Below are 115,343 nucleotides of genomic sequence, written 5' to 3' on the forward strand. Positions count from 1 at the left end.
TCTCGTAGATTTTGATCCCCAAGGCATGCGTCCTTATTTTAATGAAGGTCGCTATTACCTGGGGCATTATGGCAATAATTATTTAATCGAACTATTTGTACTAAGAGAAAAAGGAATTTCAATTGCAGGGCCCGATATAAAATGTTTAATCCAAGAAATATCCAATCAAAGTTTGAAGGCTGCTATACAGAAAAATTTGCACGAATATTGGGAGTCTAACTTAATTGATTTTTCAAAATTTAAACGCAGTGACTATCAGGTGTTTACAATTTTAACCATGTGCCGCACCCTTTATTCTTTAGAAACAGGCAAAATAACTTCTAAAATAGAAGCAGCACAATGGGCAATGCAGCATCTTGATACTAAATGGGAAAAGTTGATTGAATTAGCTGCCGCTTGGGAGCCAAGCCAGGAAATAAATAGATTAGAGGAAACGCAGAATTTTGTCAGGTATGTGCTGAATAAAAGTCGTGAGTATCAATGAGCAGATCACATTACTTTTCAGAATAAATGAAGACTGAAAATTTATTGTAGTAGTCTGATAAAATCTCACTCATCAATAAATCCAGCTATTGTTATTTTAGGAGCAATTGAGCATGAGTAAGTTAAATAAAACTAGAGTCTATGAAGTATATGATGAAATCATTAATTGGTTTGATGATGCTCGCACTAAAAACCTCATGGAATCGGAATATCTTAATTTAATTGTGAATGCAATTCCTCCGAAGAGCTCAATTTTGGACTTGGGCTGTGGAACTGGAGAGCCTATAGCGCAATTTTTTATTGAAAAAGGCTTTAAACTTACTGGTGTTGATGGCAGTCAAAAAATGATTGAGCTTTGTAGAAAGCGTTTTCCAGATGAACGCTGGATAGTCTCAGATATGCGCGATATAAATTTACAACAACAATTCGATGTAATACTTGCATGGCATAGCTTTTTTCATCTGGATCATGACAGCCAACGTAATATGTTCAAAATATTTGAATCCCATACCAAACCTGGGGGAGTACTAGCATTTACTTCTGGAGAAGAAGAAGGCGAAGTCTGGAGTGATAATGGAGGCCAACAACTTTATCATGCATCTTTGTCGACAAAAGAATATGAAAGCCTTCTCAAAAATTCATCATTTAAAGTGCTGGTACATAAAGTCTGTGATCCTGAGTGTGGCGAGGCTACAGTTTGGGTAGCGCAAAAGATTTAAAATCCTTAGTTATAAACCAAAATTATCAGTGGAATTACCATGAACCCTAATTTTAAAATAAGATTTGCAATACTGTCCGATGTTCCTTTAATTTTGCAATTTATTAAAGAGTTTGCAGAATACAAGTATCAGCGCTAAAGGGTCAGATCTTGCCTTTTGCTTATCATAGTAGTTTTAGGGAATTTTAGAGAAAGCAAAAAGCAAGATCTGACCCTGATCCTCTGTTCATATGTAGAAAAATCAGAGGATTCTAATGCAACACTTCCTGAGCCCAAAGAAACCAAAGGTCATGGACGTTTACCCCATACTGCTTATGCCAATGCGAATGCGAATGAGTACAATATCCCCATAGAGACACTAAGCCCTGGTCAGCCTTGCCGAATGGATTGTGGAGGGTAGTTCTATCGCATCACCCCAGGTATTATCGTGAACATGAGCGTTCAGGATCAGGTCTTGTTTTTTGCCAACTTCTAGTCAGAAGTCAAAAAGCAGGGTCTGCTCCAGATATGCTCTCAACAGTATTGACAAAAATATTATTAAAAAAGAGAAAGGAATATTATCAGCAATTAGGCTTAGCAAGTAAAACCTTAGACCTGACATCCTGGCTTTTATGGTTTGCTAACATTGCTCTGGAGGATTATATGTATATTGATTTTATTATTAAAAAATCTGTCATTTTAAGGGAAGCCGAAGGGAAAATTAATCCAAGGCAAGAAAAGGTGTTATTAAGATTATTTCATGCTGGGCCTGAGGGGGTTGTGGGTGGTTTAAGTGCTAAAAATTATATGAGCATTACTAATGCAACGATTGCTACAACAACCAGAGATTTAAATGATTTGGTTAAAAAAATATTCTCAAAAGAACTGGTGAGCTTAAAGCGACTCGTTATTTTTTAAATCTCGATAAGTTTTAAATAGGATTTATTGAACTTGGTACGTAGTGAGTTCCAAAATGGAACTTACTAAAGCATACAATTTGTCAGACATTATAAAATTTTTAGGCTTAAATAAGTCAAAAATGAAGTGAGATAAATTAAGACATTCTATTTTTCTCTAAAGAAATTAACTCCCTTAATAGTGATTTAGGGGCAGCTCCTGATGAACTACGATGAAATCCGGGTTTTTTGAATCACTCATGCTGTACATTTGGCGGGTTATGTATTTAAATATATGCCATCTAGACCTCTAATATAGCAATTTATGTTTTTTGATGACACTTATTTGGATTATAAAGCCAGAGTTAGTTACTCTTTGTTTTGCGCTAAAGATTTTAATGAAACAGCTGCTTTTATCAAGGCTAATCGAATTTTAATGACTAGCACCGAGTTAGCTGCTTATATGCTGAAACCAGAAAATTATAAATATGCCATTATTGCTAGAATAAAGAATAGCATGGTGGGCATTGTCTTATTCACGGATTTTGAATCGGAAGTATTCATTAATCATCTTTATGTAAGTCCTATACATCGTTTTAAAGGGATCGGCTCAAATTTATTGAAAGAATTAAAAGCTTTTATGGGACAAAGAACAGTCTCTTATATAGATACAAGTAACAACTATATGCCTTGGATGGAGGTTTTGGATGTTTCCAAGAAAGCTGCAGTCATTAATCAATTAGGATCATTTTATAAATGTAGTAAGTGACAGCCACAGTAATCTTACTGCCCCTTATAAAAGCATATTCGACTTTACCATCAAGAGATTTAATTGTTTGTAAATTCATTTGCATAATGTTTTGGATGGCTATTTCAATTTCAAACTAAATTTCTTGCCTCGACTGAAGTTTTCTTTTGTAAGTTTTCTATGCTTTACTTAACTCATGTAAGAATCATTGCGTGTATTAAAGAGCAGTAGCTGATTCACAAGATTTTGGCGTACATGAATCAACAGCAAAAAGCGCCGGCATCAATTAAAGCATTAGGTATTCGTACACCACCAACCAAGGCAGTTAGCCAAATGACACTATAAGCAAAGAGTAAAAGGCCATGAAATCATTATGAGGCTTGTTGTCAACTTTTAAGCTCTCTTTACTTTTGAAAAACAGGAAATAGGTGGTTTAAAAAATCCTATACCACTTTTGATTAAGCAGACCAATACAAGCAATTTTAAGAATAGTTGTCTAAAATAAAATGAAATATCCCTTTTATCAAGCGTCCAGCATGAAAGTAATTTCTCTTGGGTAATTGACAATATATATGTTTAACAATGTCAATCTACAGAGGCAATACATGATAGATACAATAATCTTTGATTTTGACGGTGTAATACTTAATAGTGAACCCATGCATTTTGAAGCGATAGTCCAAGTACTGAATCAATCAGGGATTAATCTTGCTTATGAAGAATATATGACTCATTACCTTGGGTTAAGTGATATCAGTTTGTTTCCCAAAATACTGAATGATAAGGGGCTTGCATTCTCCTCAACTGAAATACATCAAGTTATAGAACGCAAGGTCAGAGTTTATAATGAGTTAATCGAGAACAGTGAGCAATTGCCTATGACTCCTGATCTGGATTGGTTTTTAGTTCGAGTGGCTAGACAATATGGAAAAATCGGTATCTGCAGCGGATCCAATCGCCATTCCATAATAAAAATTCTTGAAAAAATTCATTGCGGTCGCTTGGCTTGCTATTTTAAAACCATTGTAAGTTGTGAAGATGTAAGCTTGGGTAAACCATCTCCAGAAGGTTATTTGCTTGCAGCACATCGTTTGCAATCCAAGCCTGAAAACTGTTTGGTTATAGAGGATTCGGAACATGGTGTAGCAGCTGCGAAAGCGGGAGGAATGCTGGTTGCGGGTTTACTGACAACACTGAGCAGGGATCTGTTGGCCAATGCGGATATGATTGTGCATGATTTTAAAGAACTGGATCATTTGTTGAACTCCCACTAAAAAGAGACAGGTTACACTGATTTAGGGTCAGATCCTGAACTCTTCAACTGATATTGTATTACGACAAAATCGCTTGATAATTAAACCAACAGTCTCCCAAGTAAATCACAGTTTTACAACTAAACCGAATTTTTTAATGTTGATGGGCAAAATTCATTATACGGTTCTTTTAGTACATCAGTAAAAATGGCAAGATTTCTAAGTTCATCTTTGTGTGGCTCTGGCCCTGAACTTTATGCAATAAACCATAGCACAAGTTGATTTTCTCTTTAATCTGGGAGGTTAAAAGGTCGGTAATGATAAAATAGAGAATGATTGATTTTTTTTCAAAATGGTGATGAGAAAGTACATTGATTTGCCTAAATCGGTCTTGCGAATTAAAGTATAGGAAATATTGGTTATTTTTTAGAATGTTCTCTTGTATTTTAAGGTAATTATGTAGAACTTTTTACCTCATTAAATTAAGGGAAAGCTGGTCCAAAGGATGGATGCAATGGTACTGCAATGGCACGAAAAAACGCTTCAGGATATTGTTTCTCAGTTTAAAGCAGATCTGGTTTTGGGGTTAACCGAGGCAGAAGCGGTACGGCGATTAAAAGAAGTAGGGCCAAACCTACTCGACAAGCAAAAAAGAACGTCACCTTTGGTTATTTTTTTGCAACAATTTAGCAATATAATCATCTGGGTGCTTTTAGGTGCTGTTGTTGTTTCTTTTTTACTCGGCGAAAAAGCTGATGCCATTGCCATTTTTGCCATTGTCATTTTAAATGCCATCATTGGCTTTGCTTTAGAATATCGTGCCGATCGGGCGATATTGGCTCTGCAGCAAATGGCTGCTCCTAAAGCAACCGTGCTTCGAGATGGCTATGCGAAGCTGATTGCGGCTTCTGATATCGTACCAGGTGATGTTATTCTTTTTGAAAGCGGAGATTTAATTGCCGCTGATGCTCGTCTATTCGAATTTTCAGCCCTTAAAGTCAATGAAGCGCCACTCACAGGAGAATCCCTCCCGGTTGCTAAAAATCTGGATCTTTGTACGAAAGACACCTCTCTAGCCGATCGTAAAAATATGGTGTTTATGGGAACAGCTGTTGTCAATGGAACGGGACGTGCTCTTGTCATAGCAACCGGCATGCAAACTGAAATGGGTCGTATTGCCCAGTTACTAGGTGAAGCATCTCGTGATAAAACCCCTTTGCAAAAAAAACTTAATCAAGTGGGATCTCGTTTATTATGGGTTTGCTTTTTCATTGTTATGGCTATTTTTGGCTTAGGCCTCCTGCGTAATATTCCTATCTTCAATCTGTTTATGAGTTCAGTTAGTCTTGCTGTTGCTGCGATTCCTGAGGGGTTACCTGCTGTGGTCACAGTGGCTTTAGCTCTGGGTGTGCAACGTATGGTGCGGCGTGCTGTGCTGGTAAGACGATTATCGGCAGTAGAAACACTTGGTTATTTACAAGTCATTTGCACTGATAAAACAGGAACTTTAACTGTGGGTGAGATGACAGCACGTAAATTTGTGACAGCAAGCGATGTATATAGTATTTATGGAGAAGGCTATAATCTCGCAGGAAAATTTTCACTTCAAGGCCAAGAGATTAATGTTTCAGAAGACAAGTTATTGCAGGCCTCATTACAGGCTATGGTATCCTGCAATAATGCTGAATTTAGACAACAAAATGGGCAAATGACAGTAGCCGGGGATCCGACTGAGGTGGCTCTTTTGGTCGCAGCAGCTAAAGGAGGTTTTTGGCGAAGTGAACTACAAATTTCTAATCCTCGCATTAAGGAGTTGCCTTTTAGTTCCGAACGCAAACGAATGACAGTGGTTTGTCAATATGACAATGATGAGCTCATGGTTTACGTAAAAGGGGCTCCAGAAATTGTTTTAGAACGCTGCACTCATATTTTAACAAAAACTGGTATTAAAAAATTAACGCTGAATGATAAAGCGCGTATGAGGCAATCATGTGAATTCATGGCTAGTGAGGCATTAAGGATTTTGGCATTCGCACAACGTCCATTGGACACGTCATGGCTGGATAAAGAAATTGAGGAGATTGAAAGCAATCTCGTTTTTTTAGGTCTGATTGGACTGCAAGACCCACCGCATTCCAGTGCAAAGGAATCTGTTTCCCGCTGTAAAAAGGCGGGTATCAAACTGGTGATGATTACAGGAGACCATCCTGTTACAGCGAGAGCCATTGCTCAAGAACTTGGGATATTAAGCGAAGGTGATCAACTCCTTACTGGCAATGAGCTTGAAAACATATCAGAGGAAGAGTTTAACTCTTGCGTCAAAGACATTGCAGTCTATGCTCGTGTGACTGCGGAGCATAAATTAAAAATCGTACGTGCTTGGAAAAAACAAAATAGAGTAGTTGCGATGACAGGTGATGGTGTGAATGATGCGCCTGCTCTAAAAGAGGCTTCTATTGGTATTGCGATGGGAAAAACAGGAGCTTCTGTTACCAAGGAAGCTTCAGACATTATTGTCATGGATAACAACTTCACATCAATTGTAGCAGGGATTGAAGAAGGTCGAACGATTTACGATAATATTATCAAAACACTCATTTATTTATTAGCAGGTAACAGTGCTGAATTGCTGGTTGTTTTTGTAGCACTTTTAATCGGATGGCCCTTGCCTTTGCTCCCTATTCAATTACTATGGATTAACTTAGTGACTGACGGTTTGCCAGCCATTGGTTTAGCAACTGATAGGTCAGAACCAGGAATTTTGAATCGCCCAGCCAGAACCATTCAAAAATCCATGATGGATGGTACGTTTCTCAAACGAGTGAGTTTTATTGGTTGTGTAACAGCTGTAGTAACTTTAATTGTTTTTGCTTATGAGTATTTAGCTTATAAGGATTTAACTCAAGCGCAAGATGCAGCATTTTCCATATTAGTGACAGCAAGACTTTTGATAGCATTTGGAACTCGTAGTGATACTAAGACTATATTTCAGCTCGGTTTTTTCTCTAATCTGCATTTATTTATAATTATTAGCATTAGTTTTTCACTACAGGTCTTGATTCATCATATTCCCGTACTACGAGATTTGTTTGGTATTGGGCAAATCTCATTTACTCAATGTATTTCCTGGATCTTGATAGGCACGTTGCCTTTGTTAGTAATTGAAGCCCAAAAATGGCTAAGGAAAGCACCTGGTGAGACATTTTAGTGTTAGAAAAATTATTTGGATTGTTCTCCTGAGTTTCTGCTTTACGGAGTCATTCATTTATGCAAAGCCTAATCCTGGTTTATCGCAGTTAATTGAGGAAGCTAAGCAAAACAATCCCCAAATTCGTGCAGCACGCGATCGTTTACTTGCCGCAATTCATGTGATCCCACAAGCGAAAGCGTTGCCTGATCCCAAGGTGAATGCTGGCTATATCAATATGTCAGAGAACATTCCCATGGATGTAGATCCAAGACGTGAACAAATGCTGGGTGGCCAACAAGAAATTCCCTTTCTTGGCAAGCTTGTTGTACGAGGAAGAATAGCAACGCTTGAGGCTAAACGGGCAGAAGCGGAATATCAAGCCACGTGTTTTGCTGTCATTGCGGAACTTAAACAGCTTTATTATGATCTTTACTTTGTCAATAAATCTCTTGAAATCGTACAAAGAAACCAAGAGCTTCTCCATGAAATGGAAAAAAGTGCCGAAGCTAATTACAGTGTCGGAAAAACACCTCAACAAGATATTTATCGCGCTCAAACCGAAATTTCTCGTCTTCTGATGCGCTTGGTTATCTTAAAGCAGCAACGGGAATCCTTACAGGCTGACATTAATCGTCTTTTAAATCGTTCCTTAGAAATCACGGTCAATACTCCAGCCATCCTTTCTCTGACACCAATGAGTCATCATTTGGATTATTTTTATTCACTGATTAAGCAGCGAGCACCTCAATTAATAATGCAACGGCGAAATGTTCAAAAAGGACGTCAATCCATCCGTTTAAGTAAAATGGAGTATTTCCCCGACGTTGAAATCGAAGGTGGTCGGCTTCACGATACGGGAATGCACACCAAAGGTTATCAAGTGTTGTTAAAAGCAACCGTTCCGCTTTATTTCATGCAAAAGCAAAATAATGCTGTGCGCGAATCAATTGCTCGTTACAGTGCTGATATGGAGGATTTGCAGACCACTTATCGCGCGCTTTCTTTTCAAGTGAAAAATGCCTATTTATTAGCAGAGCGCTCTGCCAAGCTTATTCATCTGATTCAACATACTATTATTCCGCAAGCCACTTTAACGTTTACTTCTTCTCAGGCTAATTACGGGGTTGGTAAGGTGGATTTTTTAACCATGCTTAATAATTTGTTGACCCTGCAAGAAAACGAATTGGAGTGGCACGGTGAGCTTGCTGAGCATGAGAAAGCGATTACGCAAATCGAAGCAATTACAGGGACTTATCTATGAATAATAAGGTGATGATAAAGAGTATGTTTGTTTTAAGTTTACTGTCTTTGCTGCCATTAATAACCTATGCGCAAAATACAACCGATATGCATGGTAAGATGGACATGAAACAGCCTACACAAAAAAATGAAATTGTAATTGACCCAGTCCGCTTACAAGCCATTGGCATCACCTCAGAGCCAGTACGCCGTCAAAACATTGAAAAAACAATTCGCACGGTAGGACGGGTTGCGGTCGATGAGCGTCGGGTTGCCCATATTCATGTGCGCTTTGATGGTTGGATAGAGAAATTATTTATCAATTTTACCGGTGAAAAAGTAAAGGCAGGGCAAGCCCTTTTTACAGTGTATAGCCCTGACTTGGTTTCCACCCAACAAGAATATTTACTTGCTCTCAATGCACAAAAAATTTTGAGTCAAAATACGACATCCATTGCCGCCCAAGGTGCGAAAGATGCTTTTCAAGCAGCTCACCAAAGATTATTGTTGTGGGGAATTTCTGAAAAGGATATAGAGCAATTAAAACATACTGGAAAAATAACAAGGACCATGACCATTCATTCACCGATTAAAGGAACGGTGCTTAAAAAAATGGCGTTTATCGGTATGCGCATAGAGCCGGGTGATGAGTTGTACACTATTGCTGATTTATCGCATTTGTGGGTTTTAGGGGATATTTACGAGTACGAGCTTCCTTATATCCGTCTTGGTCAAACGGCTGATTTGACGATCACCTATTTACCCAATGAATTATTTAAAGCCAAGCTTGATTTTATTTATCCCACTATTGACCTAAAAACACGTACAGTCAAGGTGCGTTTTGAAGTGAACAATCAAAAAGAACAATTAAAGCCTGGCATGTACGTCAATTTGGAACTCAAAATCCCTTTTGGTGAACGTCTTGTAGTGCCTAAAAATGCCGTTTTACTCACGGGTGAACGAGCTGTGGTCTTTATTTATCACGGCAAGGGTAAAATTGAATGGCGAGACGTTACTCTTGGGGTGCGAGCCGGCGATTTGCTTGAAATAGTCCAGGGGGTTAAGGAAGGAGATGAGATTATCACCTCGGCAAACTTTTTGATTGACTCAGAAAGTCAGTTGAAAGCGGCCATGGGAGGCATGCAGCATAAATAATAAAAGGGCATGATTTGCCTTTGGAACAAAGGGATTTTATGGTTGAACGAATTATTGAATTTTGTGTGCGCAATCGTTTTATTGTGTTGCTGTTCATATTCGGGTTTTCTTTTATGGGCTACATGGCCTTGAAGAATACCCGCATGGATGCATTACCTGATATTTCAGACACGCAGGTGATTGTTTATACTACTTGGATGGGACGCTCCCCGGACCTTATAGAAGATCAAGTGACTTATCCTATTGTGACAGCACTGCTGTCGGCACCGAAAGTGGTTGCTGTGCGAGGATTTTCTGATTTCGGATTTTCTTATGTTTATATCATTTTTGAAGACGGTACTGATATTTATTGGGCGCGTTCACGAGTCTTGGAGTACATGAGCCAACTGGCAGGAAAGTTGCCTGAAGGGGTGACGCCGCAATTAGGTCCTGATGCTACTCCTGTAGGTTGGATTTATCAATATGCCTTGGTAGATGAAAACGGGAAGCATAATCTGGCAGACTTACGTACATTTCAGGATTGGTATTTACGTTATTGGTTAAGAAGCGTTCCTGGTGTGTCTGAAGTAGCTAGCGTGGGTGGTTTTGTCAAGCAATATCAAATCAATTTAGATCCGGTCAAGGTTCTTGCCTACAATCTATCTGTTCCTGACATCATCGAAAAAATACGTATGAGTAATAATGATACCGGCGGGCGGGTGCTCGAACTCTCAGGAGTAGAGTACATGATTCGTGGGCGAGGGTATATTAAGTCAACAGATGACATTGAAAAAATTGCTATAGGTACCAATACAAATGGGACACCGATTTTGCTGCGCGATGTAGCTACTGTGCAGCTTGGCTCAGATATGCGTCGAGGTGTTGTCGAATTAAATGGTCAAGGAGAAACAGTTGGCGGTATTGTCATCATGCGCTTTGGTGAGGATGTGCTACAGGTCATTAGTCACATCAAAGAGAAGTTGAAAGAATTACGGGCAGCCATTCCTGAAGGGATGAAAATCGTCAATGTTTATGATCGCAGCAATCTAATTCGTGAAGCCATCTCCACTGTCAATTGGAATTTGATTGAAGAGTTGGTGGTAGTAGGTTTGCTCATTATTGTGTTTTTAGGGCATTTTCGTTCGGCTTTGATTCCTATTATTACCCTGCCACTTGCCATTTTGATTTCATTTATTCCCATCTATTTCTTAGGTATTGGTCTTAACATTATGTCCATTGGCGGCATTATTGTAGCCATTGGGGATATGGTTGATGCGGCTATCATCATGGTCGATAATGCCCATAAACGTATTGCGGATTGGGAGATGAAAGGGTGCTCTGGCGATCGTACACAAGTGTTGATCGATTCGGCGAAGGAAGTGGGGCCTGCGATTTTTTCCTCTCTTTTGGTCATTGCTATATCTTTCATGCCTGTTTTTACTCTAGAAGCACAAGAAGGGCGACTGTTTTCACCTTTAGCTTATACCAAAAACTTAGCTATCTTTATGAGCGCTTTGCTTGCGATAACTTTGATTCCTATGCTCTTGCCTCTTTTAGTGCGTGGTCGAATCATTCCTGAACAAAAACATCCTATTACCCGTTTTATGCAAAAAATGTACGCTCCAGTGTTAAGATTAGCCTTGAGATATCGAAAATTTGTGATGGGTATTGCCGTGGTAGCTGCTTTGAGCATTATTCCTCTTTATAAACTCATTGGCTCTGAGTTCATGCCTCCTCTTTATGAGGGGACAATTTTATATATGCCCGTCACTTTGCCGGGTATTTCTGTGACCCAAGCGACTTCTTTGTTGCAGGAAATGGATAAGAGATTAAAAACGTTTCCTGAAGTGGCACATGTTTTTGGGAAAACAGGAAGAGCAGAAACCTCCACCGACCCTTCCCCATTTAATATGATGGAAGTGATTGTTGAATTAAAGCCTAAAGAATTTTGGCGCAAAGGAATGACTTATGAAAGCCTGGTTGCCGAGATGGATAAAGCGTTGCAATTTCCTGGAGTGAGTAATGCCTGGACCATGCCCATTAAGGCACGCAACGACATGCTCACCACAGGAATTCGAACAGCAGTTGGGATTAAAATTTTTGGTCCTGACATTAAAAAAATTGAAGCTATAGGCAAAGAAATTGAGATGGTTGCTAAAGGAGTGCTGGGTACAAGTAATGTCTATGCTGAGCGGGTAGCTGGGGGGTATTTTCTTGATTTTCAAATTAATCGCGATCAACTGGCTCGTTATGGTTTAACCATTATGGATGTCAATCGCATTATTGAATCGGCTGTGGGAGGTGAAAACATTGCTACCACGATTGAGGGGCGCGAGCGATATCCTGTTAATGTACGTTATTTACGAGAATTACGTGATGATCCAGACAAAATCAATCGCATTTTAGTCAAAACACCCAGTGGCGCTGAAGTGCCTATTGCTCAATTAGTGACTCTCACTTTCCGTTCAGGACCTGCCATGATTCGCGATGAGAATGCCATGTTAGCAGGTTATGTGTTCATTGATATCAGCGGCCGTGACATTGGTGGCTACGTGGAGGAACTAAAACAAGTGGTTAAGGCCAAAGTCAAATTGCCCCCAGGCTACACACTTGCGTGGTCAGGTCAATATGAATTCATGCAGAGAGTTTATGAGAGACTTAAAATTTTCGTACCACTGACTTTAGTCATTATTTTTGTTTTGTTTTATTTTACCTTTCGTACTATCACAGAGACTTTGATGGTCATGTTGGGTGTGCCGTTTGCCTTATTTGGTGGCTTTTTGCTGCTTTATGTATTGGGATATAACATGAGTATTGCAGTTTGGGTAGGCATGATTGCTCTCGCAGGAGTTGCTGCGGAAACAAGTGCGGTGATGCTTGCTTATCTTGATTCAGATTATAACAAGCAAAAAGAAAAGGGATTACTCAAAACTTTGCCTGATTTAATTCAAATGGTTCAACAGTGTGCGGTGTCACGTATTCGCCCTATGGTGATGGCAGGATTAGCTAACATACTCGGTTTGTTACCGGTGATGTGGGCAACTGGCATTGGTGCGGATGTCATGAAGCGGCTTGCAGCCCCCATGGTGGGTGGTGTTTTTTCAGCACTATTGCTGACCTTAATTGTTATCCCAGTGGTTTATGTAATATGGCGGTGGCAAGCAGATTTGAGAAAACAAACCCATTAGCCAACACTGTTAATATGATCGATTTGTTTGTTAACATCTGTAAACAGCATGTGAATGAAGGTTTACGTGGTAAGTTGCAATAGATGACTGCAAAAGAAAAACAGTTATCTCTTGACTCGTTGCAAGACTTTGAAGCGCAGGTTGGGGAAGAGTTTATAGATAAAGTAAATGGTCAGCGTGGGTTTATTGGTAATGCCAGAACAAGGAAGAAAAAACGCTCTTTTTTGTGACGAATAAGATTATGAATAATGGGAACCTCGATAAACTGGTTTGCCCTGAGTTTTGGGCAAGATGGAAGATTATCCAGAATACGTTACACTTATTTAAAGATAAGGTGGATTTAAAAATATCTCAACCTATATTTTGTTTCATAATGCCAAGGATATCGGCCCATGAATGGATTGGAAAAACAATGTTGTCCCAAAGACGTCATACTGACTCAACAGGAAAAGGCTTCAGAAAGTTTGAGCGTTTGTTGCGCTCCTAGTATTTTAGGTGCTTCAGATAGTTTCTTCTCTTTCTTCCATAAGCTATTTCAAGCCAATCTTGCTAAAATGACATTAGGTATTAGTCCTGCAGCGTTGGGCTCGTCTTACTCCACCTGGCTTTGGCAATTGGCGCAATCTCCAGAGGTCTTATGGGAGCTTGCCCTTTATCCATTCTTGCATGCCAATGACTGCATTAACAATATTATTTGCGTTGAGCGTGCTGCTGATGGTAAAGACGTGCGTTTTAAAAAGGATAGTTGGCAGCCCATGCCTTGGCGTTTACTGGCGGAAGGATTTTTGCAGGTAGAAGATTGGTGGCGACGTGCTACAAATATCCCAGGATTACCCCGGCAGGTGGAGCGAACAGTTTCGTTTTGGGTACGCCAATGTCTTGATTCCGTGTCTCCTTCTAATTTTGTTTGGTCCAATCCCGATTTATTTCATGAAGCCATTCGCACCAACGGGCTTAATCTCCTCAAAGGCAGTCAAATAGCAATGGAAGATTGGTTAGAAAAGCTAACTGGTGCACCACCCACAGGTTCTGAGAATTTTATCCCGGGTAAAGACGTGGCTGTGACAGCAGGACGTGTGGTATTTCAAAATCATTTAATTGAACTCATTCAATATGAAGCCCAGACCAAGACAGTGTACAAAGAACCCATATTGATACTGCCTGCTTGGATTATGAAATACTATATTCTTGATTTATCCCCACATAACTCTTTAGTGAAGTGGCTCGTAAAACAAGGTCACACCGTATTTATCATTTCATGGCGTAATCCAGATAAAGAGGACTGTGATTTGGGAATGGACGATTATTATCGTCTTGGTGCCATGGCGGCCATTGATATGGTCTCTACCATTCTACCAGAAACTAAAATCAATCTGATGGGCTATTGTTTAGGCGGTACCTTGGCCATGATTACGGCGTCTATGATGGGAAGATATGAGGATGAACGTTTAAATTGCCTCACGCTACTTGCGGCCCAAGGGGATTTTAGTGAAGCTGGCGAATTAATGCTCTTTGTGAATGAAAGTCAGGTGGATTTCCTTAAAAGTATGATGTGGGAACAAGGTTATCTGGACACTAAGCAAATGGCTGGTTCTTTCCAGATGCTGCGGGCATATGACTTAATCTGGTCTAAAATGGTGCAAGACTATATGCATGGCATGCGTCGTGGGATGATTGATTTAACAGCCTGGAATGCTGATGCCACAAGGATGCCTTATAAAATGCACAGTGAATACCTTGAAAAATTGTTCTTAAACAATGATTTTGCCGAGGGGCGGTATATGGTGGAAGGAAAATCCGTGGCAGCTGAAAATATTCAGTGTCCTATTTTTGCTGTAAGTACTAAAAAAGACCATGTAGCACCTTGGCAGTCGGTATATAAAATTCATCTTATGACAGAGGAGAATGTGACTTTTGTCCTTACAGGTGGCGGGCATAACGCAGGTATCATTAGTGAGCCAGGTCATTCTGGTCATGCTTACCATGTTCATGAGCGCAAGAAAGGCGATGCTTACTTAAATCCCACGAATTGGCTTGAAATTGCAGAAAAACGAGAAGGCTCTTGGTGGCGAGAATGGCATGATTGGTTAGTGCAACAGTCAACCAAAAAACGCATTCTACCACCTGTATTGAATACATCACTTCCGTCAGCTCCTGGAACCTATGTGTTGCAGAAATAGAAGTGAATGGGTATGGCTAAGAAATTCTTGAAGAGCGTGATCTTTAATGACTGGCAGTAGGTAGTCAATGAACTTTACGCAAAACTCTGGTGTAAAATGATATCAATTTATTGGCTGCCATGTCTGGTAATATGGATCTAGCTCACATGGATTCTACGTTTGAAGGATGAATATTTTAAAGTCTCAGCAATTCAGAACTTGAGTTTACTGCAACAGCAATTGAAGAGGCATTTCTATTTTTGAATGAATTTGATTTTGCGCAAAATTCATCTCTATTTGGTCACAGTAATGGCATATGCTGGGTCAGGGGAAATGTCAATATGTACTAAAGATTAAGCGCAAAACTCAAGCCGTGACTAAAGAACCACATGTATTACGAGATATTTTTTTGAAGAAAACTACAAATGGCACAAAGCATTACAAAGACTATACTTAATGTTATTAGATAAATAATAACCCCCAAATTCCGATGATAATAAGAGCAATATTTTTTTATAAAACACTTATCAATTTTAATCAAAAGGTAACAGGAGTTTTACGATGCTTGGTCATGGAGGATTGAAGAAAGTTATTGCTTTAATGTTATCCGTAGGCTCAATATTTATTTTGGCTGCTTGTACTATATCATCAAACGCGGATAATGTTTTACAGGCTGATGGACAATCAGCTTCACACGAACATCAAAAACATAAAGGGCATGGGGGATATGGGGGTGGTGTTGGAGGACGTTAGAAGCAACTGGGAATCAGTTTATTTTTCTTTAAGCTAATTTTCAAAAATTTGCTTAAAATATATCCAGTTATATTATGGATGCTGATATTTTAAAATTTAAAAAAGAATAATTTTAGTTAACTGGGCATTTGATGGAAGGAACCTATGGAGCATAGTGGGTATGATAACAATGGCAAATTATCTATAATGGGAATAATTTGTTTGATTATTTTTTTAGTTCTCTTTTTCTTTAGTGTCTTTATCATGCCTTTTTTAATCTGGGAATTACATTATAATGTTCCTGACTTTGTTAGCAATATGATAGCATACCTTGAAGATACCTATTATTATTCTTCGTCTGTAAGTAAGACTCTTGTCTGGTTGACTTTTTTTATACCTTGCTTGATTACCGGGTATTTTTCTTATTACATTTCTCGCTCTATTGATAAGAAAAATTTGCTGAAAGACGCAAACATTGATGAAGAACAATCAAAAGAAATTTCTTCGGTAACTAATGAACATATTAAGGAGTCAGCAAGTTTAGGATTTAAAATTCTTATTCTAATGGCGGCTATTATTTTAATCATTTTCTTATTACAAGAATTCGTTAAATTCACATCATAACTTGAAGTACCTCTGTGTTTTCTGCAGAGTTAGAGAAAGTGTGAGCTTTAAAAATTCTTAAGGTAAAAATTTTCCTCAAACAGTTGGTAAATTGATGCTATATATTTTGACTTGGATTTTTTATGAAAAAAAGCATAGAACGCTCTTCTGATACCCTTTTAGAGATCGCAAGTCATCAGGAGTTAAAGGGGGAAGTTACTTATCAACGTATTTTGCAAGTGCTTGGAGAGCGTGCCTTTGGAATTGTGCTTTTATTTTTTGCGTTGCCTAGTGCGCTGCCTTTTTCATTTATTCCTGGTATCTCCCTGATTTTTAGTGTTCCAATATTATTATTTGCATTTCAAATGGTTTTTGCCAGAAAAACAATGTGGCTACCAAAAATTATTGCGGAACGAACCATTCACCAGGAAACAATGGCCAAGTTTATACATAATACCGTTCCTTACTTAATTAAAATTGAATATTTTTTAAAACCCAGATGGTTGTTTATGACTTCCCGCTTTATGGAAATAATCCATGGGATTGTTATTTTCTTCCTTGCCCTATTATTGATGTTACCAATTCCATTTAGTAATTTTATTTTTGCTACGTTGTTAATTATTTTTAGCTTGGGATTAATAGAAAAAGATGGATTATTTCTCATTATTGGGTATCTAGGGGTTGTGATTTATGCAAACTTTGTCTATCTGTTTGTCTTGACGGCGGTGAAGCATTTGTTTGGTTGATTGAAAGCTTGTGTTACTAACCATTAGAGTTCACTTTTTTCATTATAGTTGAATTAACCATATGTAAATAAATAAAAAATTCCACTTTAATCACTCGGAATAACTTTGATGCAGTAATTTTTCAGGTTCTCACATAACCGAATTAAGATGCCTTGCTATCCTGGAGTCTCAGCATATAATGGAATGCCTGGCTAACATCAAGTATTAACGGAATAAGATGATATGGGTAGATGGTCTTTGTTTTTTGCAGCAAATCGAAATAGTAAACCCCATAAAATAGTTGAGGAAGCTTATGTTTTCGCTGGTAGTTCTTTTTTCTTTCAATGCAACCCATATTTAGCTGAGCGCAAGCGCACAAATAATCATTAAACTATTGAAAAACAATGGATATTATTAAAAATAATATGACTTATGAAAACAATTAATTGTACATAAACAAATCATAATGATTAAATATATGCATTGGGTGGTTTTGCGAGGAAATAATCATGACTACGTCGGTGTCTTTTGATGAAACTTCAAAAAGAAATGAAGGTAGGGTAAAGAACATCGTTTATCTGGATTTCGATGGAACAATAACTGGTGCACATGGCAAAGAAGTGATTAGTTCCCCCCTGTGTGAAGCTTTGAGTACTAAAGCGACTTTTGATGAAAGGATGCGCTATAAAAATGAGTATGATGCATCTGACAATAAGATTAAAATAACAGAAAATGCCAAGAATTTTCTACAAGATGTCAATAAATTACATCCACAGGTAAAAATTGTAATAATCAGCCGTAATCATGAAAATTATATTAAAGCTCTTTTAGAATTCGAAAATATTGATCATCGAAATATTATTATTTATCCTCGCGGCGTAGGAAATACAATAGGGCCAGGGGAAGACAAGTACAAAGCAGTGGTATCACACGAAGAAAAACCTGAATGTTTACCAGGATTTCGTTTGATTTGTGATGATGACGAGGTAGATGGGGAGGAGATGTGTAATGGGCTTATACATACTGGACGCTCCCAACTTGTAAAATTCCATAACGAAAAGCCAGGCCAATTTAAATGGGGTGAATATTTTAAGGAAATATTAACTAATTGCGATATTGCTGTAAAAGAATACCTGAACGGAAAAATAGGTTCACGCTTCCATCTTTTTACAGCAAAGGTAGATGAAAAAACAGGTGACCAATCTTTTAAAGATAGATACAGTCAAGTAAAAGGAGATATATTAAAACGCGCAATAATTAATAATTTAAAAAATGATATAGAAAAAATAGATAATTTAGATGATTTAAAAGACTTTATAAAGAAATTTAAACAAAGCTCCGAATATATGACCCTTAGCAAAGCCCAAGGGTTATTTACTAAAGTTACTGGCATAAAAACTGATTCGCAACGGGCAGTAGAAGAGATTTTTAGCAAGGCACTCAAAGATTTACAATCACCCAAGCTTGCAATGAGGTAGCTCAAATTTGATTGGGCAGTTGCCATTTATCAGCTGACTGCCTCATCAAATTCAATTTAAATTTTTCAATTTGGCGAAGACTGTAGCAGTACAAGTTGTTCTCATAGCCATGTCCCTGTTCTACCAGCATTGTTTAAATAACTGTGTTTTGTTTGTCTTGACAGCGGTGCGGCATTTTATTGGTTGATAGAAAGCTTATGTTACTAACCATTAAGCTTCATCACTTTAGCAAGATTTCCAGTTGTTTGGATCCAAGTGGTTAAGCTCATCAGTACATAGGCTTATATAGGTTCTTTTTTCGGTTTTATTGAAAATGGGTTTGGAGTAGTGTAAGTGTTTTCTTGTGGAGTTATTCCCGCTTCAGTAAAGTCTTTTTCTTTTTTGGGTGATGCTAAATTAGGTTTCATAAAAATTTCATTTTCAATTCTTCTCAAACCAGTTCTCATCTGCTCATTATCCGGATCCTTTTTTAGGTCAAACTCTAATTGCATACGAATCTCTGATAATGAACCTTTATACAAACGCCCATTACCACAAGATAGACAAGCATCCTCTTTTGAGTTGGATGGGATAAAAAAAGGTTTACCACTCTTGGCTATCGTTTCCAAATCTTCATAAGCAATAAAAGTATTATTACCGCTGGTTGCAAGATTTATAAGTCTTTTTCTTTCTTTCTCTTCTTCCTCTTCAGAGCGAGGTGTTTCTTTGTATCTATCTAATATCTGTAGTCGGCGTAAATTTTCTTCAGAAACCTGAGAGTCATGGGTTGGTTTCTCTGTTTTTTCATTCTTCATTTTATGGTTCTGCATGGGATCGATTTGGTACTGTACGCACCTTTGTCGCATTTGATCGATAGCAGCCCATTCGGCCGGGGTTCGTAGTATAGGTAGGTCTCCATGTCCTTCTTGTTGAGCTTTCTGAAGGTCATCGAGGAATTCACGAAGAGTATGTGCGTCTTTTTCGGCTGAGAGTGCTGTCCTGTCGGCAGGTTTTCTTCTTGCTCGTTGTTCGCAAGCATGTAACATACTACTGAATTCCCGGATATAATCAGCCACTGTACTTCTGAGAAATTTGTCTTCCTGTACTTTATCTTCTTCTAATTTTTTCTTAGCTTGCTCTTCTTCTCTGGACATTGTGATTACCATAAATTATTTGAACATCAATTCACTGTGGAATTGAAAATAATCTTATCTTATAAAATTAATGATAGTATATTTTTCTGGAGTTACTTATCTCTCTGAGTTTTCCAATAAAATTCATGCATTTTTTAGCAACAAGAGCATTTGTAGATGATACTTCATTTATTTCATCAGGCGTTTTAATTGAATACTTGTTTGTTAGATGATGAAAGGGACAGATTTTTTCCTTTGCATTAATGCAAGTAACCGCTTCATTTGATTCTCCTTATTAAACATGTAATTATCCACATTTTTATAGATGGTTATGAAAACGATGCGTTTATTCAAAGGGATTCTTTTTACATTTTGCGGGATTATTTTTTGCTTTAATTCCCATGCTGCTCTGGAGCATGAGAAGCTGGTTAATTATATTGCTTTGGGTGAATTTTCCAGGGAAACAGCAGAAATCGCTTTAAAAAAAATGCCGCCATTAGACACCCTTACAGTACATTATGATCTGCAATTATATAAAATTAATTATAAAACCCAGTCACCAGATGGAAATCTGACTATTGCCTCAGGATTAGTTGCAATGCCAATTCATCCTGTGGGGCAAGTGGGAATTATTAGCTATCAGCATGGCACCCGATTTGAACGCAATGATGTACCTTCCAGAAATAATGAAAAAAACTATATATACCTTGCTGCCTATGGTAATAGTGCAGGTTATATGACGGTGATGCCAGATTATCTTGGTCTGGGAGATAATGAATTAACACTCCACCCTTATGTTCAGGCAGAAACTCTTGCCAGCAGTAGCATTGATATGTTGTTTGCTGCTAAGGAGTTAGCCAACAGGCTTCATTACCCAATAAGCGATAAATTATATCTGGCAGGTTATTCAGAAGGCGGATTCTCAACTATTGTAATGTTTGAAATGCTGGCAAAAGAGTATCCTGATTTACCTGTCTCTGCGGTTGCCCCAGGTTCAGCTCCTTATGGCTGGGAAGAAACCATGCATTTTGTGATGTTGGAACCAGGACCTCGTGCTACAGCCTATTTGGCCTATTTCTTTTATTCTCTGCAAACTTATAAGAGTTATTGGTCTGGTTTTGACGAAATTTTTGCTCCTCCTTACAATACTCTTATCCCGGAATTGATGGATGGATATCATGCTGTTGACGAAATTCTTCAAGCCTTACCACAAGATCCGCTGCTTATTTTTCAGCCAAAATTCTCTAATGGAATTATTAGTAAGACAGATAGAAATACCGAGATTTTAAAAATTAATTTTAACCACTATGATTTTAAACCTACAGCTCCTTTGTTATTGGTTGGCACTAAAGGTGATCGTGATGTACCTTATGCAGGAGCTGAAATGGCATATCATTCCTTTAGGAAATATAGTGATTTTGTGTGGATAAAATCCGTCAGTGACGCATTGGATCATGTGCAAGCTCATCCCTTTGTACTCAAAGAACAGGTGGATTTTTTTAAACAATTTGAGCGTCAAGAAGCAATGAATAAATAATGTCATTTTATGAAACTCAGCAATCACAGTTTTGATGTAGCGGTCAAGCTAAATGAAAATGGTTTATGAATGATCTTAGGCAGCCGGCTATAGAACCAGGGTGTTCTTGTTGAACTGTTTGAGATTGATCCATAGTTGCGTCATAAATTCGCTTATAACTTAATGCAGCAAAAACCCCATTGAGTTGGTTAGCAATTTTTAGCGCATTTAATAAATCAGTTTCGTCATGCAGGCCCAACCAAGGAGTAATACATTGCCGTTGCAATATTTCATATATTTTGTCGGACTGTTTTATTGGGTAAAAGAAAGTTATGTTCCACAAACAGCCATTCAGAGAAAAAAATGGATGAGTGATAACGGTTTCTCCCCAGTCAATGATGCTTACATTTCCCGTCTTTTGATTGAGAATCATGTTATTTTCATGAAAATCACAATGATTAATTGTTTCTGGAATTTGGTATTTGGAGAGTGATTCACATAAATTAAAGCAAATTTCGTGTGCTTTGTTCAGGAGGGTAATCTCATTTTTTGATAGTCCATCACTTGATAAAAGCTCTTCTTGTTGTATCAGTTGGTCATATAGTGATGAAAATTTTTCAAGCCGCCAATCAGGAAGACCCAATTCCATAAGTTGTGGGAGTTGATTCTCTACTAACCGTTGAATTTTAGTGTAATTAAGAATACCTGCTTTAAGCATTTCCAAATCAATATTTTCTTTAAACAGATTCCGTAAAGTTTCATCGCCACAAGACAGCATCAAAAAGCAATTTAAGTGTTTATTTTCTGCAATGATTTGGGGAATGTTGTGACATCGTTGTTCCTTAATATAGGTTAATGTTTGGGGTTCCAGGTACAACATTTCCGGTGTTTGCTTCAGATAATAAACGTTGCTTTCGGAAGAGGTGATTCTATGCACTGTTGAATAAGCGGTTTCAATAATTTTCTGTTGATCAATGATTTTAAATTCATCGTTTAATGCCAGATGCTCAAGAGCCCATTTTAAGGCGAGTTCATTTTTTATTTGCTTTTGATTCACAGTTTGCTCATGACTAATAATCTTTAATATGAATTTAATGTATAAAATAGTTTAAGTCCAAACATCATGCCTGTCTTTTGCTTTGGGTATGAATATTAATTCCGATGGAAACGTAGATTTCTGATAATAGGGGTACGCTTGCTACACTATAAGTAAGTGTTATCAATGTGGGCATGAACAGTGAATGTGGAGTATGACATGACAAAACTAATCAGCGTTGTATTTTATCTGTTTATAATTCCAAACGTGATGGCCTATACCCCTCAATTTAACAAATCAGAGCAGCTTAAGAAGCTGACTCCATTGCAATATCAGGTAACCCAAAATGGAGCAACGGAAAAATCATTTGATAATGCATACTGGAACAATAAAGAGGAAGGTATTTATGTTGATATAGTATCAGGAGAACCTTTGTTTAGTTCTAATGATAAATACGATTCAGGAACGGGTTGGCCCAGTTTTACAAAGCCAATCGATACATCCTATTTGGTTTTCCATACTGACAGAAGCTATTTTTTTATTGTGCGTACTGAAGTTCGCTCTAAATACGCTAACTCTCATTTAGGCCATGTCTTTAAAGACGGGCCAGAACCAACCGGGTTGCGATATTGCATGAATTCAGCTGCCTTGAAATTTATTCCAAAAAAAGAAATGGAACAAGCTGGGTATGGAGAGTACCTTTATCTGTTCAATAAAAAATAAACTGCCTTTGTTTTTCCAGCAAGTTAGCCTATGGAGTTCATTGAGCTCAAATCAATGTAGGAATAGAAATGAGCTGAACTTGCCTTATGTTCCTAAGATTATAGTTTGGCCGAGGTTATACTTAATGATCCAAGTTCCATGTCAATTAATCCAAGGTCAATTGCATTAATGAGATTTATCAGCAATTGACTGGCTCTTTGATTCTTATTGAGGAAAGCCCATTTATTCTCAGACAAATGTCTGGATTCTGTGCGGTAGTAATCTGAGAAATAACCATTACCTACGTTTTCTTGCTTGATGCGTAAAAGAGCATATTTTTGAATCAGCGGATGATCAATTTTCGCTTCTTTCTGACAAAAATCACGAAATGAAATGAACCTCTTATCCTGATAATTTTCTATGTAGTCTTTCTGTATCATTTCATAGAGAGAAGAATGTCCAGTATCAAGTTTCGAATCCTCCTGCAGGGAACGTAATATTCTTGTCAGCATCTCGTTGTATTGTCCCGGACTTGCTTTTTGCAGGGAATTTTTTCCTTCAACTAAATCCGTTTCACTCAACTCAACAGAATTCATCATGAATTGAATGCATTCCATTGCTTCTTCGTAGTAAATAGTGGTGCCATAACTGGAGCAAGCCAGTCGGAATGCTTGTACAGTCGGTTGAGCTCCCATTCTGTATAAGCGTAAAGCCAAATCTTCATGGCCTAGCCTTAATAAAAATTCAGCCGGCTGCATCGCCTCGAATTCAAAATTATCTTGATTATTGATAATCAATAATTGTTTATCGCGAGGAACTATATTTTCAATATAACTCATGAAGTCATGCAGTAAGTGGATAATTTCAGGATCCCCCAAACTGGCTGCTATCAAGCTTTTGAGAGGGTTGTTGCCAGATTTTGGATGTATTAAATTGAGGTAGGGGGATTGATCCATGGCGGTAAAATCAACTCCCTTTATCATTAACTCTCTAAACAAGGCAACCATTTGAGCAGAAGAAAAATTTAATTCATTGGTAGCAATGATATTTGCCAGTGTTGTTGTCAATTCGTTATTTTGATCCCCATCGGTTGGATAACCGTATTCTCTTTTTGTTGCTAAAGGTGTCCAGTGAGGGGGGGTACGCTCATCACCTTCGATTGTTATATGGCTTTTAACCATAATTCTTTGATTTAAATATTTGGGACTGTGACTGCGAATGCAGGATATTAGGAGGTGATATTTCTCGTCTTTTTCAATTGATGCGTTTAACAGGTCTAACAATTCGCTATCTTTAATGATTAACGGGTCGTCTACCAATATTTGATGTGAGGCGGCCTTATTATCAGGATGAAAAAAACTTGGAATCTTTTCTCCCATTTTATTATTTCGCATAGTTAAGAACCTCTTTCAAAAAATTTAAAAGCGACAGCTAATGTAACAAAAGCTTCGAACCCATGTTTGTTTGTAACAATCAACAACTGTGTTTTTATTCCTATTTTAGGCATGATGCTTTTATCTTGATTAGATTGTTTATATTAGTCAAGAAGATTTTTGCTTGGCCAAAGTTTTTAAGTAAATCTCTTTAATTTTGATAAGTCAAAGAAATGTAGGCTATTTCATCTGATTTGGGTTTTCATTCAGTTGAAAATAAAATTAAGGCAGTCAGTGCGAAAACCATACCTAATCCTTGTTTTAAACTTAATTCTTGTTTGAGAAAAATCATGCAGAATATTAAAGTAATCATGGGATACATAGAGGTGACCAAAACTACCGGCATGGTGGGGCCATTACGTAATGCCAAAATAAAAAAAATACAGGCAATTCCATTAGCCAAACCATTTAGCAAACCGTAAGTACTCCCTTTGACAGAAAGTTCAGGCTTGAAACCCAATAAAATCAAAGCAATAATCCCGGAAATTAAAACTCCTATACTTGAATAAAAAGTAATAGACAGGGGATTAATGAAATCTGAGGCTCTTGTTCCCCAATACCCCCAAGCGCCATACAGAATTAATGCGGCCAAAGATGGAAAGTACCAAGCGCTAAAATTCATAATTTTATCTTATCAAGCAATTTGTTTGAGGTTTGCTCAGGATAACTGTTCATTAGTGAAAATAATACTGTTTGTTACTAAATTTTATTTATTATCATGATGAGCTGTGGTTTATAAAAACGCTCATTACTGATGTAGTTTATTTTTCTGAATAAATAATAACCACAAAACCCATGAATGGACGTTTATGGATTGAAAAGGGAATCTGGTTCAGATTTTACGGGATAATAATCTTCAATTAGAGTGAGTTCTCCTAATTTAGAAATTTTTACTTCTTCTGTATCATTTTGATAATCATCAATATAATCATGGAGTAAACTGGAAATATGTGATACCAAACGATGAGAAGACATGATGGAAAGGTGACCGTGGCGATCTAAAATATGTAGCGACTCTGGGTACTTATCAACGTAGTCTTTTATATACCCTGATTCTCCAGGTACAATCGCATCTTCTTTTGCAATAAAAAAATGGTACGCACTAACGGAGTGTTCTACTATCTCTTGTTTAAGTTGTGCAAGAAATTCACTATTAATCTCCATTTCTCTAATAGAATCAGAAAACCATGACAATGGTTTTACAGCAAGGTAAGAACCATTAAACGGGGTGCCCATTGTAATTACTAACGGTACATCAATGGAGGCTTCTTTTGCTAAAAACTCTGCAAAATAAGAAGCAACTAGCCCTCCTCTGGAGTGCGCCATTAAAATGACTCGCTGATGCTGATTAACTTTTATTTTATTTTTGAGTTGTTCAGCAAAAAATTTGATACTTTTTCCCTGGTAACGCTGATCAAAGGCTAGTAAATTCAGAGAGCAAATTTCATCAGGAAGACCGGTATCGATCAAACGTTCAGCAACACGCTTAAATGCCGCTGGTTGATCAGCTGTACCATGGATAAAATAGATTGCCGTCCCTGTGTTGTTGTCTTCTTCGTTTTTGTAATTAGGATTTTGATAGGATTGATCGCCAGCAGGAGAAGTTAACCAATAATAAGTATGAGCAAATATACCCGTGGTGGAAATGGGTTGTTTGGCTTTTGCAGTATTAAGAACGCGCTTCAACATAGTTAAATTCCTTTTTTATTGTGGAGCGTCGAGTTCCGAAAGTCGGATACTGTCAATAATTTCTCAATAATATAGCTTAATATGAGTCAATTATAAACTGTGCTTTAAAGAGTTATCGGGGGCAGTTATTGTCAATGAATTATGAATGAATTGCGATTTGGTTAACGTCTCTATTGGTTTTTTGTAATTGGTGCCTTACTGGTCAAAAGCAGAGAGCTCTTAAGGTAGTAGAGTATCTTTAAAGACTAAAGGACGCTTTGTAAGAGTTTTCAAGTGGTTCTGTCAGGAGATGAGAAATAGCACGTCGATTTAGATCTCTGTCTCTTCTGTATTTTAAACTAACTTCGGGTCTTTCCAGCGATTTACTGAGGTATTTTTTTAAATCAGTGCTAAATTTCTCGAACAAGGATTTATCACTTGTCAATAAACCTTTTATTTGGCGTTCTAAAGCTAAGGCAAACCATGGAGTAGTGTGGGGAATGATTGCTTCTATAATTTGTTGCAGTCTTTCTTTGTCAGCGCTGCTGTCTTTCTTAATTTGAGTAATGATTACTGCAAAGTCGGCATGTCTTTCGAGAGTGGCATTAGAAATGATTATTTCAAATTGTCTGGGGGATAATACTTTGGCAGCCATTTTACAATAAGGTTCTTGAGTGTTTCTAAAAATATCCCAAAACTTGTTGTCTTTTATGGAACTTTTTAATTGAGATTCCGATAAATTTTCTAAAATAATTTTCAGGCGATTTTTTCTGTTCTCTATGAAAGATCTATGATTTATTGTCTTGGATTCAATCATCCAAAAGTGTTTCAGCATATCCTTATAATCGGGTGAAGAGGCTTTTTCTATAATCATTTTAATTCTGTGATCTGGTAAGCTGTTTAAATCATCAATTATTTTTTTCTCATTGATGAGGTAGGTTGTTGCATTCAGTTCACGCAGGAATGCCTCAAAGGCTTCATCGGTCCAATCTTCTTTTGCTACAGGGATATTGGTATATATTGGTTTGGAGACAGCAGGTACAGAAGCCCATTTTGAAAGGGGTGGTTTGCTGTGGGTTGTATTGGATGGGAGGGCAGGTAGGGACTGGTAACGTTTTATATAGGTTTGAGTATTCATACCAATATGGTGTTCAGCTAATTTCGCAAGTTCAATCTTAAAAGAAGCGGAATGAGGTAAATGGGCAATCTGATCGATCAGGGCTATTTTAATTTTTGTAGTGGCATAAGGCATAACAGAAGCAAGTTTGCCTAACAAATAAGCGCTTGGTTTCAGTTTTTTTATCATTAAATTCAGAATGTCATGTCTTTTGCTATCTGAAGCAAACAATGCCAATTGTTTACGTTTTAATGTGTTAGCTGCAGTCTCAATGTAGTAGTCTTTATTTAAAAGGCTTAAAAAATCAGACGAATCAAAAGAAGCCTTTAACTGTTCTTCTGAAAGGGCTTCAAGCATCACTGCAAACTTATCTTTTCTATTTTCTCTTTTTGAAGGCTCAAATTCAAAACCATTAAAATAACGCCATAAATAATCCAGGTCACTTGAGCCAAATTTCCCTTTTTCTTTAGTTGGACTAAGTTTACTGACAAATAATTGAATGTCTTTATAAGTCATCTGGTCCAGTCTACTCCAAAATTCATGTTTTAATAATTCTGAGTTTTTCATTATCTCAATTAATTTTTCAATATATTCTTCCCCTACCGTAGATGAGCTCTCATTCTCATCTTTTGGGCTAGCCATTGCCTCGTCTTGTGCTATGAGCTCATTGATTTTTGCCATAAAAGCCATAAGTTCTTCAGAATTGTTGAAATCATGGGATTCAACAGCTTTAAATTGTTTTGTTTCTGATTTCTCTTCAGATTTTGTGAAAAATACATTCTGCTTATGAGTAGTATTGGGTTTGATAGTTGGTTTCGTGTTGGTTGAAATAGACGGTTCTTCTGATTCTCTTTCTAATAATGATTTTTGGGGAGTTATTTCTTGTATCTTCTGGGTCGCTTTTGTTAATCTTCTTCTGACTGTAATGATTTCAATTGAACCTGTAAGGCCAGTTTTCGTTCTATTAAATACAAAATCAAAAAGATTTTTTCGAGAAATCGCACCAGTAAGTAAACCAGCAATCGCTCTAAAACAAAATAACGAAAAGGTAAAGATAAACCTTACGCTACCAACCAAGTCAATAGTGATAGGGGCATATTGAGGTTGACGAATTCTTAAATGGTGATCTTCAAATTGAGCAGGCTGGGTTCTTTTTTTTTGATTTGAGGAATGTTGGCGAGACAGTTTTAAAAAATATTTCATTATATTAACTAATATCCGTATGGTTAAATTTAATGTAAAAGTAATGGCTTATTCTATTAACTGAACTATACTGAGAATTCGTTAATAGAATTGACCTCGTACACCACATGTATATTGATAGATTAATACTAAAACATCAAGCAAACTTCTCAATGGCCTATTTTAGAGAGCTATTTTAAAGGTAACATGGTCTTTTTTTTGTATAAAATGCAGCCTCAAACCAATTACTTAATGGTGATTATTTTTTAGGTTTTCTTTGTGATTTTGGCTTGCTATTTTCACCAATGGTTATTCCAGGATGTTTTTTTGCAAACTCTTTGGTGACATATCGGCCGGTTCCTGCATCTCTATATTTTGTCATTTTAAACTCCATTTTTATATGTGCCAATTGAAGTATAGCAAATACAATTAGCAAGAGTGGTTTTGGTGAAAAGAGGCTGTTCTGTTTGCTCATTCCATACTTGTATGTAAACTAAAGCGCTTAATGGATATAAGGGATTAGACATGGTCAGATTTTTCAAAGACAGGGAAATTGAAATCAAAGATTCAGCAGGTGAGTATTACAAAAAACTATGTAATGCTCTGAAAACAACTATGTCAGTGTGCATCGCCAGCACTTCTGCATTAGTTATTAATGAACTAAGCGCAAAAATCAATAAAGATAGAATGACTCAATATGAGGAAAATAGCTCTATCGCTATTCATGGTATCGGTGAGATAAGAGTTTTCCTGCTCAGGATATTTAAACATCTTGAGGACAACAAGATTGATTTTCTGGATGGGAGGGCGGCAATAAAAAATACCATGTCAAAGGGGATGGCAGGAAATTGTGAACACCAGGCTTTTTATCTTGCTGCATTGCTGAGACAACAAAATATACCTGCGCTTATTTATGATATTGAAGACATTAATCATACTGTAGTTATCTCTGAAAATTATCTCCTTGATCCATGGATAGGTGAGATTTATATGCTTGCCCATACGGATCTCAGACCGTTTTACGGGTCGTCACTAAATATGAAAGCTTCATGGCTAAATCGATTATTAAGTAATAAAAAGTTCAGCTACCCTGATGAACTCACTCTCCAAACATTAAAAGAATATTTTGTACAACTAGAAGATCAAAACAAAATCGGACTTAACATTTTAGATAATAAAATAGGTATAGGCCATCAAATACCTTGCGAGCTATCTTATTAAAAAGGGATTGGTGTTGAGCGTTCCAGTCAAACTGGAGATGTCGGGCGAGGCGCCCGACATTTACAACAGTTAGTAATACAGGTTGGGTTTAATGTGAGTGTCCATGAGTATGCTCGCCTGTATTTTCCTGCTCAGGTTCATGGCCTTGATTCTCAGGTACCAGGAGTATGTTAAAAAATAATAATGTCATTTGTTGTTGGTTATTATTATTCATGGGTGGTATCAAGGAAAACATCAGGAGTGGGAGAGGAATTGGTATTGCATTATCCTGTTGTTGAGCAGGGTTATCTCCATGATGCCCATGGATGAATAGGGGTTGATAAAAAAAGAAATGAGGGTTTTGCCCTGCATGAGCAAATTGATCCTGTAGTACCTCTCGTGCCCAGTTTTCAGTTAACTCTCTCTTAACGGAGTCACTAAATTGCTTGGGTTCAGTCTTATCGGGATCAACTGCAAATAGTTCTATTACCTGATCTTTGCTTATGGGTTGATTCGTTAACTTATCCTCTTCAAAAAGGAGCTTGTTACTTGAATGATCAATCAATGATTTGGCAGGAATAGGCCAATATTTCTCCGCGTGAGTAGTTGGATCACTGGGGAGGTGCTCCAATCCTGATGAAATTGCTTTAATACTGAATTTATTATCACCAATCTTAACTAAGTAAACGATCGTGTTTTCATCCAGTACAGTATCTTCTTGCATAATAGGATCAAAATAAGTTGGCATAATAATAGTCCTTTAGCTGTTATTTAAACTCAATAGTAACTTATAGGATCAAATTGGCTTTTGCAATACTTTTGATTCATTATTTGATCATGTGAAAACAATAATTGCTTGAAACCAGGAGAAAAAGTTATGTGCAAAATGAATGTTTTTGAAAGACTATTAATTATTCTTTGAGTATCGAAAATAAGTATTAATCGAGTTTTTTGGAAACCTGTTAACTAAGGCAAGATTTTACAGTTTATCTATGTCAATCGCATTAAACTCATTTGAATAACAGATATTAATCTTTTAGTAACTCTATTGACATCAATTGCCCCTCAGACAAAGGTTTTCCCTGTGTCCCAGCGCAAGAATCTATGGTTAAACTTTTTCCTGCTGTTGCAATACAATAATACATGTATCCTGTTTTATCTACCATCAATATGGGTACTTTTTCTTTAGAATTTTTTTCAGGATTTTTAAATTTTATGCGTATTTGCAAATTTTGTAAGGCGGGTATTTTATCTGCTTCTGTCTCAACACATGGGACATATTTTCTAAGATCAGTGGTTTTATCATAACATTCCTCTAATACCTTAATAGCAGTATTCATAACTTGATTAGCCATTAAAAACTTATAGGGGAAGATAATCAAATAAGAAGTAAGGATTAGTCTTAATATCATTATAATTAACCTCTATGATACTCCATATAGGTTAATTATAATACAACATTTGTAAAATGTTTGTTATTTTACCTTGGTTTGCTAATCATAGGTTTTATAGATGGTTGAAATTGCCATTAACACGTTCATTAATGCCATTACCCCCAAAGTAGAGGATGGATTGTCAACGCATACTAAACTCATGACCTATGAAAGTAACCAATTATCAGCTGAATTTATTTCAGGAAATCATGGCTGGCTTTCTGATAGGTATTCAAAAAATTATCCTGGACAACTACGGCTTTGTTATTGACAGCTTCTATTGTTTCTAGCTTGTTAAGCACACCAGTTTTAAATTTCCAACCTTTAGGAAGTTGAAGTTTATCACCTAGTTGTTTGAGGTTATCCATTATTTGCGGATATTTTTGAACACTATAGGATTGCATGACAAAAACTTGCCCAGTGGGATCAATCAATTCAAAGACAGGTTTTCCTTCTTGATAGATCCATGTTGTTTTACGGTCCACGATATGAGATTGATAAGGTTTATTTTTAAATAAATCTATTAAACTAAGATGTAAAATACCTGCTTCCCGCATTGGAATTCCACTAATTGTTTTGATAGCAGGATTTATCAAAGAAGTGTTTTTGAATCCGTCAATTACCCAATATCGAGGACCATTGAGATGGACAAAAGAAGCCCCTGTTTCCTTTTTTACTGCAGGCATAGAAACTTTACTCCATAATTGTTCTGGGCAATCATTTAGTCCCCAAGTATTATAAACAGCATAACTTGAGATGGTTTTTGATAGGATGATTTCACAATATCTTTTGCCACGCATATTGGATGTCTTGGCGCCATAAGAGAGCAAGGGAACAAAGAACAAAATGAATAAAAATAAAGAAATCCCAATAGAAAAGGGATGAGAAAATTTTAGATTGCGCACGACCATCTCCTTGTCATTAGTGATACCCACCTACATTTTAATTTATAACTCATTGAATAAAAAATATTTTTTATTGAAATTCATTCTACAACACTTTCAAATAGTAATTGAATTAAAAAATTAAATTCATTAACTCTTTCAAGAACTTATCTCTTAAGCCATCAAGCTTTGCCAGTTGTTTGTCCACTTGTTCTTTTTGCCCTGTCCGAATTAGCTGAATTATTGTATTTCCCACCTCATGTTCTTTGTGATGCAAATCACACACTTTTTTAAATCGTTTGCTTTCTTTGATTGTTTGTTGATTTTCAATAAGCCACTGTTCTATTGGACATACTTCAAGTGATAATTCAGGTTTAGGGGATTGATTATTCTCTAAATAAAGTCTGATTGATTGGTAATGTAGATAGTGTTTTATGGAGATTTTTACCAGATTAGATAGTTCTGCTTGTGAAAATCTGGTTTCTCTCCATTCTGGGCCAAGATGCCAGTTTTTTATCCATATAATTAATTTTGCAGGAGGGATAGGTTTGGCAATGGCGTATCCCTGGATTAGATGGCAACCAAGTAATTCTAATAGTTTCCCATGTGCTACTGTTTCAACTCCTTCAGCAATCAGGGTGCGGCCAATCACTTTGCAAGACTCTATAATTATTTTCAAAATAGCGAGATCTTTAGGGTTATCAAAGATGTTAATGATAAAACTTCGATCGATTTTCACTTCCGAGGTACTCAATTCTTTTAGGAAAGTTAAAGAAGCATAACCTGTTCCAAAGTCATCCAAGGAAAAGTTGATTCCTTTAGCCTTGCACTCGGCTATTATCTGGGATACTAGGGTTAAATCTTCAATAGCTTCTGTTTCAAGGATTTCAAGCACAAGCAGGCGATGAGGAACATTAGGGTATCGTGCTAATGTGTCAAACAGTTTTTTGACAAAGTTGGGATGTTGCAGTTGATAAGCACTAACATTAACATTGATGGGGATTTTTATATTGCAAGCGAGCAATTCTTCAACTTGATGTAATACCTGATGAAGCACCCAATCACCAATCTGTAGAGAAAGAGGATGATTATTGAGGTCGGATAAAAATTGTTTGGGAAGCAATAAACCTTTCTCTGGATGCTGCCAACGAAGTAGCGCTTCCAAACCCACCACTTTAGCCGTATTTAATTCTACAATAGGTTGGTAATAAACTTTCAGTTCATTTAGCTGCATTGCTTTAGAGACTGATTCAATGCGTTTATTAAATTCTATAATTCGCTCTTCAACCTGCGGATCAAAAAATTCAAAAATATTAACACCGTTGATTTGAGCTTTATGGCGGGCAATTTCTGATTGTTGTAGCAAGTCCTCGGCACTGAATGCGCTATTTTTGTAATAGGCGGTTAATCCAATGATCGTTTGCAAAATAATAGTTTGGTGATCAATGTAATAAGGACAAGCGAGTTTTTCTATCATTCTTTGCGCAATGGAAGCCATCACTTCAATTCTGCTTTTGATAAAATAAATAACAATAAATTCACCTAAACCAATGCGTGAGTAAAACATTTTTTTAGGTGATGTTCGATCAATACGGTTAACCACTTCCAATATGATTTTATCGCGAATATTGGGAGGAAAATCCAGCAGAGAGTTTTTGCTGTTTGAGTCAAATACTCGAATATTAAAAACGATGAGTTCTTTATTTTCCTCAGACAATCCGCTGATGAGCATCTGAAGTCTTTGGGTGAGTAAAAATTTATTTGGTAAACCGGTTAAATAATCATAATATTTAAAATTCTCAATTTGTTGTTCTTGTTTTTTTATTAGTGTTAGATCATGATAATAACCAATGTAGTTTATTACGTCCCCTTCAGAATTTTTAACGGATGAGATGGCTAAAAAAGCCGGAAATAACTTTTTATTTTTCTTTTTAGCCCAAAGCTCACCACTCCACTGTCCTTTTTCAGCCAATATCTTCCATAGTTCCTTGTAGAATTTCTCATTTTGCTTTCTTGATTGAAAAATGGCGGGTTTTTGGCCTATGACTTCCTGTTCTGTATATCCGGTCATTTTCATAAAAGCTTGATTCGCTTCAAGAATGGTGCCTTCCGAATCGGTGATAATAATGCCTTCAAACGCTGAACTGATACCCTTACTTGAAATTTTTAAAAGTTTTTCCTTTAATTTGAGCTCTGTAATATCAAAGAGAGAAATAATCCATACCTGGCGATTTTCCCAGATACTTTTCCTGACTGTCATATGTGCTGTTAAAATTTCATTACTGGATTTTAAAATTTCAACTTCCTGTGTTTCATCTGCAGCCATAGGATATAAGAAATTAGTACCAATGAGTTCTGTACGGATGGCGCCAAATAATTGAACGGCATAATCATTGGCATAAAGAATTTGCCCTTCATTATTAATCACCAATACCCCAATAGCCATTTTTTCAACGAGTTGGTACCAAAAGTTTTGTGTGTTTATATGCTCGTTTGATATCACGATATCACCTAATCCATTTCCAAAGCAGAAATAACTTTTTGCTTATCAGATAAATCACCGATGATTCGACGTTCAGGCAAGGGTTCTTTTTTAATTAATATCGGAGTTGCCAGAATTTTTTCTTGTTCTGCTATCCCCTTGTTTTTACATAGATCGACTACCTCGATATCGCACAAATCAGCAAGCTTGGGATCTGAGCATATCGATTGCAAATTAATAATGGCACGTTTTGATATAGCACTATTTCCAATCACAAACAGTTTTAGCTTAGTTCGAGTCATTCATTTACTCTCTTAACAATTTGTTGGACTCCATGCGTTTAATAAGCGCTTCTTCTTTAGCAATCAATTCATTTTTTTTAGCAATCAATTCAGTCCTTTTAGCTAAAAAGGTTGCCTCTTGAATCTTGAGTTGAGCACGTTGTGTTTCTGCAAGCTTATCAATTTCAAGCTCAATCCGTTTAATTTCTTCTTTCCTCTGTTGTAATTCTTGTTTTTCTCTCAAGATGTGGGCTGATTTTTGAGAACCAAACATCATCTGGTTATCACCAAGATAAGGGGCTTCTATGTTAATCCCTTTATCAGTGACATAAAATTCTTTGATTTGGTTGGATGTTTTTATGCCACGCGCCTTGGCAATGTGGATTAATCGATTGAATTCTCCATTACTTTCCACATTAGATAAGCGAATCCAGGTTTCTGTTAAGCTGGATAAGCCCAGTATGGTTAGCTCTTTGGAATAATCGGGTATCAGTTCAGTAAATAAAAGGGTTTTATTGAGAGATTTCATATAAGAAATAAAACGTATGAACAGTCTCTTGACTTCCATCGTATTACCTAAATCCAGCAGAGCTGAGATGGGATCCAGTATCAGGACATCAAATTGCTTTTCTTCTGTTAATTCGATGATTGAAATAATATGGTCTTCCAGTCCCATTTCCACAGAGCGTCTTGAATTAATATGTAATTTTTTTTTGGTGATATATTTCATTAAATCAATATTAATGGACTTGACATGACGGATTAAATCATTAGGGGATTCTTCAAATGAGATGAACAGCACTTTCCTGCCTTGTCGAACAGCGGATTGGGCGAAACTTGTTGCAAAAAGCGTTTTTGCTGTTCCTGAACGTCCGCTGATTATTATCTGCGATCCTGTTTGGTATCCTTTACTGCCTAGCATACTATCCAAGGCTTTTATACCAGTGCTGAGATATGCAGCAGAAGTTGTTGTATTCAGTTTTGTGCTAGTGATGGGAAGTAATGAAATGCCATTATGAGTAATAGAAAAGGGATACTCATTAGTGCCATGAGACGAACCACGATTTTTAATGATTCGCAAATAGCGCGTCATCAGGTCGTTCTTGACTTTTTGTTTTAGCTCAATAGCACAATCAACAACATATTCGTCATAGATTTCTGTTTGTAAAATCGTTTGGGTTTCAGCCATCGTTGTGAGAACGGTAAGATTTTTTTGCCGCGCCCACTGAAATAATCTTAACAACTCGTAGTTGGGATCATAATTTTTGATGCCTAAAAGAATGGACTGAAGTGAATCAATAATTAGTGTATCGGCTTTGATTTTCTGTTGAGCCTGTTCTATACGGAGTAAAAGTGCATTGATATTGAATTCCCCGGCCACTTCGTCCGTTAATATAGGTGTGAAGTCAAGAATTAAAAGCTTGCCTTCTTGTAAAAATTTGCTGCTTTCCAGGTTAAAGCCATCCATATGAGCAATAATTTGCTCAGGTGACTCATCGCAGGTGACATAAATGACGCTGTTGTTTGACTTAAGTTGTTCATGCGTAAAAAAAAGGGTAAATATTGTTTTTCCTGTACCAGGGCTGCCTTTGAGAAGGGTTGGTTTATTTTTTAAATAACCACCATTTAAAATATCATCTAACCCCTTAATTCCCGTTTTTGCTTTATTGGTATTCACATTTCGTCCTCTCAACAGATGCATATCTGTAAAATACCACTGTTGAAGCGATAAATAATATTCTGATTGTTTAATTATAGTTCTAATATTTCGTCTTGATAGAGTCGTAACAAATTTTGTCGTAATAAATTTTGCATTTAGTTGTATTTAGAACTAACCGAATCATTCTAGAATAGGTTTGGGGTTGAATCGTTTAAATAAAGAAAACAAGTTTTTGCTTTTAATTCATCGATCTACTATTTTGTGGAATGGAAAGTAAACCAGCGAATCAACCATCCCAATTGGCATGTGGTTTGGTTATTTCATTTAAGCTAAAAGGCTAATTGTAAAAAAACTGACAATTTTCATATAGCTTATTATTAAATAAGAAAAAATGATGATAGATTAGTTTTTTTCCAATCACAAATGAGGAGGGATTGATGCGATATTTATTATTACTGCCAGGTGTTTTAATTGCAATTGTGACAAGTGTCAATGCCAATACCTCTTTAAAACCCTCAATTGCCCAGCCTACAGCCTGTGTAAACTCACTTTTTACAGCAACGGGAAATCAACACTGGAAATCAATCGTATTAAAGTTAACCAATAATTGCAATCAGGCAGTCGATTTTCAAAATTCAACTGTCTCCTTTCAAACAACAGCAGCTTTAAATACCTCTTTTTGGGGGGATTTTTCTCCTTTATCTTACCCGGATAATGCTTTAAATATTTCTTCTCAACCTCAATCTGGCGGAAACTATCTAGCCACTTTAAACCTGCATTTTCCCAGCTATCCGGGTGCTAATAGCAAGTTACCTGTTGGAAGTTCTATTTCAATTAAATATGGGGCAGTCACTGATAGTCATATCGAGGGAACGGCTAATGTTTATTTAAGCACAACGGTTGAAACAGGAAGCATCCAATTAATCAATGCTGCTGCAAAACCAACAAATGTGTCACAAGGATATGCATTAGTTCATGTCACAATGAATGGTCAATCAGTCAGTGATGTGCAATTACCATGGGAAACTTCAAAGACTCTATCTGGGTTTGCTGCAGGTAATTATGCTATTTCTGCTGAAACGGTTACTGACAGTAATGGCAATCTTTATCTGGGACAGGCCAATCCCAGCATGGTGAATGTGATTGCAAACCAAACAACGAGCTCGACTATTAATTATGCTCGGGTACAAGAGACAGGCAAGATCAAGATCCATGTGCAGAACCTCCCTGGCGAATTAAGCAACTACAATGAAAATCCAACTGTTCTAATTACCCAGAGTCAATCAGGAAATTCACGCTCACAGCATGCCGTTTGGGGGAACACAACGACTGTTGCTGAGTTGAAAGAGGGGAGTAGTTACCAATTCTCAACTCCTGCAATTCAATATAACGATTACAATTGCTGGCCCACTTTCACACCATCTTCCTTAGTGGCAAGTGCTGCAAATGTTCCAACTACCAATTTAACCTATCAGTGTGCCCAGATTGTGAAAGATAATGTGACAATTAATGTCAGTGGCGCTCCATCCTCCCTGGCTTCATTGAAAATTATTTTAACTCCCAACGATGGTTCACAAACAGTAGAACAGACAATAGATTTGGCCAATGGTGTTGGTTCATCTGCCATTTCTTTAACTGACGGGGGTATTTATACACTTTCAAGTGAAGGTGTTCCCGGCTATACAGTACAATTTTCGCCCCAACCTTTAACAGCAACAGAAAATGCAACAGTAAACATCACTTTATCTCCGGTAACCGCTGCAAAAGGGCGTATTATTGGTTACGTACCGGGATGGAAAACTCCACCTGCCGCTCAAGAGTTGGCTAGCGCGGGTTATACTCATGTCATGATTGCTTTCGGCGTATTTAGTACCAATACTCCGGGTGTTATTGTTCCTGCTTTTGAAACAATAACCAAAGAATATATTCAGTCTCTTCATCAAGTCGGGATTAAAGTTATTCTTTCTTTAGGTGGTGCGTTAACCAGTATTCCCAATACAACAGTAGATTTTCACCAGGTTTTAGTAGCTTCTTCTTCACCAGAGGCATTTAAACAAACATTTATCAACTCTTTAAAGGAGTTAATTTCTCAATATGATTTTGATGGGTTTGATATAGATATTGAGCATGGTATTAACGCTGGCGGTTCCTTTTCTCAACCACAAGGTGACATTGCTGTCTTAGCAAGCATTATTAATACGATGTACAGTCAAAATCCTTCTTTGCTGATTACTCTGACACCTCAAGTGGCTAATATTGCTGCAACAAGCGGTTTCGACCAAACCTGGGGGAATTATGCCTCTTTAACTATGCAAACTCATCAGTCATTGGCGTGGGTAGGCATCCAACTCTACAATACAGGATGTGCTTTTGGTATTGATCAGGTATGTTATGGCCCTACACCAACTGATACGCCTGATTTTTCGGTAGCCATGGCTACCGATTTATTGGAAAATTGGCCAGCAACCGTCAATGGACGTCCTACAGGATTTCAACCTTATGTTAGCTATTTAAGACCTTCCCAAATTGTAATTGGTTATCCCTCCCCAAATTCTAATGGTGGCAGTGACGGTTCACCAGTCACTCCGACAACGACAATCAAACGGGCTATTCAGTGCCTTAAGACAGCAATTGCCAGTAATACCAGTTGTGGTGCTTACGCTCCACCAAGAGCTTATGGAAATATCGGTGGTGTATTTAACTGGGAAGTGACTTATGATAAAAACAATCAATTCAAATTTGCAAAAGAATTGAAAAATTGTGTTATTAATGGTGTTTGTGAGTAATTCATTTGACCAAGTCAGGCTTTAGAGCCTGACACTTATTAATTAGAGAGTTTGGTGCAGATTCTTTCCATATCGCGATCACGCAAGTGTCTATCTTGAGGAAATTTGTAATTGGCAACCAGACTTTCTTTAGAAATTTCAAATACTTTTCCATCAGCTAAATTAGTATTTAAAGCTTCTCCACCAAACAGGGTAATGCGTTTTCCATCAAAACGAGAATTAAAATATTTTTTCCAAAACACATCCGAACCTGGTTGAATCATCATATGAATTCCTTTGTCCATTTTAAGAGCATATTTAATGGCTCTTGAGGCAAGTTCACTTCCCAATCCATGTCCTCTGGCATTATTGTCAACATAAAGCTGATCTATTTCTAACAAATTTCTGCTTTCTAACCTGTCCGATGAGGCGAGTTGAACATAGCCGTGTATCTCTCCTGTTAATTTGTGCTTTGCTGATATCTGTATATTGCCGTTTTGCATAGTTGAGATTTCAAATTTGTAAATAGCCATATTTTGCCCCCATAAAAGCCTAGATAATTTTCACTTAGTATAACATATAATCTATTTTGCGGGCTTCCATTAGATGAGTGCAGCTAAGCAGTTATTCAGAATTGTCAATCGCACTGAGAGTCTGAGATACTATGTCTTCGATGATATCACTGTCAAAATAGTTGGTTAAAATAACAACAGTCAATTGCCGGTCTGGAAAATAGTAGTACTGGCCTTGGTATCCTGAGCTTGCCCCATTATGGGACCAGGCTATCTCTCCATTAATTTCTTCACGTCCTATTCCAAAACCGTAATCATCTGTAAAGGTAAGCATCATTGTTAAATAGTTTGGAGATAAAAGTATTTTATCTTTCAACAACGCCTGGACAAAGATATTAATATCTTCAGCAGTACTAATTATTCCACCATCAGCCAAGCCAAAACCATCATCATGGTCTGTTACGTCAACCACTTTGCCATCTTCCAAGGTATAGCCATGTGTTGATAAATAATGATGGTCGTCATCAAATTCTTGCTTTTCTATATATGTATTTTTTAAATGAAGAGGTTTCAGGATGTATTTCTTAATTGATTCGGCATAGGATTCTCCGGTTATGTTTTCGATAATTAATTGCAGCAACAAATAATTAGTATTGCTGTACTCATAAGCTGTTCCTGGCTTAAAGTCAGGTTTTTGATCGTAGACTAGTTTAATGCATTCTTCTGGTGTCCATTCCTTGTCTGCCATAGTATCAATGAGATCACTGTAAGAATCATAATCCGTATAATTAGGAATGCCGCTACGCATTTGTAGTAATTGTTGCACTGTTACCTCATCTCCATTCGGTATACGTTCAATATCTATACTATCTGGCAATAAGTCTGCAATATGATCATCAAGATTTAACTGTTTATCTGCTACCAGTTTTAAGACAGTTACAGCCAAAAATGTTTTACTCATGCTTGCAAGACGAAAACTGTCCGTAATATTCATTGAAATATCATTTTCCTTATCTGCCAACCCTGCCGCGACGGAAATTGTGCCTAAATCAGCACTTGATATCAGTAATACTGCTCCAGGGGTTAATGAGTCTGCGAGATTGTCTTTTAATATGGTATGTAATTGCTTGGTTAAGGAAGGGCTCGCAAAGGCAAGTGGGCAATTATTAAAGACAATAAAAATGAAAAACGTATAAATCAATTTCCACTTGCATACATAACGGCTCATTGCAACTCCAATGTGGCAAGGGTTTTCTCACCCACCAAATGAGCTATATCTTAATTCTAGTCGATTTCAGGATAATTTCTTTACTTCCTGTATAAAATAGATTGTTCCTCCAGGTTCAAAATGAATCAAGGAATACAAAAGCCGATGTCTTGATTTTTGTTTGTGTCTTCGTCATAGTGCGAAACCGAGATTAACCAACGGTGGCAAGATACGACAAGAATTTTTTACGAAGCCTCATGTTTACTTTAACTCAAGGAGTATGAATACATGGTCAACAAGATTTGCCTGAGTTTCGCACTATTAATTAGCGTACCCTCCATTTTATTAGCAGAAGATAAGCTTATTTTTGCTGTGGACATTATTCGTCATGGCGACAGAACGCCGATTGTTGCTTTGCCTACTGTAAATTACCAATGGCAAGAGGGGCTTGGCCAGCTTACGGCAGAAGGTATGCAACAAGAATACAAAATGGGTGTGGCATTTCGCAAAAAATATATTGAAGAGTCGCATTTGTTACCTGAACACTATGAATACGGAACCATCTATGTCCGCTCTACGGATTATGCACGTACTCTGATGAGCGCCCAGTCATTGTTAATGGGGCTATATCCACCTGGAACTGGACCAACAATTCCTGCAGGAACTTCCGCTTTACCTCATGCTTTTCAGCCTATTCCCGTATTTAGCGCACCGTCTAAATACGACGAGGTTATTATTCAGCAGGTAGATCGTAAGGAACGGGAAAAGCTAATGGAGCAATATGTTTTTTCTACCAGGGAGTGGCAACAAAAAAATAATGAATTGAAAGACAAATACCCATTATGGAGCCGTCTGACTGGTATTAATATTGATAATCTGGGGGATCTGGAAACAGTTGGTCATACCTTATATATTCATCAAATCCATAATGCTCCTATGCCGGAAGGATTAGCTTCTAACGATATTGAAACAATTATCAATTCTGCTGAGTGGGCTTTTATGGCACAAGAAAAACCTCAACAAATAGCGAATGTTTATAGTTCAAAGCTGATGACTAACATAGCTGATTATCTGAATTCCGGAAGCATGAAAAAATCTAAACTGAAATATGTTTTGCTATCTGCTCATGATACTACAATTGCCAGTGTATTAAGTTTTTTAGGTGCTCCTTTGGAAAAATCCCCACCTTATGCCTCAAATGTTAATTTTTCTCTCTATGATAATGGAGCAAATTATTACACAGTAAAAATTACCTATAATGGTAATCCGGTTTCTATTCCAGCGTGTGGTGGTTCAGTTTGTGAGTTACAACAGCTTATAAATTTGGTACATGATTCTAAAAATTCAGTGTAACTACTCATTCTGGAGGTATTTGGCCGAGGTAAGTAATCCTAACCATCTCAAACTATCTGTTGTTGCAAAACAGCAATAGCAGCTGGTTTGAGATAATTCAATTAATCGATGAATTCCAAAAGATCTGGGCGCATGAAAGGGATACTCTAATAATCAAGATTCTGTTCATGGTAAGATGTGTTGTGGTCGTGCTCGGAATGCAATCCTTGATAGAGTACACACAAATCTGGATGGAAAAATTTATAAATTAAATATGACCTGACAGATACCTTTGAATAGCTGGTAACTGTCAGATCAAACTTGAATAACTAAGTCTTATATTTAGCTAAGATTAGTTTTTAGTCTTAGTTTCAAGATTCAACTTTTGATTTAAATCAATATCTAATTCTTGATTTGGATTAATATTCGTTGGTTTAGAAAATAATCCAAAGCGGTATCTATTAATATCTATTCCTTGATTTAAATCAATTCTTTGATCTGGATCAATATTTAACTCTTGATCTGGCTCAACATTTAATGCTTGATTTAGATCGATATTTAAACCTTGATTTGGATTAATATTCACTGGTTTAGAAAATAAAGCACGGTATCTGTTAATATCTATTCCTTGATTTAAATCAATTCTTTGATCTGGATCAATATTTAACTCTTGATCTGGCTCAACATTTAATGCTTGATTTAGATCAATATTTAAATCTTGATTTGGCTCAACATTTAAACCTTGATTTAGATCAATGTTTTGTGGTTTAAAAAATAACCCAAACCGTAACAGTGCATCTACCTCACGTAATTTCTCAGCAAAAGCTTTTTCGATAATAGCACTATCTAGTTGAGTATATTTTTTTTGAGCCAATGCATGGCCCTTTATTTTTTGCAGTTCAGATATTACAGATTCTTTGTATTTATTAACTGATTCTATAGAGTCATCAAAATTCACAGATTCTATAGGGTATTGACTAATCTTATTCACATAATATTTAGTTAAATCTAGATGTTCAAAAACTGCAGAGCGAGCAGTTGGTGCTGCAGATAGGAATGATCTGATAAATTTCGTCGGTTTTGATTCTAGGTCAACATATGAAATCATTGCCTTTTGTTCGCTAAGGGATAACGCGGCAAACAGATTGGGAAAACCACTAATCCTTTCATATAGTTTAACGCATTTGCTAATTGTTCTTAAATCTAATAATTTGCCATTCACTTCGCTCATTTTTAGAATCATCTGATAAAGTTTATCATTGTCAAATATTTTTTTCCCTAATTTTTGATAGACTTTGAATAGCTTTTCTTTAAGATCGTGTTCATAAGGTTTAAGATCATTCTTATAAGGCTTGGTGCTAAATATAGAGAAACGACATTTTCTTTGTTGGATTTCATCTAAACTATAAGTTTCTTTCAGTTGGTTATTCCATGGATTGACTAAGACAAAATCATACCCACCCGCACTTTTTGGATTAGGAATAATTCTATCAAGTCTCAAAGCATGTCTGCCATGTCTTACCCCATTAGAATCAACTTCTCCATACTTTATACTGATATAAACTGGCTCTTGAGGAGCTGTAGTTTTAAATCGTATGATCTCATGAATATCACGGGTATCATGAGCCATAAAACCCAATAATTGACCGACAAATTTCGTTGAGGTCTCATTATGCCTTTTTGATCCCTTTGATCCATTATGAGCAACAATACTTGCCAATGGTAGATTTGGATTCCAATCCGATGCCAAGTAATAAGAACTTAAGCGTTCTAAAATTTTTATGGCCAAAGAGTTACTTTTTACTCCGTCAGTAGTTTGGTCAATTTCTTGTATTTTCTTTTTGTCAATAAAAAACACGTCTTGATTATTGATCGGATCGTAATGATATTTGTATTTACCCTGCAACTTATCTTTTTGTAAATTTTGACTCAGATCACTAGATTTAAATCTTACTTCAATGCCATCTTTTGTTTCTTTAAATAATGATTTGATGGCTGCATAACCTTCTGGCCCCGAATTTAGTATACAATCCAAAGTCGCCAAAAGATAACAGTCTCCTGTTTTACCTTGACGTATAGTTACGAAACCGTCATTTTTGGGGAATAGTGGTGTTGTCATGATTTAATCTCCTAAAAATTCTAAGTTGAAAATTTAAGTTACTCGTATAAATTTTCTCGATTTAAACTCTATGAATTCTTATGCCATTACAGGACCGATGAATGTTCTTTATTTCAATAAGTTAATTGAATAATCAACTCACTTTCTTGCTTAAACAGCTATCCAACTATTCATAGATAACTGTATATTAATTAATCAATATTAATTAAATATTTTCATGAAGATCGTTTTTGCGACAAATGATGTGTAATATAACTCTATTTAAGGTTGCTTGTGCTCAAAAATAATACATAAATTTATCCTTGTAGATGTTATCGGAATTTTCAGTACCAATAGATAAATCATGAACTCTGTTTAATTCAAAAAGGCAGAACCCCATAATAATCTGACTTATTTGGTTATGAATGGCATCAACCACAGGAAGACAAAAGTCAAACCAATAGAACTTGAGAACACTCCCGTAAAACTATTTTACAAAAGCTCTAACAAGTACCATTCCGAAGGAAAATTTACGAATCGGAAAAATAGCCCATTTTTCATAAGTTAAGATTATCTTAATGTTTTTGTTTTATAATTAATCACTGTTTAAAGAAATTATCACTAAATTGGGAATAGTTATGTCTAAACTAAGAGCATTGGAAAAAGAAGCGAATGAATTGGCTCTCATTCTTGATCAGGCCCTGTTGAGTCAGTCAATAGAGGTTAAAAGAAGAGCATTATCTCAATTTGAAAATTCAGAATTAATACAAAACAAAGATAATTTGCGGGTTTTTATTGACCCTGAGCATCCCATTGTAAGCTTAATCATACTTGCTACAAAGACTTTACCTGAAAAAATAGAAAATCTGCAAAAAAAGGTACGTTTGCTCGAGATCCAATTGGCTGCTGAAACTGAGGAAACCCTTGATGAATCGAATTCGGATTCTGAAAGCGTTGATTACGATAACGGTATTGATGTAGAGACTGTTGTTCCTGTCAGCGTTACTCATCAAGAGCATGTCAGTGAGCCTGACACCAGGTCTGTGGCGATTGCACGACTAAGAGAAGTGTTGAAACCTTATATCGATTCTACTCAAGAAAGGACATATGAACACTATTATGGAATGGCAGGAACACTGTTCAGTTTTTTTGGAGCGGCAGGTTACAGTAAAACGGATAAACTAAACGCTATCACGAAATTGTTCCAAAATCTTGAGGGGGATGGCGCTGAGCCACTCAATGATACGGATAGAGATATACTGACTACAGGGGTTCTTGGAACTACCATGAAGCCGTTGTTAGAAGATGAGCATATTGGTAATGAATTGAAAGACTTGCTATCGATAAAAACCGATAATGTGAATATAATTTAAAAACTCATATTTGAACAGGAGTTTTCCTGTTCATCTGAAACACTTATCTCATCAAGCCATCCGATGCCGGATCAATGATCCGGCATCTTAGGCAAAATTCCTGATATATGAAAATCTTATAACGGGATTCAATTTAAAAGCGTATCTTTTTATCTGGATTTTTAAATTATTGATTTTTAGAAATAGTTAAGCTTATTTAAGGGCTAAGAACAGACTGCTCATGGCCAGGTTCTGGTTAATTCTCGGAAAATGCTTTGGAGTTTGCATTTCGTGCAAAATGCAATGCTAAATGTCTACCCACCAACCTTGATGCTTGATACACACAACCGGCCATCCCATTTCCATATGAAAATAAACCCTAACCGCGCTGATAAAAATCAGTTTGTCATAAATAATTGCTGGAGGGGCCATCAGCATATATTGAAACAAATGTTAGAGCAATATTAATAAAAAAACGTTAAATAGACAGGGTGTTAAATTATCATGGCCTTATATTGCAGGAAGTGCTTTATACAAGATACTAAGAGGAGTATATTTTATAAGACGCGCTCAGGACCGGTTCAGGCGAAGAGAAACAATACATTATAAACGGGCTCCAGAGAAGCTTTATAGAGCAGGAATAGTAATTTGATTAAGACATTCATCGATAAAAAAATACAGCTGCTATTCAGTTGCCTTATTTTTTTTATCTTCAGTACTCATGCTAAATCATTTGAAACACCTGATGTATGGGATGTTTTGCGCAGTGAATTCAAGATGAATCATGAAGCCTATCGCCCAGAGGTTCAAGATCAAATTCGCTGGCTACTGGATCATCCAGGGTTTGTGACTAAGGCCTGTAAACAGGCTGAGCCTTATCTTTATCATGTAACTCGAGAAATACAAAGAAGAAATTTACCCGGTGAGTTGGCATTACTCCCTATGATAGAAAGCGCTTACGATCCTTTTGCTTACTCAAAGGTTGGTGCTGCAGGTTTATGGCAAATAATGCCGGTGACGGGGAATCAATTAGGTTTAATTCAGGATTGGTGGTTTGATGGAAGACGAAGCATTAATCATTCAACTGATGCAGCCCTGACTCACCTGATGCATTTAAATAAAGTGTTTAACGGAAGCTGGATACTTTCCATCGCAGCTTACGATGCTGGCGAAGGAGCCATAGGCAGAGCTGTAAAAGCAAATAACACTAACGGAGGTAGCGTCAGTTTTTGGAATCTGGATGTACCTAAAGAAACTCAAATTTATGTCCCTCGATTTTTAGCTTTGGCTGAAATCATGAGCAACCCTCGGGCTTATAAAATAAATCTTCCTGCAACGCCATTTCGACCTTATTTTGAAGAGGTGAATATTGGCAGTCAAATTGACTTGAATCATGCGGCTAGTTTAGCAGGAATTTCGGTTAGTGAATTAACCAAATTAAATCCGGGTTATAATAGATGGGCTACCGCACCCTATAAACCCTTCACTTTGCTTATCCCTATAGCAAAAGTGACTCAATTTTATTTCAATTTATCCCATTCACCTGTTGATAAACGAGTGAGCTGGAGAAAACATCTCGTCCTTCCAAGTGATAGTTTACAAAGTATTGCCAGAAAATATCATACGACTGTTTCATTAATAAAAAAATTAAATCGTCTGTCAGAACACTCGATAAGACCCAATCAGATCTTGTTAATTCCGAGCGCCAAAAGTACTCCAGCATTGCCTTTCCACGAAATTTCAAAGTCAAAATTCTTAAGCCAGACACCAACAAAAGGTAAAGTATACAGGGTCATACATATTGTCCAAGCCAATGAAACGTATAATACTCTTGAGCGACTTTATAAAGTTACAGCTCAGGATATTATGAAATGGAATCATATTGGCTCGGGAGAAGCGTTGGTAAAAGGGCGACAGTTAATTATTTGGAAAAAGTCAAGCAATCTTGAATGGAACAGGACTTTCAAAAAAACTTAAGTTTCCGGCAATCCTGCATTCTAAACATAACCCGTGTTCAGTCAAAGTTTCACGCTTGCCTATTCGATAACTTATTAATAAATTTGGTTAAATTTCTCATATGTGGCAATTTTCATACTAACCTACTAATGATGAAGATTATATGCTGGATTTGCACCAAAATATTCGTTGTAGATACGGAGGTAGGAACCATCTTTTTCCATTTCCAGCAAAATGTGATTAATTTTATCAATCAATGCCGATTGGTTTTTAAGGGCTATGATCCCATATCCGCTTCCTATCGGTATTTTATCGCCAATCAATTTTAATTGATCGTCTTCAGTGGGGTTGAGATTATTCACGATGAATCGTGACGCTTGATAATTGATTAAAATCGCATCAATTTTTTTGGTTGTTAGTGCATTAACTAATTCTGCCGGATCTGTGTACTCTATAAGCGTATTGGTGGTTTCGTATTTTTTTAAAAGAGGAGATTGCTGAAAATTAATCTTAAAGAAACCAACTTTTTTAAAATTGATATCGTTCAAGGTATCAATCGAGTTGTTTTTTAATGTCAGAAATTGACCGTCACTGGGTAAGTAGGGCAAGCTGTACCGATAGTTAGCAGGTAATGATGTCGTGATAGGGGTTGAGCTAAAAACAATATGATAAACACCTTTATCCAGACCTTTTAACTCGCCTTCTTTAGGAATAGGGATGTATTCGCATTTTTCTTGCAAACGGTTGCATATTATATTCATGAGGGCAACAACGAAACCATAATAGTGATTTGCTTTGTCTGATATAGATGAGAAAGGAGGAGCAAATTGTAAGACACCCACCTTGAGTGATTCACTGTGAACTAGAACGTTGCTTATAAACAACAGTATAAATACTATCCGTTTCATAAATTGGGTCTCTTCTTAATCTGGTCCATTTTTAATAAGAGAAGTAATCTTTTTTAATTATAGGGCAATAGTTTTCATTTTGGATCGGTTTTTCAGAGTCAATTTTAGTGAAATAAAATATTGTTAGCTGCGCAATCAAGAGGCTTTTCAAGGTAGGGCTTGGAAGGGGTTGGGCAGTATCCGATTTAGAGATATCGTTAAATCCAGGTCACTGCCCTCTAATCTATTCTCCAGCTTATGGATTGCAATAAGAAAAACCTTCTTCGTCTTTGTGATCAAATAAAAATGGTTTTATTACAAGGTCACTAATTGTTTTTAGATCTTCCATCATGATTTTTTTTGCACAGAAGTTAATGGTGTACTTGATTAAAATTTCCGAATCTTTTTTGCCAAGCTCAGGATGCTCCTCTTCTGAAATATCAGACATTAGAGTTGAAAATTTGTGGCTTTTAGTTATCCGTTTTAAATAGCTGTTTGCTACTGGCTGATGTGCTTTAAGCTGATCCTGGTAATAGCCTAGAATGACTTGGAGGTATTCTTTCAATAAACATACATCGCCGTATAAAAAAGGGTAAGGTTCATTATTTTCTATTGCCTGATTGAGGCGATCATAACGAGCTTCCAGATCTTGAAGGAATTCTCGATTGTTACTTATTTTGGGGTTGAACTTGTGATGAGAAAGAAGAGTACTTCTTTCAACATTAAACAATTGTTGAAAATTAAAGATAATCTTTGAAATTTTTTTAAGATAATCTGTAGTACATAATATTTCAAAGGCTTCCTGGCTGGTTAATGGAATTGTTTTAGAAAACATTTTCATACGCATGACGTGATCTCTGGTTAATTTAGATTTAATTTAAATCTAAATGATTAAAATTCAGCATTATATAACAATGCATTAGATAGATAAATAAACATAGTGATTTTTTTATATTCTTTTTGGTTTTTATAATTTTAGCTGTTAATTACATAACCAATCCTGGATATATTACTCGTGTAATCATGGGTAAATTATTCATTTAAATCAATGGCATAAAAAATATTTGGCTGAATTTTTTCTGATTAATCTATACTTAGTGAATCGATTCCAAACAATAGTTATATCTATGATTCTAAAGCCGGGAAAATTATTGGTGGCTACTGCTTATCCAGATCCACCGTTTGATATTGAGCCAGGTGATGGTTTTGATGGTGATTTAATAAAAGAAATTTGTCGAATTTTAAATTTGCAGCTAGTCCAGATCAAATATGAGGGAGAAAATTTTAATGATATTTTTTTAGGCTTGGCTAATAAAAAATACGATGTTGTCATTTCAGGAACGACTATTACACCAAACCGCTCAAAACAAGTACTTTTTTCGAATCCCTATTTACAGTTTAATCAGGGTATCGCGGTTAATACTGAATTAAAGCCAAATGTTTCTTCTTTTGAGGATTTGACAGGTTTGGTGGCTGGTATACAGAAAGGCAATACCTCGGACGAAGTTGCTCAGGATTTATTACGTAAGAACATACTCAGTGATATTAAATATTATGCATACAATGAAATAGAATTAGCCATACAAGATCTGTCTGCCGGTAAAATTGGTTTGGTCATTAAATTATATCCTGTTATTTCCTGTTTAATTCGAAACTATACAAATTTGGCTGTTCCTTTGCAGGCTGAAACACATGAAAAACTTGGTATCGCGTTTGCTAAAGATAATTTTAAACTGCGGGATAAAGTCAATATTGTCCTAGCCGATCTTGTGCAAAATGGCACTTTAAGTCGCTTGCAACATAAGTGGATAAGTACAACCTAGGGTAAATTAGGCCAATGTCAGTTTCAACTCAGGAGATAACCTTATTTAAAGACAGGACTTACGATAAACTCCAATCTCTTTGTTAAAAAAAGTTTTTAACTCGGTCATTTAGTTTATCTAAACTCCCTCATTAAAAACATTTTTTGCCTCGACCTTGGAGTTTTTCGTAAGTCCTGAAAGAATCTTATTTTTCTTGAATCGTTCTGTAATTATTTTTCAAATCCTCTTGAACTTTTATACAGATAAGTTAATTATCAGGTTGAGCTCTAAAGATCCAATAGAGTGTTATTGGAGTACAAAAGGATTTATAACATGAAGATATTAAAGACGACCGAAAAAAAATCGCGAAAACCTACTCCTAAAGAGAACAGAGCTTTACCGCTTCAATTGGTACAAAATACTGAGCCGGATCGAACGTATTATCTGAGAAGTACTGTAGAAGGCATAGGGAGTTTTCTTTCTACTCGTGTAAGGGAACTTTATAACACTTTAGCCATGACTTTTTCTTTAGACTCTATGGATTGGAGCAGTTTCAAAAAATACATTTGGCCAACGATATCCTCTGGAGCAGCATTGCTGCTTGGTGATTATCTAACCCGATCCATGAGCGAATATCAAACGGGAAGCCCGGAATATGATTTTATTTTTAAATTTCTTTTTGGTACAGCGATATTAGGGTACTGTGCTTTAAATCGGATAACGGACAGGAAATTTACTTCCCAGGTTGAATTATCTGCTGCAGTAGCCAGTGAAGTCATGGCAATAACCTACATGTATAGTTCGGTTTTCAAAGGCACCACTTATTTATTGAATGATAGTATTTCTGATGAATATTCATTAATTGCCGGGCTAGGAACCAGCGCGCTGCTGGTTCCTAGCGGAATTTCTTATCTAACACAAAAAATACAAGAGTTTTTAGTGCGAATCCAATACAACAAGGGTGCGCAACGCTCGGATACAGCAGTGATTTCAAGCGGGCTCACACCCATATCCAATCTTTATTTTCAAATCAATCATTTTATTGCCAGCGAACTGATGATCAGTTCACGCGCATTTCAGCTGGGGCTCATTTCACACAACATTCGCTATGCGGATAGAATAATGCAGAAATTTCGTAACTTGCCTGCATTATTAGCGGATTTGGCACCATCGACGATAAAAAAAATGCGTATCCAGCAACAGAAGCTTGAGCATGATTACGAATACAATCATAAGCTACATCAGGTTTTAAGATTTACAGCAGATGGCCCAATGTTTATAAGTATCCCAAGGTATCAATTACGCACAGGGGATCTGGTTTATTGTGATAGCAGCATCGATTTGGCTTGTGTACCGGTTTCTGGGGAGCTGCTTGCTTTAAGGCGTGATTTAAAAGGAGAATTTACTCAAACCCTGGAACAAAAAAAATTTAGCGTTAACCTGAAAGCCCAAAATGGGGAAGATGTTTGGATAGAACATGAAACCAAGCCTGATTTTACCTCGCATTATAAAAAGGTGGATTTGCACGCTGTTAGAGATGGCAAACAGGCAGGAGTATTGGTAGGCGATAAATTAAATTTATATGGTAATGATAATATTTTTATTCAAATCAAACCCGAGAAAGAGCTTTTGTTAAGCAGTAACTATGAAAAAAAAGCAGTCATTAATGAGATTATTGCCGAACGAAAACAAAGAAGTGTTTTATATTCTATTTTAGGCTCCGTTATCATGGCTGCTTTTTTACAAAGGGATATTACTGCAATGCCTGCAGAAACCCTAAGGCTCATGTTCACACTCTTTCAGACTATGATTCCTTTTTCTGAAGCTTTTTTACGAGAAACTGTGAATAGCCGTTTGATGAAAAAATTGAATAGCGAGCTCGGGGATCAGCCTTTTGGAACCATAGATGCTCTTCGTGTGGTTGATTTATGTAATGCTCTTGGCGGTTATTATCGTGACAGATTTCCCAATGGTGTTGCCATTATTTCAGATAAAACCGGAACTCTTACAACTACAAGAATGGATGTATTAGGGTTATGGACTAATGATATGGCTCCTGAGGTTCAGAAGACATTAAAGGAAAAGGAGGGTTTGCTCCTGCCAGAAGAAACCCAATGGCTGCAAACTTTTGAAGTGTTTTGCAATGCGTTTACTAACAATAAAAAAGAATTGGAACCTGAGGAACATGCTATTTTGGAGTTATTTCAATCCTTACTCGATAATCGGCAGTGTCTGGAAGTGATTACTTTAGGGAATAATCATTTTAAAAAAGAAATGATCTCTAAAGACATTAAGAAAGAAATTGAAACGTTTCATTTGGGTTTATATCGTACGTTTGGCGGGCGCTTTACTTTGGTTCAGGATGGTTCTGATCATTATCTGGTCTTTTGCGGAGTGCCCAAACAAGAGGCTTTTAAGGAGACTCCTTTGCTAAAAGCCTATACGACTATGCAAAGTCGTACTGGAGTGTTATCTCGTGATTGGTGTTTGGCTCGAGGTAAACTCAGTGAACGCGAGTTTACTATTTTGAAAGAATTATTTAGCAAGGATGATAAAAAGCAGATTGAGCATTTTATTTTGCAAAATAAATTATTGCTCGAAAATTTGATGTATTACGGTACTTTTATTATTGATAATCCTGTAAAAAAAGGAGCAGAAAAATTTATTGCCCAATGTCGGGAAATATCAGTTCCAGTTTTTGTAGCAACAGGAGATACGACCAAGGCAGCAGAAAATATTGCTAAAGTATTGTGCCCGGCTAATGCAGGAAAAATTGTTACGCTGCGTGCCGATCAGATTGACGAAAAAGGTATTGAATTTTTAAATGAAGAAAATTATCCCTCTGACTCTACAGTTATATTTTCAGGTATTAATGAAGCGATATTGAACAGATTCCAAAAACTGATGGGTAGAGAAGGGGCAAAACGCCCCGTCGTTATTTTTGCTGAAATGAGTACTGAGGGAAAAGGTGTTTTAGCTCGTTATCTTAAGGACCATCACTATTTTGTTGTTGCCAACGGGGATGGTACTAATGATGTTATGATGATGAAAAATTCTAATGTGGTGATAGCGCATCATTCAGATGATGGAACTTTTGCTCCAGGAGTGGATGGCTTAACCAATATTAGTGAGGAGCAGCTAAGACGGTTGTTTGGTTCCCAGAAAACTTTTTATGAACTGTTTGACATTAATCTACCCAAAAGCCTGTTCGTTCAAAAATTTGCCCCTCTAGCCAACTCACAAGAAAAGCCAACCATGGCTTTGGCACTCAAAAGTGGAAAAATGACGTTTGATTTGGCTAAAACAGTTGGAGCAGATGTCACAGAAATGAATCAGCAGCATTGGTATAGCGTTGTTTTTGACTTATTATGGTTGTGGATTGCTTTTTATGAAATAAATGAAAGCTCCGATTTGCCAATGGATAATCGGAACATCAATGCTTCAAGATTGATTTCCAATACAATGGGGATTGCCTTAATAATCGCTGTTTTTCAATCCCTTGCTAATTATGCTCTGTTTAATGAATCTACGAACTTGACCAGTATGCTGATTATGTTGAGTTTTTTGCCTCTAATACTAAAGAGTATTTTCTCAGGTTTTAGAATGGTTCAGGACAGCTTGTACCCTCAGGTGGAAGTAACCGAAGTTGAGGAAGAAGGAGATACAAGTACTAATGGATCTGTCCTAAGCTATTTTGGAACTTTTTTTTCACGCAAGCCAGTAAAGCAATTGGAGGGTTTAAACTGTGCTCCCGCATTAAAATAGCCCCTTGCATAAAGGGGCTGTTTTTATTTTATCGCTCGGTCATAAATATTTTTGTGATGCTTATTGACCTCATGTAAACTGTGTATTTTTTAATTTTAAAGATAATCATACAGTTTCTTATGATTAATTTTTCCACTATTGGTCAAGGGCATCTCATCAATAAAGTATATTTTTGCAGGTATTTTATATTGAGCAATTTGCTCAATTAAAAAAGAATATAATTCTTCTTTTGTCAATTGGTTACTCTTTTTTACTACTACAAAAGCAATTGGTACTTCTCCTTCTGCTTCGTCAGGTACACCAATCACAGCCGCTGCGCTAATTGCTGGATGTTTATAAATGGTTGCTTCCACTTCACCAGGCATAATATTGGATGTATTGCGGATAATAATGTTTTTAATCCGACCTTTATAATAAAAATAACCTTGTTCATCCTGAATTCCGCAATCTCCTGTTTTAAACCAACCTTTTATAAATGCCTTGCGGGTTTCTTCAGGATTATTCCAATAACTATGCATCACCATATCACCTTTTACCAGTATTTCTCCTGTTTCACCACAACGTACGTCTTCTCCAGCTGCGTTTACAAGGCGTAATGTTACCCCATTCACCGGTTTGCCAATACAGGATTTTTGAGTCAAATCAGGGGTTCTGCAGACTGTTAGCCAAATGGCTTCCGTCATTCCATAACCCACTTGAATTGGTTTACCAGCGCAAGCCAGAAACTTGTCCTGGACTGCCACAGGTAGTGTATCCCCACCTGTATAAATTCCACGAAATGATTGAAATGTTTTTGTATTACAGCGTCCAGAGTCTAATAACTTTATATAGGTATCAATATGATGAACGGCCAGTGTTGGTTTTTCATGTCGCACTGTCGCAAGGTACCAATCCATATCAAAACCATCATGAACTAACGCGGTACCTTCTTGTGATAATGTAGAGAATGTTTCGATAAATCCACTTACATGGCATTGTGGCTCACAGATTATCATTTTGTCGTCAGCAGTAATGTTTTCCAGTGCCAATGAAGTCGAGTCAAGCATCGCTTCAATGGAAGAAAGCGTATGAACAACTCCTTTGGGTTCCCCCGTTGAACCGGAGGTATAAAAAATTACTGCAGGCGCTTTATAATCTATACCATTTTTTGGGCAATTCGCTGGTTCATTTAATAATTCATTAAAAGAAAAATAAGGATAATTCTGATTTTCCCCCAGGACAAAAATTTTTTTAATTCCTGTCGCTGACCAATTGATTTTCTCTAGCAAAAATAATTTACTTGCTTCGATAATTAAATAAATTGGTTGGGCATCGCGCAATACCTTTTCAAGCTCAGGTGGCGCATAGCGGCGATTAACAGGCATGGCAATACATCCTGATTGAAAACAGGCCAGGTAAATGGCTATAATTTCAAGACTATTGGGCAACATAAAAGCGATACGGCTTCCAGAGAGTGCTTTATTTTGAAAGTGAATTGCAATACGATTCACTGTACCAAACAATTTCTCATAGGATATGGGTTTGCCTGCAATAACCATAGAGCATTTTTTCATATTGCATTCAACTTCTGAAAAAATAAGCCTGTCTATTCTTTTTTTAGTCATTATGTTTTCCTGGATAGATTCATTTGTTACTTTTTATATTATGGGAAATAATTAATAATTATGGGCTAAAAATGGGAAAAAAATGGATTTTATAAAGCGTACTATCGAGCTGGCTCGAGAGAATGTGGGACATGGGGGCAGACCATTTGCTTGTCTTATAGTTCAGAATGGAAAAATTCTTGCTGAAGCTACCAATACGGTGGCGCAAACCCATGATCCTACAGCCCATGCTGAAGTTAATGCAATACGGATTGCTACAGCGAAATTAGGTTGTGAGCATTTATACGATTGCGATTTTTATATACTTGCTCATCCTTGCCCGATGTGCCTGGCCGCAATGTATTATTGTAGTCCCAGGAAAGTTATCTTTATCACGACGAGAGATGAATATAAAACCTATTATGTAGATGATCGAAAATACTTCACTCTTGAGAATTTTTATCAGGAGATCAATAAGCCATGGAGAGAACGTAAGATGCCTATGGAGCATAGACCGGACAAAGAGGCAATAGAAGTATATAAAATGCACCAGAAAAAAAAATCTTAGTCCAAATAACTGTTTAATATTTAAAACAGTTTGATTTTCAACCTTTAAAAAACTTTTATGTTTTAAAGTTCATAGTCTTGCTTGATCACTTTCAATAAATCATGTTTATCTTGAGTAGTATCTTCCTGCTTTTTTCAGTCTACCTTTTGAGCATATCTTAAAAATTTTAAAACATCTCAAATGTATTTTTTATTTCAATGCTGATTGTTATTAATATAATCTTAATGTTTTTATAATAAACTATGCTGGTTTTATATTAGACAGCACGAAGTTAATAGAAAGTTTCCTTCAAAATCAAGATGATTCCCGTTGATCATTATAAAGCACTCGCAATTGAGCAAAGCAAAACAACTTTGAAGTTCCAATAAAAATCTGATTGCATATAATTTTGCTCAAATTTTCAAGATAAACTAATTGAGTATGAATAATGCCTACTGGAATCGTATTAAGTTCACAATCCCCTGAAGCCACAACTTCTTTTCCTCGTCGAGGAGGAACTGCTGCTGGAATAAACCATGTGACTGGTTTTCCTGTTATTAAAATGCATAGAGACGCTCAGGCTCGTCCTGACGAGCGAAAGTACTTTAATCAAATTAAAGATGGCAGCCTGGTTTTCATTACCGGACATAGCAATACTGCCTTGGATCATCTTACTGGCGATTATGTTCCCCCATTAGCGACTCCGGTTCAGCCAATGAGTACCGAATGGACATATAAACAGTTTAGAGATCTGATTCTGAAGAATGGAAGCCTCAAAGCAGGTGATACGATAACTGTCGTTCTTTGGGCATGTAATGCAGGTGAGGGAGGTCTTAGTAGTGGGGCAGGCTTATTGGGGCGCTTATTCAGGGAAAAACAAATTAATACAAGAGTTATTGCTTCAGCAGCAACTACTATGCGATTTGATGGTCACTATTCTCCAACTCCAGAGGGAACGCCAGCTATGGCGTTTATAACAGAGAATGGTAGCAAAGATATTCGTATTTTTGATTTTACTGAGGAAGCAACGATTGAATGGAAAAATAAAGGGCGTCTTTATGTTACCTGTAATGGGATTGAAGGCTATAACTTGTACAGTCCTAAACAATTAGAATCCCTGGAAAGTGAAAAAATATATAAAGTGATGGAGGAAATATTTGTTGACAGGCACTACAAGGAAAATATCAGAACTGGAGAAGAAGTGAAACAATACTTTTCCAAGTCTAAGGCAGAGTTTATATTACGTTGGAGTTCAGCCAATGAATCTGATACTGAAAATAAGTATGTCTTCATCGCGGCATCTTTTCAAGCCTCTGATGGAATTCATAGCATTCGATATGGAATAAACAAGAATGGAGAGCTTTTTTCAATAAATACGGCTAGCAATAAAGTTACGCCAATTGATATTTTACCACTGGGTGTAATGGCTACTTTGACGCAACATATTACTCAAAATAAAGAGTTGATAGAGAAAGCACTCCATGAAAAAGGAGCTCAAATGACTCCTAGTCCAAAACTACAACATAGAGTGAAGCGTAAAAAATCAGATCATACTGAATTGCTTATTTTAAAAGGCGAGAAAGAACCATTAAAACCCGTTCAAACAGATACTCTCTCAAGCAAGGTGCCTGCTTCTCCAGGATGGTCAACCCAAGAAAATCAGGATTTCTTAATGTTTGTTACACCGTTGCAAGTCCAGGAATTGCTTAAATCTCATGGAGAAACAAAAAAGGAAAAACATGAGAAAAAAATCAGATTAGGTCATGAAAAAACTATTGGTGATGAGAAAACAAGAAAGCCAGTATCTAAACATAAAGAACCATCTGGAGAAAATGAAGAACCAGAAATGGATTTAAGTAAAAGGCAACGAATACCTGTTGTACAGAGAAAACGACCTCAGGGTCGTAGGCACGAGTTCTTTAGTGATTCCCCAAAAAATCCAGATGAGCATAAAACAGAAAAGGATAAAACGATATCTCCCTCGCGAAATCCAACCAAAGGAGGCTAGCTGGCAAGCAAAGTGTTGTTGGTGTTGATTAAGACTATACCATTTTGACACAAGAATTAGTGGGTGTATTTTGATATGGTGTGATAAAGGGTTCCCAGTCAATTGTTACAGATTAAAAATAATTAATCTTAAAGCGTATAAACTTTTACTTTATGAACTCTTCCTTTGATAGAAATTTCTCCCAATTCTATAAATTGAAATGCCGTATGATCTGTCGCAATATAAGTATATTCACTGATTAGAATATCTGTATTGAGTTTTTTGGTGGCATTTTCTATTCGTGATGCCAAATTGACAGTATCACCAATAGCTGTGTATTCCATATGTATATCAGTTCCAATATTCCCGACAATGGCACTGCCTGTATTGATACCAATACCAATTTGTATTTCAGAGCCTAATATTTTTGCCCAATCGGCATTGAGTGATTTCATCGCTTCTCGCATTTTTAATGCGGCATGGATAGCATGGTCTTCTTGATAGGCGTCATCATCAGGTGAACCGAAAATCGCTAAAAAACCATCTCCAAGATATTTATCCAATATTCCATGTTGCGAGGTAATAGCTTCTATCATTTTCTCAAAAAAATGATTTAAAAAATCAACTACCAATTCAGGTTTTATACGCTCCGAAATGGTTGTGAAATCGCGTATATCACAGACCATAATTGTGACCTTACGTCTCTCGCTAAATACTTGCGGTAACTCACCAGATTTCACAATTTTTTCTGCTAAAGCATGAGAAATAAAACGTGTTAAGCTTACTTGCAGCATGTTACGCTGTCTTAATCCTTCAGTCATTTCATTGATTACTCGACCCACTTCCGCGAATTCATCTTTTGTCCTAATGTCGAGATGCTGTTCAAGATCACCTTGGGCAATATTTTTGAGTGCAGTTGTAATTTTTAATAAGGGTTTATTGAACCACTGAAAAAGTAACCAGCCTAAAAAAATGGCAAATAAAAATGTTGAGATAAAGACGGCAATACCTGAGTACAGCAAGAAATGAAATCTTTGGTTAACCGAATCGGCGTCTACGTCCACTCGGATATTTCCAAGGTATTTCCCTTGTGCGTCTTTTATTGGGTATAAAGCAGTCAGCCATGTACCCCAGATGTCTTCAACAAATTCAGGCAGAACGATAGGGGATTCATAATTTACATTAATTGTCTGCCCTGATTCAGTCTTAAGTTTCATGACAGTTCCCAATTCAGTTTTATCTATAGTGTTTTCTTCGGGATCTACGGCAAAGCGAAGTACCTTGGGATTATTAGAGTCAGGAAATAAACTATATATGAAATTCACATACACATCTTTGCGACGATTTGCGTTACGTACTTCAAGAAGTTTTTTTTCAAGATCTTTGTAAAGAGGTGAGTTTGCAGACGTATCCAGATTAAATTTCTGGATATCCTCCGGATTCATCAGGACAGCTGTTGCCGCAGCTATGGATAGGGCTGATGAGCCTACTTCTTTGTATACGGTTTCTTTACCATATTGATAAGATAAAAACAGAAATATGCCGTTAGTAGTGATTACAATGAGAAGTAGGCCAAGAAATAACTTAGTACGAAATTTCATTATTTATCCACCATTAGCAGATTAATTATAAGTATTGGATAAAGGCAGTGAGAAGTAAAGACAACAGATTTCTGGAGATCTTTACCAATCTCCAGAACGATGTGGTTTTGGATAAAATAATACTTCCCAAAAATATAATTTATTATAAGACAGGATGCTTATTATTTGGGGCCATTAGAGCCAGGAACAAGCCAATCATATATCGCAGCGGCACCTGTGACCGTATTATTAAAAGCATTTTCAATTTCAGCATTGCTGGCCCCACGCTGCTGGAAGAGGCCAAGTCGCGCCACTGAATTTTCGACGGGCCGTTTACTTTCTCCGACTTCGTGAGAAGCATAAAGTACTGCGGAAGTAGCGAATATGGATGCAAATAACCCCCATCTCGAGTCGGCATAATAAAATGGCCATAAAAGCAGGTTTGTTATTCCTACCACTATCCCTGCTTTTTTGAGCTCTTCTCCACTTGGTTCATTATTTTTTGGCATATTAATTCCTTTTTAGACAAAATTTCAGTTCAAACTATATTCCAGATAATAAAAATTGCAAGCAAAATTAACGGGATATATGAATAATCTTGCCAACTTCATGGCATGGAAAACCAGGTTTGCTGGTGAAGGTATTACGATACGGAATAAATCGTTTAAACCATTTACCTCGGCGCAGAGTAACCTCCTTGAATTCCTTTCTTTGAAAAAACAATCTGCCATAATTGCAACATTCTGGCATCAAAAGCGCCAGCACAAGAGAGCAAATAATAATTCCACATACGAAAGAATTTTTCGCTATATTGGGATTTAATTTGGTCCCATCCCTTATTGAAATTCTCATGCCATGCCATTAATGTTTTGTAATAATCAGCTCCAAAATTATGCCAATCTTCCATAACGAATAATTTTTCGGAAGCTTGGCCTATTTGCATGATGGATGGAATCATTCCATTGGGAAAAATATATTTTGAAATCCAGGGTGTGGCTTTTGTGACACTTTCATTGGAACCTATAGTGTGTAATATGAACAAACCATCATCATTTAAACATTGATGGACAATCTCCATGTATTTTCGGTAATTCTTGTAACCAACATGCTCAAACATCCCTAAGGAGACTATACGATCGAATTTTTCATTTAAGTCTCTATAATCCTGAAATCGGATTTCAACAGGCAAATGAGCACAGCGCGTTTTAGCTAACTCGTATTGTTGCTGTGATATCGTTATGCCAACTACTGATACCCCATAGTTTTCAGCAGCATATTTTGCAAGTCCTCCCCATCCACATCCGATATCCAGCAATTTCATACCGGGTTTAAGGCAGAGTTTTCTGCAGGTCAGATCGAGCTTGTCGAGTTGGGCTTGCTCCAAATTTTCAGCTTTTCTCCAATAACCGCAAGTGTAGTTCATGTTGCTATCAAGCATAATCTGAAACAGATCATTTCCTCTATCATAATGTTGTCTACCAACATGTAGAGAACGTTTTTGGGTTTGCAGGTTCAATATTTTTGATAAAAAGACATTAAATGCCAATTTAAAATTAATTTTAATTTTGGACTCAAGATTTGCGTTAATCAGTTTTGAAATAAATAAATCAATTCGTTGACAATCCCACCAACCGTCCATGTAACTTTCACCCAGACCCAAATCGGCATCACGCAATAATCTGGAATAGAACTCATCATTATAAATTTGTATATCCCAAGGTGTTTGGCCATTGATATTGATATTGGCTAGCTGAAGCATGTAATTAACAAATATTTTTGCTTTGTTTTTTTTAATATCCATATCAAACTCCCTTTTTATAAAGGATGTTGAAACATTCAATCAATGCAACATCATCAGCCACTCAAAGCGTCTGTTATGGCTGTAACAAGATAATAAATAATAATCAGAAAAAACAACACAATCGAAATCAAGGGCAAAAGAATGGTAAAGGTACGAATCAAAACGGCTGAAATTTTATTTGAGCAATGATGCGCCGATCCCCAAAATGCTTTAATTAACCAGATGTATAAGACTATGCCATAGGAGAAGAGAGCTAGGGCTAATATATTATCTAGAGATAATGGTTTAGATGTTATTAACAAAATGGCAAATAAAATATAGAATCCAATATACGCCAGGCCGCCTTCAAGCAAAAAATAATCACCACCTGAACCAAACAGAACTTCAGAAAATTTCAGATCTCCATGCCATCCCTGTTTAAAATAACGAAACATACCGATCCTGTTATGTTATTTATAATTTTTATTATAAGCCAAGCTAGGACAATGGATGAAAGAATTTTTCAGGACTTACTAAAACCCCCAGTCTCTTTGTTAAAAAAGTTTTTAATTCGGTCATTTAGTTTATCTAAACTCCCTCATTAAAAACATTTTTTGCCTCGATCTTAAGGTTTTTTGTAAGTCCTGTTTTTGTAATCATTCACCTCTCTTTTACCTAATTTCTGCCTCAATAACTAAAGTACTTATTAAGTCACTTGCCGACATAGAGCGGCATAAATGAGCCGATTGTCCAGCCCATAACGACATAAAATCAATATTATCCTTTTCTCTGGCTTTTTGTCTCATCATCTGGGTTAATGCATTTTGAATGGGGTAGTCGAGGATATTTATTTTCCGATTATCCATGCAAATAATGAATTTATTTCGAATTCCACGAGCAAGCTTTCCCGAAAAAGCACGTGTTAGTACAGTATTGTCTTGTTGCTGCGATAATAGGGTTTGTTTGTATTTATAAGTGATGCCAGCTTCAAAACAACTTAAAAAGGCGGTCCCCATTTGCACGCCAGAGGCACCTGCATTTATTGCAGAAACTATGCCTTTACCATTCATGATTCCCCCGGCGGCTATCGCTGGTATTCGTATTGTTTCTACTAATTGGGGTATCAGCTCAGATAGTTGAATCAAATCTTCCTCAGCATTGCCGATAAAAGTACCTCGATGCCCTCCTGCTTCACTTCCTTGTGCAACAATGGCATCAATCCCACTTGCTTCAAGTATTCTTGCTTCGTGTATAGTGGTTGCCGTTCCTATCAGAAAGGTTCCATTTTTCTTCAATTGTTTGATCCACATCGGTTCTAATGTACCGAATGCATAGCTAAAGACAGGGATTTTTTCCTCTATCAGGATTTGCATTTGGTCAACAAAAGGCAGGGAGTAGGGCTTACTCACGGGACTGATTTCAATGTTTAGTTCAGTGCAGCACAAATTGATATCATCACAAGCGTTTTGAATTTGTTCTGGTGTTGCATGATGTGCTTCGGGTATAAAAAGATTAACAGCAAAAGGTTTGCTTGTTAATTGACGAATTTTTATAATGGCCTGTCTTATCTCGTCAGGTCTCATATACCCTGCGCCCAGAGAGCCCAAACCACCACTGTTAGAAACCGCTGCAACCAACTCAGGAGTAGTAGCTCCTCCGGCCATAGGTGCTTGAATGATAGGAAATTGAATACCAAGTCTCTCAGCTAATTTTAGATGGTGCATAGTAAGTAAAACCCCAAAAATTGGATAAATTTTTTGCCATATTTAATTTGTTTTCCAAAAAAAGACGAGTTGCAAGATGCTCTGTGGAGTTATCTAATAACCAATAACTAAAGGTGGCCAGATAAATGATGGTTAATCCGGTTTCCTGGATGGCACGTTGAATAAAGGTTTCTCGAAGACCAGCTGCTTCACGCCACCATTGAACAGTTTGGCTGATGCGTTTGATTGCAGGCAATTGAAGATGAAGATGACCAGGCTCTAATTTATGAAATATCATTTGCCGGATTACTTTTTGCTGGCCTTCGAAAGTACTTAACCAAGTCATTAATAAATCATGCAGTTTTTCTTTGGCAGTGAGTAAATCAAATTTTGGTCTGGAGGACGCATTGAGCATGGCTTCATCAGCACGATCAAAACAGCCATCAATGATTTGCTCTTTTTCCGCAAAAAAATATCGGATCGTATTTAAATCGATATTTAATGCTTTAGCGATATCAATCAGCCTCACTTTTTCCCAAGAGGTATCCTGGGCAATGTCTATTGCTGTATTGATGATCTCATTTTTTAGTGTTGGTGCTATTTTTTTCATGAAATACCTCCCTGTCTCTTATTAGTTTATTACTAATTTTATGATCAGGATTAATTTTTGATGGTTTTGGTAGTTAAATTAACTATAAGTTAAATCAAAAAATGCTATTGGTTATTTCAATTAGTCTATGCCACACTTATTTTTATAATATCGGACTATTGAATTAAAAATGAAGAAAATCATTTTATACTTGTTTGTCGCTATTGGAGTTTACGCTGTCCTTCTATTTGCGTACAACATGCTGATAAATCGAGCCGGACAAACATTATATGGGGGCGCTCCAGCAATGGGGAATGCCTATCCCACTGTTGAAAAAGTCAATGCGGTACCAGGTGGTTCTGGTGATAGCAACAATAATCCTTCTGCTTCAGAGCAAGTCATGAAAGGAATGATAATTCGTAATGCGAATATCACTCTGGAAGTCAATGATCCGACTAAAGTTATTGATGAAATTATGCAGATGGCTGAGCGAGAGGGAGGATATGTAGTAAACTCTAACTTAAGACAGGATAGTTTCTATGTTGGTGGGAATATCGCTCAAATCAGCATTAGAATACCAAGTAATCGTTTAAACAATGTATTGCAAAATTTAAAATCTTTGGCTGTTAAAGTAATTGAGGAATCGATCACGAGTGAGGACATTACCCGGCAATACGTTGATCTTGAAAGTGAGCTGAAAAATTACAGGGTTGCTAAAGATCAATTAAATAAAATTATGCAAGGTGCAAAAAATACTTCTGATGTACTTGCTGTCTATCAACAACTGAGTGAAACGCAGAGAAAAATTGATGTGATAGAAGGGCAGATTAAGTATTACAAGGAATCTATCGCATATTCACTAGTTACAATTTACCTGCAGATTGATCCTGCGATAAAAAATACACAAAATTCCACATGGCAAATATCTGAAGTTGTGATGAAATCTTACCAGGCTTTAATAGATAATTTACGGCAGTTTACTTATGGAGTCATCGAATTTGTTATCTTGTTTGTCCCAATGATCTTACTGTGGGGAATTATTGCTTTATTCGTATTTTGGATAGGTAGGGTAATTTATTCTCGTTTTAAATAATAGAATTTGCAGCGTATTTCAGATTTTGATTTAAGTGAGAGCTAAATACTCCCAACAGGATAGTTGGGAGCAAAAATAATCTTTTAGTTTAAACTTTAGGGCGCATATATTCGTCATTAGTCAGATCAAGGTTTATTGGCTTGGAATTTTCCTTGTCATATAGTCCATAATTTTTAGCTACTCTGTCCCAGAGGTACATAGTGCCTAGAACAACCGTTGTTGTTGCTGTTGCTCTCGCAGTATCAAGAGCCGCTGTCCTGGTTGCTCCGCCTAAGGTCTTTAACATACATTTCCCAAAGAATGATAACATATTTACCGTCCTGATTAGTTAATAATAATCCTGCTAATTATTCATCATTTATTCTAAATGAATTTCTGCCTAATGCAATACATTCCCCTGTTTGTATGATTAAGATCAAATCAATCATATCTTTTTAACGTCATGTAGATTAAATAAGTACAGTTTATGCAGTATAACGTATTGTTGTTTTTTAAGGCATAATGATGAAAAATAACATCCTTGTTACTCTTGATTATTTCTTGGTAGGGGATGGGGATGGATTCTCTGACTCAAGCTCTTCGACTCGTCCAGGCCAAACCTTTTTCAAAGGTTGAGGACCCATATATTCATCCATACCAAAAATGAGGGCAAAAGTGATGGCTGCTTGAGGAGCTCTTACCGCTACTTGCTGCAAATAGCTAACTTTGAAAAAGGTCATGAAGGCTTCCTTAAGACCAACCGCTTTTACATGTGATTTCATTTGACCAAACATGGTATAGGGTGACACAGTAATTAAACGGTTATTTTCAGCCACTTTAGTTTGCAACAATTTACTATCCGCATAAGCATTAGGGGCGGTTGTAAATAATGTCGCAATGACGCCAGAAGTAGCGCCGCCTAATATTTTGTTATACAAGTCTTTATCAAACTTATAAAATGAACTGACATAGTCTCCTGCAAATCCTATCAATGCGAAATTGACCCCACCGGCAAAAGAACGAGAACCCCAGTTGACTGAAGTTAATTTCCAAAAGTTGGAAAGGGACCATTTAAAGTTTTCAGCATTAATAACGCCGACATTTTGCAGTCTTGCCTTTCCACTTAAACCATTACTAACCAATAGATCAGCCTGAGAAAAGAATATGGTTCCCCACCAACGTTGACGGAATGGGGCTTCGAATTCTTCCTCTTCTGTTACTTTGTTAGTTTGTTTATGGGTTACAGCCACAGCACCGCGTTTTTGACCTGCAATAGCATAAGGAAGGAAGCCACGGTACATGCCTCGGAAAAGTCCTCCGCTCAATCCAGATGGAGTTCCAGATTGTGAAAATTGCAATTTGTTTAGCAAGTATTGAAATGGTTGAGTTCCTGCAGAAACAGTGAAAGAAATAGCTCCTGTTTTAAAAACTAAATTGGCCATTTCATAGGGCGTCAACAGATAGGGTGAATTATTACCCTGTTTCTCTCTACGTTCTTGCATTGTAAATCCTCTTTGAATCACTTAAATCAATGTGCTGTAATGGTAACAATTAATTATTAAGCAAATATTAACTGATGTGAAAAAAAAATATTAAGTATGAGAATAATATGTAAAAAGTGAGACAAATAAAAACATAAAATAGATTGAATTTATACAAATTAAGCATAATTATTTTCTTTTTGTATACAAAATATGCAAGCAACCTTGCTTTCTGAATTTTAATTCGTTGAGTTAATGAAGTACTTCATCTGGATATTTAGCGCTACTTCACAACAGAAAACTAAAAAGCAAGTTTTAACTGTTCCCAATATTGATTATAAAGCGCTAGTGTTTCTTCGCCGATGTCGCGTTGGAAATAACCCTTCTTTAGTGTTTTGTCTGGCGGATAAACCACAGGATTATTTTTTATAGGCAATGGCAATAAAGCTCTTCCTGCGGCATTGGTAATTGCATGTCCTTCCTTTAGTGCAATTTGAGCGCTTGTTTCCGGTTTCAGAATAAAATTAATGAATTGATACGCCTCTTTCAGGTGTGGGGGGTTTTTAGGGATAGCCAAACAATCTACCCAAATCACAAAACCATCTTGAGGATAAATAAACTCAATGGCTTTGTTTTCCGTATGTGCTTTGAAGGCATCGCCATTCCATGCTGATCCAATAAAAGCATCCTCATCTATCATGATGGCTTGAATACTATCACTGGCAAATAACTTAATATTAGGTACCAATTGCAATAAGTGTTCATAGGCTGCTTTTATGTGGTTTGGATTGGTATCATTGGGATCAAACCCTAAACTCATCAGAGCTATGGCAAATATTTCGCGTGAATCATCAAGTAACATTAGCTGATTACGCCACTTTTTATCCCATAAGCCTTGCCAGTTTTTTGGCGGGTTCGATACGGAATTATGATTAAAGAAAATCCCGGTTGCTCCCCAGATGATGGGTATACTATAACGGTTACCCGGATCATAATCATTTTTAACAAATTGTTCATCCAGATTATGAAGATTCGGAAGCAGTTTATGATCGAGTAATTGCAACATGCCTTGTTTTTGCATGCGCTCTACAAAATAAGCGGAAGGGAGGATGACATCGTAAATGGTCTTTTGACTGGCTCTTAGCTTGGCATACATGGTTTCATTGCTATCATAAGTCGAAAAATTGACTTTAATTCCTGACTCTTGTTCGAATTGATGAATTATTTTTTTAGGGATTTCACCTCCCCAGGCATAGACATTGACGACTGGATTGGAGAATGCCTTAAATGTAAGAAGAGCGAGCAGCAATGAAAAAATTTTCATATCAATTTACCTGACAAGCGATGAGAGATAATAACGAGAATCATCGATAAAACGAACGTAATTGAACACAATGCATTGAGTTCAGGCGTGACGCCAGCGCGGACTAAAGAGTAGATAGTCAAAGGCAAGATAGTAAAATCAGGGCCTGCCACAAAATAGCTGATAATGACGTCATCAAATGACAAAGTGAAACTTAATAAAAAAGCGCTTAAAACCGCAGGCCACAATAAAGGAAGCAAGACTCTTGTTAAAGCAAAATAACGACTGGCGCCAAGATCGAGGGCGCCAAAATAAATGTTGGGATTTAAAGTGTTTATACGTGAATTAATGGTCAAGATAACAAAAGGAATGGAGAATGTAATATGGGCAACTAAAAGGCTCAAGAAGCCAAGCGGTACTTGGGTAATATTAAAGAAAATTAATAAGGCAACCCCCAGGACTATGTCAGGAATAATAATAAGTAATAGTAATAAGGTATATAGGATCTGGCGGTGTCTTGTACGAAATAAAAATAAGTTGATTGAGGCCAATAGCCCCATTGTTGTAGCGATAAGAGAGGATGTTAGGCCCAGGGTGATAGAATTGAAAACAGCAGACCACAAGCCTCGATCATGAAATAGTTCTTTGTACCATCGCAAAGAAAACCCATGCCATTGTAATGAAAATTTGGCATCATTTACTGAATAGAGCACCAGTATTGCAATGGGGATATAAAGAAAAGCATAAACTAAAGAAAGAAACAGGCGCTGTGTCATTGTTTTCATCGAATGACCTCATTGTTCTGTCGCCGAAAAATGAACATTAAAATAAGCAGAACGGAAGTTAATAGCACACTGGTAGCGGCTCCCTGAGGCCAATCGCTCAGGACAAGGAATTGATTTTGGATTAAATTTCCCAATAAAATGGAACGAGCGCCACCTAATACATTAGGAATGTAAAATAAAGTCATTGCTGGTAACAAGACCAGCAAACAACCTGATAAGACTCCAGGGGCTGTGTTAGGCAAAAATACTCGTGTAAATATAGACCACTTGTTTGCCCCTAAATCTTTAGCTGCCTCAATTAACCTGAAATCGAACCGTTCCATATTAGTAAAAATGGGTAGGACCATGAAAGGGAAAAGATTGTAAACCAAGCCAATAACGACCGCAAAATTGGTATAGAGTAGTGACAAGGGAACATCAATCAAATGCAATTTCAGCAAGAGGGCATTTATCACGCCTTTGTATTTAAGGATAGCAATCAAAGCATAAGTTCTTATTAATGAGCTTGTCCAGAAAGGTATGATAATCAACAGCAATAAAATAGATTGGTGTTTTGATTTAATCATAAGATAACTAAAGGGATAGGCGATGAGCAGGCAAAGAAGGGTGGTGACACAGGCTATCAGCAAGGATCGGAAAAGGATTTTTGCAAAAACAGGAGTAAACAAGTCAAAATAATTTTCCAATGTCAATGGCAAGGTAACAAGATGAATACTGTCTTGGGATAAAAAGCTGGCAACCAGCACCATTAACAAAGGAATGAAGCCAAAAATAATTAGCCAAAAATACAATAAATACAGTGCAGATGATTTAGCCTTCATAAGGTAATAAAACCTCCCAGCCAGGCAACCATTGTACCCAAACGGTTTCATGGAGAGTGTATTCCAGCTTATCATCGTCTTCATCAAAAAACTCCGAAGCATTGATGATTTTGCCTGATGACAATTCCACTTTGAGATCAACCGTAGAGCCTTTATAAATGATATCAACAATACGACCAGGCAACATTCCTTCTGTTTTTTCTACTTCGGATAAGCTCCAAACTCGAATATCCTCTGGACGAACGATCAAATGAAGCCGGTCGTTGACTTGATAATTGCCAGTGTTTTTACAGGATAGCTGGATTCCTTCAATGTTCGTTATGATGTCTTGATCCTTTACTGTGTGAACCTGAATATCAAATATATTCGCTTCGCCAATAAACATGGCAACATGCAGGTTGGCAGGGGTTTCATAGACAGCCTTGGGAGTACCAATTTGTTCAATGTGGCCATGATTAAAGACGACAATACGGTCAGACATTGATAAGGCTTCTTCCTGATCATGCGTTACAAAAATAAACGTCATATTCAAGGTTTTTTGTAATTGTTTCAATTCGGATTGCATGGCTTTCCTAAGCCTGTAGTCAAGGGAACTCAATGGCTCATCTAACAACAGTACTTGAGGTCTATTGATGATTGCTCGAGCAATCGCAACACGTTGTTGTTGGCCTCCACTTAACTGTTTCACATTTCTTTCAGCTAACGATTCAAGTTGTACAAGTTTTAACGCATCAAAGACTCGCTTCCTGATTTCCTGGTTGGGCGTTTTTTTGCAGCGCAAGGCAAATGCGACATTTTCAAAAACGGATAAATGAGGGAAAAGGGCATAACTTTGAAAAACAGTATGCACATCCCGTTTTTGAGGTGGTAATTGATTAACACATTGACCATTAATGAAAATCTCACCTTGCGTTGGTTGTTCAAAACCAGATATAAGCCGAAGAAGGGTTGTTTTTCCACAACCTGAAGGGCCCAGTAAGGTTAAAAATTCACCGTGATTGACGTTTAGCGAAACATTATTCAAAATTGGTGTATTGCCGTATGATTTATAAATCTGACGGATTTCAATGAGCGGTGTTGTCATCTGCTTTATTAAATAAAAACTGCAATTATGTGTGCTGTGACTTATCTTGTCCAGTCAATCACAAACTTTGTTCCCAATATTAAAAAATTAGTCAACTATTGTCTATTTTTGTGTTTTGTACATGAGCAAAAAAATCAGTCATGCCCGCGTAGGCGGGCAACCATCTATCAACATAATCCAATGCTCAGGTCAAGCCGCTGAGGATTTTTTTGTTCGATCAAGTTTATTTTCATTGCCTGTTCCATTTCTTAATACATTTTTCTCTGGTTATTGCTTCATAAACATCGGTGTGAATTTCATAATAAACTAACCGATGGACGTTGTATCTTTTAGTAAATCCTTCGGTCAAACCTTTTTTGTGCTGATATATTCGTTGCACAAGATTACTGGTAATCCTGGTATAAAGGGTCCCATATGCCTTACTAGCTAATATATAAACAACATATTGTTTCTCTCCCATTATTCATCCTGGTTGGTTGCTATATCCTGCCGCAATTTTGCGATCGAGATTATATGATTTTTATTGTATATCAGCGAGTTACTTCATCTTGTTTAGGTGGTAAGCGAGGAATGGTTGCCCGCCTGCGCGGGCATGATCGATTTTTTGCTTATGCACAAAGATTTCGCGGCGGATAGTATGACTTTATCCAGTAAATCATTTATTGAATTTTCCAATCATCAGGATTGTCATGGGGTAAATTTTTGAAATGCTCCAGAAGCTTGTCCATTCCTTCACGCCCTGTTGTATCTTTTTTGTTTTTTGCAACAAACTGCTTTCCAAAAAGATTGCTTTGATAGCATAAATCAGGATTCTCCATATCAATAACTTCAGCAAATACCTTGGCTACTTCCGCTGCATTTTGAAAAACAGTATTCTGATGGAACCATTGATAAGCTTGTTCAGTAAAGTTTTTATAGTATTTCTCAACAATATCAGCGCGAGAGCCATCAAATCGGGTCAATTCTGTGGTAATTGGCCCAGGTTGGAAATTAATTACTTTGATATTCCATGGGGCCAGCTCAATCGCCAAGGATTCTTGTAATCGTTCAAATGCTGCGAGTGCTGAAAAATAGATTGCGACACCTGGAATACTAACGGGAACAGAGGTAAAAATCGTCGATGTTGTTGTTAATAAACCTTTTTTCCTTTCTCTCATTACAGGGATGAATCCCCTGATTAAAGACAATGGGCCAAATACTTTGGTTTGAAAAGTTGTTAATACATCTTGAGTGGTTGCGCTTTCAACAGGGCCAATAGCCACATTAGCAGCATTGTTAACCAAGGCGTCAATGTATTGATATTGACTTAAGACTTCTTTAATAAAGCGGTCAATTGAATTTTCATCGCAAAGATCCAATATTTTTACATCCAAATTGCTGGAGTTTGGGAGGTTTGCTTTGTTAATTTGGCTTGTTTCAAGATTTCTCACCGTTGCAATGACTTGATGCCCGCGCTTTAGCATTTCACATACAAGATTATATCCTACGCCAGATGTTTTTGAACAACCTGTGACCACCACTATTTTTTTATCCGTCTTCGTCATGTCCCTATCCTAATGATCTTTTAGAGTAATAAACCGAGTATAGCCCTTTTATTTATTCAGAACTTACGAAAAACCCCAATCTCTTTGTTAAAAAGGTTTTTAATTCGGTCATTTATTATTGATTTTCCAAACTCTTAACTGATTTTTTGAAAGCAGAAAAATATTGGTTGAGAAAATATAGGATATTCAGTGATATATAGTTTATTACTGAGATTAGTTGCTATCGTTTGATTATTGGGACATTTATTCTGATAAAGATTGACAATATTGAAGACAGAGGAATTAAAAAAATCCCGTATTTACCTCAGGTAAATACGGGGTGTCCCTTCAAAAGAGGGCAGGCATATTACATTGTAAAACGGCTTGATTCTTCGTTTTCTTCTTCTTTTTCTTCATTTTCTGATTCAGAAGATGAAAATTCTGCTTCTTCTTTTTCTTCATTCACTGATTCAGACGATGACAGTTCCTGTTCTTCTTTTTCTTCTGCTTCTTTCGCATCTGTTTCTGCTGCCAGCATATCATCAAGATTTAAGTTGACATTTTGCATCAGGAATTGAAGCGCCAATAGACTCATTATTTCCGGACTGCCATTCATAGTAGCAAATACTAATGTATCATCTGCCTGAATATCCATAATATGGAAGTGACCGTGGCCATGAGGGCATGGCATGACTAGAGCATTAGGAGTAAAACCAAAAAGAGTCAATATACTGCTTCTTGGTTGTTGATTTCCTTGCTCGTTTCCTTGTTGATTAGTTTGTTGATTATCTTCTTCAGAACGTCTTTCAGTTTTTGGTGAAGCGGGGGGGGTTAAAGGCATAATCATTACTCCTAAACTAAAAATTAAATCCAAAAAATACTGCCCAAAAAAGATAATCTCATTAACAATCTATCTTTTCGGCGTCAAGTTTACAATTAATTTACAGAGCTTGGTAGAGTAATTAAACAAATTTTTCTTATTGAATAAAAAAACAAAATTATTTTTACAGGGAGTGGAATATTTTTAAAAATTGCTTCAAATGATCGCATAGTCGCATGAAAAAAACCAAAAATCTCTGACTGGTTATTTTTTGATTATACTTAAAGATAACCATCAAGAGGAGATAAAATTTTGGCTGATTCCAGATCATCGATTCAAAGTATTTTGGAAGTCGATAAACGATTTGATGAAAAATATTATAATTATTTGGTTGATGATAATTATTTAATTCCAGCTGAGGCTGCAGTCATAGCCAATGGATTAGCAATATTCAAAGAAGAGTTTGAGAGTGGAAACTTATTTAAACAGAGAAAAGACAATCATGACTCTTTCACTCATGAACAAATCCTTCAGTATTATTTGGAGTTGGCTCTTACTTGTGGGCGCCTTGAGATCATTAAATACCTTATCGATGAGCTTCATGTTTCTTTATCCGAGGAAAAACTGTTGCACTTTCTATTTTTGCACAGTCCTTATGAAGGAAATAAATATTTTGAAAACATCGTAGAAATTTATAATTATTTGGAAAAGAAGAAGGAAATTGGAAGTAATAAACAGTTGTTAGAAGAGATCTTTTTAAAGGAAGCTAAAAAAGGTCACTTTAACCCGGTCAAAGCGATTATAGAACTTAAGATTATACCAAATATAAATATTACCGACCCCGATGGCCATACAGCATTTTTTTACTGTATTTTGGAAAGCAAGAAAAAGAGATTTTCCTTTAATCCTGAAGAGTTGGGAGCAGTGGATGTTATTTTATCAGTTCGGGATAAAGAAATTCTTGAATTGATAGAGCTGGTTGATGCAACCATTTTGGCAATGGAAGATAAAAATGAAGAAAAACTGGTTAAATTAAGGAGAGTGTTTACTGACTCAATAGATAAAATTCCTGAGGCGTTGATAGAAGACTGTTTGTCGCGAGCAATTGAGTCGAATGATGTCAAGATGATTCAACTTCTGTTACCTGTTTGTAATCCTGATCTAAAGTTCTTGATGCTTGGTAAGGTCAATTCCGTTGAAGCCGGTATGCTACTAATAGAGCATTTTATAAGTACTGGATTTGTTATACCCGAAGCAAGGAGTTTGGAGGGTTATGCGCACAGGTTAGGGTTAAACGAATACACTGCTGGTGCCGAACAGGCGAATAGATTTTTGTTACATGCAGTCGCTGGATTTGTCAATCGGACGGACAATAGTAAAGACTTCAAGACTGTTTTAAGGGCGCTACAAAAGACAGTGCTATTAAACGGCATAGCGAATGTGGAGGTGGCGCGGAAAATTTTATATCAAACGTATTTGGAAGGCGAACCTCTATTGCTTACGGTGGGATGGACGCAACATGGTGTTGGTTTATCCATATTATGGGATAAAGAGTCCAATAAAACTTATCTTGTATTTTCTAACCGAGGGCAAGGAGGAATTGCTTCATGTCTTAATGATAAGGGTTTAATTAAGAAAGAGGAACCGAAAGCAGGTTCAGTTATCTATGAGATAGACGGTAAGCTGGATGAAGACTTTTTCTCTCATTTTGAGATAGGAGAAAATAACTTGGGTCTTTTTAGATATGGGAAGAAAGCATTTGAAAAAGACATCAAGACATGTCTTAAAGATGCCCGAGTATTACCCCCCTTTATTTTTGCTGCAGCACAGAATTATGCCACCTGTGGCTACGTCAACACAAAACAATCCATACGCGGTTTATTATGTGTTTTTGCTATGACAAGAGGCGATTCTTTAAGTGAAGAGTTAATTGATAAAATGAGTCGTCAATACAAAGAATTTACAACTCATGATAGAAACGTTGCTTGTTCCGAGTTAATTGAAGATTTTCAGAGGAAAATTAAGTTTGATTCCAGGTATATTCAGAAGGAGTATCAAGATTTCATTGTGAAATTGATTCTATCGCATTGTACATCGGATAAACCAGAAGATATTGAGCGAACCCAACGATTATTTGTAGTGTTGCCAGAAGAGATACAGGAAAAACTGGCTTATCTGATACCTTGCCATATCGTAGCACGAAAAGCAGATAAGTCATCAACCCTTCAAAATCTGAGTCTCTTCAAACATCAGGAAGAACCTTCCTCCCAAAATGACTGTTTTTTGCATAGGCCGATCGGAGTAATCCCTGATTCCGTGGATAATTTACTGAATAAATATCATGAGATGAATACACTACTTAAATTTTTAGAGTCCCAAGGTTATACAGAAGAAGATATTCCGAAAATTGTTTTGGAAAATAATTCAGTCCGAATTCACACTAAGTCTGATAGAGATTTTAAGTATAAAGTAAAAGATCTTTTTCCCAAAGATATCCAGATTGTTAATGTTCAGGGAAGATATGAGTTTATTCTCAAGGATCTGACGGAAGTCAGTTATGTATTAAATAAATTAAAGGGCCAGACACCAGCGAACAATAGCGATCCGGATTTTGGTCTATAATATTTTTTCATGAGTCAGTTTTTAAATTTCTTGAAAGGATTTTAACTATGTTATTCTGTATGTGGTGCTTTGAAAGCTATCAGATCTGAGTGGAACCCATATTTTTAAAGTATAAGCCAAGAGTCCTTCATGAATGCCTATCAACAATTAGAACAACATTTTAAAAAATATTACGATTTTGAAAATTTAGCAGCCATTGTTTCCTGGGATGAAGCAACGATGATGCCAGCCGGGGGTGGTCAGGCGCGTGCAGAAGCGTTAGCCACTTTAAGTGCTGTACAACATGAATGGTTAACTAATAAAAAAATAGGTGACTGGATAAAACGGGCAAAAGATTTACCAGGTTTATCATTATGGCAGCGACGAAATGTTTATTGGATCGATAGGCAATATCAGCAAGCAACCTGTATTCCAGCGCAACTGATAGAAGAGTTTACGAATGAATCTTTGATATGTGTTCAGGCATGGCGGGAATTACGAGCTAAAAATGATTGGCGCTCATTTAAACCGTACTTTAAAAAGTTATTTGAAAAAGTAAAAATGATTGCCGATATTAAATCACAAAGATTTAATAAGCCTTGTTTGGATGTCTTAATCGACGAATACTCCCCGGATTTGGATTGCAAGGCCATCACCCCGGTTTTTGATATCTTGAAACAAGAAATACCAGCCATTATTCCCAACGTTATCGAAAAACAAAAAAGTCGAGATATTAAAGTGATTTCAGGTGATTTTTCTGCGGAAAAGCAAAAGCAATTTGGGATTGAAATCATGTCTCGATTGGGGTTTGACTTTAATCGTGGTCGATTAGATGTTAGCCACCACCCGTTTTGTGGTGGTATTTCAGATGATGTTCGAATGACAACCCGATACAGTGAGCAGGAATTCATATCTTCCTTAATGGCAATTACCCATGAAACAGGTCATGCTCTGTATGAGCAAGGCTTGCTAAAAGAATGGAGTCGGCAACCTGTTGGCCATTCATTAGGAATGTCTGTGCATGAGAGCCAATCGTTGCTTATTGAGATGCAAATTTGTCGAAGTTTGGAGTTTATAAGTTTTTTGGTTCCTATCGCGAAAAAATATTTTAAAGAAGCTCAAAATATAACTGAAGAGAATCTTTATTTTCATTGTACGAAAGTACAACCTGATTTAATTCGTGTTGAGGCAGACGAAGTCACTTATCCACTACATGTAATACTGCGTTACGAAATCGAACAACTTTTGTTTTCTTCGGAGATTACCATTGATGATTTACCAGAGGTCTGGGACAACTTCATGAGAAAATATTTAGGACTATCAACAAAAGGGAATGACAAAAATGGTGTGATGCAAGATGTGCATTGGCCTTCTGGAAATTTTGGCTATTTTCCTGCTTATACGTTTGGTGCATTAATTGCCGCTCAATTGTTTTCGGCGGCCAAAAAAGCAATCCCTGATATCAATGATCAAATCAAATCAGGTGACTTTCAATCGTTGTTAATTTGGCTTAGGGAAAATGTTCATCAAAAAGCAAAGTTATTTTCTTATCAAGAGTTATTGCGTCAAGCAACAGGCGAAGAGTTAAATCCGCAATATTATTTGGCTCATATCAGACAGAGGTATTTATAAAACGGGGTGGCCTTAGATAAAATTTGCAGGTTGTATCATTTTAATTAAGAGGGTTATCAGATGTTATTTTTTAGTTCAGCAATGTCCAAACACAAACTCACTTTTACTAAACTGTCTGATTGCATGAAATATTTGGATCTTGCCGCAACATGGGCAGAGGAAGAATGGGGATATATTCGTAATAAAGGGCTAGAGTTTCGTAAAAAAATCCTGTCTGATTTGAAAGAGCATACTTATATAGGAACTTTTAATGGACAACCCATTGCCATGTTCGTTTTATTCGATAAAGAGATGAGTCCGGAATTTAACCATGGAAGATTTAAACCCCCGGTAGTGAATGAGTTGATGTATGTCTATATTGATAAACCATATAGAGGGCTGGGTTTTGGAAAGCAAATTATTGATGAGGCGAAACAATTAGCAAGCGATTCAAAATCGGAATACATTATGTTGGATACTTTAAAACCTGGCTTGAATCGATTTTATGAAAAAAGCGGGGCAAAAGTGATTGCAGAAAATCAATTGTTTTCGCATCCAACTGATGTATTAACAATAAAGATATAAGCTGTGATCTCTATCACGGGTAAGTAATGCTCTTTTTTATGTGGACATGAGCATGTTATCGTGTTTAAGTTATCATATATTCAATGGGTGCAATAATTAATCATGAGAGTGAATTTCTTTTCGGTTAATTATTTTTTATTTCATTAGACCTCTTGCCCTAAAACAAAAGAGACAGGTTAGGCAAGAGGTCTATTTCAGAGTCAAAAGCATTGCGTAACTGCTTCAGGTGGAGCATACATTATTAAAGAGGAGGGAAGCTTTATTTTTTCTTAATTGTTTTATATAGCATCTGTATATGGATTTAGGGAGCGATAATATGGCATTAAGTAAAGAAATTCAGAATAAAAGTTTAAGATCATTAATCCAAAAATACGCCAGACAACTTAATGAAACAGACAAGAAGCTCATAGAACTTATTAATAATCTCGCTGCAGCAGATGATATTCCTTTGTATGCCCAAAACCAAAATGTTATCAATTTGTTAATTAAAACCATTAAAGACAGCCAGTCTGAACACAATCCGGATTTGGAGGGAACTTCCTATTTCATTTATGGATTGATCACTGCAGAAATGGAGGCTCAATCTGAAATAAACCGCCAAAGACATCTTATGCAGGGACGTTTTGATGAAACAGCATTGCATTTAAGAACAGAGCGTGATCAAATGCAAGATCATGACATGACTCTGCTCATGCCAAAATCTCAGGGGCGTATCGTTGTGATGGCAGTTCTCAATCGCTACGACTCTCATTCTGCTAATGCGATTATAGAAACTTTGGCAAGTGATGTATTCAATCCTGAAGTTCATTACATTATGATACCTGTTGGACCCGGACATTGGCGAGGAGTTTATTTAAGCAAACCCCAAGGCGGCACTAGCGATACAGCTTATGATCTTGAATTATTTGACCCTTATGGGCCTGAAGGCGCTGCAGTACTTGATGACTATGTACTTGATTTATTAAACCAGTGTGGCGTTCCCAAAGAGCTTGTGAATATACGGCATACGGGTCCGAAACATCCGCAAGGTGATGCTTACTCATGTGGGGATTTTACTTGTGCCTATAGCCATAAGAAAATGAAAGAATTTGGAGCTCCAGAAGGTAGTTATAATCCGATTCTTATCGATACGCTGGATAATTTAGGTAATGAAGATAATGTGCTTCGTATGACAACGCGCGAAGAAACGCGAGCGCTTGTTGATAAAGACAGGGGAAGACAGCACATTCATCCTGCCGTTCAGTCTATGCGGGCTGCCGATAAAAAAGAGGCAATATCGTCCACTGACAAACTTAAAACAGGAGCAAAAGGGATATCCTTTGAAATTGAAAATGCTAATAAATCAAAAAAAGCAACTATTCGCCAAACTGTTAAAGAAAGTCAATTATCACCGGCTATGCGAACAGGTCTTATTATAGGTGGAGGTACATTCACCTCAGGAGGAGTAGGGGCTATTATTGGCGGACTCATGGGTTTTTTCCTTTTGCCAGGACTGGGTGTATTAATGGGGGCGATAGCGGGAGCTTTTATTGGTGTAGGAGCAGGTTTGTTGATATCAGGTATTATAGCCAATGCATTTTGGAATAGTACTCCATTAAATATTGTAAAAGCCCATGAGAGTAACACCGAGATTCAAAGAGTCGATTTAAAATCCGACTCTGCAGGTAAACCTGATAAAGAATGTTCGGAAAAGGACGAGAAGCCTATCCACAGCCCTACTTTATTTTTCACTCTCGCTACGCAAGAGAGAAACACAAATGACATGGCCGATGAGTTGAGTTCAAGCGGTCCTAAAACATAGAAAAACAATCATAAATTTATTTTATGGATACCGCTGGCAAGCAGCGGTACGTAGGCGGTGAGGATGAATTGTTAACATACCTTTCAATATGTCAATTCAGCATTTGTGAGTATTCTTTTAACTATGGAATTAACGTGCTAATATAAATCATTTAATATAATTAGTGTCCGACATTTCATGACTGTGCAAAAATACTTCCCTTGGTTTAATGAGGCATGGCAATCTTACTCACTTTGCCGCTCTTCGCTATGGTGGCCTTTAAGTTATCTTATATTAACACCACTTGCTGTCTTTATTGTTTTTGGATTAATTATTCCATTAGGGTTAAATCAGTTAGGTTGGATTAATTTTGACCATGCGTTGATTAATTATCCCTATCTTTTGCTAATAGCAGGGCTACTTTATTTCGCTCTTTTCCCTTTTCTTGATGCATTATATCAGATGATTAAGGCCCATCTGGATGGCAAACCCGTCAAAATGAATACGGATGATATCGATTTTATTAATCCCAATACTTCGAAAGTAATGGGCATGTCTATGGGCCCCATTTTATTGACTATTATTATCATGGAGATCGCTGGCTCTTTCTTTAAACCTTTCCGAGCATTGGTGCTGTTAGCTTATGTATTGGCTATTTTTACGCCTATTTTAAGTGTAAATAATCCTGAATCACCTATGAAAAAGGGACTCGAGTCCTTGCAATTTGCTCTTAATAATAAAAAATTGGTTGCCAAGGTTTGGGGTTTACGTCTTTTGATTCTTCTGTCCTTGATCTTTCCCTGGGTTATTATAGGGATTACTGGTGAGCATGCGATTTTAAAGATTATTACTCTAATAGCAGGATTACCTTTCTTTTTTTATTCTTTAGTTAAATTATTGCCTTTTTACTTCTTTTATCCAGCCTATGTTTATCATCAGGCAAAACATCAAAACAGGCATGGGAATATTTCTCATGGATAACTGGCGCCTTTTCTAATTTTAAAAATTCACTGTCTGATTTTCGGCTTCACCATTTTAAAGAAGATTTATAATAATTAGTAAGAAAGCTTGTCAGGAATGGTGATGTTTGAAATTAACGATCAAAGAAAAAAGGAATATTATACTGCTCTGTTGAGTAAAAATACCTGCTATGAAGGGATTTTTTATGTCGGAGTGAAAACAACAGGTGTTTTTTGTCGACCAACTTGTCCTGCAAGAAAACCAAAATTGGAAAATTGTGAATTTTTTCATACCGCTCAAGAGGCTTTATTAGCCTCTTACAGACCCTGTAGACGTTGTCAGCCTCTGTCACATCCAAATCAAGTCTCTGATTTGGTTAAACATTTGGTTGATGCAGTTGAGGCTAATCCTGAAAAAAGATGGAAAGACAGTGATTTTGCGGCCTTATCAGTTGATGTTGCAACAGCAAGGCGCCAATTTAAGAAAAGATTTGGCATGACATTTGTAGCATACGCTCGTGCCAGAAGAATGGGCATGGCAATGAAACAAATCAGAGAAGGTGATTTAGTGATTAATGCGCAAATTGATGCTGGATATCACTCAGGTAGTGGTTTTAGAGATGCTTTTGCGAAGATTATGGGAGCAGCTCCATCTCATTTTAATGAACAGCACAAAGTTCTTAAGGCTTCCTGGTTGGATACACCTTTAGGTCCTATGCTGGCTGTTGCAGATGAAAACGCTTTATATTTACTTGAATTCGTCGATAGAAGAGGGTTGGAAAGAGAAGTTGAAAGGCTGAGAAATAAAACCAAAGCAGTCATTATCCCGGGAGATTCCCCAGTGTTAAAGGCTATACAAAAAGAGATGGAGCTTTATTTTTCAGGAGAACTAAGACAGTTTAATACACCTATCCATTTAATTGGCAGCCCTTTTCAAAAAAAGGCATGGCTTGCGTTAATCGATATTCCCTATGGTGAAACAAGAAGTTATCTGCAACAGGCAAAAGTAATAGGTAATCCGTCGGCTTACAGGGCGGTGGCTAATGCCAATGGTGCTAATCAATTAGCTATAGTGGTTCCTTGTCATCGGATTATCAACGCTAATGGCGAACTGGGAGGATATGGAGGTGGTGTAAATCGTAAACATTGGTTACTTGAACATGAAAGAAGACATGATCGAGGTTGCTAAACTAATTTTGCTACGCTCAAAAAGGAGTATAGAATAAACATGTTAACCTACCAGAAGCTGTAGTGATTGATAAAATTTATTGTTTCATTCCTGGTTTGCTTATATTCAATAAATCGGTTTGTAAAATTTCAGGTAATTGATGTAAAAAATTCTCGTTCTCTATTAAATAGGCGCAAACTTTTCTCATATTGGAAGACAAACGTATTAAATCTATTGATTGTAACAAAGATCTGGCTTTTGTAGACTTTTCATTACTATAACTGATAAGGTGATGGGCCTCACCAAAATAGGCATGAAATTCTCGAATTTCTTCTTCACTAAAACCTAAAGTATCTTTTGCTTGCTCTGCAATTTTAGCAATTTCTCTAACGGTATGATATTGATACTTATATTGCATTAAAAATAGCAGACCATGATTAATAGCATTTTCCAGCGTATTGTCACCTGAAGCTGCAACGAAATGTTGTGGGATGTCATAGAGCAATTGATAGTCAGTATCATTAAGCATAATACCAGTAATGATAGTCATTTGCTGACCTTCCGGATTTAGGGTTATTTCTTCTTCAGTAGGCTTTTGACCAGCGTAGTTATAGATGGTAATTGAGCGGATACCTGAACTTGCAAAAACTTTATGCCAAGGTAAATGTTTGTCAAACAATAAATCGGTGAACTGTGAGTAGCGTCGCCCCGTGTCTTCATCATAATAATTTTTCTTGAATAGATTTTGATAATTGTTTAAATAAAAAATGAGATTTTTTCTTTCCTCATTTAATTTATGATTGGTGGCAAAAATACTGATGAATCCAAATATAGTATCGATATCCTGAAGGTACCCAGGAATAAAATGATTATTTTGTAAAAAAACGTTTATTGTTTCTTGTGAAATGGGCTCTTCAGCAACTTGATCTAACAGTAAATTTTTAATTCTCTTGTCACTGATTTGCTGCAAAGCTTCTCGGGCTTTTTGAGGAGAGTTAAATAATCCTCCGGTTAATTTTAGCCCTACCTTTCCTGTCCCCAGCCCCATTATGTAGACGTGATCAGCTTGATATCTTGATTTATCGATACGTTTTTCAGGATCTGAAGCCAGAGATGGTTGATCATAAGTAGCGTATAAATCAATTTCGGCTATAGTGATTGTTGGTGGTTTGTTTTTGCAAAACTCCTGAATAACCAGTTTATAAGAGGTATTCAATGCAATATCAATGATTCCAATAGTATGCTGTAATTGTTTTCGTAATGGTCTATTTTTTTGAATTTCTTGTCGTAAATCCTCATGACCATTAATGGAGTCGTAGATCAAAATCTTGTGTGTGACATTCATGCTTTCCAACTGCTCTTTTATATACACAGATTGAGGATTACCTGGTTTGTGACTGTTTATAACAATACAAATCAATTCTATCTCTTTTAAAACAGGAGTGTTATTAAAAAAAGACACAAAATCAAGTAAATGCCTGAAATCACCAATTCCGTCGTGATGCACATAATTAACCAAAGTAAGGCTAGAGTGTGCTTGCTGAGAAAAGAAGGTTTTATCGTGTGCCATTATTCTGAATAAATAGTAATCATAATAATAAATATAGACAATGTTAGTCAGTAAATATCAACTAATGATTTAAAATCTTTTAATCCTGTGCTTGAGAATTTTGGTTATAAAATCTGAAGTGATCTCTGATTATTTTTTCCCAAGCATGGGAAGAAGTGGGTTCTTTTTAGCAGAAATCCCATCGTAATTCCTAAAGTTTGTGCGGTGGATTATTGCTGGATTGTTTTTTGCAATATATTCTCTTGTTCTAATTCTTCTTTCTCAGGTTTTGAAGAAAAAAACCTGTTACGCACAAGTTGATAGGATGATTGTGTTATTTTACTGGTTAATACACTGGCTCCAATAGAACTTGCCATCACAAGGGAAGTATTAAGCAAGTTAAAAGGTGAGCTTAATAGCCCCCAAGCTACGACTGAACTTGTTGTGAGATAATTAACATTCGTTTTATCAAAGCCCAACTGCTCTATCAGCAAAAGTGTGCTTATCGGTAATCCCAAAGCGATTCCTGGTGAAGTACCAATAGCAATTAAAGTTAAAGCTCGAATGCCTTGAGAAATCCAATTTATCTGTTGCTGTGAATAATGATGATTTTTTAGATAGTCATTTATTATTTCATCAGTGAGAGTGAGAAGGAACGAGACAAAAATGCCTTGTTTTGCAGCCTCCATCATCATTTGATATAACTCATCCGGAATAAACCCACTCCAATCACCGGAACGATTTTCCTCTTTTTCCAAGTGTCCAGGAGCTCTATTTGCAAATTGTGTTTCGGTTTTAACAGTTTCTTCTGAAACTTTAAATACTTGTTCGTAAATCTCTGAGTTTATAGGGGTTGTTTTGAAATGCAATGAATCAGGTCTTGTATAACCTTGAGCTGGGGCATAGGGGTTATTTAAAGAGCATTGCTCTGCTGTACAAAAGTAGCTTTGGGTTTCAGGAAGAGCCAAACTATTTGTTTGAGGGACAAATACCGTTTTTTGGTTTTCTTCTTGTTCTTCCTCTTTATTAATCAGCAAATGATTATCTCTTTTAGTGTACATCACTTTCTCCAAAATCAAGATGGGTTTATGAGTTGACAGCTTTATCTTTTTCTCTATTTTTTCCAGAGTGTTTGATGCTGGCCAGTACTTCTTCTGCTGCGCGTATCCCTGATAGATAAGCGCCATGCACAGTACTGGGATCTGTGGTTGAGGTAGCTTCTCCAGCAAAATAGAGACGGTTAGCTACAGGTTGGGCGAGAATGCCAATAACACTCTTATCAACGTTTACCGGCAAGTAGGAATAACTGCCACGTGTGAATGGATCACTGCCCCAATGAGTTTTTTTATTTTTAATTGGTTTCGGGATGTTGCTTCCATAAATTCGTCTTAAATGTTGCATCACCCATTCGGTTAAATGTTCTTTTTCCATATCGTGCGCAAGTTTGCCACTGGTAAATACGATGAGTACAGGCTTTTTTGTGTACTTGTAATAATTAAAGATATTGAATGCTTCTTGCTCATTTTGGGGGAGCATGCCAATCCATTCCTTGTCTTTATCCCAAAAAACCTTGTCAAATAATAAGTACAATTTTTCATAACTTCCCATTCCTAACTGAGAGATTGCTGTGCGCTTATCTTTGGGTAAAGCAGGATGAAATTTGATTGCATTGGCTTTGAGCACGCCTAATGGGACGGTAATAATGACTTGGTTGGCATGATATTTTTCATGTTGAGTTATGATGTTGACACCATCAGCTCCGTAATTAATTTGGCTAACTATTTGGTTTAAATGAATAGGAACATGCTGAGTAAGTGGGCGGAAAAGTTGGAAATAGCCTTCAGGTACAAGGGCATTTTTTCCAGAAGCTATGGATGCCTCGGATGCGGAATGGACATTGCGTGATAATTTAGTCAAATTATCAGCAAATTCGTAAGTATAGATATTTTCCAAGGCATAACTCAGTAAGGCAAGTTGTTCAGAAGTAAGTTTTTTTTGTTTTGCAAAGGTAGTGAGATTTTGCGCGAAAGAGATCATTTGATTGCGAGTTTGGCAATATCTTAAGAATTCCTTGGTTAAACTTGAAAATAAAGTCTGCGTTTGTTTTGATACTGGCTTTCCTTCGCTGTCATATAAAGCATAATTATTCAGCATGGCTACTGGATCAGAGTTACTGTAAGTATTGATAATAATTGACTGTTTACCAATCAGCGGCATTAATGGGTTGTTTTCAATGGCATGAATCCAGGATGCCCCCAAATCAGTGGCGAAACCCCAATCATAGCTGGTATATACCCTGCCTCCAAGGCGGTTTTTTGCCTCAATAATCAGTACTTTTTGCTGTGCCTTATGTAAATGATGCGCTGCGGTTAATCCGGATACCCCGGCACCGATAATTATTGTGTCATAATGATGAGTTGCCCAAGACAATTTTATAACGAAGAGTAATGCAATGGAGCACATAATTTGTTTCTTTGCTAAAGGCAAACTGGCAAATTTTATTATTGATTTATAAGACTGTTTCTGTTTGTACAATTTTTTGATGCAAATAAACTGTAATAATTTGTTTTGCATGTTTTTCTTCCTACATCGCTATTTTAATTTATAGGTTTAGCCGGACAAATTGATTTGCCCAACCAAGCTTCGCATCTAACCTCGACTGGCTAGAATTTTGTATTTGCATGGCTGCATGCGGGTGCACAAGATTGAATTATGACGATCAAGTCGAGAAAAAAGTCTGGTATGACACAGTAAATCCTTGGTATTGAATTGATGCATATTAAAAAAAGTATCAATATTTGTAAATAATAATCAGCATAGCAATTAACTTGTCTGTATGAAGCATTCAATATTAAGTTATTTTAATGTTTGCTTTTTTAAAGATTATTATGTACTGTAAAAAGACAGTATATGTTCTGGCTTAGACAGGGAGCTGGCTTTGAAGATCATCCAGACTGTGAACTCTCACTAAGTAAGTTTAAGTGTCTTTATGGAAAAACAGACGCTTGATGCTTTGAGCAGGTACTACGGTGACATAATGGCTATTAAGGGAGAAGACCATGATGAGAATGTTTAGTGTTCGTAGAAACCTTTCCGCAGTAATGCGCAAAGATCTTTCTTTAACTTCCCGCCCTTTACTCCAGGCGCCGCTGCTTAAGAGTACCGTTAACCCTCAAAACACTCTGAAAACTAAAGAGTTAAAAGAGCGTAAATTTACTGAAACATTACCGGATTCAAGGTTTTTTTCAAAATTAAAATTGGCAGAACAGGATCAATTTAGTCACAGAAAACGTAAACGATTCAATTATCAAAAGAATTTTAGTGCAGCACTCTCACTGCCATACTCAAGAAAAGAGTTAGATGTACATCGGGATGAAGAAGACGCATTGCTGTCAATGGTGAAACAGTATGTCATTGAACATGCTAATCGTCGTGTTGACTTATTTTTTTATACATTGATAGCTTATTATAATACAGAAATCGTTCCAACAAATGGTTATACCGATCTTCAGCATGGCAGGGGGCGTAATACCAACAGGGGCATAACTATCACTGAAGCCTGTCATAGCAGTCTTACTCCATCATTGCTTGATAGTACTATCTATCAAAACAAGGGAAGATTAAAACATAAAAGTCTTCTTTCCGGAACTCACTTTATGGACAGTTTGAATGCCACGGTAGAATTACCTCCCTTTGTGAATGATTTCGATGATATCCTGGAAAAGGCTTGCAGGAAAAAATGCTTGGAAATCCTGCATGAAGTATCACTTGGAAGAATCAATCCAATGGAAGGATTAACCCTTTTCCTAAAAATAATGCAGGATATTTTAATAAAATTTAAAGAAGAAGCAGCAAGCGAAAATCAATCTGCACTATTACAGAATTCATTGATAAGGAAAAAATTCATCAGCCCAAACTTGGTTGATTTGGTTATTAATGGCACGTTATCAACCACATTTTCGGATAGCACTCAAAGCGCTTCTGATGATTACATCCAACTTTTACTTAGAATGACATCAGAAGAAAAGGCGCTTTGTGAAAAGGATGAAAAGGGCAAAATCAAATTGTATTTGGCAAAAATAATGGACATTCAAAATGAGATTTTGACATCGAAAAATGGTGAATTTGTGCCTGGCCTTTAAGATGTGTTAACAAAAATGCCGACCAGTTTGTTTGTCCACAGCATCCATTAATCCCGCGCCCAAGACGCGGGATGTAGTTTCTGGATCGAATTGTCAACATACTCCAAGATAGAATATTTAAATTATCATCTGCAATTTGATGCCTTGTGAACTCTATTTTTTAGCAGGTATTCACTTGCCACCTACTGATTTTTGGCTGTGCTATAATTTAAAAAGTTCTTATTTAATAAGGGATTAACATGTGCTCAATTGGAGAGTATTTGGCAAAGCGGCTGGAGGAATTAAATATTTCTGAATATTTTGCTATACCGGGTGATTACAATCTTATTTTACTCGATGAGGTCCTGAAAAACGAAAAAATAAAAATGATTAATTGCTGTAATGAGTTGAATGCCGGATACGCTGCTGATGGCTATGCCCGTGTAAAAGGGGTTTCTGCTTTATTCGTTACTTATAGTGTCGGTGGACTTAGTGTTGTTAATGCAGTTGCAGGAGCATATGCTGAAAATCTTCCCATTTTGGTTATATCAGGTGGCCCAAATACCAACTCCATACAGGATGCTGAAATTCTCCATCACACGTTGGCGACTGAAGATAATTTGTATGTAAGGGACATTTTTTCTCGAATTACTGCCCATGTCGTTTGTATTCGAAAGCCAGAGCAGGCTGCCATGCAGATAGACGAGGCTATAGCAATCGCAATCGCTAAAAAAAAGCCGGTCTATATTGAAATAGCGTGTAATATTGCTAACTATCCTATCTCCAAGCCTACTCAACGCGCATTCAACACCTATAAAATTAGCGACAGTTCGTCTCTGGCTGCAGCAGTAGAGCATGCTGCTGAAAAATTAAACTCCGCTCTAAAGCCCAGCTTGATTGTAGGTAGTAAGGTTAGGCATTGTAATGCAATCAATTCTGTCAGCGAGTTGGCAAAGTGTACTGGATATGCTATGGCGGCTATGCCCGATGCGAAAGGATTTATCTCAGAACAGCATCCTAACTTTATAGGTATCTATTGGGGACCAGTCAGCTCTTCTGGATGCGCCGAAATTATCGATTCCAGTGATGCCTATCTGCTTATTGGGCCTAATGAGAATGACTATACTACAGTTGGGTATGTATGGGGAATCAACCCCCACAAATCAATAAAGACCACCAAGGGAGGGGTTATTATTGGTGAAACAGTTTATACCAATATCTTCATGAATGATTTTCTCAGAGAATTAAGTAAAAAATTAAAATTTAATGATGCTTCATACAAAGCTTATAAACGAATTGCTGAAGAAACTGTTGTCTATCCAGAGTTAGATCAACCTGACGCTCCATTAAGCAGCCGTTATTTGTTTGGCCAAATTCAGAAAATGCTTTCTGACAAAAAAGCTTTGTTGGCTGAAACAGGGGACTCCTGGTTTAATTGTATGCGCCTGTCTTTGCCTGAAGGTTGTCCTTTCGAAATTCAAATGCAGTATGGTTCTATTGGTTGGTCAGTGGGTGCTTTGCTAGGCATGCAAGCTGCTTTGCATAATCAAAAAAGAGTGATTGCCTGCATAGGAGATGGCTCATTTCAAATGACTGCCCAGGAAATATCAACCATGATACGTTACGGGTATAAACCAATTATTTTTTTAATGAATAATGCTTGTTACACTATTGAAGTACAAATTCATGATGGTCCTTATAATGTCATTAATAATTGGCGTTACGCTGAACTGGTTAATGTATTCCGCGGGGAACAGAGTAATGCAAAATCTTTTGTAGTTAAAACCAACAAGGAACTACTCACTGCAATTAAACAGGCAGAAAAAACAGACGCGCTTTGTTTTATTGAGGTGTTCCTGGACAAGGATGATTGCAATAAAAACTTGTTGGAATGGGGCTCAAGAGTGGCAAATTATAATAGCCGTCCTCCTCGTAGATAGATCTTGGGTAGGAATTATAAGAATCGCCTACCCTGATATTAATGATTTGACGTGTTTTTATTTGGAGCCCAGCTCTATTGAGAAAGCAATGGCCAGCTTTGAAAAGTTAGCTATATGTTCCAGATTCAAAAAATCCATTGTATCTGAAGAGCTGCCGATATAGGGGTTAAGGTTTTTAAAGTCAGATTCAACTGCATAGGTTACGGGTATATTTTCTTGACTCCAGGAAATATGATCACCGCATTCGTAATTACACTGCGAAAAATTAACTGGTGTATGGATGTAATTTTTTATTAATTTTGCAATATATTGGTTCAGATCATTGTTTGTATTGTCGGTAAATACCCACATGGTTGAATCATCTGAGTTAGCGCGAAACCCTGTCTTGTTGAGTTGCAGTACGGCTTTAACAGGAATAGATTTTTCTTGAAAATATTGGACTACATATTGAGACCCAGCCAAATTTCTATCGCTGGCAGCGTACCAGATAATATAAATCGGATGCTTGAATTTCAGCTTGGAGGCTAACAAAATACGAGTGCTTTCCATAATGGCAGCAGCACCGCTACCTTCATCAGCGCCAGGCATGTTCCCATCTAAAGTATCCATTGGTGCGCCAATGACTATGGCGGGTGTTTTCAGTTCTTTACCAATGACTGTCACCAGGGAGGGTTGTTTATACCAACCTGCTTTCACAAGAAATGTGGCAGTATCTCTGCGATTGTACTCCATTGCCATTGTTTCGAATTCAGACTTTAACCAATTCGCTGCAGCAACTCCTGTGTCTTTGGTTGCTGAACGATTACTATAGGAGGTCAAGTGATTTAATGTTTGCCAAATGTTGTCTGCAACTACCTCTTTTATTGCAGCATTGACTTCTTTTTGGTGTTTAATCTCATAGATGTTCTTGTCTTCTTGGGATTTTTTAAGGGCAGTTAATGCGCTGCTTTGCAGAATATTTTTTGCTGACTTTCTTTTGGCGGTCAACAGGGTATCCGAGAACTTATCCGTTACGTCGATAAAATCGCCACAATTCACTTGTTCTGCTAAAAGAGTTACATTCTCAATATCGCTGCCAGGCAGATCAATGATTTTGAATTGCTCATTTTCAGCCAGGACATCATGCGCAGTCGTCATTTTTGCAGCAAGACATTGAGGTACTTGTAATTGAGCATGAACTGGATGTGGTGTTCCGAAAATTGAATTACTCACTAATACAATATTGGCAGTAATCCATGTCAAATATTCAAGCATTTACACTCCTAAACAACTGTAGAATCCGTATCGATTCATGGGCAAAGCACATTATTCCAAGTATTAAAAAATAATTTTGGAGAGTTCGTTATTTTTTCTGTATATTGTAAATGACCAATTTACTTGTCATGTGTTTTATCTCCAAAATAGCGTGGACAAATATACTACAAAATTAACAAAATTAACACCTTTATTCTTGAAAAATTTCTTAGCCTTTAGTTGGGAAATATGTGGTTTATTTTATCTGATAAGGCAATCATAAGCTCATTTGCTGGTTTTATTTTCATGCTGAATTAGTTTGCACTCAACTCAATGCAATAATTGAATGGATATTCTTGATTAATAATCATTTTAAGTTTATCTATAGAAAGAATAATTTTATTCAAATCAATAATAGAGATAATAATGGGTTATTCCATTATCAATAAAAATCGAAGCATAAAAATAATTCTGATGATATTCATTGGAATAACCACATTTGTCAAGGCTTATGCTTACTCCCCTGATACCAGTAATCCAATTCAGAGAAACCGTTCATTAGCAGAAGTAAACTCCAGGCATCCTGGAGAGGTTATTGTATTAATTCATGGTTTAATGCGTACCTATGTGAGTATGAAGCCATTAAAAGCTTATCTGGAGGCTCAGGGATATCAGGTCTATTTGTACAAATACCCCTCCGCCAGATACAATATTCAAGAGCATGGAGTTTATTTAAATCAATTTATTACAACAATACTTGAGAATAATCCGGCAATAAAAATTCATTTCGTTACCCATAGCCTTGGTGGCATTATTGTAAGGGAAGCATTATCCAAATTATCTCAAAAACAATTAAAACACGTAGGTTATCTCATTATGCTGGCTCCTCCTAATCAAGGTTCGAAGCTGGCAAAATTCTCTATTAAACTATTTCCGATGATTTCCTACTTCATAAAACCTTTGGCTGAATTAAGTTCTGAGCAAACATCTTATGTGCATCGTGTTCCTGTACCTGATATCAAAATGGGGATAATCGCCGGGCGGTTTGACGCTAAAGTTCCTCCAGACTATGCTCGTCTGCAAGGACAAACAGAGCAGGTTATTATTAATAATACGCATACTTTTATTATGTATGATTCAAAAGTAAAAAAACTTGTGCTGAGCTTTTTAGAAAAAGGGAAATTTGAATAGTTTTTTAGTTATAGTCAGCGGCTAGTATTGGCTTAATTAAGTATTCTATCCAGCTTTTATTGTCAAAAATCCAAGTGTAAAAATTGACATGTTAATTAATTATATCTAAATTTGATTATATATTTATCAATATGGTTGATAATTGGCATGAAAGAATTAATAGCTTTTATTCATGACTTGTATAAAGATCGTACTGAGAAATCTGTAAAATTTGAATCCAAGGGGAGAGTTATTGTATCTCCTTTGATGAGTAAAGATGATGCCCAGGAATTATTTAAATCATTAAAAGAAATACTCCCTGAAGAGGCACGATTAAAGGTACGTAAGTCAAAGCAAGAACCAGATCAGTTTCGTGTCGTTCTCTTTAATCCTGAAAAGTTTTTTTCGTTTTATGCCGAGCATGCTGCAGAACTGTTAAATCGATTTAAACCATTACCGACATCTTCTTCAGGAGAGGAATATTGTAAATGGAAATATAATCCTTTATCACATCTAATAGAATATACTGTTCCGTTTTCAATTCTAGATTCTGATACAAAAGCGAAAGTTACAGATACTCATGAAGAGGCTATACAATCAAAAGTAAATCAATATAACGAGAAGTTACGGTCGATTTACCCTAATCTCAAAATTATCGGAACTAATTCAGTTGAAGACTCTAGTCCTGATAAATTTTTCTTAGGATCTTTTAATTATAATGATTATAAAATCATTAAGAATCTTAATAATCCTGCAAGTTTGCGTCAATTAGCAATTGGATTTTTTAAAGAACATCCTGGTCATTATACAGAAGAAGTTGCTAAAAAAATACCAGGAGATATGAAGGATGAGTTTACTGATATTGAACCATCTTCCACTAAACCATCGTCAACCGGCAGCTAATTTTTTATTGAGCATAGACGAGCAACGGATAAATAGAAACTGTGGTTTTTTATCTTGTAAATAAACCTGGATTTAATTGTATTCTTTCCTTTTATCTTCTCTTATTGACGTGTATTGTGCTGTAAGGGAGATTTATAAAGTAAATTTTTAGCTGCACTTAAGAAATCTAAAGAAATTTTATGTATTGATTCGCAAGATAAGATTATTAAAATCGTGCATATTCTATCCATGTTATTTGATTGTGCATCAGGGGGGGGCTAATCAAGATATGCTATTGATTGCAGTCTCTCACCTGAAAAAAGATGTAGATACAGGTAAAATTGAGTGTACAAAATTAAAGCCTTGATAAGGATGTGGGGGGGAAATTAAGATGCTGTTTCGACATAAGGGAATACTATATTTATTCCTGAGTTCGCTCATAATAAGTGCTGCTAATCCTGTCATAGCAAAACTTATCACTCTTGGGAATGAGCATTTGGTCAATGGTCGTAACCCAATTTCGTTTTGTAATGTCCTATTTGCCGGAAACTTCATTGCAGTGCTCACTTTGATTTTAATTCATTTTAGAGAGCTAAAAGAATTTCAACCAGAACATTTAACAGCGAAAAATTGGTGTTTAATTTTTCTGGCTGCTTTATTCGCAGGTTTTTTAACGCCCACCTTATTTTTTTTGGGATTAATGTACACCAATGTGATTAATGTTGTTCTTATTTCCAATCTACAGATCCCTATGACTTTATTAGCCGGCTGGATTTTCTTGGGAGAGGTGCCTAATATTCGAGTAACCACAGGGGCTTTTTTAGCTACCTTGGGAGTATTTGCAATAGTTATTCTTCAATATTGGCTGGGGGGAGCAGGTGCTTTAACTCCAAACCCTGAAATGAAAACAGGTCCTCTTTTTATTTTTCTCAGCTCTATTCCTCGTTCAGGTGAAATTTGTATCTTTTTGGCAGTAGTTTCCAGTACTGCTTCAACTATTATTGGTTTTCATGCACTTAGAAGATTACCCCATTATCTGTTTAGTATTTTAAAAATGTTATTGGGGCTTGTTTTATTCTTTTTTATAGTGATTTCTATGTTTGGCTGGCATCATTTTGCTGATCTTTTTTCCCCATTTTTATGGGAGTGGATGCTCTTTTATGGGAGTGTTATTATTGCTTTGCGATATTATTTCAGTATGCTGGGCATGAAACATGCAAAAGTTGCAGAGGTTGCAATCAGTTCATCAATAATTCCTCTGATGTCTATTATTTTTTCCTATTTGATATTAGGTGAAGTTCCCGGTATTTCGCAAATCATAGGTGGAAGTTTAATTTTGTTCGGGATATACGTTGCTTTAACAGGAAAATTACAGGCTCCCGAGAAAACCGAAATCTTGGAAAAACCTTCGGGTTTCTCAGGTGTTTAGAATGACTATTTTTCTATGAATAAAACCTTATTTTTGCTAGTTATATCAAAAATATAACAGCAAGAAATAAGGTTTGATATGTTTGTATTTTCAAGTTTGAATTAGTATCTATAGCAACGCAATTGTCCCCACATATTACGCCAGCAGCCTGGATGTGCTGGCGCAGGGGTTGCAAAGGCGCCTGGATAGTTTAGAACACAAGTACCATTATGAATGGCCCTGTGATAACCTTCCCCGCATCCCTGAGCCGCATTTGCCACTGATGTGAAGGACACAGCCATAAACAGAAGGCTTGTCACAGCAGCATAACGTAACACCCTCGAAAAACACATGCTATGTACATTCATTGTACTCTCCTTATGTTGCTTCAATTATTTTTTAGCATACAGCATAAGTATAGAGTCAATTTTTAAATTATGCCTAAAATGTGATCATATTTTTTGGTTAGTCATATTTCGAATCTATAGATTAATCCATTCTATATATTCCTTGATGCGCCATTTTGAGGTACAGGGTTATTCTCTGTATCTGAAGTCAACTCTAATGACGAAATAGTGTACGGGTAGTTATTCAGCTAAAAATCAGAGAAGATTAAGAATAAACTCTTGCTGACAGCAGGATAATTTCCAGATCTGAACTACAATAAAAATAGCAGGACAGATAATTGAGTAGGAAAATGGATCGCTTTCAAGATCGTTATCAAGCTGGACAATTATTAGGAGATAAGCTTAAGCCTTACGCGAACCGAAATGATGTCATAGTGCTTGCACTACCCCGTGGAGGAGTGCCTGTAGCTGCAATGATTTCTGAGGCTATAAATGCTCCATTAGATTTAATGATTGTTCGCAAACTGGGTGTTCCTGGGCATGAAGAATTAGCTTTCGGTGCTTTGGCCATTAATAAAATAAAAGTTTATAATGAAGAGCTGTTGCAATATTTGCAACTTTCTCAAAAAGACATTAATCAGGTTCTTTCTCAAGAAGAAAACGAATTAGCAAAGCGGAATAGAGCTTATCGTGGTGACAAACCTTTTCCTGATTTAAAAAATAAAATCGTAATTCTGGTAGATGACGGTATTGCCACAGGCGCTAGTATGCGTGCAGCTGTTCTTGCTTTACGGAAGGAGTCTCCTAAAAAAATTATAGTAGCGGTTCCTGTAGCACCTGAAGATATGAATGACATAATGAAAAGTGTTGCGGATGAATACATTTGTCTTATATCTCCCATGTCTTTTAACGCTGTGGGTCTTTGGTATGAAGACTTTTCCCAGACTGAGGATGAAGAAGTATTATATTTACTTGGAAAAGTATACGATAGAAAAGTCTAAAAATAACAAATGACAAACCATGACAAAATGAAAGAGAGGAGCTTTTATCTCCTTTTTTTGAGTCCTGTGAAGACCTGTTGAAGGAATAAGTTAAAAAGTCTTGGGGCCAAATACTTGACCCCATATAAAAGGTGACGTTTTTAAATAATATTAAACTAAGCGGTATATTGAACCCCAAATAAAATAGCATTCATCATGGGATTTTCATCGTCAATACTCAGACTGGATCTTAATGTGTTAGGATTGAAAGTCGCGGTTGTTCCTGGATTTGCTCCAAGCGCGAACAAATAAGAGCCGGTAATAGCCCAGTTAGAATCAAAGTTATAGGCAACTCCCAGCTTTGCTGCTGGCAAAACAGCAGTCCTGTTCGTTTTCATATCGAAATTATCCACTATAGGAAATATTTGGGGAGTGAAAAAGGCACTAGAGTCTACTTGCATATTTTGAATGAGCGCGCCCGCCTTGGCAGACCAGCTAAAATAGTTTTGAAAATAGGTAACGCCGAGCAGGGCATCAAATCCGCTCAAGGTATGCTTGATCGTCAAGGCAGCTGGAACCTGGCCTAAAGCTCCTGCAACACTTGGATTAATGGTTGTTCTACCATAGTACCCCCAGCCTACTTCGCCGGTGAATCCATATTGATCATCTATCATACTAAGCACACCGACAGCCAGACGGCCACTATAACCTTGTTTATCTTCTGTCGAGGTAAGAGTATTGTTGGTACCGACTATAGTAAAATTGTATCCATCAATGGAACTCCAGGTGTATCCACCCTCAAGTGACGCAAAAGTAGAGCAACAAGAGTTGGAATCACCCATACCACCAGCATGGACAAAAGTACTGGACAGGGCGGAAATTAAAGGGAACAGGATAAATTTTTTCATGATTTAGTAACTCATTCCATGTTTATTATTGTAAAAGTCAATAATTTAAATCAGTTGATAGGGAATTACCAGTAAAATTAATATTGATCTTAGTTTCTTATAAAGCATGGTAATTTTTTTTATATTCTACTAGTATGTGCTTTGCTCTAAATTTACCCTCGTAAGGAAACATGAATACATCAAATACCTCCTTTAAAACATTGGGAGCAATATGTATTGGTAATGCTATGGAATGGTATGATTTCATGATTTATAACTTCATGCTGCTTTTTATTGCCCAAGCTTTTTTTCCCAATCATAGTCCTGTGACTTCCCTCTTGGCTACAATGGCAAGCTCTGGAGTGGCTCTGGTAGTCCGGCCTCTTGGTGGTTTTATTTTAGCAGTTTGGGCAGATAAGTATGGGCATCATAAAGCATTAATGTTCGTTTTTTATTTGATGGCTGCCGCAACCATGCTTATTACTTTTACACCATCCTACTCCACAATAGGTCTGGTTGCTACTTGTGTCATTGTATTTGCGAGATTGTTGCAAGGACTTGCTACTGGTGGCGAGTTTGGCATATCCAGCGCTCTATTAGTTAGCTTATCGCCAAGCGATAAAAAGGGGTTTTACACTTCCTTACAAATGGTAGGCCAGCTTTTGGCAATATTAATGGGATCTTCAGCGTGCCTTATTTTAACTTTCTATTGTTCCAATCAAACCCTTTATCAATTTGCCTGGAGAATACCTTTTGCTTTAGGACTGTTGATTCTACCTTTAGGATGGATTTTAAGACGTCGATTGCAACGGGAATTTACCTGGAAGAAAGAGCAACAGGACACAGGAAAGTTGTTTATCTTGGTAAAGCAACAAAAACGTTCTCTGTTGATAGCTTTTAGTCTTGTAGCCGGGTGTACAGGCTCGATTTATACCTTATTCAGCTATATGCCTACCTATTGTAAATTGTACTTGAATTTATCGCTGACAGAGGCGTACTTAGGCACTGCATCTGGAATATTAGTCAGTATTATTACTATTCCCTTTTTTGGAGCATTGTCGGATAGAATAGGCAAAAAAATAGTTATGTTATGTGCTTTGGCTTGTTATTTTGGATTAATTTATCCTTTACTTTTCTTACTCAACCAATACCCTGGTGTAACTATTCTCATTTTGGTTGAAAACATTTTAGGTTTGTGTATCGGCGCTTATTTTGGAGTGTTGACCATTACGGTTAGCTCCTTATTTCCACCATCAGTACGTTCTACTTGTCTAGCCGTCAGCTATAATTCAGCTGTTCTGTTGTTTGGTGGTTTTGCTCCATTTATTATAACGGCGTTGATTGAATACACTAAAAACCCTATGGTTTTTACTTATTATCAAATGACGACGGTCTTTATCAGTTTGCTAGCAGTCCTTGCTTATCAGGAGGAAAGGAAGCTATCTGAGAATCAGCCAGAACATCTCGTTGCAATTTAAAAGGTAGGAATATGACAACTTTAGATTGGTTAAAACAACTCATTTCTTTTGATACTACTTCGCGGAACTCTAATTTATCATTGATTGAATATTTGGCGAATGGGTTAAATGATTTCAAGATTAATCCTATCCTAATTCACGATAGTAAAGAGCAGAAAGCTAATCTGTTAGCTACTTTGCCAGGAAAACAAGGGCGTTTGGAAGGGGGTATTATTCTGTCTGGTCATACTGATGTTGTTCCTGTTGACGGTCAAATTTGGGATAGTGATCCTTTTCAAGCCACTGTTAAAAATAACAAAGTGTATGGTCGTGGCGCGTGTGACATGAAAGGATTTATTGCAGTCGTGATGGCTTTAGTCCCACAATTGAAAGAAATGAACCTGGATTTTCCAGTTCATTTTGCATTTTCTTATGATGAGGAAATTGGTTGTCTTGGTGTGCCTTCTCTCATCGATAAAATAGTGGAGCTTAATTATCAACCGCGTGCTTGCATTGTAGGTGAGCCAACCTTAATGAAGCCTGTTGTGGGTCATAAAGGCAAATATTCTTATCGCTGCCAAATACATGGTGTAGCTGCCCATTCTTCATTAACGAATCAAGGATGTAATGCGATCGAACATGCCGCGTCTTTTATAAGCTATCTTCGAGGGATGGCTAATGAATTTAAAAAATATGGAAATCGAGATTTTTCTTATGATGTTCCATATACAACACTTACCACTAATCTCATCAAAGGAGGTAATGCTTATAATACTATTCCAAACTTGTGTGAGTTTGTTTTTGAATTTAGAAATCTGTCTACTGACAGCTCAGAGGATTTAAATCAGAAAATTATGTCTTATGTTAAGGAAGAGCTTGCTCCTAGCCTGCATCAGGACCATCCTGACTCTAATGTTAACCTTGATACGATAGCAAAAGCTCCTGGTTTGGATATGCCGATTACAGATCCTTTTGTCAGAGCAGCTCAAACAGTTTGCCAGAGCGATAAGCTGATGAAAGTAGCTTACGCTACAGAAGCCGGGCTATTTCAACAGGCAGAAATTCCTACTATTGTGTGTGGTCCAGGTAGTATCGAACAAGCCCATAGAGCAAATGAATATGTTGAAGTAGAGCAATTACGATTATGTGAGGAATTTATAATCAATATGCTGCGCTCTCATTTTTGAGCTTTATCAGATTGGTAAGTAAAAAATCATCGGTATTTGATGCTGATTTTACTAGCACTTTTATAAGGTATTCACAAAGATATACACAGTTTTTGTGGATAACATGATTAGATGAAATTTGATTGGTTTTAAAAAAATACTTTTTTATCAATTGGTTATTAAAATAAATGTTTTTTATGCCAGCATTTGCTGTAATCATTTTATTTTAGCTACAATCTTTAAAATGGTTCGCTTTGTAAGCTTTGGAGTACTGGATTTGGCTCAAGAGCTTATCAAGGTACAGATTGATCGGTTTTCTTGTAATTTGTTCCTCAGTTATTATAATGGCTTTTTTGACCGCAAGAGAATATTACGTGTCTAAATTTATCTTTGTCATTGGAGGAACTGGAACTGGAAAAACGACTGTTTCAGAAGAAATTAAGACAATAGCAGAAGCACAAAATTTCACGGTTACGATATTAAGTCTGGATCATTACTACTTGCCCCAAAGTATGATGGATCCGGACAAACCAAAGAATTTTGATGTCCCTGAAGCTTTGGAACAAACATTAATTCAACAGCATTTGCAGGATTTAGAAGCTGGTAAAACCATATTCAGACCGACCTATGATATGGAAAGCAGTGACAGAGTATTGAATGGGGAAATGAAAATTATTCCTGCTGATATCATTATTGTCGAAGGAATTTTTGCTGGTGAGTATTTATCCTCTTTAAGGAATCAAACAGAAAAACTCAAAATTTATTTACAATCCAATCAAATAAATGACAATTACACAAGGAAGGAAGACAGAGATATAGTTGAAAGAAAAAGATCATCGGCTTATGCCCATGTTGCGAAAAAGAACCAAATGGCAGGATTTTTTAGATATGTCGCTCCCCATATGATTTCTTCAAATATGGTCATTGATAATCCTTGGCTTCCTCAACAAAACATGACTACTACCGAAAAACTTCCTTTGATTGCAGGCAATAACTTAATAAAATTAAATGAATTTTTATCTTCAGCTGAGAGTCATTTTTTATATAAAACATATAGTTAAAATGTAACTTATTGCCCCAGGGGATAATTTAGGGGCAATATAAAATGCAATATTTAAAATTGAGTTAAAAGTTCAGTAATTCCTTTTTAGGATTACAATACTCTTCATAGAGATCTTCCAATTCTTGATAAGTATCTTGTAATGCTTCTACATCATAATGGTTTGATTTTGTCTTTTTTATCAATTCCTCATAGTCTTGGACAATGAAATAATAGTCATCTGAGAGATCAATCTCTTCCGAATGCTCGAAACCTTTAAGTTCGGCTAATAGATCTTCAAATTTTTCTTTTATCTTATTGAACTCTTCTTCTGTGCCAGATACTCGTATTTGAGCATCTTTTTTATTCATCCAATGAATAACCAAATATAAGGCTATGACACTAATAGGTATCAGGGCAATTAATCCTAAATAACCTAAAGAATTTTGTGTGGGTGAGCTGGGGGTTGTTTTGCATTGATTATTGTCAGGCATACAAGGAGCTGTTGTATTGCCAGGCAGGGCAGTAAATAGAGGCTTATATGCATGAAGTGGAGGCGGGGGAGAAGAGAATACATCAACTGTTGGTATAGGAGTTGGCATTATCTTGAGGGGTTCAGGTGGTTGGGGAAGTGGAAGCCCTTTCAATTCATGTTGGATTTTCATCCAGTCGTGCATTGATAACATCAATTTATTAAGTGCTTGAGTTTGTCCAGCTATTGCTTCAAAGGACGTTTCTTTTAACTTAGGCTGATTTAAATGGCTAACGACTTCATTGACCCGGGTTTTTAAAGCCTTGTTTGTTTTTTTGAGATCAGAAGAACTGGATGGAAATTGAGAGAGTGTGTCCTGATTTTTAATAAAAATCTTTAGTTTCTCTTTTTCATTAGTCAACCAATTTTTCCAGAAGGGTAAATTTTGTTCCTCTTGTATTGCCTTATGATAGGCTTGAGTGTTCGCATCAATTATTTCATCAATGTGTTCTGACGAAGCGTCAATAAAACTATCAATTTGTGTCAGCAGAGATTGCATTTGATGTTTGAATTGATGAACAGTATAGACTTCGCCAGCCTGCCCCAGAAGATCCATGATTTCCTGGATGACCTTCTGAAATCGTTCCAACTCGTTAAGATCAGAGACTGCTTTGGCATAGTGATCAAGGATCTCATCTTTCATCGTGATTAATTTGAAGTGAGGACAATCACTTAATTGCTCTTTAGTTAAATGCAGTATAGGCAGAGGATCTACGACCAATTCATTTGATTTCTGAGCGCAGTGTTTGGCTGCTTGAGTTGGATAAGAAGCGGAGTCACTGATTTTATCCAGTTCAAATTCATAAGAGTGGGGATTTACCGAATTGGCATTAAGAGCATAATGCAAGATTCTATTTCGTTCACTGGATAATTTTCTGATGTCTTTTGATAACTCTCCCAACTTATCTCTAAGTAGTTGAGTTTCCAGCATATGGTCCAGATGCGGGTGAATTTTAGTATCCACTGTTTTGCGAAAGTTGGCTAAAAATAATCGGTCCGAACCAATCAGTGGTGAAATATTTTTTTCAATAGTACGCAGGTAGCGAGTGACTGACTCAAGTTGCTCTTTTACTTGTTGTATGTTGTTGTTCTGACTTAGCCCTTTTAAGATATTGTTTACATCAAGAAGGACAAAATTCATGGGTTGGTTTAAGTGTTCGGGGGGTAACTCCTTATTTCTTAATAAAAGATAGTCACCAACTTTTTGCATTAAGTCATAAAGTTGTGGCCATTGGAGGCGCTGATTATCAATGGGTTGGACATGAAAATCATCAAGGCTTAACACATGTCTCGGCTTGTAGGCATTTGAATAAAACCAGGCATGTTCATAAAGATTAACCAAAGCTTGATCGTCGTTGGCAAACCAGGAACTGGGATTATTAAGATAATCCGGATGAACCCCTGAATTCGATCGAATTTTTAAAATCCATTCTCTGAAGTTTAATTCTTCCTCCGTGTAGCAACTTTCAGAATGGATCCAAAAGCGCCCTTTCTTAGGTAACGGTATATATGAGGCTTCCAGCTCTCTCTTTTCCTTTCCCATACTTCTCACTCCTTGAGAAAGCAAAAAAAAACTTAAGGTAATTCCAGATTAACACTAAATTAGCAATAGCTTTTTTTGCTGCCGATTAATAATATCCATAACCAACTGGGTAATTTTTATTCCAATTTATTTGATAACACTCTTTGCGGAATTAAGCAATAGTTAATCAATTGATTTGTTTTGAGACAAATATAATTTTTACAAGAGGGAAAATGGAGGTGCTATTTCTTTCACCTATCCCTGTTTTTTGATAAATTACAATTTTAATTTTAACGGATTGTTTATGCCTTCTTTTGATATTGTTTCTAAAATGAATGAAGTGGATTTGCGCAATGCAGTAGATAATGCAGTGCGAGAAGTAAGCACTCGATTTGATTTTCGAGGAGTTGAGGCTACTATCGAGCTTAAAGATCTGACTGTTACTTTGCGTTCTGAATCTGATTTTCAAGTGAGGCAACTTGAGGATTTATTCCGAAATCATTGCTCAAAACGTAACCTCAGCACATCAGGAGTAGAGATAGAAGATGAACCTGTACATAGTGGAAAATTCTATACTCTTACCATGACTTTTAAACAAGGCATTGACCAACCTACTGCTAAAGAGATAGTGAAGTACATAAAAGACACTAAGGCTAAGGTCCAAACTTCTATTCAGGGTGATAAAGTGAGGGTGACCGGAAAAAAGCGAGATGATCTTCAAGAAACCATTGCTTTATTAAAAAAATCAAATATTGAATTACCTTTGCAGTATGAAAATTTTCGTGATTAATTAATATGAATTCGATATAAAAGGCAAAGAAAAGCCTTTTATATCCTTAAATGAACGATATCACCTAAAATGCACAGCATCTATAAGAAATACATTTTGAAAGATCCAGTATATGGTTCTAATTAAAGTCTGTTATTGTTAATTAATGAAATGACTTTTGCGTTAGATTTGGTTTTTCCCAACTTGGTATAAGCAATTGAAGTGAACTCATTTGCAGTTAAGGGCTTACTCAGGAGGAAGCCTTGACCAAAATGACATTTTCTTGACACAAGATATTTTAATTGAGGTATGGTTTCAATACCCTCGGCAACAATACTCATTCCTAACTCATTAGCCAATTTAATAATAATGTCTATAATGACTACTTTCTCATGTTCGTTGTGTATATCAGAGATAAATGTTTTATCAATTTTTAAACTGTCAATAGGGAGAGTTTTTAGTCTGTTAAGGGAGGAGTATTCCTTGCCAAAATCATCCAATGACAACTTTATTCCCAAGTCGGAAATTACATTAAGCATTTTGGAGATTTCATCTTGATCACCCATTAAAGCATTTTCAGTAATTTCAAGCTCGAGATATTCTGCAGGGTATTGATATTCCTGTAGTATTTTTTCAAGAATTTTAGGAAATTGTGGATTTGTTAATTGAACAGGCGAAACATTTATGGAAAAGGAAAGCATCTTGTTGTATTGACTAGCCCAGTGCATTATTTGTATGCACGATTTTTGTAAAACCCATTGACTCAGTTCTGTTATTAATCCGGTGTTTTCTGCTACTGGTATAAACTCATTAGGAGACACTCCTCCCAGGGCTTCATTATTCCAGCGTAAAAGAATTTCTGCGCCAATAATCTCCATATTAATCAGGTTAAATTTGGGTTGGTAATAAAGTTCAAATTCATCATTTTGTAATGCTTTTCGAAGATGAGATTCCAGCTCGGATTCCCTATGCTGTGAATAACCTAGTTGTTCAGTATAAAATTGATAGGTATTTTTTCCTGAGTTTTTTGCTTTATACATAGCCAAGTCCGCTTTTCTTAACAGATCTTCTGTAGTATTTCCATCATCAGGAAAAATAGATATTCCTATACTGACCGTTACTGTGATTAATTTGCCATTGATAGTATAGGGACTGTTTAATTCATTTAAAATTCGTTCTGCCAGATGCCTTGCGCTGGAAGGGGATTCTATATTCAGAGAGATTAATGTAAATTCATCTCCACCCACTCTGGATAAAAGATCACCTTTTCGAACTAGTAAAACCAGGCGATTGGCAAATTGTTTTAAAAGTTCATCGCCATGAAAATGACCAAATGTGTCATTTATTGCCTTGAAATTATCTAAATCAATAAGCAGTAAAGCCAGGGAAGAGTTATTTCTTTGGCCATTAGCAATGGATTTATCAAGCAAATCTTCAAATTCCCTGCGATTAAACAGGTTTGTCAGAGGATCATGAGAGGCCATATATTTTAACTCTTCCTGTTTTATTTTTAAGTTTTTTTGCCCTTCCAGTACCGCTGAGTATGAAAAAACGTAATTAATTACAAAACAGGTGCAAGGTATAAAATAAACAACCACTTTAAGAAAATATGCTATATTAAAGGCACTGTCATACGGAGTTGTTGATAATAGCATGATGTAGATAGCCAACACGACTTGGGTGAGTGACATATAGAATACAGAATCAGATAAAATAGTCGGGTAAGATGCATAGATTTTTGGGTAAACAATAATCATCAACATAAGATAGATAAAGACGGATATGAGTTCAAAAGGTCTGGAAACATAAGAATCATAAAGCCACATATCAGGAATTTGTATTATTACAGCGGCATAATAAATGACTGCGATAGCAGCCAAGACCAAAAAAGTAGTCAGTAGAATAAAAGTTACCAATCTCACTGGTTTATCATCGCTTGCATGGGCCAGTAAAGAAAGTCCGATGATTAGAATAAAGCCGCTAACACTATTAGAGAAAACCCAAATTAAGGCATCCAGGTTATTCTTATCTGCTGTTTTCAAGGCTAAGCCATCAATAACCAAGGTATGAAGTGCTTCAATGGAGCCAGAGAATAGAATGGCAAGGCCAATAATTAAAGCAATTTTATCATTACTCAGTCGATACTGAGTGAACGCTAATAACACGGTGACTGCAGCAAGAGAAAATCCTGACCATTGTAAGAGAGTTTGTCTGAAGTAACCGCGAATTTGAGACTCAATGAGTTGGGAACCTGCTATTTTCCCATCATTTATTGTAATGGCCAAATTACTAAAGTCCAAACCCCAGTTTAAACCTATGTAAGGCAGGCCTAACAATAAAATAATAATTAATACCAAAAAATGGGGTACACGCTTTAAGGTCGTTTCATTGAATACAAATGAATTATCCATTTTTGTATCTCAAAATTCCTATATTTTAAAATTAGCATAAAATGTGCCTGTTATTGGCAAAATTGCTGATTTTATATCTTGTTAATCTGGGCTATATGAAAATAATATTTGGGGCTGGATTCTTATTTGAGCATTATTAATGAGTTTTTCAATTTATTTTATTATTTCTGTTGCGTAGCGAAGTGCTCTCATTTCTGAAGACCAGAAGTTTTCTGAAAGCCCCATTTTTAATTTTAAATGATTAATAAACTCATCTTTTGTTTTAACAGACTCCCATACAGAAGGTAAAAAAGTAGCTTGATAGGGACCACAAATTAATACTAAACCATCGAGACCAATTTGCAGTTGTGATTTGAGCTCTTCTTCACTGTCAAAATGTAAAGGAGATAATGGTTTAATTAACGAAATAGTTAGTGACAGCTCTTTTAGTTCACATGGCTTTATTTGGGGGAAGCGTGGGTCTGCACTTGCTGCCCGTATGGAATTGTAAATGATGTTCTCAGCTAATGGATCTTTAGTTGTCAGGCTTCCCATACAACCTCTTAGCATGCCATTCTTTTTTAGAGTAATAAAAGTAGGAACTCGCATCTGTAATAATTGACTATAATCATTGTAATTAATGGTTAATGCTTTATTTTCTTCTGTTTGTAATCGTATTGTTTCTTTTGCGATGTACTTCAATTCATCTGCGCAATGCTCTGAAAATTTAAGTTTTTGGTAGAAGTGATAAGCGGCATAGCCTACTACTCTTTCCTTATCTCCAGCCGTATCGCCTGAGTTGCGTAAATCGAGCAGACGGCTGTAAACATGATTTTGGCGACCGAAATACAGGAAACCGCGCAGAGGAAAATAACCACAAGCGGCATCGTGAAGTATTTCTTCACCATTTAAAGTGTCTATGGAAAGGCAAGTCTTTTTATCTTCTCTTTGGGCTATGTGATAGGGAAGATAATGGCTTAAATCAGAGCTGATAATCAGGAGGGTATCATCACCACCCCATATTCGGGCTATTAGACGGGCTACGTCTTGAGGATTTGTTTCTCCAATAACCAGGGGGAGTATTTTAAATTTGGAGAATATCATTTGGCAGAAAGGCAATTGTACTTCCAGACAATGTTCATTTTGGTGAGCTTCAGGAAGTGAATAGACATAGGGTAGATCTATAATTTGAGTTAGCAGCTCTTTATCTTGATCAATTTCTCCTAACGGCGTGGCAAATTTATCAACAGGATCATAGGCAATGCCTTTGAAATACAATCTATGCGCAGGGCCTAATAGTATGATTTTATTGATGGTGTCTTTTTTATCGCGTAACGAGGCATAAGCAGAAGCTGCTACAGCTCCTGAATAGACATAACCAGCATGTGGAACCAGTATTGCTTTTGGAGCTGGCTTATGAATTGGTGCTTGGTCCAGGAAATTCAATACGGTTTGCTTTAAAGTCAATGGATCGTCAGGATAAAAATACCCAGCTACGGCTGGTTGACGGACGCTCACAACAACACTCCGGAACAACTGAACATACTATACTTATAAATATAGACTAAGAGTTGATTGTGGGCTATTTGATGTTTGATACTATTCCAACCAAATACTGGCATAAGCTGGAAGATGGGCGCATACAATGTGATGTATGTCCTCGTAATTGTAAATTGCGTGAAGGGCAAAGAGGGTTATGTTTTGTTCGTGCAAACCTGGATAATCAAATAAAATTAACTACCTATGGCCGTTCTAGCGGTTATTGCATAGATCCCATTGAAAAAAAACCATTGAATCACTTTTTGCCGGGTAGCCCTGTCTTATCTTTCGGAACTGCGGGATGTAATCTAGCCTGTAAGTTTTGCCAAAATTGGGACATTAGCAAATCCAGAGATATTGATACATTGGCAGATACTGCCATGCCAGAAGATATTGCAAAAGCTGCCCAAAACCTGAATTGCCTAAGTGTGGCATATACCTATAATGATCCGGTGATTTTTATGGAATATGCCATTGACGTCGCAAAGGAATGTCATAAGCTTGGCATTCATTCGGTAGCGGTTTCTGCAGGGTATATTAATCCTGAGCCACGCAGGGAGCTTTATACATACATGGACTCTGCCAATATCGATTTAAAATCCTTTAGTGAAGATTTTTATTACAAAATTACTGGTTCTCATTTACAACCTGTTCTGGATACTCTCATCTATTTGAAGAAGGAAACCAGTGTATGGTTTGAAATTACTAATTTGGTGATTCCAGAAGAAAATGATTCGGATGCCGAGTTTGAGAGGATGTCTGAATGGATTATGACTAATCTGGGGCCTGATGTTCCTTTACACTTCACTGCGTTTCATCCAGATTGGAAAATGATGGATAAAGCTCCGACTCCATTTTCAACTTTACAAAGAGCCAGAGAAATCGCAATCAAGACAGGCTTACATTATGTGTATACGGGAAATGTTCACGATACAACCGGCAGCAGCACTTATTGTCCCCATTGTAAATTACCTGTGATTGTAAGGGATTGGTATCGAATATTGGATTATCGGGTGGATGATACTGGACATTGCTTAAATTGTCATACGCAAATTGCAGGAGTATTTAAGGGAGCAGTTGGTCATTGGGGCCCAAGAAGAGTAATGGTTAAATTAGGTTGCTCTTAATCTTCACATAATAAATTTTTAGTATTATATGCCATGTTTTTGTACATGGTGAATTAATATGAGATTTCAAGATTCTGACTTTGAAGAACGTTATAATACAATGTGGAATAAAATTGCAGTGTCTGCTGATGTTCAAATACGGCAATTATTTGGAGCCAAAGGATTTTTTAGTGAACAGCAGCCCAATTACTATCAACTCCTTGCAAACTATGCTCAAGCAGCCAAAAATATTGTCGATAATTTAAATCGTCAATCTCCCATGTTTGATGACAAAGAATATGTTGAAGGCTATATGATTGCTACTCTCCAATCGGTATATAAAGATTTTTCTCAATATAAACCGAGAATTGCAGGGCGTTATGGAGAGCACTCAAGCTGTGTTGAACTGATTAACAAGACCTTGGATTGGGTACAATCCTTTGATTTAAAATTAGAAAACCTCTCTGAATCTGATGATGAGATGAAAATTACTTTCTAATTGCAAGCTATCCTGTATTATGAGAAATCTGTAATGCGGGATAGCAACATTTCCCTATTACATCTTACTCCTATAGATGCACTTTGCTTGTGTGGCACCAGAGCGTCAATGTTTATTCATCATCAATTGTGCTATAATTGAACAATGATTGCAGGGAGGTATGATGAAACAATTGGTTGTTGCAGGATTTTTCTTATTACTTCTAACTTCCCCTTTATCAGCGCTGGATGTTGATACCTATCGTAGTTCACAAAAACAATTCAATACAGAGGATAAGGCGGAACAGGGTGATGCTCAAGCACAGTTTGAATTAGGGCTCAAATATGAAAAGGGTGATGGAGTAAATAAAGATTTAAAGAAAGCGATTTATTGGTATCAGAAAGCTGCAGATCAAGGACAAGCTGAGGCACAAAATAATCTCGGTGTATTGTATCTTAAAGGAGAGGGTGTGCCCCAAAACAGTCAGCAAGCAATGTATTGGTTTAAGAAGGCTTCGGAACAGGGTTTGGCAATTGGTCAAAATAATATAGGGATCCTATATGAAAATGGCCTGGGTGTTAAAAAAGATCCGGGCCAGGCTTTTATCTGGTATCAAAAGGCCGCAGAAGGCGGAAATTCAGACGGACAATATAACCTTGCAGTCATGTACATGTATGGGAATGGTATACCAAAAGATATCAAGAAGGCGATTCACTGGTATATCAAAGCAGCAGAGCAAGGAGATCTTGATGCTCAAAATAATCTTGGTGTTCTTTATGAGCGAGGCGAAGAGGTTCCAAGAGATTTAAAAGCAGCTATTAGTTGGTATACCAGAGCAGCAAATGAAGGTTCACTGATTGCTCAAACTAACCTTGGTGTATTGTATATGACTGGTGATCCTTCCATTCAAGATGGCAAGAAAGCAATATATTGGTATGAAAAAGCAGCGGCACAAGGTGGGGAAAAAGCTCAAAATAATCTTGGGTATATTTATGAACAAGGAATTGGTACCGAAAAGGATATGAAAAAGGCTATTTACTGGTACGAAAAAGCCGCAGAGAATGGATTTACTCTGGCTCAAAATAATTTAGGTGTTCTCTATTCAAATGATGGCGAGCTGCAAGATTACAAAAAGGCTTATTTATGGTTCAAAAAAGCCGCAGATCAAGGATTTGCCGAAGCCCAAAATAACTTGGGTTTAATGTATATGAAAGGTAATGGATTGTCAGTTAATTATCACGAAGCAGTCTTGTGGTACAAGAGAGCGGCAGAACAAGGATTACCTTTAGCGCAACATAATCTCGCGATTATGTATATGAAAGGCTTGGGGATAAAGAAAGACAATAAACTGGCCATTAAATGGTACCAAAAAGCTGCTGAAAAAGGATTGGATCTGGCGCAAAACAATTTGGCGGTTATGTATATACGTGGTGAAGGAGTAAAAAGAGATTTTAAGAAGGCCATGTATTGGTATCAAAAGGCAGCTGAACAAGGTTTGGATTTGGCACAAATTAATCTGGGTATTATGTATCTTGATGGCATGGGTGTTAATAAAGATTTCGCTAAAGCAAAGTATTGGATTGGAAAAGCCAAGGACAGTGGTTCTCAAGATGCGCTGACCATATGGAATAAAAATAAATTGTGGAAATATCAGTGATCATTGGTGTGGGTCTTAGTTGATGTATTGTGCAAAATGCTCAAGTCTGGTTATATAATTAAAATACGCTGAATAATCTAATGGATTAGAAAAGGATGTCTGCTGCTCGCCAAATCAATAATCCGAAAATGAGACAATGGCGAATATTGTTGGTTTACAATATTTACAGAATAGTAAGTATTTTTCTATTTTTAGGCATTTATTATTTCAGTTATATCAATAAATATTATCCCTTATTATTTCTCTGTATCGCTTTTGCCTATTTAGTATTTGCTTTGATTTTTCTTTATTTTTGGCATAGAAAAATTTTAAGTTTTGATAAGCAGGTGTTTTTATCGGGTACGATTGATGTTATAGCCATTTCCAGCATGCTGGGTCTCATTGGTAATTTGGAATCCGGTTATGGCATATTATTAAATGTGACTATTGCTGCTTTAAGCATTTTAGTTCCCGGGCGGTTGGCCATCTATTTTGCATCACTGGCCAGTTGTTTATTGCTATGTGGGAATGTTTTGCAATTTTTTATTTATAATCAAAAAGACTTAAGCACTTTTTTTTATAGTGGAATCTATGGGGCTGGTTTTTTTGCAACGGCTATCACCGCCTGGTATTTATCCAATTGGGTCAGAATGTCTGAGAGTCTGGCCAGACACCGTAGCTATGAGTTGGCAGGAATGCAAAGGCTCAATGAATATATTGTCGAACGATTGCATTCAGGCATTATTTATGTTGCAGAGGGAAAGCGAATCCGGTTGATGAATACTGCTGCCCGTGAATTTTTTAATCTGAGTAAACATCATGCAATTCAAAAATTGGACCAACTGTCTGATTCACTTGTATCCAAATTTGATGATTTTCTTTTAAAAACAACGAATAATGAACGTACAGCTCAAACTATTATTGAAGATCCTTATCTTAGGGTACATTTTTTTTCTACTTCTGTTGGACATAAGTCTGAAGTACTGATTATTCTGGAGGACATGACTTATATTGCACAACAAGCACAACAACTCAAATTAGCGGCTTTAGGGCGTTTTTCGGCAAGTATTGCTCATGAATTACGTAATCCCTTGGGCGCGATTGCTCATGCTATTCAATTGTTTGGAGATAATGAGGATTTAAATGAAGAGAATACTCGTTTAAAACAATTAATCATGAACAATTGTGAGCGAATGAACAGGGTGATTAAAAATGTATTGCAACTTTCAAGGCGTCAGAAATCTCAACCACAGGTTAATGAACTTGCTACATTTTTAGAACATTTTAAGCAGGATTTTACTCACCATAATCCCTGTAACCTTACGATAAAATTACCTGCCAATAAGTCGTTATCGGTGGTCTTTGATAAAAGTCAATTGGAGCAGATTTTGGTTATATTGTGTGAAAATTCCATTCAACATGGACGGGATCATGAAGGTAATGTGAATATAGTCATTGCTGCCAAATCTTCTTCGAATAAAATCACTTTGACGGTATGCGATTCTGGACCGGGTGTACCTCCAGAACACAGAGATAATATCTTTGAACCATTTTTTACCACCTTGCGAGGTGGTACTGGGATGGGGTTATTTATTGCCAGAGATTTGTGTGAAATTAATCAAGCCAGGCTAAATTTGTTAAACTCAAATAAAGGAAGCTGTTTTGCGATCACTGTGAATCCATCGGATGAACTTTTAATATGATCAAAAGTAAAGTGCTTGTTATAGATGACGAACCAGACATTAGAGAGTTATTAACTCTTACTTTATCACGCATGGGTTTAATTTGTGATGCGGTGTCTGATTTTAAGCAGGGCATAGAACATATAAAACAAAATTATTATTCTTTGGTTTTAACCGATATGCGTTTGCCTGACGGAGATGGTATAGAAATTGTTAAATTCATTCAGAAATACAAACCACAGTTGCCAGTCGCTGTCATTACTGCTTATGGAAATGTAGAAGGTGCGGTCAATACTTTAAAGGCTGGTGCATTTGATTATGTATCCAAGCCTGTTGACTTAAAGATGCTCAGAGAACTCGTTAAGACGGCATTATCCATGCAAAATCCGTCTACCGAGAGTCCTGATGAAGGTCTATTGGTTGGTGAGAGCCTGATAATGCAACAACTGCGTGAGAGCATTCATAAATTAGCTCGTAGTCAGGCACCGGTTTTCATTCAAGGTGATTCGGGTGTTGGGAAAGAACTTGTTGCTCAGCTGATCCATGCTAATGGTCCCAGAAAAGATAAGCCATTTATTCCTGTAAATTGTGGTGCCATACCTGGTGAGTTGATGGAGTCAGAGTTTTTTGGCCATAAAAAAGGAAGTTTTACAGGAGCGATTTCGGATAAAACAGGATTATTTGTTGCAGCTCATGGCGGCACTTTGTTTCTTGATGAAATCGCCGAACTTCCTCTCGCCATGCAGGTTAAATTACTACGCGCAATTCAGGAGAAGGCAATTAAACCAATAGGTGAGTTATATGAAATTCCGGTCGATGTTCGCATTCTAAGTGCGAGTCATAAAAATTTGATTGAGGAAATCAATGCAGGGAGGTTTCGTCAAGATTTGTATTATCGAATTAATGTGATTGAGCTGCGTGTTCCAACTTTAATGGAAAGGCTTTCTGATATCCCTTGCCTGACAGAGGCGATATTAAAAAAATTATCTAAAAATCAAAACAGAAATTTGGTTAAAATAAATCCCTCTTGTTTTGAAATATTGAGCCGTTATCATTTCCCGGGAAATGTCAGAGAGTTGGAAAATATCCTTGAGCGTGCCATGGCTATGTGTGAAGGAGAGGTCATAGAGCCAAGCGATTTACATTTGCCCAGAACAACAATAACCCCAGCTGTTGCCGTACCCTCCACGTCAACTAACTTAAATGGTTACCTTCAGGATCAGGAAAAAGAGTTAATTCTTGATGCGCTTGAGAAAACAAAATGGAACAGAACCGCTGCGGCACAACTACTGGGGGTCAGCTTCCGAACTCTCCGTTATCGATTAAAAAAACTGGGACTTGATTAGATGTTGCGCTTTGAAGGTTTTCAAAGGTTAAAATAGACCTCTTGCCTGGCCAGCTTCTTTCGTTTTATTGTCGCCCTGAAAACGTTTCTGAGTTGCTCATTTACTGTATCAGGACTTATGCCCCCCAATCTCTATGTTAAAAAATGTTTTTAATTCGGTCATTTAGTTTATCTAAACTCCCTCATTAAAAACATTTTTTGCCTTGACCTTGGAGTTTTTCGTAAGTCCTGTGTATGTAAACTCTGTTCCTCAAAACGTTTTCGCCTTGCCGTGAAACAAAATAATTAGCTTAGGTAGAAGGTCTAATATCAGAATTTTTTTTCATTCGAGTTTGAAATCTGATAATTCATAGTCTAATTTTATATAACGCAATGAATTTATGTTCAATGCGAAAAAACATAATTGATTAAAATTAAGGAAGAAACAATGAACTCATGGAACAGTGTTGTTTTTTTAAAAACTAAAAATGCCTGGTCAGATTCTGCTGCAATAGCAAAGATGAATGGTGTTCAAAGCCTTTGGTCTACCTCTGGAGACTGGGACTGGTGTATAAAACTTGACTCCAAGCACTCAAGCCCTGAGGAAACTGCTTTGTTTGTTAAAAATTTAAGAAATGCCGATTGGGTTGCAGAAACCAAAACCAGTTGGTGGAAAGAAGTTGCTGTAAAGTAATTTAATAAGATGAATTGTTTGGGAAATTATAATGGTATTTTATAATTTCCCATTTAGTCATGAGCGATTCCAAGGTGGAAACTCTTGACGACTGAATTCAAACAATACAAACTACGTTTCTTGATTTAAGTCTTATTTGTTCCAATCGTTGTTGTTATAGCATTAAAACAATATATTTAACTTCAGTTATTAATAAAATCAGTTATTATTTCGAATCAGCTCGAGCTGAGGAGGCATTTATGCCGTCTCGAAGCCTAGCATCGGATTTAATGTTTTTTTGTCAAGGCTTCGAGACGATGCTTATGTATCTCCTCAGCCCAAACGTAACCTGGGGTTCGACTGGTTTTTATATCCTCTTTATCTATAACTCACGTTATTTAGTAGATAGATTTAGAAGTTGTTTATTCTGCCGCCATGAACTTTTCAACAAGAAACTGTTTAACCATGCTTTATTATAAATTCCTGGAATTTTTGTTGCACCTCACGCGCCTGATGAGCAAAGAAAAACCCCAAATGAGTGCCGTATTCAATCCAGAAGCGCTCTTTTTCTTTCGATGCTAATCGCTCATAAGCAAATACACCATTGTAAAATTTTACATCAGCATCATGTGTCCCATGAATTATTAGTGCAGGGCAGTTAATTTTAGAAAAATCATACCAGCTGGTTTTTACACCCTCTGCCATGTCATTCACGGTCCCTGTTTTACGGGCCTTATAGTCCGCCATGCTATTCATTAGTTCAGCAATGATTTCCAGGCGCTCCCGACAATTTAAGATCTCTTTCACCCGGTCATCTACACGTACTGGATCCAGGTAACCTTCCAGTTTAATTAAATTCTTGATAAATGACTTGGGGAAATAAATCATGCTTTTTTTAGCGACCCATAAACCAAAATCAGTCATAAAAAGGGCTTGAGCCAATTTGTTGGATTGTTCAGGCATTAAATATTCTCCAGCTATAGCATCTATTGCAATGATTGCTTTAGTTTTTTTCGGGTGGCGAATGGCAAAAGGATACAGAGAAAGCCCTCCAGCTGATATGGCTACAATAACTGCGCTGGTAATATTCAAATAATCCAGTAAGCCGGCCAGGGCATCTGCCTGTTCTTCTGCTGTTTGTCCAGTATCAATGGGTGTTCCCAAATAACCGGGACGAGAAGGACAAATCATTTGGTAACCATCAGGGATATAGCGTTTGAATAAAAGCACTGCCTGATCATAACCACCCCCTCCACCATGAATAATCAGTACGGGTTTTCCATTACCATAAGTAACAAACTCCATAGTACCCATTGGTAGCTTTGCCAATTGAGGTCGTGAAATAGGTAACGGCGAATTCAGTTTTTGACGCAAGAATTCTTGAATTTCATTCATGGCAACTCCCTATCCAAAGTGAAAGCAAATTAATACTTGGCTTTTTAGATGATCTTGTCTACTGAAAATATCGAAAATTATTTATGAAAAGACCTTTTTGCCATCTAATTTCTTTTTGATAAATATGTTCTATTTTGTTTCCATTTAAGACCTATCAGAAATGAGATGCTTGCAAGCATTAATTAATTATATTGGGCCTGAACAAAGCAAAATTAAACCCTTACACTCTTGGCGAATGATAAATGAGATCATTTTATTTTAATTAATCTATATCTAGATTAGTTTTCAACCATAAATTTTATTTCATCAATTTTTGCTGAAATTCTTGCGGATAAATAAGCATCCCTTTTGGCCAGTTTCTGCGCCACTTTTAATTGAGCAATAGCACCTCTTTTTTGCCCCTCAAGTAGCAAGCATTGTGCTTGAGTAAAATAGGCATAACTTTTCTGATGGGATTCAGCTTGAGCCCTTGCCAATTCTCGGCAAAGCGGTAAGTCCTCTTTGTATTGCCTACTACCCTTAAGAAGTACGGCTGTAGCTTTTTGAGGTTGGTTTGCAGTTAACAATCCTTGGGCGTATGCCATTAGAGCAGCATAATTGTCAGGAAAATTATTTTGTAATTCAGCAAGACGGGAGAGTGCTGATTGATATTGTGATAAACCTAATTCAGCTTGAGCCATAGCAATTTGAAAATTGAGATTACTATTATCCTGTAACAGTAAAGGGTTTAATTTTTCAGCTGCTTTTTGAAAATTGTTATTATTTAACAAGGCAAGTACGTATCCATACTGGCAAGCAGTGGCAGGATTTTTTTTATGGCAATGATGCTCATAATAATCAAGAATTTGT

The 115,343-nt window shown here is 36.8% G+C and carries 96 protein-coding genes (2 of these 96 cut by a window edge); 51 read left to right on the forward strand and 45 right to left on the reverse strand.

All coding sequences use genetic code 11. From position 1 onward, the window contains the following. The 16 genes from LPG_RS05390 to lem4 all read left to right on the forward strand — a co-directional run. Positions 1 to 484 carry the 3' end of a GNAT family N-acetyltransferase gene (locus LPG_RS05390; RefSeq protein WP_010946822.1) on the forward strand. Its footprint begins 1,322 nt before the window's first position, so the window shows 484 of its 1,806 coding nt (coding positions 1,323-1,806); the start codon falls outside the window, past its left edge; its stop codon occupies positions 482 to 484. 112 nt (positions 485 to 596) lie between these two features. Further along, positions 597 to 1,202 (forward strand): class I SAM-dependent methyltransferase, encoded by a 606-nt coding sequence (locus LPG_RS05395; RefSeq protein ID WP_014843674.1) that lies wholly within the window; start codon positions 597 to 599, stop codon positions 1,200 to 1,202. A 156-nt stretch (positions 1,203 to 1,358) separates the two neighbouring features. Continuing rightward, a complete protein-coding gene (locus tag LPG_RS05400; RefSeq protein ID WP_015444638.1) occupies positions 1,359 to 1,601 on the forward strand; it encodes a hypothetical protein in 243 nt (80 codons plus the stop codon). 242 nt (positions 1,602 to 1,843) lie between these two features. After that, positions 1,844 to 2,098, forward strand: coding sequence for a hypothetical protein (locus tag LPG_RS15335; RefSeq protein ID WP_223804300.1), 255 nt, complete (start codon positions 1,844 to 1,846; stop codon positions 2,096 to 2,098). A 303-nt stretch (positions 2,099 to 2,401) separates the two neighbouring features. Next, positions 2,402 to 2,845 carry a GNAT family N-acetyltransferase gene (locus LPG_RS05410; RefSeq protein ID WP_010946825.1) on the forward strand — a complete coding sequence of 148 codons (444 nt, stop codon included), beginning with the start codon at positions 2,402 to 2,404 and terminating at the stop codon, positions 2,843 to 2,845. Positions 2,846 to 3,429: 584 nt separating this feature from the next. After that, the gene (locus LPG_RS05415; protein ID WP_015444635.1) at positions 3,430 to 4,098 is read left to right on the forward strand and encodes an HAD family hydrolase; all 669 of its coding nucleotides are present in this window, start codon (positions 3,430 to 3,432) and stop codon (positions 4,096 to 4,098) included. 493 nt (positions 4,099 to 4,591) lie between these two features. Continuing rightward, a complete protein-coding gene (locus LPG_RS05420; RefSeq protein ID WP_015444634.1) occupies positions 4,592 to 7,285 on the forward strand; it encodes a cation-translocating P-type ATPase in 2,694 nt (897 codons plus the stop codon). Further along, a complete protein-coding gene (locus LPG_RS05425) occupies positions 7,272 to 8,528 on the forward strand; it encodes a TolC family protein (RefSeq protein WP_015444633.1) in 1,257 nt (418 codons plus the stop codon). Before LPG_RS05420 ends, LPG_RS05425 begins: the two co-directional genes overlap by 14 nt. Beyond that, positions 8,525 to 9,661: an efflux RND transporter periplasmic adaptor subunit gene (locus tag LPG_RS05430; RefSeq protein WP_010946829.1), complete on the forward strand. Its 1,137-nt coding sequence runs from the start codon at positions 8,525 to 8,527 to the stop codon at positions 9,659 to 9,661. Before LPG_RS05425 ends, LPG_RS05430 begins: the two co-directional genes overlap by 4 nt. 38 nt (positions 9,662 to 9,699) lie before the next feature. After that, on the forward strand, positions 9,700 to 12,828 hold the full coding sequence (locus LPG_RS05435; protein ID WP_015444632.1) for an efflux RND transporter permease subunit: 3,129 nt from the start codon (positions 9,700 to 9,702) through the stop codon (positions 12,826 to 12,828). An 83-nt stretch (positions 12,829 to 12,911) separates the two neighbouring features. Further along, on the forward strand, positions 12,912 to 13,058 hold the full coding sequence (locus LPG_RS05440; RefSeq protein ID WP_015444630.1) for a hypothetical protein: 147 nt from the start codon (positions 12,912 to 12,914) through the stop codon (positions 13,056 to 13,058). A gap of 162 nt (positions 13,059 to 13,220) precedes the next feature. Then, a complete protein-coding gene (locus LPG_RS05445) occupies positions 13,221 to 15,008 on the forward strand; it encodes a PHA/PHB synthase family protein (protein ID WP_010946831.1) in 1,788 nt (595 codons plus the stop codon). A 540-nt stretch (positions 15,009 to 15,548) separates the two neighbouring features. Next, complete coding sequence (locus LPG_RS05450) at positions 15,549 to 15,740, forward strand: hypothetical protein (protein WP_010946832.1); 192 nt, start codon at positions 15,549 to 15,551, stop codon at positions 15,738 to 15,740. A gap of 144 nt (positions 15,741 to 15,884) precedes the next feature. Beyond that, positions 15,885 to 16,343: a hypothetical protein gene (locus LPG_RS05455; protein WP_010946833.1), complete on the forward strand. Its 459-nt coding sequence runs from the start codon at positions 15,885 to 15,887 to the stop codon at positions 16,341 to 16,343. Positions 16,344 to 16,465: 122 nt separating this feature from the next. Continuing rightward, entirely contained in the window at positions 16,466 to 17,068 is a 603-nt protein-coding gene (locus LPG_RS05460; RefSeq protein WP_010946834.1) for an exopolysaccharide biosynthesis protein, read from the forward strand. A 488-nt stretch (positions 17,069 to 17,556) separates the two neighbouring features. After that, positions 17,557 to 18,525, forward strand: a complete 969-nt coding sequence (gene lem4 / locus LPG_RS05465) for a Dot/Icm T4SS effector Lem4/SmdA (RefSeq protein ID WP_010946835.1) — start codon at positions 17,557 to 17,559, stop codon at positions 18,523 to 18,525. A gap of 281 nt (positions 18,526 to 18,806) precedes the next feature. Here the strand turns inward: lem4 and LPG_RS05470 are convergent, their stop codons facing one another. Next, positions 18,807 to 19,658, reverse strand: a complete 852-nt coding sequence (locus tag LPG_RS05470) for a hypothetical protein (RefSeq protein WP_015444627.1) — start codon at positions 19,656 to 19,658, stop codon at positions 18,807 to 18,809. 304 nt (positions 19,659 to 19,962) lie between these two features. Here LPG_RS05470 and LPG_RS05475 point away from each other — a divergent pair, with 304 nt between their 5' ends. Continuing rightward, positions 19,963 to 21,174, forward strand: a complete 1,212-nt coding sequence (locus tag LPG_RS05475) for an alpha/beta hydrolase family protein (protein ID WP_010946837.1) — start codon at positions 19,963 to 19,965, stop codon at positions 21,172 to 21,174. A gap of 43 nt (positions 21,175 to 21,217) precedes the next feature. Here the strand turns inward: LPG_RS05475 and LPG_RS05480 are convergent, their stop codons facing one another. Next, positions 21,218 to 22,210 (reverse strand): phosphotransferase, encoded by a 993-nt coding sequence (locus tag LPG_RS05480; RefSeq protein WP_010946838.1) that lies wholly within the window; start codon positions 22,208 to 22,210, stop codon positions 21,218 to 21,220. Between the two features lie 198 nt (positions 22,211 to 22,408). Here LPG_RS05480 and msrB point away from each other — a divergent pair, with 198 nt between their 5' ends. Further along, positions 22,409 to 22,912 (forward strand): peptide-methionine (R)-S-oxide reductase MsrB, encoded by a 504-nt coding sequence (gene msrB / locus LPG_RS05485; RefSeq protein ID WP_010946839.1) that lies wholly within the window; start codon positions 22,409 to 22,411, stop codon positions 22,910 to 22,912. Positions 22,913 to 23,010: 98 nt separating this feature from the next. Here the strand turns inward: msrB and LPG_RS05490 are convergent, their stop codons facing one another. The 5 genes from LPG_RS05490 to LPG_RS05510 all read right to left on the reverse strand — a co-directional run bounded on the left by LPG_RS05490 (position 23,011) and on the right by LPG_RS05510 (position 28,673). Beyond that, positions 23,011 to 24,285 (reverse strand): lpg1106 family Dot/Icm T4SS effector, encoded by a 1,275-nt coding sequence (locus LPG_RS05490; protein WP_010946840.1) that lies wholly within the window; start codon positions 24,283 to 24,285, stop codon positions 23,011 to 23,013. 241 nt (positions 24,286 to 24,526) lie between these two features. Next, a complete protein-coding gene (locus LPG_RS05495) occupies positions 24,527 to 24,946 on the reverse strand; it encodes an EamA family transporter (protein WP_010946841.1) in 420 nt (139 codons plus the stop codon). 185 nt (positions 24,947 to 25,131) lie between these two features. Next, positions 25,132 to 26,013 (reverse strand): Dot/Icm type IV secretion system effector RavL, encoded by an 882-nt coding sequence (gene ravL / locus LPG_RS05500; protein ID WP_010946842.1) that lies wholly within the window; start codon positions 26,011 to 26,013, stop codon positions 25,132 to 25,134. A gap of 238 nt (positions 26,014 to 26,251) precedes the next feature. After that, positions 26,252 to 28,312, reverse strand: a complete 2,061-nt coding sequence (gene ravM, locus LPG_RS05505) for a Dot/Icm T4SS effector RavM (RefSeq protein WP_010946843.1) — start codon at positions 28,310 to 28,312, stop codon at positions 26,252 to 26,254. A gap of 238 nt (positions 28,313 to 28,550) precedes the next feature. Continuing rightward, on the reverse strand, positions 28,551 to 28,673 hold the full coding sequence (locus LPG_RS05510; RefSeq protein WP_015444625.1) for a hypothetical protein: 123 nt from the start codon (positions 28,671 to 28,673) through the stop codon (positions 28,551 to 28,553). Between the two features lie 143 nt (positions 28,674 to 28,816). Between LPG_RS05510 and lem5 the strand changes: the two genes are divergently transcribed. After that, entirely contained in the window at positions 28,817 to 29,512 is a 696-nt protein-coding gene (lem5, locus tag LPG_RS05515; protein ID WP_010946844.1) for a Dot/Icm T4SS effector Lem5, read from the forward strand. Positions 29,513 to 29,600: 88 nt separating this feature from the next. Here lem5 and ravN read toward each other — a convergent pair whose 3' ends face one another. The 6 genes from ravN to kaiC form a co-directional block, all read right to left on the reverse strand. Further along, positions 29,601 to 30,239 (reverse strand): Dot/Icm T4SS effector RavN, encoded by a 639-nt coding sequence (gene ravN, locus LPG_RS05520; protein ID WP_010946845.1) that lies wholly within the window; start codon positions 30,237 to 30,239, stop codon positions 29,601 to 29,603. A gap of 280 nt (positions 30,240 to 30,519) precedes the next feature. Continuing rightward, on the reverse strand, positions 30,520 to 30,903 hold the full coding sequence (locus LPG_RS05525; protein ID WP_010946846.1) for a hypothetical protein: 384 nt from the start codon (positions 30,901 to 30,903) through the stop codon (positions 30,520 to 30,522). A 215-nt stretch (positions 30,904 to 31,118) separates the two neighbouring features. Further along, positions 31,119 to 31,829: a hypothetical protein gene (locus LPG_RS05530; protein ID WP_015444623.1), complete on the reverse strand. Its 711-nt coding sequence runs from the start codon at positions 31,827 to 31,829 to the stop codon at positions 31,119 to 31,121. A gap of 112 nt (positions 31,830 to 31,941) precedes the next feature. Further along, positions 31,942 to 34,311 (reverse strand): EAL domain-containing protein, encoded by a 2,370-nt coding sequence (locus tag LPG_RS05535; RefSeq protein WP_010946848.1) that lies wholly within the window; start codon positions 34,309 to 34,311, stop codon positions 31,942 to 31,944. A gap of 8 nt (positions 34,312 to 34,319) precedes the next feature. Beyond that, on the reverse strand, positions 34,320 to 34,592 hold the full coding sequence (locus LPG_RS05540; RefSeq protein ID WP_011213471.1) for a circadian clock KaiB family protein: 273 nt from the start codon (positions 34,590 to 34,592) through the stop codon (positions 34,320 to 34,322). A 4-nt stretch (positions 34,593 to 34,596) separates the two neighbouring features. Continuing rightward, positions 34,597 to 36,273, reverse strand: a complete 1,677-nt coding sequence (kaiC, locus tag LPG_RS05545; protein ID WP_010946849.1) for a circadian clock protein KaiC — start codon at positions 36,271 to 36,273, stop codon at positions 34,597 to 34,599. 395 nt (positions 36,274 to 36,668) lie between these two features. Here kaiC and LPG_RS05550 point away from each other — a divergent pair, with 395 nt between their 5' ends. Next, the gene (locus tag LPG_RS05550) at positions 36,669 to 39,017 is read left to right on the forward strand and encodes a glycosyl hydrolase family 18 protein (RefSeq protein WP_015444620.1); all 2,349 of its coding nucleotides are present in this window, start codon (positions 36,669 to 36,671) and stop codon (positions 39,015 to 39,017) included. A gap of 38 nt (positions 39,018 to 39,055) precedes the next feature. On the opposite strand, the gene LPG_RS05555 is transcribed toward LPG_RS05550, so the two are convergent. Continuing rightward, on the reverse strand, positions 39,056 to 39,529 hold the full coding sequence (locus LPG_RS05555; RefSeq protein ID WP_010946851.1) for a GNAT family N-acetyltransferase: 474 nt from the start codon (positions 39,527 to 39,529) through the stop codon (positions 39,056 to 39,058). 91 nt (positions 39,530 to 39,620) lie between these two features. Then, on the reverse strand, positions 39,621 to 40,736 hold the full coding sequence (locus tag LPG_RS05560) for a serine hydrolase domain-containing protein (RefSeq protein ID WP_010946852.1): 1,116 nt from the start codon (positions 40,734 to 40,736) through the stop codon (positions 39,621 to 39,623). Between the two features lie 267 nt (positions 40,737 to 41,003). Here LPG_RS05560 and LPG_RS05565 point away from each other — a divergent pair, with 267 nt between their 5' ends. Next, positions 41,004 to 42,068, forward strand: coding sequence for a histidine phosphatase family protein (locus LPG_RS05565; RefSeq protein ID WP_010946853.1), 1,065 nt, complete (start codon positions 41,004 to 41,006; stop codon positions 42,066 to 42,068). Between the two features lie 331 nt (positions 42,069 to 42,399). Here the strand turns inward: LPG_RS05565 and lem6 are convergent, their stop codons facing one another. Beyond that, the gene (gene lem6, locus LPG_RS05570) at positions 42,400 to 44,166 is read right to left on the reverse strand and encodes a Dot/Icm T4SS effector Lem6 (RefSeq protein WP_010946854.1); all 1,767 of its coding nucleotides are present in this window, start codon (positions 44,164 to 44,166) and stop codon (positions 42,400 to 42,402) included. Positions 44,167 to 44,747: 581 nt separating this feature from the next. On the opposite strand from lem6, the gene ceg19 reads away from it, so the two are divergent. Beyond that, positions 44,748 to 45,518 (forward strand): Dot/Icm T4SS effector Ceg19, encoded by a 771-nt coding sequence (gene ceg19, locus LPG_RS05575; RefSeq protein WP_010946855.1) that lies wholly within the window; start codon positions 44,748 to 44,750, stop codon positions 45,516 to 45,518. A gap of 627 nt (positions 45,519 to 46,145) precedes the next feature. Continuing rightward, positions 46,146 to 47,474 carry a transglycosylase SLT domain-containing protein gene (locus LPG_RS05580; RefSeq protein ID WP_010946856.1) on the forward strand — a complete coding sequence of 443 codons (1,329 nt, stop codon included), beginning with the start codon at positions 46,146 to 46,148 and terminating at the stop codon, positions 47,472 to 47,474. Positions 47,475 to 47,599: 125 nt separating this feature from the next. Here the strand turns inward: LPG_RS05580 and LPG_RS05585 are convergent, their stop codons facing one another. Beyond that, positions 47,600 to 48,361: a transporter substrate-binding domain-containing protein gene (locus LPG_RS05585; protein WP_010946857.1), complete on the reverse strand. Its 762-nt coding sequence runs from the start codon at positions 48,359 to 48,361 to the stop codon at positions 47,600 to 47,602. A gap of 235 nt (positions 48,362 to 48,596) precedes the next feature. Beyond that, entirely contained in the window at positions 48,597 to 49,187 is a 591-nt protein-coding gene (locus LPG_RS05590; protein WP_010946858.1) for a lpg1124 family Dot/Icm T4SS effector, read from the reverse strand. 280 nt (positions 49,188 to 49,467) lie between these two features. Here LPG_RS05590 and LPG_RS05595 point away from each other — a divergent pair, with 280 nt between their 5' ends. Beyond that, complete coding sequence (locus tag LPG_RS05595) at positions 49,468 to 50,163, forward strand: ABC transporter substrate-binding protein (protein WP_015444615.1); 696 nt, start codon at positions 49,468 to 49,470, stop codon at positions 50,161 to 50,163. A 312-nt stretch (positions 50,164 to 50,475) separates the two neighbouring features. After that, positions 50,476 to 53,907 (forward strand): HAD family hydrolase, encoded by a 3,432-nt coding sequence (locus LPG_RS05600; RefSeq protein ID WP_015444614.1) that lies wholly within the window; start codon positions 50,476 to 50,478, stop codon positions 53,905 to 53,907. A 95-nt stretch (positions 53,908 to 54,002) separates the two neighbouring features. On the opposite strand, the gene LPG_RS05605 is transcribed toward LPG_RS05600, so the two are convergent. Next, complete coding sequence (locus LPG_RS05605) at positions 54,003 to 55,511, reverse strand: class I adenylate-forming enzyme family protein (protein ID WP_010946861.1); 1,509 nt, start codon at positions 55,509 to 55,511, stop codon at positions 54,003 to 54,005. Positions 55,512 to 55,593: 82 nt separating this feature from the next. Between LPG_RS05605 and LPG_RS05610 the strand changes: the two genes are divergently transcribed. Both LPG_RS05610 and ravO read left to right on the forward strand, forming a co-directional pair. Further along, positions 55,594 to 56,058, forward strand: coding sequence for a nucleoside deaminase (locus LPG_RS05610; protein ID WP_010946862.1), 465 nt, complete (start codon positions 55,594 to 55,596; stop codon positions 56,056 to 56,058). A 427-nt stretch (positions 56,059 to 56,485) separates the two neighbouring features. After that, on the forward strand, positions 56,486 to 58,045 hold the full coding sequence (gene ravO, locus LPG_RS05615; protein WP_010946863.1) for a Dot/Icm T4SS effector RavO: 1,560 nt from the start codon (positions 56,486 to 56,488) through the stop codon (positions 58,043 to 58,045). A gap of 128 nt (positions 58,046 to 58,173) precedes the next feature. Here ravO and LPG_RS05620 read toward each other — a convergent pair whose 3' ends face one another. The 6 genes from LPG_RS05620 to LPG_RS05645 all read right to left on the reverse strand — a co-directional run bounded on the left by LPG_RS05620 (position 58,174) and on the right by LPG_RS05645 (position 63,697). After that, a complete protein-coding gene (locus tag LPG_RS05620) occupies positions 58,174 to 59,625 on the reverse strand; it encodes an adenylate/guanylate cyclase domain-containing protein (protein ID WP_010946864.1) in 1,452 nt (483 codons plus the stop codon). 161 nt (positions 59,626 to 59,786) lie between these two features. Further along, entirely contained in the window at positions 59,787 to 60,113 is a 327-nt protein-coding gene (locus LPG_RS05625; protein ID WP_011213487.1) for a hypothetical protein, read from the reverse strand. Positions 60,114 to 60,277: 164 nt separating this feature from the next. After that, positions 60,278 to 61,405, reverse strand: coding sequence for a cyclopropane fatty acyl phospholipid synthase (gene cfa / locus LPG_RS05630; RefSeq protein ID WP_015444610.1), 1,128 nt, complete (start codon positions 61,403 to 61,405; stop codon positions 60,278 to 60,280). Positions 61,406 to 61,458: 53 nt separating this feature from the next. Further along, positions 61,459 to 61,839 (reverse strand): hypothetical protein, encoded by a 381-nt coding sequence (locus LPG_RS05635; RefSeq protein ID WP_010946866.1) that lies wholly within the window; start codon positions 61,837 to 61,839, stop codon positions 61,459 to 61,461. A 216-nt stretch (positions 61,840 to 62,055) separates the two neighbouring features. Next, positions 62,056 to 63,108, reverse strand: a complete 1,053-nt coding sequence (locus LPG_RS05640) for an NAD(P)H-dependent flavin oxidoreductase (RefSeq protein ID WP_010946868.1) — start codon at positions 63,106 to 63,108, stop codon at positions 62,056 to 62,058. Further along, positions 63,086 to 63,697, reverse strand: a complete 612-nt coding sequence (locus LPG_RS05645; protein ID WP_010946869.1) for a TetR/AcrR family transcriptional regulator — start codon at positions 63,695 to 63,697, stop codon at positions 63,086 to 63,088. The genes LPG_RS05640 and LPG_RS05645 overlap by 23 nt, the downstream gene beginning before the upstream one ends. 169 nt (positions 63,698 to 63,866) lie before the next feature. Here LPG_RS05645 and LPG_RS05650 point away from each other — a divergent pair, with 169 nt between their 5' ends. Then, positions 63,867 to 64,769 carry a DUF4349 domain-containing protein gene (locus LPG_RS05650; RefSeq protein ID WP_010946870.1) on the forward strand — a complete coding sequence of 301 codons (903 nt, stop codon included), beginning with the start codon at positions 63,867 to 63,869 and terminating at the stop codon, positions 64,767 to 64,769. An 88-nt stretch (positions 64,770 to 64,857) separates the two neighbouring features. Here the strand turns inward: LPG_RS05650 and LPG_RS05655 are convergent, their stop codons facing one another. From LPG_RS05655 to LPG_RS05685, 7 genes are all read right to left on the reverse strand, one after another. Further along, on the reverse strand, positions 64,858 to 65,055 hold the full coding sequence (locus tag LPG_RS05655) for a hypothetical protein (protein ID WP_015444609.1): 198 nt from the start codon (positions 65,053 to 65,055) through the stop codon (positions 64,858 to 64,860). A gap of 247 nt (positions 65,056 to 65,302) precedes the next feature. Continuing rightward, positions 65,303 to 66,271 (reverse strand): lpg1137 family Dot/Icm T4SS effector, encoded by a 969-nt coding sequence (locus LPG_RS05660; protein ID WP_010946871.1) that lies wholly within the window; start codon positions 66,269 to 66,271, stop codon positions 65,303 to 65,305. A gap of 259 nt (positions 66,272 to 66,530) precedes the next feature. Then, on the reverse strand, positions 66,531 to 67,553 hold the full coding sequence (locus LPG_RS05665; RefSeq protein ID WP_010946872.1) for an ABC transporter substrate-binding protein: 1,023 nt from the start codon (positions 67,551 to 67,553) through the stop codon (positions 66,531 to 66,533). Then, entirely contained in the window at positions 67,550 to 68,317 is a 768-nt protein-coding gene (locus tag LPG_RS05670; RefSeq protein WP_010946873.1) for an ABC transporter permease subunit, read from the reverse strand. Before LPG_RS05670 ends, LPG_RS05665 begins: the two co-directional genes overlap by 4 nt. After that, positions 68,314 to 69,138 (reverse strand): ABC transporter permease, encoded by an 825-nt coding sequence (locus LPG_RS05675; RefSeq protein ID WP_010946874.1) that lies wholly within the window; start codon positions 69,136 to 69,138, stop codon positions 68,314 to 68,316. Before LPG_RS05675 ends, LPG_RS05670 begins: the two co-directional genes overlap by 4 nt. Then, positions 69,128 to 70,222, reverse strand: a complete 1,095-nt coding sequence (gene potA, locus LPG_RS05680) for a spermidine/putrescine ABC transporter ATP-binding protein PotA (protein ID WP_015444607.1) — start codon at positions 70,220 to 70,222, stop codon at positions 69,128 to 69,130. The genes LPG_RS05675 and potA overlap by 11 nt, the downstream gene beginning before the upstream one ends. A 229-nt stretch (positions 70,223 to 70,451) precedes the next feature. Beyond that, complete coding sequence (locus tag LPG_RS05685) at positions 70,452 to 70,682, reverse strand: GIY-YIG nuclease family protein (RefSeq protein ID WP_010946876.1); 231 nt, start codon at positions 70,680 to 70,682, stop codon at positions 70,452 to 70,454. 53 nt (positions 70,683 to 70,735) lie between these two features. Between LPG_RS05685 and LPG_RS15415 the strand changes: the two genes are divergently transcribed. Beyond that, positions 70,736 to 70,858: a hypothetical protein gene (locus tag LPG_RS15415; protein WP_015444606.1), complete on the forward strand. Its 123-nt coding sequence runs from the start codon at positions 70,736 to 70,738 to the stop codon at positions 70,856 to 70,858. A gap of 23 nt (positions 70,859 to 70,881) precedes the next feature. On the opposite strand, the gene LPG_RS05690 is transcribed toward LPG_RS15415, so the two are convergent. Together LPG_RS05690 and cegC3 are read right to left on the reverse strand one after the other, a co-directional pair. Further along, the gene (locus tag LPG_RS05690; protein WP_010946877.1) at positions 70,882 to 71,766 is read right to left on the reverse strand and encodes an SDR family oxidoreductase; all 885 of its coding nucleotides are present in this window, start codon (positions 71,764 to 71,766) and stop codon (positions 70,882 to 70,884) included. A gap of 346 nt (positions 71,767 to 72,112) precedes the next feature. Then, positions 72,113 to 72,619 carry a Dot/Icm T4SS effector CegC3 gene (gene cegC3 / locus LPG_RS05695; protein WP_010946878.1) on the reverse strand — a complete coding sequence of 169 codons (507 nt, stop codon included), beginning with the start codon at positions 72,617 to 72,619 and terminating at the stop codon, positions 72,113 to 72,115. A gap of 258 nt (positions 72,620 to 72,877) precedes the next feature. Between cegC3 and lem7 the strand changes: the two genes are divergently transcribed. The 6 genes from lem7 (at position 72,878) to LPG_RS05725 (ending at position 81,290) form a co-directional block, all read left to right on the forward strand. Further along, a complete protein-coding gene (lem7, locus tag LPG_RS05700) occupies positions 72,878 to 75,187 on the forward strand; it encodes a Dot/Icm T4SS effector Lem7 (RefSeq protein WP_010946879.1) in 2,310 nt (769 codons plus the stop codon). A 129-nt stretch (positions 75,188 to 75,316) separates the two neighbouring features. Next, positions 75,317 to 76,798, forward strand: coding sequence for a carboxypeptidase M32 (locus LPG_RS05705; RefSeq protein ID WP_010946880.1), 1,482 nt, complete (start codon positions 75,317 to 75,319; stop codon positions 76,796 to 76,798). Positions 76,799 to 76,858: 60 nt separating this feature from the next. After that, positions 76,859 to 77,362, forward strand: a complete 504-nt coding sequence (locus LPG_RS05710; RefSeq protein ID WP_010946881.1) for an Lpg1147 family Dot/Icm T4SS effector N-acetyltransferase — start codon at positions 76,859 to 76,861, stop codon at positions 77,360 to 77,362. A 289-nt stretch (positions 77,363 to 77,651) separates the two neighbouring features. Further along, positions 77,652 to 79,163 carry a lpg1148 family Dot/Icm T4SS effector gene (locus LPG_RS05715; RefSeq protein WP_010946882.1) on the forward strand — a complete coding sequence of 504 codons (1,512 nt, stop codon included), beginning with the start codon at positions 77,652 to 77,654 and terminating at the stop codon, positions 79,161 to 79,163. 177 nt (positions 79,164 to 79,340) lie between these two features. Further along, on the forward strand, positions 79,341 to 80,123 hold the full coding sequence (locus LPG_RS05720; RefSeq protein ID WP_010946883.1) for a hypothetical protein: 783 nt from the start codon (positions 79,341 to 79,343) through the stop codon (positions 80,121 to 80,123). A 102-nt stretch (positions 80,124 to 80,225) separates the two neighbouring features. Further along, positions 80,226 to 81,290, forward strand: a complete 1,065-nt coding sequence (locus LPG_RS05725) for a bifunctional transcriptional activator/DNA repair enzyme AdaA (protein ID WP_015444602.1) — start codon at positions 80,226 to 80,228, stop codon at positions 81,288 to 81,290. A 76-nt stretch (positions 81,291 to 81,366) separates the two neighbouring features. Here LPG_RS05725 and LPG_RS05730 read toward each other — a convergent pair whose 3' ends face one another. The 3 genes from LPG_RS05730 to LPG_RS05740 form a co-directional block, all read right to left on the reverse strand. After that, entirely contained in the window at positions 81,367 to 82,839 is a 1,473-nt protein-coding gene (locus tag LPG_RS05730; RefSeq protein ID WP_015444601.1) for a hypothetical protein, read from the reverse strand. A gap of 209 nt (positions 82,840 to 83,048) precedes the next feature. Continuing rightward, positions 83,049 to 84,005: a Dot/Icm T4SS effector RavP gene (gene ravP / locus LPG_RS05735; protein ID WP_010946886.1), complete on the reverse strand. Its 957-nt coding sequence runs from the start codon at positions 84,003 to 84,005 to the stop codon at positions 83,049 to 83,051. Next, positions 83,905 to 85,392: an FAD-dependent oxidoreductase gene (locus LPG_RS05740; protein ID WP_010946887.1), complete on the reverse strand. Its 1,488-nt coding sequence runs from the start codon at positions 85,390 to 85,392 to the stop codon at positions 83,905 to 83,907. Before LPG_RS05740 ends, ravP begins: the two co-directional genes overlap by 101 nt. 485 nt (positions 85,393 to 85,877) lie before the next feature. Here LPG_RS05740 and ravQ point away from each other — a divergent pair, with 485 nt between their 5' ends. Continuing rightward, complete coding sequence (gene ravQ, locus LPG_RS05745; RefSeq protein ID WP_010946888.1) at positions 85,878 to 86,960, forward strand: Dot/Icm T4SS effector RavQ; 1,083 nt, start codon at positions 85,878 to 85,880, stop codon at positions 86,958 to 86,960. Between the two features lie 239 nt (positions 86,961 to 87,199). Beyond that, positions 87,200 to 88,879 (forward strand): thiamine pyrophosphate-binding protein, encoded by a 1,680-nt coding sequence (locus LPG_RS05750; protein ID WP_010946889.1) that lies wholly within the window; start codon positions 87,200 to 87,202, stop codon positions 88,877 to 88,879. 57 nt (positions 88,880 to 88,936) lie between these two features. On the opposite strand, the gene lapA is transcribed toward LPG_RS05750, so the two are convergent. Then, entirely contained in the window at positions 88,937 to 90,133 is a 1,197-nt protein-coding gene (gene lapA / locus LPG_RS05755; RefSeq protein WP_010946890.1) for an aminopeptidase LapA, read from the reverse strand. A gap of 405 nt (positions 90,134 to 90,538) precedes the next feature. Here lapA and LPG_RS05760 point away from each other — a divergent pair, with 405 nt between their 5' ends. The 3 genes from LPG_RS05760 to LPG_RS05770 all read left to right on the forward strand — a co-directional run bounded on the left by LPG_RS05760 (position 90,539) and on the right by LPG_RS05770 (position 93,593). Then, positions 90,539 to 91,303 carry a lipase family alpha/beta hydrolase gene (locus tag LPG_RS05760; RefSeq protein WP_010946891.1) on the forward strand — a complete coding sequence of 255 codons (765 nt, stop codon included), beginning with the start codon at positions 90,539 to 90,541 and terminating at the stop codon, positions 91,301 to 91,303. Between the two features lie 111 nt (positions 91,304 to 91,414). After that, positions 91,415 to 92,185 (forward strand): lpg1158 family Dot/Icm T4SS effector, encoded by a 771-nt coding sequence (locus LPG_RS05765; protein ID WP_010946892.1) that lies wholly within the window; start codon positions 91,415 to 91,417, stop codon positions 92,183 to 92,185. 370 nt (positions 92,186 to 92,555) lie between these two features. After that, on the forward strand, positions 92,556 to 93,593 hold the full coding sequence (locus tag LPG_RS05770) for a DMT family transporter (RefSeq protein ID WP_010946893.1): 1,038 nt from the start codon (positions 92,556 to 92,558) through the stop codon (positions 93,591 to 93,593). A 101-nt stretch (positions 93,594 to 93,694) separates the two neighbouring features. Here LPG_RS05770 and LPG_RS05775 read toward each other — a convergent pair whose 3' ends face one another. Then, the gene (locus tag LPG_RS05775) at positions 93,695 to 93,940 is read right to left on the reverse strand and encodes a hypothetical protein (protein ID WP_010946894.1); all 246 of its coding nucleotides are present in this window, start codon (positions 93,938 to 93,940) and stop codon (positions 93,695 to 93,697) included. A gap of 329 nt (positions 93,941 to 94,269) precedes the next feature. Between LPG_RS05775 and LPG_RS05780 the strand changes: the two genes are divergently transcribed. Then, complete coding sequence (locus LPG_RS05780) at positions 94,270 to 94,920, forward strand: phosphoribosyltransferase (protein WP_015444597.1); 651 nt, start codon at positions 94,270 to 94,272, stop codon at positions 94,918 to 94,920. A 155-nt stretch (positions 94,921 to 95,075) separates the two neighbouring features. Here the strand turns inward: LPG_RS05780 and LPG_RS05785 are convergent, their stop codons facing one another. Next, positions 95,076 to 95,807: an outer membrane beta-barrel protein gene (locus tag LPG_RS05785; protein ID WP_010946896.1), complete on the reverse strand. Its 732-nt coding sequence runs from the start codon at positions 95,805 to 95,807 to the stop codon at positions 95,076 to 95,078. A 170-nt stretch (positions 95,808 to 95,977) separates the two neighbouring features. Between LPG_RS05785 and LPG_RS05790 the strand changes: the two genes are divergently transcribed. The 3 genes from LPG_RS05790 to LPG_RS05800 all read left to right on the forward strand — a co-directional run bounded on the left by LPG_RS05790 (position 95,978) and on the right by LPG_RS05800 (position 99,470). Next, entirely contained in the window at positions 95,978 to 97,264 is a 1,287-nt protein-coding gene (locus LPG_RS05790; RefSeq protein WP_010946897.1) for an MFS transporter, read from the forward strand. Positions 97,265 to 97,275: 11 nt separating this feature from the next. Beyond that, on the forward strand, positions 97,276 to 98,430 hold the full coding sequence (gene argE, locus LPG_RS05795; protein WP_010946898.1) for an acetylornithine deacetylase: 1,155 nt from the start codon (positions 97,276 to 97,278) through the stop codon (positions 98,428 to 98,430). 353 nt (positions 98,431 to 98,783) lie between these two features. Then, on the forward strand, positions 98,784 to 99,470 hold the full coding sequence (locus tag LPG_RS05800) for a uridine kinase (RefSeq protein ID WP_015444595.1): 687 nt from the start codon (positions 98,784 to 98,786) through the stop codon (positions 99,468 to 99,470). A gap of 64 nt (positions 99,471 to 99,534) precedes the next feature. On the opposite strand, the gene ravR is transcribed toward LPG_RS05800, so the two are convergent. Continuing rightward, entirely contained in the window at positions 99,535 to 101,547 is a 2,013-nt protein-coding gene (ravR, locus tag LPG_RS05805; RefSeq protein WP_010946900.1) for a Dot/Icm T4SS effector RavR, read from the reverse strand. A 259-nt stretch (positions 101,548 to 101,806) separates the two neighbouring features. Between ravR and LPG_RS05810 the strand changes: the two genes are divergently transcribed. Then, complete coding sequence (locus tag LPG_RS05810; RefSeq protein WP_010946901.1) at positions 101,807 to 102,292, forward strand: YajQ family cyclic di-GMP-binding protein; 486 nt, start codon at positions 101,807 to 101,809, stop codon at positions 102,290 to 102,292. 122 nt (positions 102,293 to 102,414) lie between these two features. On the opposite strand, the gene LPG_RS05815 is transcribed toward LPG_RS05810, so the two are convergent. Then, positions 102,415 to 104,682, reverse strand: a complete 2,268-nt coding sequence (locus LPG_RS05815; RefSeq protein WP_010946902.1) for a putative bifunctional diguanylate cyclase/phosphodiesterase — start codon at positions 104,680 to 104,682, stop codon at positions 102,415 to 102,417. Positions 104,683 to 104,835: 153 nt separating this feature from the next. Beyond that, positions 104,836 to 106,179: an AmmeMemoRadiSam system protein B gene (gene amrB, locus LPG_RS05820; RefSeq protein WP_015444593.1), complete on the reverse strand. Its 1,344-nt coding sequence runs from the start codon at positions 106,177 to 106,179 to the stop codon at positions 104,836 to 104,838. A 71-nt stretch (positions 106,180 to 106,250) separates the two neighbouring features. Here amrB and amrS point away from each other — a divergent pair, with 71 nt between their 5' ends. The 6 genes from amrS (at position 106,251) to LPG_RS05850 (ending at position 113,120) form a co-directional block, all read left to right on the forward strand. After that, positions 106,251 to 107,327 carry an AmmeMemoRadiSam system radical SAM enzyme gene (gene amrS / locus LPG_RS05825; protein ID WP_015444592.1) on the forward strand — a complete coding sequence of 359 codons (1,077 nt, stop codon included), beginning with the start codon at positions 106,251 to 106,253 and terminating at the stop codon, positions 107,325 to 107,327. A 58-nt stretch (positions 107,328 to 107,385) separates the two neighbouring features. Continuing rightward, positions 107,386 to 107,805, forward strand: a complete 420-nt coding sequence (locus LPG_RS05830) for a lpg1171 family Dot/Icm T4SS effector (RefSeq protein WP_010946905.1) — start codon at positions 107,386 to 107,388, stop codon at positions 107,803 to 107,805. Positions 107,806 to 107,953: 148 nt separating this feature from the next. Further along, positions 107,954 to 109,441, forward strand: coding sequence for a Dot/Icm type IV secretion system effector LidL (gene lidL, locus LPG_RS05835; RefSeq protein WP_010946906.1), 1,488 nt, complete (start codon positions 107,954 to 107,956; stop codon positions 109,439 to 109,441). 95 nt (positions 109,442 to 109,536) lie between these two features. Then, positions 109,537 to 111,123: a sensor histidine kinase gene (locus LPG_RS05840; RefSeq protein ID WP_010946907.1), complete on the forward strand. Its 1,587-nt coding sequence runs from the start codon at positions 109,537 to 109,539 to the stop codon at positions 111,121 to 111,123. After that, the gene (locus LPG_RS05845) at positions 111,120 to 112,448 is read left to right on the forward strand and encodes a sigma-54-dependent transcriptional regulator (protein WP_010946908.1); all 1,329 of its coding nucleotides are present in this window, start codon (positions 111,120 to 111,122) and stop codon (positions 112,446 to 112,448) included. Before LPG_RS05840 ends, LPG_RS05845 begins: the two co-directional genes overlap by 4 nt. Positions 112,449 to 112,874: 426 nt before the next feature. After that, positions 112,875 to 113,120 carry a hypothetical protein gene (locus tag LPG_RS05850; protein ID WP_011213531.1) on the forward strand — a complete coding sequence of 82 codons (246 nt, stop codon included), beginning with the start codon at positions 112,875 to 112,877 and terminating at the stop codon, positions 113,118 to 113,120. Between the two features lie 438 nt (positions 113,121 to 113,558). On the opposite strand, the gene LPG_RS05855 is transcribed toward LPG_RS05850, so the two are convergent. Next, positions 113,559 to 114,494 carry an alpha/beta fold hydrolase gene (locus tag LPG_RS05855; protein WP_010946909.1) on the reverse strand — a complete coding sequence of 312 codons (936 nt, stop codon included), beginning with the start codon at positions 114,492 to 114,494 and terminating at the stop codon, positions 113,559 to 113,561. A gap of 278 nt (positions 114,495 to 114,772) precedes the next feature. Further along, positions 114,773 to 115,343, reverse strand: partial view of a M48 family metalloprotease gene (locus tag LPG_RS05860; protein ID WP_015444590.1) — the 3' end only. 866 nt of this gene lie beyond the right edge of the window; only the last 571 of its 1,437 coding nucleotides appear in the window; the start codon falls outside the window, past its right edge; it ends in the stop codon at positions 114,773 to 114,775.

The sequence above is a fragment of the Legionella pneumophila subsp. pneumophila str. Philadelphia 1 genome, from assembly GCF_000008485.1.
Lineage (GTDB): Bacteria > Pseudomonadota > Gammaproteobacteria > Legionellales > Legionellaceae > Legionella > Legionella pneumophila.

Bases quoted from the DNA above. Each gene is read 5' to 3' on its own strand.
- LPG_RS05395 (WP_014843674.1), top strand. From the start codon at position 597: ATGAGTAAGTTAAATAAAACTAGAGTCTATGAAGTATATGATGAAATC.
- LPG_RS05415 (WP_015444635.1), top strand. From the start codon at position 3,430: ATGATAGATACAATAATCTTTGATTTTGACGGTGTAATACTTAATAGT.
- LPG_RS05445 (WP_010946831.1), top strand. From the start codon at position 13,221: ATGAATGGATTGGAAAAACAATGTTGTCCCAAAGACGTCATACTGACT.
- LPG_RS05550 (WP_015444620.1), top strand. From the start codon at position 36,669: ATGCGATATTTATTATTACTGCCAGGTGTTTTAATTGCAATTGTGACA.
- cfa (WP_015444610.1), bottom strand. From the start codon at position 61,405: ATGGATATTAAAAAAAACAAAGCAAAAATATTTGTTAATTACATGCTT.
- LPG_RS05675 (WP_010946874.1), bottom strand. From the start codon at position 69,138: ATGAAGGCTAAATCATCTGCACTGTATTTATTGTATTTTTGGCTAATT.
- LPG_RS05590 (WP_010946858.1), bottom strand. From the start codon at position 49,187: ATGCGTATGAAAATGTTTTCTAAAACAATTCCATTAACCAGCCAGGAA.
- kaiC (WP_010946849.1), bottom strand. From the start codon at position 36,273: ATGCATCTGTTGAGAGGACGAAATGTGAATACCAATAAAGCAAAAACG.
- LPG_RS05760 (WP_010946891.1), top strand. From the start codon at position 90,539: ATGGGTTATTCCATTATCAATAAAAATCGAAGCATAAAAATAATTCTG.
- potA (WP_015444607.1), bottom strand. From the start codon at position 70,222: ATGACAACACCGCTCATTGAAATCCGTCAGATTTATAAATCATACGGC.
- LPG_RS05665 (WP_010946872.1), bottom strand. From the start codon at position 67,553: ATGAAAATTTTTTCATTGCTGCTCGCTCTTCTTACATTTAAGGCATTC.
- LPG_RS05450 (WP_010946832.1), top strand. From the start codon at position 15,549: ATGCTTGGTCATGGAGGATTGAAGAAAGTTATTGCTTTAATGTTATCC.
- LPG_RS05610 (WP_010946862.1), top strand. From the start codon at position 55,594: ATGGATTTTATAAAGCGTACTATCGAGCTGGCTCGAGAGAATGTGGGA.
- LPG_RS05635 (WP_010946866.1), bottom strand. From the start codon at position 61,839: ATGTTTCGTTATTTTAAACAGGGATGGCATGGAGATCTGAAATTTTCT.
- LPG_RS05785 (WP_010946896.1), bottom strand. From the start codon at position 95,807: ATGAAAAAATTTATCCTGTTCCCTTTAATTTCCGCCCTGTCCAGTACT.
- LPG_RS05710 (WP_010946881.1), top strand. From the start codon at position 76,859: ATGTTATTTTTTAGTTCAGCAATGTCCAAACACAAACTCACTTTTACT.
- LPG_RS05490 (WP_010946840.1), bottom strand. From the start codon at position 24,285: ATGCGAAATAATAAAATGGGAGAAAAGATTCCAAGTTTTTTTCATCCT.
- msrB (WP_010946839.1), top strand. From the start codon at position 22,409: ATGACAAAACTAATCAGCGTTGTATTTTATCTGTTTATAATTCCAAAC.
- LPG_RS05780 (WP_015444597.1), top strand. From the start codon at position 94,270: ATGGATCGCTTTCAAGATCGTTATCAAGCTGGACAATTATTAGGAGAT.
- argE (WP_010946898.1), top strand. From the start codon at position 97,276: ATGACAACTTTAGATTGGTTAAAACAACTCATTTCTTTTGATACTACT.
- ravQ (WP_010946888.1), top strand. From the start codon at position 85,878: ATGATGAGAATGTTTAGTGTTCGTAGAAACCTTTCCGCAGTAATGCGC.
- LPG_RS05540 (WP_011213471.1), bottom strand. From the start codon at position 34,592: ATGACTCGAACTAAGCTAAAACTGTTTGTGATTGGAAATAGTGCTATA.
- LPG_RS05420 (WP_015444634.1), top strand. From the start codon at position 4,592: ATGGTACTGCAATGGCACGAAAAAACGCTTCAGGATATTGTTTCTCAG.
- LPG_RS05840 (WP_010946907.1), top strand. From the start codon at position 109,537: ATGTCTGCTGCTCGCCAAATCAATAATCCGAAAATGAGACAATGGCGA.
- LPG_RS05430 (WP_010946829.1), top strand. From the start codon at position 8,525: ATGAATAATAAGGTGATGATAAAGAGTATGTTTGTTTTAAGTTTACTG.
- LPG_RS05440 (WP_015444630.1), top strand. From the start codon at position 12,912: ATGACTGCAAAAGAAAAACAGTTATCTCTTGACTCGTTGCAAGACTTT.
- LPG_RS05850 (WP_011213531.1), top strand. From the start codon at position 112,875: ATGAACTCATGGAACAGTGTTGTTTTTTTAAAAACTAAAAATGCCTGG.
- amrS (WP_015444592.1), top strand. From the start codon at position 106,251: ATGTTTGATACTATTCCAACCAAATACTGGCATAAGCTGGAAGATGGG.
- LPG_RS05510 (WP_015444625.1), bottom strand. From the start codon at position 28,673: ATGACAAAATATAGAGATGCAGGAACCGGCCGATATGTCACCAAAGAG.
- LPG_RS05560 (WP_010946852.1), bottom strand. From the start codon at position 40,736: ATGAGCCGTTATGTATGCAAGTGGAAATTGATTTATACGTTTTTCATT.
- LPG_RS05475 (WP_010946837.1), top strand. From the start codon at position 19,963: ATGGTTATGAAAACGATGCGTTTATTCAAAGGGATTCTTTTTACATTT.
- LPG_RS05720 (WP_010946883.1), top strand. From the start codon at position 79,341: ATGACTGTGCAAAAATACTTCCCTTGGTTTAATGAGGCATGGCAATCT.
- ravO (WP_010946863.1), top strand. From the start codon at position 56,486: ATGCCTACTGGAATCGTATTAAGTTCACAATCCCCTGAAGCCACAACT.
- LPG_RS05620 (WP_010946864.1), bottom strand. From the start codon at position 59,625: ATGAAATTTCGTACTAAGTTATTTCTTGGCCTACTTCTCATTGTAATC.
- ravL (WP_010946842.1), bottom strand. From the start codon at position 26,013: ATGTTGAAGCGCGTTCTTAATACTGCAAAAGCCAAACAACCCATTTCC.
- ravM (WP_010946843.1), bottom strand. From the start codon at position 28,312: ATGAAATATTTTTTAAAACTGTCTCGCCAACATTCCTCAAATCAAAAA.
- LPG_RS05435 (WP_015444632.1), top strand. From the start codon at position 9,700: ATGGTTGAACGAATTATTGAATTTTGTGTGCGCAATCGTTTTATTGTG.
- LPG_RS05775 (WP_010946894.1), bottom strand. From the start codon at position 93,940: ATGAATGTACATAGCATGTGTTTTTCGAGGGTGTTACGTTATGCTGCT.
- lem4 (WP_010946835.1), top strand. From the start codon at position 17,557: ATGACTACGTCGGTGTCTTTTGATGAAACTTCAAAAAGAAATGAAGGT.
- lem6 (WP_010946854.1), bottom strand. From the start codon at position 44,166: ATGACAACACCACTATTCCCCAAAAATGACGGTTTCGTAACTATACGT.
- LPG_RS05750 (WP_010946889.1), top strand. From the start codon at position 87,200: ATGTGCTCAATTGGAGAGTATTTGGCAAAGCGGCTGGAGGAATTAAAT.
- LPG_RS05455 (WP_010946833.1), top strand. From the start codon at position 15,885: ATGGAGCATAGTGGGTATGATAACAATGGCAAATTATCTATAATGGGA.
- LPG_RS05730 (WP_015444601.1), bottom strand. From the start codon at position 82,839: ATGGCACACGATAAAACCTTCTTTTCTCAGCAAGCACACTCTAGCCTT.
- LPG_RS05740 (WP_010946887.1), bottom strand. From the start codon at position 85,392: ATGCAAAACAAATTATTACAGTTTATTTGCATCAAAAAATTGTACAAA.
- LPG_RS05705 (WP_010946880.1), top strand. From the start codon at position 75,317: ATGAATGCCTATCAACAATTAGAACAACATTTTAAAAAATATTACGAT.
- lem5 (WP_010946844.1), top strand. From the start codon at position 28,817: ATGGTCAGATTTTTCAAAGACAGGGAAATTGAAATCAAAGATTCAGCA.
- LPG_RS05830 (WP_010946905.1), top strand. From the start codon at position 107,386: ATGAGATTTCAAGATTCTGACTTTGAAGAACGTTATAATACAATGTGG.
- LPG_RS05495 (WP_010946841.1), bottom strand. From the start codon at position 24,946: ATGAATTTTAGCGCTTGGTACTTTCCATCTTTGGCCGCATTAATTCTG.
- LPG_RS05585 (WP_010946857.1), bottom strand. From the start codon at position 48,361: ATGAAACGGATAGTATTTATACTGTTGTTTATAAGCAACGTTCTAGTT.
- LPG_RS05650 (WP_010946870.1), top strand. From the start codon at position 63,867: ATGAAGAAAATCATTTTATACTTGTTTGTCGCTATTGGAGTTTACGCT.
- LPG_RS15415 (WP_015444606.1), top strand. From the start codon at position 70,736: ATGATTTTTATTGTATATCAGCGAGTTACTTCATCTTGTTTAGGTGGT.
- LPG_RS05645 (WP_010946869.1), bottom strand. From the start codon at position 63,697: ATGAAAAAAATAGCACCAACACTAAAAAATGAGATCATCAATACAGCA.
- LPG_RS05595 (WP_015444615.1), top strand. From the start codon at position 49,468: ATGATTCTAAAGCCGGGAAAATTATTGGTGGCTACTGCTTATCCAGAT.
- LPG_RS05770 (WP_010946893.1), top strand. From the start codon at position 92,556: ATGCTGTTTCGACATAAGGGAATACTATATTTATTCCTGAGTTCGCTC.
- LPG_RS15335 (WP_223804300.1), top strand. From the start codon at position 1,844: ATGTATATTGATTTTATTATTAAAAAATCTGTCATTTTAAGGGAAGCC.
- ravN (WP_010946845.1), bottom strand. From the start codon at position 30,239: ATGCCAACTTATTTTGATCCTATTATGCAAGAAGATACTGTACTGGAT.
- LPG_RS05410 (WP_010946825.1), top strand. From the start codon at position 2,402: ATGTTTTTTGATGACACTTATTTGGATTATAAAGCCAGAGTTAGTTAC.
- LPG_RS05815 (WP_010946902.1), bottom strand. From the start codon at position 104,682: ATGGATAATTCATTTGTATTCAATGAAACGACCTTAAAGCGTGTACCC.
- LPG_RS05725 (WP_015444602.1), top strand. From the start codon at position 80,226: ATGTTTGAAATTAACGATCAAAGAAAAAAGGAATATTATACTGCTCTG.
- LPG_RS05605 (WP_010946861.1), bottom strand. From the start codon at position 55,511: ATGACTAAAAAAAGAATAGACAGGCTTATTTTTTCAGAAGTTGAATGC.
- LPG_RS05640 (WP_010946868.1), bottom strand. From the start codon at position 63,108: ATGCACCATCTAAAATTAGCTGAGAGACTTGGTATTCAATTTCCTATC.
- LPG_RS05670 (WP_010946873.1), bottom strand. From the start codon at position 68,317: ATGAAAACAATGACACAGCGCCTGTTTCTTTCTTTAGTTTATGCTTTT.
- LPG_RS05470 (WP_015444627.1), bottom strand. From the start codon at position 19,658: ATGTCCAGAGAAGAAGAGCAAGCTAAGAAAAAATTAGAAGAAGATAAA.
- LPG_RS05690 (WP_010946877.1), bottom strand. From the start codon at position 71,766: ATGACGAAGACGGATAAAAAAATAGTGGTGGTCACAGGTTGTTCAAAA.
- LPG_RS05845 (WP_010946908.1), top strand. From the start codon at position 111,120: ATGATCAAAAGTAAAGTGCTTGTTATAGATGACGAACCAGACATTAGA.
- LPG_RS05525 (WP_010946846.1), bottom strand. From the start codon at position 30,903: ATGATATTAAGACTAATCCTTACTTCTTATTTGATTATCTTCCCCTAT.
- LPG_RS05855 (WP_010946909.1), bottom strand. From the start codon at position 114,494: ATGAATGAAATTCAAGAATTCTTGCGTCAAAAACTGAATTCGCCGTTA.
- LPG_RS05555 (WP_010946851.1), bottom strand. From the start codon at position 39,529: ATGGCTATTTACAAATTTGAAATCTCAACTATGCAAAACGGCAATATA.
- LPG_RS05790 (WP_010946897.1), top strand. From the start codon at position 95,978: ATGAATACATCAAATACCTCCTTTAAAACATTGGGAGCAATATGTATT.
- LPG_RS05685 (WP_010946876.1), bottom strand. From the start codon at position 70,682: ATGGGAGAGAAACAATATGTTGTTTATATATTAGCTAGTAAGGCATAT.
- LPG_RS05565 (WP_010946853.1), top strand. From the start codon at position 41,004: ATGGTCAACAAGATTTGCCTGAGTTTCGCACTATTAATTAGCGTACCC.
- LPG_RS05600 (WP_015444614.1), top strand. From the start codon at position 50,476: ATGAAGATATTAAAGACGACCGAAAAAAAATCGCGAAAACCTACTCCT.
- LPG_RS05810 (WP_010946901.1), top strand. From the start codon at position 101,807: ATGCCTTCTTTTGATATTGTTTCTAAAATGAATGAAGTGGATTTGCGC.
- LPG_RS05460 (WP_010946834.1), top strand. From the start codon at position 16,466: ATGAAAAAAAGCATAGAACGCTCTTCTGATACCCTTTTAGAGATCGCA.
- lapA (WP_010946890.1), bottom strand. From the start codon at position 90,133: ATGCTTGAATATTTGACATGGATTACTGCCAATATTGTATTAGTGAGT.
- LPG_RS05655 (WP_015444609.1), bottom strand. From the start codon at position 65,055: ATGTTAAAGACCTTAGGCGGAGCAACCAGGACAGCGGCTCTTGATACT.
- ravP (WP_010946886.1), bottom strand. From the start codon at position 84,005: ATGGCGCTTATCTATCAGGGATACGCGCAGCAGAAGAAGTACTGGCCA.
- LPG_RS05625 (WP_011213487.1), bottom strand. From the start codon at position 60,113: ATGCCAAAAAATAATGAACCAAGTGGAGAAGAGCTCAAAAAAGCAGGG.